Consider the following 82,785-nt stretch of genomic DNA (forward strand, 5'->3'; position numbering starts at 1 on the left):
TGTCGACCCCCTTGTTGAGACTGCTCACAGGTTCCCCCTCTCTTGGTGCCAGTGATACGGAGGGGCCAACTCCCCTTCGTTCCGGCTGCCTTGTCCATCGTGTCACGTAGCGTCAGCGCGGAATGCGGCATGGTGCGGTTCTCCGCGCCGTACGATGGCGCGGTGCTGGTCAAGTGGACTCGCTGCACCGTGGTGGACCGTCGGGGGTTCGAACGGGGACAGCGGAAATGGGCGGGGCTACTGGGGGAGCCCGGGTTCCGGGGGCAGGGCGGTGGTTGGAGCCGGCTGCGCCCCGGTGTGGCCCATGCCTTCTCCTTCTGGGAGAGCCGCCCCTTCTACGACTCCTTCATGGCGCGGTCGCACGACAGGCTGGCCGCCGCGCAGTCCGGCACGTACAAGGACCCACAGGTCAAGCTGTTCGATCACCGCTTCGACGTGAAGACCGGCTTCGAGCCGCGGTTCACGGACGCCGACGTCGTACGCGTCGCCAACAGCAGGATTCGCGAGGACCGGGTCGAGCACTACGCGCTGATGCAGGAGAAGGTGTGGAACCCGGCGATGGCCGGATCCCCGGGCATGCTGCGGGGGCTGTTCGGAGAGGCGCCGGGCAACGAGTTCCTGGTGCTGTCGATGTGGCGGTCGGCGGCCGAGCACGGCAAGTACCGGACGGAGCGGGTGGAACGGCTCGCCCTGCGCGCGCAGATAGCGGTGGATGTGGTGGCCCTGACGGGCGACGTCGTCGACCTCGAGGCCGCCTGGACCGTCTGAACGTCTGACCGCGCGGCCGTCTGACCGCGCGGCCGTCTGACCGTGCGGCCGTCTGACCGTGCGGCCGTCTGACCGTGCGGCCGGCTGTCGGCGGGGAGTCGGCCGTCAGCGGGGGTCGGCCGCCTCGGCGTGGCCGCCGGTGGTGCCCGTGCTGAACACTCCGGCGCGGACCGCCGCGACGGCCGTCGCGGCCGCTTGGTCGGCGAGCGCGGTGCCGACCGGCTCACGTGTCACGAACAGCCGCAGGAACAAGGGTGCGGACACGGTCCGTATGACCGCGCCGGCGTCCGTGGCGGCCGGCGCCTCGCCGCGTGCCACCGCGCGCTCCACGACGGCCTCGCAGCGCGCGAACCGTTCCGCGTAGAAGGCCCGCAGCGCGTCGGCCGCGCGCTCCGACCGGAACCCGGCGGCGACGAGGGCGGTGGGCGCCGCGGCCGCCGAGGGGTCGGCGAACGAGTCGCACATCTCCCGGGCGAGCGTGCGCAGATCCCCCTCCAGGCTGCCGGTGTCCGGTGGCGCCCAGTCGTCCTCGCCCGCGAGGTCCAGCGCGTCGGCCACCAGTTCCTCGACCCCGCCCCACCTGCGGTAAAGGGTCGTCTTGTGCACGCCCGACCGGTCGGCCACGTACTCGACGGTGAGGCCCGGATAGCCGTGCTCGGCCAGGCCGGTCAGGACAGCGTCGCGCACGGCGGAGCGGGTCCGCGCCGTGCGGCCCCCGGGGCGTCGGGTGCCGGGGGCGGGAGGGGCGGACTCCGCGGAGTCCTGCTCCGGTCGACCGGTCAATTGCTACTCCCGTTGCGTTAGGAGGCTGATTGTGCCACACTCCTCATAACGCCGCTGAAGTCGCATTAATCCGCCGTCGCGATACCGGGTCGAGGTCGGACGCCTGTCGGCCGAGCCCGGAGCGCCGCGGCGTCACCGGATAGAGTGGCACTGCGATGACCGCTGACTCCTCTCTCGACCGGCGCTTCGAACGCGCTCACGCCAGCCTCCGCGGGCTGGCCGTGGGAGACGCCCTGGGCTCCCAGTTCTTCGTGCCCGTCAACTATCCCCTTCTGAAGCGACGCGAGCTGCCGTCCGGCTCCTGGCAGTGGACCGACGACACCGAAATGGCCTGCTCCGTGCTGGCCGTACTCGCCGAGCACGGCCGCATCGACCAGGACGCGCTGGCCCGCTCCTTCGCCGAGCACCACGACTTCGACCGCGGCTACGGCCCTGCCGTCAACCGCATGCTGCGGCTGATCAGAGAGGGCGGGGACTGGCGTGAGCTGGCCGCCGGTCTCTTCCAGGGGCAGGGCTCCTGGGGCAACGGCGCGGCGATGCGTATCGCACCGCTGGGCGCCTGGTACGCCGACGACCCCGAGCAGGCCACCCACCAGGCCGAGATCTCCTCCTACACCACCCACCAGCACCGGGAGGCCGTGGTCGGCTGCATGGCGGTGGCAGCCGCCGCCGCGCTCGCCGCCGCACCGGAGGGCCCGCCGAAGGCCACGGACTTCCTCGACGCCGTCGTCGCCCTGGTGCCCCGCAGCGCCGTGGGCGCCGGACTGCGGCGCGCACGCGACATGCTCGACTACGGGGACCCCCAGACCGTCGCCGCCGTGCTCGGCTGCGGACGGCGTACGAGCGCCCACGACACCGTGCCGTTCGCCCTGTGGTCGGCCGCCCGGTCGCTGGGCGACTACGAGCGGGCATTCTGGACGACGGCCCAGGCGGGCGGCGACGTCGACACGACCTGCGCCATCGTCGGAGGCGTCGTCGCCGCCACGGCGGCCGGTGCGCCGCCCGCCGCCTGGCTGGCCCGCACCGAGGAGTTCCCCGACTGGCTGCCGTCCGGCCCGACCCGCTGACGTCCCGCTCACAGCCGCTCACCCACGGACGCCCGCGCCAGAGCCCGGGCGCGCGTCCGCAACCGCACCCCACCTGCCGTACAACTCCGGTGGCGAACCTATGATGGTGGCACGGAGACGGTGACGAGTGCCGCCCCGCCACCGCCACAGCCTCCGGCACCCCGGTCCTCCGGCCCGCCGCCGAGAGGGGTACGGCACAGGATGCCAATCCGAGTGTTGCGGGAGGGGACGGGCGGCGTAACCTGTCAGGCGCCATGCCGTACGAACCTCCCACACACACCGTCGAGCGCTCGATCCGAGCGACAACCGGCGCCAAGATCATCGCCGGAGTCGACGAAGTCGGACGCGGGGCGTGGGCAGGGCCCGTCACGGCCTGTGCCGCTGTCACCGGACTGCGTCGGCCCCCGGCCGGACTCACCGATTCCAAGCTCATCACTCCCAAGCGCCGCACCGAAATGGCCGCGGAGCTCGAGCGGTGGGTCACGGCCTACGGGCTGGGGCACGCCTCCGTGGAGGAGATCGACGAGCACGGGATGACAGTGGCACTGCGTCTGGCCGCCGTACGCGCACTGGAAGCCCTGCCGGTGCGGCCTGACGCAGTCATCCTCGATGGCAAGCACAACTACCTCGGCGATCCCTGGCAGGTGCGTACGGTGATCAAGGGCGACCAGTCCTGTGTCGCCGTGGCGGCGGCATCGGTGATCGCCAAGGTGCGGCGGGACGCAATGATGGCCGAACTGGAGGCGCACTCCGACGTGTATGCGCCGTTCGAGTTCTCGGCCAACGCGGGCTACCCGTCGCCGGTGCACAAGGCCGCGCTCGCCGAGTGGGGCCCCACTCCGCACCACCGTCTGAGCTGGGCGTATCTTGACGCGCTGCCCCAGTGGCGGCATCTCAAGAAGGTCCGCCTCTCCCAGGAGGCGGTCGAACTGGAAAGCGGGGGCCAGCTCGGCTTCGATTTCTGACCGTCCACCAGGCCCGCGGCCGCGCCAGCGGAACCGCGTATACGAGCCACCCGCCGATGCCCCTGGCACCGGCGTTTGATAGACATCCATTCATGCCTCTCATCCCCGAGGAGCCTCAGATTCACGAGAGTGCCCAGGGTCCCCGCGCCACGCCGGCCGCAGGCCGTCCCGCGCCGACCCCCCGACCCGTACCCGGCCCGCGTTCCGCGGCCTCGCCCCGTCCCGGCCGTCCGGGTCCGGGCCCGGCCAGGCCCACGCCCGCGGCACCGCGCCCGCACACCGGCGGCGGGCAGCCGACGCCCCGGCCGGAGAATCGTTCCGGGGCCTCCCGGAACCAACCGCAGATCCAGCTGATCCCCGCTCCGGTGGACGGCGCCGTCGACGCCGCCGAGGAGGCGATCGACCTCCTGCTGGAGAGTGGTCGCGCGCCCGGCGAGATCCTGGTGCTCACCACCGGTGAGCAGCACCCCTGGGCGGCGCACGAACTGTCCTTCGGTGAAGGCTCCTACTGGGCCCAGCACGACGCGGGCGACGATGTGTTCTTCGCCGACGCCTCGGCGGCGGACCGCGCCTCGGCCCGGCCCGTGGTGGTCGTCGCGGTCAACGGCGGCGACGACGCCACCGCGGCCAGTGCGCTGCCCGCCGCGATGAACCGCGCCGACGCGCTGCTCATCGTGTGCGGCGACCCGCAGCGGATCAACGCCGTACTGGGCACCGCCGTCTGACGGAACGCCACAGCGTGGCCGGACGGCACCGTCCGTCCGGCCCGGTGCCCCGGTCCTCTCGTGGCTGGGTGGCGGCTAGCGCGCCGCTGTCCGCCGCAGGGGCTCGGGGGCGCCACTCGCCCTGCGCGGCGCCGACGGACCGTTGTCCACGCCGCTCTCCGCGAGGTCGCTCGGCGGGGACGCAGAGTGGGGGTGCCGTCCGCCGCGGCCCTCGCCCAGCACCTGCCAGCCGTCGTGGGTCAGGGTGATGTAGGCGCCGCAGCGGAGCCCGTGGAGTGTGCAGGCGTCCCGCAGACCCCACATCCACGCCCCGTCCTCCTCCGTCCAGCGCGCGTCACCGTCACGGCAGTAGAGCAGGACCGCGGTACGCACCGGGGTGCGGCGCCGCAGATCGTGCGGGACGACCCGGCGCAGATGCGCGAGCAGCGCGTTGCGGAACTCCCAGCCGTCCGCCGGTGTCGCTTGCCGGGGTGTGAACGAGGCGCTGGCGGTGAGCCGTTCCTCGTGGTCGAGTACGGCGACGACGGCCGTCGCGGGACTCGGCCGGTGACGGGCGTGCAGTCCGGTGACGACTTCACGAGGGTTGCGTAGCAGGGGAATTCCGGCAGCCGCCCACTCGGCGGGCTCGAGCATACGGGCGAGACGGCTGGCAGTGGCGGCCGGTGTGGACAACGAGCCGGCTGCGGACGGAGCGAATCCGAAGGTCACGGTCCTCCCTTCGCATACGCGCCCACAGTGCGGGCAGGGTCGGGTGAGGGCGCGCCGCGACACGGCCCTTCGGACCGCGAACAGACCGTGCTGGGGCGGAATCCAATTCTTGCGGGCGTCATGGGTGGGCGGCAACGAGCAATTGGGGCCCCTGACGGGAATGGGCTGGTATGACACCCAATTCCCGGCCGCAGTAATTCCGTTTCCCGCCCCCGTCACCCCGCGACGGCCAGGACCAGCGGAAACACCCCCGGTGCACCGGCCCGCCGGAGCAGGCGCGCCGCGACGGCGAGCGTCCAGCCGCTGTCCGCGAAGTCGTCGACCAGCAGCACCGGCCCGCCCAGCGACGACAACCGGTCGGCAAGATCGGCCGGAACGGTCAGCGCCCGGTGCAGACCGCACAGACGCTGGGCGCTGTTGGTCCGTGAGATCCGCGCGTCCACCGCCTCCGGGGTGTACGTGACGGAGCCCAGCAGCGGCATCCTGCCGACCTCCGCGATCCGCCCGCCCAGCGAAGCCACCAGTCGGGGACGGCTGCGCGAGTCGACCGTGACCACCCCGGCCGGACGGGGTGGCGCCTCCGCACCGCCGGACGCCCAGCCGCCCGGCCCCTTGGCCCAGTCGGCCAGGACCCGCACCACCGCCTCGACCACATCGTCGGGCACCGGCCCGTCCGGTGCCCGCTCCGCCAGCATCGGCCGCAGCCGGTTGCCCCAGCCGATGTCCGACAGCCGCCCGAGCGCCCGGCCCGGGAACGACTGCTCCCCGGCCGGGATACGGCCCTTGAGGTCGACGCCGACCGCCGGCAGCCCCGTGGGCCACATCTTGCGCGGCTCGACCTCCACCCCGGGCCTGTTCAGCTCACCGCGCGCTGTTTCCAGAGTGGTGGCTGACACCTTGGGGTCGAAGCGCGGCCCCGCACAGTTGTCACAACGGCCGCACGGCGTCGCCTCCTCGTCGTCCAACTGTCGCCGCAGGAACTCCATACGGCAGGCGTCCGTCGTGACGTAGTCGCGCATCGCCTGCTGCTCGGTCGCCCGTTGCCGCGCCACCCAGGCGTACCGCTCCGTGTCGTAGGACCAGGGTCGGCCCGTGCTCGTCCAGCCGCCCTTCACCCGGCGTACCGCCCCGTCCACGTCGAGGACCTTGAGCATGGTCTCCAGCCGGGCACGCCGAAGCTCGACCAGCGGCTCCAGCGCCGGCAGTGACAGAGGCCGGTCGGCGTGCGCCAGGACGTCCAGGGTGCGCCGCACCTGCTCCTCGGGAGGGAAGGCCACCGAGGCGAAGTACTGCCAGATCGCCTCGTCCTCCCGGCCGGGCAGCAGCAGCACCTCGGCGTGCGCCACACCGCGGCCGGCCCGGCCCACCTGCTGGTAGTAGGCGATGGGGGAGGAGGGGGAGCCGAGGTGCACCACGAACCCCAGGTCCGGCTTGTCGAAACCCATGCCCAGGGCCGACGTGGCGACCAGGGCCTTGACCCGGTTGGCGAGGAGATCCTCCTCCGCCTGGCGGCGGTCCGCGTTCTCCGTGCGGCCCGTGTACGAGGCCACTGCGTACCCGCACTGCCGCAGATGCGCGGCGACCTCCTCCGCCGCCGCGACCGTGAGCGTGTAGATGATCCCCGAGCCCGGAAGCTCACCGAGATGGTCGGCGAGCCAGGCCAGCCGGTGCGCCGCGTCGGGCAACTGGACGACACCCAGCCGCAGGCTTTCGCGGTCCAGCGGGCCGCGCAGCACCAGGGCGTCGGAGCCCGCCGTGGTGCCCAGCTGCTCGGCGACGTCCGCCGTCACCCGCGCGTTGGCCGTCGCGGTGGTCGCCAGGACCGGCACACCCGGCGGCAGCTCCGCCAGCATGGTGCGCAGCCTGCGGTAGTCGGGGCGGAAGTCGTGCCCCCAGTCCGAGATGCAGTGCGCCTCGTCGACCACGAGCAGGCCCGTCGCCGCGGTCAGCCGGGGCAGCACCTGATCGCGGAAGTCGGGGTTGTTCAGCCGTTCCGGCGAGACCAGGAGCACATCGACCCCGCCCTGTGCGATCTCCTCCTGGACGGTCTCCCACTCCTCCGTGTTCGACGAGTTGATCGTCCGGGCGTGGATACCGGCCCTGGCCGCGGCCTCCACCTGGTTCCGCATGAGCGCGAGCAGTGGCGAGACGATCACCGTCGGGCCGCCGCCCCGGGCCCGCAGCAGCGCCGTGGCCACGAAGTACACGGCCGACTTGCCCCAGCCGGTGCGCTGCACGACCAGCGCCCGTCTGCCATGCGCGACCAGCGCCTCGATGGCCCGCCACTGGTCCTCGCGCAGCTTCGCCGCACCGGTGGCGTCGCCGACCAGGCGGGCCAGCACGGCGTCCGCTGCCGCACGCAGATCTCCGTCGTTCGTGTGCTCCATGCCTCACATGGAACAGCACCACACCGACAACCGGCGAACGGGCCGCCGCGCCCTGTGGACAACGTTATCCACAGGGGTCGACGGGATGGCGGCTGTGACGGGACCGTCGAGCCATGAACGCACACCACGACAACACGGGTCCCCACGACGCACACCCGCCGTCCGGCAGCCCGCTCCCCGTCCGCTCGACCGGTTTCACCGAGGAGCCGCAGATCACCCTGCGAGGGCCGGCGGAACTGGCCGACGCGCTGCCCTACATGCTGGGCTTCCACCCGACCGACTCCGTAGTTCTGCTGGCGCTGCACGGAGAGCTCGGCCGCTTCGGCGGGCGGCTCAGGCTGGGCATTCCGCGCTCGCCCCGCGAATGGGCGCCCGTCGCCGAACAGCTCGCCGAATGCCTGGTCGAAGGCTGCGAGCGGCGCGGCTCCCGGCCGGACGGCATCGTCGTCTTCCTCTGCCAGGACCCGGCGGACGGGGAGAGCGGCCGACAGGTGATGGAGCGGCTGCGGCCCTTCGCCCAGAAGCTGCGCACGGCGTGCGGGGCACTCGACGTCCCGGTGTACGAGGCACTGTGCGTCTCCGCCGGCAGGTCCTGGTCGTACTGCTGCCCCGACAGTGACTGCTGCCCGCCCGACGGAACCCGGCTCGCCCCGCCCGGCACATCGGTGATGGCGGCCGCCGCGGCCTACGCGGGCATCCACGTCCGCGGCTCGCTGCGCGACATGGAGGCCAGGCTTAAGCCCCGGACGACCGCTGCCACCGTGGCCGAGCAGGAGCGGGCCCTGGACGCGGCGAGCGCCGCGCTCGTGCACCGCATGCTCGGCACGAAGGCCCGCAAACGTGTGCGGGACGACACGATCCTGCTGGCACACCGGCTGCTCGACCGGCTCACCGAGCACCCGCCCCTCGCCGACCAGGGCACGTGCGACGACAGGGACGACGCCCTCATCGGACACGAGGAGGCCGCCGAGCTGATCGTCGGCCTGCAGGACCGCCGCACCCGGGACCGCGCCGCCGAGTGGATGGAGGGCCCGGAGGCGGACCCCGCTCTCCGGCTGTGGCGGGCGCTGGCCCGCCGCTGCGTCGGCGCCTACCGGGAACACGCCGCCGCACCGCTCACCCTCGCCGGATGGGTCGCCTGGTCGACCGGCGACGAGCCGAGCGCCCGCGTCGCTCTGGGGCTCGCGCTGGAGGCCGACCCCGAGTACGTGTTCGCCCGGCTGCTGCACCAGGCGTGCAACGAGCAGCTGGACCCCGAGACCCTCCGCCAGTGCCTCCGCGGCGAGCGCGACGCCCGTACGGCGGCGGCCGAAGCACGGCGTGCGTCCGGCACACGGGGCAGGGCCCGAGGCAGCGGGGCGCGCGGGGTGCGGCGGAGGACGCGTACCCGCGCGGCAGTCCGGCCGCGGGCAGCCGGGAGCACTCCGCCCGCCGCGCCACACCCGTCCCGCCCCGCCGCGGTGCCCGTCCCCACGGCGACGCGCACCGGACGCGGCGGCGACCTCCAGGGGCAGCGCAGCGGCCGGGGCGGCACGCGGGACGGTGGACCGGGCGACGGTCTGCCCGGCAGCACCGGCACCGGCACCGGGCCCGGGAGCGGGAGCGGGACTGACAGTGGGAGTGGCCGGTGACGGCCGTGACCCCCACCCACGTACCACCGTTCACGTCTGTGGCGGAGTCGCCCGACCCGTGCCGCCGTACCTCCAGCGGCTGTCCGGAGCGCACAGAAGGCTCAGCAGACGAACCATGGACCTCACCGTCCCCTCCCCGACCTCCCGCCCCGCCGGACACACACCTGCCCGGAACCCCGGCGGTCAGACCCGTCCGCCGTCCGCCGTCGGCCACGGTCCGCCGCCCCCGGCAGGGCGCACCGGGGAACTGCCGTCCGTGCACCACGCCCTCGTCTGCGTCGCCCTCCCCGGCCTGGCGATCTCGGCGGAGCACGGCCAGCTCACCGGCCACGGCCTCGAAGGCGTCTACCGGTCGGGCCGACGGTTGCTCGCCCGCTGCCGGCTGCGGGTGTTCGGCCGCGAACCCATCACGCTCCAGGGCCGGCTCGCCTCCGCCGACCGGGCCCGGTTCCTCGGCGTTGTCCGTACCCCCGCCGACCCGGGCCCCGACCCCTGTGTCTCCGTGGAACGAACCCGGGACGCCGACGGCTCCGAGCGGATCACCCTGCGCAACGCGACGGGCCGCCCACTCCGGATCCCTGTCGAACTCGCACTCGGCACCGACCTCGCCGTCCTCGGCGCTGTCGCCTCCGGACGGCCAGGACCCGAACTGCGGGCCACCGTCCACGGGTCGGGGCTCCGCTGGTCGGCGTGGGACGGTGCCCAGGCCGTCGTCACCGCCGAACCCACGCCCGAGGACGCCCTGGCCTCCGCCGGACTGCTGCGCTGGGAGCTGGAGCTGGCCCCAGGAGCCGCCCGCACCATCGAACTGGGCGTCCACGCGGGGCGCACCTTCCGGCCGGCCGCCCGGACGGGTGGGCAGAGCCTCCTGGAGGCCCGCGCCGAGGGCGACGACCCCCGGACGGCGAAGCTGCTCCGGACCGCCCTCGACGATCTGCGGGCACTGCTTCTCCGCGACCCCGCGTACCCGGCGGACCTCCATCTCGCGGCAGGCGTCCCCTGGCGCACCGGCCTCGCCCCGGCCGAGGCGCTCTGGGCCGCCCGTATGGTCCTTCCGCTCGGCACCCGGCTCGCCGCGGACACCCTGCGCGGCGTCGCCCGCGGTGTACCCGCCGGGACGGGGCCGTCTGCCGGGCGGGTCCCAGGACCGCTCCGCGACGCGGGCCCCCACCTCCCGCCCGCCTGCACCGGCGTCGAAGCCACGCTCGCCTTCCCGGCCGTGCTCGCGGAGGCCCGTCTCTGGGGCCTCCCCGAACAGGGCCTGGCGGAGCTGCTGCCCACCGCCGAGCGATGCCTGCACTGGCTGCGAGAAGCGGTCGACGGCGACGGACTGGTGGCCGAGCCGGGCCCCGCCGGACAGGTACGGCGTGCCGAGACGCAGGCCCACGCCCACCGGGCCGCCCTGCTCGGCGCCGACCTTCTGGAGGCGTGCGACCGGCGCGGGGCCGACGACTGGCGCGACTGGGCCTCCGCCCTGCGCGGGCGCTTCCGCGAGGGCTTCTGGCTGGACGACCTGACGGGCGGGCGCCCGGCCTCGGGCCTCGCCGCCGACGGACGCCCCCTGCCGCACCTGGGCGGAGCCATGGCCCACCTCCTCGACACCGGCCTGCTCGGGTCGGGCCGCCGTGCGGAGGGCCTGCTGGACAAGGTGCAGACCGACCAGGTGGCGAGGCTGCTCGGCAGCCCCGCTCTCGATACCGGCTGGGGGCTGCGCAGTCTCGGGGCCAAGGAGCCGGGGCACAACCCGTTCGGTCACCGGGCAGGGGCAGTCCGCGTCCATGAGACAGCCGTCGCCGTGTCCGGGCTCGCCGCCGCGGGGTACGAGAAGGAGGCGTCCGGCCTGCTCCGGGGCATGCTCGACGCAGCCGAGGCGTTCGGGTACCGGCTCCCCGAGATATACGCGGGGGACCAGCGGACGGCGGACGGCGCACCCGTGCCGCACCCTGCCGCCTGTCGCCCGGCCGCCGTGGCCGCGGCCGCCGCCGTTCATGTGCTCACCGCTCTCGCGGGCATCCGCCCGGACGCACCGGCCCGCACAGTGGCGCTGCACCCGGTACGCTGCGCCCCCTTGGGGGCGATCCGGCTGGACGGGCTCAGTGTCGCGGGGGAGCCGTTCGCGGTGCGCGTGAGCAGACTGGGCCTCGGCATGGTCGAGGAGGCCGCCGCCGGACTTCAGTTGGGGGTGTGACCGCATGCGTGCCGCTGCCGGGGAACGGGCGGAGGAACGGCGAGGGGAACGGAACGAGCGACGGACGAGTGAACGGGGTGACCATGGAGGCGAGACCGCGTCGGAAGTCGTGAAGGTAGATCGCGACGGGCGTGTTTATCGTCAGGCAGACGACTATGATCGCGGCATGCCCCCCTACGACCCCTCGGCCTTCCCGCCCTTCGCCGTGACCGTCGACCTGGTCGTCCTCACGGTGCGCAGTGACGCCCTCTGCGCACTGGTCGTCCGGCGAGGGGAACCGCCCTTTCAGGGACGCTGGGCGCTGCCCGGGGGGTTCGTGCGGCCCGACGAGGACCTCGGGGCGGCCGCCGCCCGGGAGCTGTCCGAGGAGACGGGGCTCTGCGTGCACGATCCGGGCGATCCGTCGCCCGCGCCCGGGGCCGGTGCCCACCTGGAGCAGCTGGCCACCTACGGCGACCCCAAGCGCGACCCCCGTATGCGGGTCGTCAGCGTCGCCCACCTCGCCCTCGCGCCCGACCTGCCCGCGCCCCGGCCGGGCGGCGACGCCAACAGTGTGCGCTGGGCTCCCGTGGAGGAACTGCTCAGCCCCGAGACCGGCTTCGGCCGCGACGGGGAGCCGCCCGCCCCGCTCGCCTTCGACCACGCGCGCATTCTGGCGGACGGAGTCGAACGCGCCCGCTCCAAGATCGAGTACTCGTCGCTGGCCACTGCCTTCTGCCCGCCCGAGTTCACGGTCGGCGAGCTGCGGCGGGTGTACGAAGCGGTGTGGGGCGTGGCGCTCGACCCGCGCAACTTCCACCGGAAGGTCACCGGCACGCCGGGCTTCCTGGTGCCCGCCGGAGGCACCACCACGCGCCAGGGCGGCCGCCCCGCCCAGCTCTTCCGCGCGGGCGGCGCGACCCTGCTCAACCCGCCGATGCTGCGCCCGGAAGTCTGAGGGACGTATCTGAGGGACGTATACGGCAACGCCCGGGAATCCGGCGCCCGGGCCCTCGCACCCTTGCGTAAAAAGTCCGAAATGCCGGGTTATCGTGCTCCGGTACCCGCCCTGCCGCCGAGCGGTCTCATCTACCGCGAGAGAAGCGATGCTCCAGGCAATCGGACTCACCAGCACGCCCCGCCGGAACCGCCCGCCCGCCGTGGACGACCTCACCTTCGAGGCGAGGCCCGGTAAGGTCACCGTCCTCCTCGGCCCGCCCGGCTCCGGCAAGACAACCGCGCTGCGGCTGATGCTCGGCCTCGAACGGGGCCGGGGCGTCACCTACTTCCGAGGCCGGCCGCTGCATCGAGTCGCCCACCCGCTGCGCGAGGTCGGCGTGCTCCTCGGTGACGTACCCGGCCATCCCGCGCGGACCGTGCGCGGCCAGCTCAGGATGCTGTGCGCGGCCGCGGGCGTACCGGTCACCCGCGCCGACGACCTGCTCGGCGTCGTCGGCCTGGAGTCTCTCCGCGACCAGCGGCTCGGCGCCCTGTCCCGGGGGATGGACCGCCGACTCGGCGTCGCGGCGGCCCTGTTGGGCGACCCGCACACGCTGATCCTGGATGAGCCCGCCGCCGGGCTGTCGCCGCGCGAGGCCGGCCGGCTGCACGGCCTGCTGCGCACCCATGCCGCCCACGGCGGCACCGTCCTGTACACCACCGCCGACGCCAAGGCGGCCGCGCGCACCGCCGACCGGGTCGTCGCCGTGGCCGCAGGCCGGCTGGTCGCCGACCAGGACGCCGTCGCCTTCGCCCGTACGAGGCTCCGCCCTCGCGTCGCGGTCCGCACCCCGCACGCCACCCGCCTCGCCGCCCACCTCACCCGCGAAGCCCGCGCCGCCCGTCGCTCGGTCGAGGCCGTCGCCGACCACGGCAACCGGCTGTACGTGTACGGCACCGACTGCGCCGAGGTGGGCGAGGCCGCGTTCCGCCATGGCATCCTCCTCCACCGCCTGGCCGACGAGACAGGCCCCGTTCACGCTCCGACGGCTCCCGCAGCCGAGGAGAACGACCGACCCCCCGCACCAGCCCCCGAAAGTGCCGGCCCCGCAGCCCCCGCACCGACCGACGCCGGACCCGCACCCGCATCCGCACCCGACCTCGCACCCGGCCCCGGCCCCGGCCCCGGACCCGCACCCGGCCCCGGCTCCGCACCCTGCCCCGGCCCCGCACCCTGCCCCGGCCCCGCACCCGCACCCGCACCCGCCGACAGTCTCGCCTCCGCGCCGGAGCCCGACACCGGACCCGCCCGCGTCCCCACCTCCGCACCCGAGCCCGGTCAGGTTCGCGCTCACCACCGAGGCCACGCCACCCCATGCCACCCCACCCCCCGCACGCCCGAACGCGACGCCGTCAAACCGCGGCGCGGGCCCCTGCGGCCGCTCCGGTACGAGCTGCGGCGTATCGCGGGTGTGCCCTCGACCGCGGTCGTCCTCGGCGCCGCGGTCGTCGTGTCCGCCGTGCTCGCCGTGCTGCTGGCGCGCTTCGGGCGAGTGCCGCTGCCCGCCACCGTGGCCGCCTGGCCGGAGCTGCTGCCGCTGCCGCCTGCCGCGCTGGGGGCCGGGCTCATCGGGGCCTACTCCTTCGGGGACGAGTACCGGTACCCGGCGCTGCCCGCCTCCCTCGGAGCCGCCCCGCGCCGACTCGGCCTGCTGCTGGCCAAGCTCGCGGTGACGGCCGCCACAGCCCTGCTGCTCGCCGTCGTGGTCGCCGTCGTGGACCTGGAGGTGCTACGGCTTTTGTACGGCGGCGCGTTGATCCCGGTGCCCGGTAACTGGCCGTTGCTCTGCGGTGGTTGGATCGCTCTCCTGGTCGGCTGCGCATGGGCCGGTCTGCTTGCGGCCGGTGTGTTCCGGGTCGCCGCCGCCGGGTTCGCGGCCGTTCTCGCCGTACCGGTGCTGATCGCCCCGCTCGTCGAGAAGGCGCTCCTCGGCCCGTCTGTCCGCACCGTCGCCGGGTTGCCCGCGCGGCTCCGCGAACTGGCCTGGCCCCGCGGGCCCCGGGAGGCCGACCGCTGGGTCGACGGCGCTCTGCGGGTGATGGCCCAACCCGTCGGCGCGGCACTGGCCTTGTCCCTGACCGCGCTCCTCTGCGCGTTTCTGTTCGCGGGGATGCGTCGCAGAGCCCGTTGGTGATCAGCGTCGATCGACAAGTGATCGTTGCGCTTCAATCGGTCGCAGGCCCTTGGATTTTGCCCGCTTCCTTCCGATAAGGCGTCAATTGCAGAGCGGGCGCCGATCACCCTTTCGTGTGCTTTTCACCAAAGACCTCAAGGGCTCCGGAACCCGCGCCGACAAAGGATGCGTGAGTACCCTTGCGCACACCATGATGACCGCCGCCCGCCCCGCCGAGGCCCCCCTCGCCGCCACGGGCGGTCTCGACCGCTACCCCTACGGGGAGGCCCCCGCCGCAGACCGCGTCGGTGCGCCCTCCTGGGACACCACCGAAACGGAGTTGGGCCGCATGGGCCGCCGAGCGGCCGGCAACCGCGGCCGCGGACTCCACGGTCAACTCGTCCAGCAGCTCGGCCAGATGATCGTCTCCGGCGACCTCGGCGCCGACCGGCCGCTCGTCCCCGAGGAGATCGGCCAGCGCTTCGAGGTCTCCCGCACCGTCGTACGCGAGTCGCTCCGCGTCCTGGAGGCCAAGGGCCTCGTCAGCGCGCGGCCCAACGTCGGCACCCGCGTCCGCCCGGTCAGCGACTGGAACCTCCTGGACCCCGACATCATCGAGTGGCGAGCCTTCGGGCCCCAGCGCGACGACCAGCGCCGCGAGCTCGCCGAGCTCCGCTGGACCATCGAACCCCTGGCCGCCCGCCTCGCCGCGGGCCACGGGCGGCAGGATGTCCAGCAGCGCATCGGCGACATGGTCGAGATCATGGGGCACGCCCTCGCCCAGGGCGACGCGATCACGTTCTCGCGCGCCGACACCGAGTTCCACTCGCTCCTCATCCAGCTCGCCGGCAATCGCATGCTGGAGCACCTCTCCGGCATCGTCTCCGCAGCCCTCCAGGTCTCCGGCGCCCCGGCGATCAGCTGCGACCACCCCGGGGACTCCTGCCTCGCCCACCACTCCCGCATCGTCGAAGCCCTGGCCACCGGCGACGGTCAGGCCGCCGAGGCCGCCATGCGGCAGCTCCTCACCATTCAGCCCGACGTGGAACGGGTCGTGCCCGCTCCGCGCGAGCACTGACCGCGGCCCGTGACTGCGGGCCGCACGCACAGTGACGAACCGAGCTCGTGCGGAAGTGTCGTACGCAGGCGTGTCGCCGGGGCCTACTGGGTACCTGACCAATTCAGGTACTCGAAGGACCGGCGGCACGGCCCGGTGGCGCTCCGGCGACACGGGCGCCGATACGGCCCGGTGGCAGGATTGCGCGGCAATCATCCCATCTGGCCGTTTACTCCCGTTCTGCGGTGTGACTCGGGCCACGTGGATTGGGCGTAACGCTCCTCGAAGCACGGCGATGACTTAAGAGGTGATGGCCTAGAAGGGAATACGGCCGCCGTTGACGGCGCTGTGCACCTCCGAGGTTCAGCCCGCGTCGTCGGCTCACTCCCCGCCGGCGGTCGTCGGCTCCGGCCCGATCATGGGCGGGGCCGGAAGCCGTTTCCATCGTTCCGAGAGGTTGTTCGTGTCGGCCAGCACATCCCGTACGCTCCCGCCGGAGATCGCCGAGTCCGAGTCTGTGATGGCGCTCATCGAGCGGGGAAAGGCTGATGGGCAGATCGCCGGCGATGACGTGCGTCGGGCCTTCGAGGCTGACCAGATTCCGCCAACCCAGTGGAAGAATGTTCTGCGCAGCCTCAATCAGATCCTCGAGGAAGAGGGTGTGACGCTGATGGTCAGTGCAGCGGAGTCGCCTAAGCGCGCCCGCAAGAGCGTCGCAGCGAAGAGCCCGGCAAAGCGCACCGCCACCAAGGCCGTCACCGCGAGGACGACCGCTGCCAAGGCGGCCGCGTCCTCCCCGGCGGCCCCGGAGGCCCAGAGTGCGGACACTCCGGCCGACGAGGCCGGTACCCCTGCCAAGAAGACCGCCGCGAAGAAGACCGCGGCGAAGAAGACGGCCGCGAAGAAGACCGCGGCCAAGAAGACGACGGCCAAGAAGACGGCCGCCAAGAAGGACACCGAAGAGATCGTCGAGGGCGAAGAGGTCCTCGAGGAGGTCCAGCCCGGCAAGGGCGAGGAAGAAGAGACCGACGGTGAGGCCAAGGGCTTCGTCCTGTCCGACGAGGACGAGGACGACGCGCCCGCGCAGCAGGTCGCCGTGGCCGGCGCCACCGCCGACCCGGTCAAGGACTACCTGAAGCAGATCGGTAAGGTCCCGCTGCTCAACGCCGAGCAGGAGGTCGAGCTCGCCAAGCGCATCGAGGCCGGTCTGTTCGCCGAGGACAAGCTGGCCAACGCCGACAAGCTGGCGCCCAAGCTCAAGCGCGAGCTCGAGATCATCGCCGAGGACGGCCGGCGCGCCAAGAACCACCTGCTGGAGGCCAACCTCCGTCTGGTCGTCTCCCTCGCCAAGCGCTACACGGGCCGAGGCATGCTGTTCCTGGACCTGATCCAGGAGGGCAACCTCGGTCTGATCCGCGCGGTCGAGAAGTTCGACTACACCAAGGGCTACAAGTTCTCCACGTACGCCACGTGGTGGATCCGCCAGGCGATCACCCGCGCCATGGCCGACCAGGCCCGCACCATCCGTATCCCGGTGCACATGGTCGAGGTCATCAACAAGCTCGCGCGCGTCCAGCGCCAGATGCTCCAGGACCTGGGCCGCGAGCCCACGCCGGAGGAGCTGGCCAAGGAGCTCGACATGACCCCCGAGAAGGTCATCGAGGTCCAGAAGTACGGCCGCGAGCCCATCTCGCTGCACACCCCGCTCGGCGAGGACGGTGACAGCGAGTTCGGTGATCTGATCGAGGACTCCGAGGCGGTCGTGCCGGCCGACGCGGTCAGCTTCACGCTCCTCCAGGAGCAGCTGCACTCGGTGCTCGACACGCTCTCCGAGCGTGAGGCGGGCGTCGTCTCCATGCGCTTCGGCCTCACCGACGGTCAGCCGAAGACGCTGGACGAGATCGGCAAGGTCTACGGCGTGACCCGTGAGCGGATTCGCCAGATCGAGTCCAAGACCATGTCGAAGCTGCGCCACCCGTCGCGCTCCCAGGTCCTTCGGGACTACCTCGACTGAGCGACGTCCTGACGAGGTCTGACGAGGTCCTGACGAGCTCATGGCCCTGACGAAGCCTGCTACGCCCGGAGGGCCCGGTTCCTGAGAAGGAGCCGGGCCCTCCGGCGTTGCGCGGGTGCGGGCTGTCGCATCCTGACTGACGCTGAGTGAACAATCTGCTTCTCTGAGTCAGGAGGCCGAATGCGCGGAACGCGTCATCCCAGCAGCAGGAAGCGGGCGGCAGCCGCCGCCCTCATCGCGGCGGCGGTCGTCGCGCCGCTTGTGGCACCCGCCCCCGCGACCGCCGACAGCGGTGTCGTCGGCGGGCAACAGACGCGCGTCTCCGAGGCGCCCTGGGTGGTGGCACTGTCCAGCCGTGACCAGTTCGGGCGCATGCGGGCGGGGCAGTTCTGCGGCGGCGTGGTCATCGCCCCGGCGAAGGTGGCCACCGCCGCGCACTGCTTGAGGGAGGATGTGCTGGGTGTACACCCCAGCCGGCTCCGGGACCTCAAGATCATCGCGGGCCGTACGGAGCTGCGGGGGAGCGGTGGCTTCGAGATGCCCGTCAAGAGCATGTGGGTCAACCCCGCGTACGACCCGGAGACCCAGGCGGGCGACGTCGCCGTACTGACCCTCGCCGCGCCCCTGCCGCCCGGCCACACCCTGCCCGTGGCGCCCAAGGGCGACACCGCGTACGCGCCCGGTACGTCGGCGACGGTGTACGGCTGGGGGGACACCACGGGTATCGGTACGTACGCGTACGGGCTCCGCGCCGCACAGGTGTACGTCCTGCCCGACGCATCCTGCGCACGTGCCTACCCGGCCGGCAAGGGCCCTTCCCGGTACCTCCCCGACACGATGCTGTGTGCTGGGCATCCCGAGGGCGGCCGTGACGCCTGCCAGGGCGACAGCGGCGGTCCGCTGGTCGCGCGGGGGCGGCTCATCGGCCTGGTCTCCTGGGGGAGCGGCTGCGGCCGGGCGGACAGCCCGGGCGTCTACACCCGCGTCTCGGCGGTCCTTCCCGAGCCCCTGACGTCCCATGTCCCGGGTGTCTTCCTGCCGTGACGGCCCGCCCGGCTCCGCACGTGCCGAGGCCCCGGGATGGTGTCCCGGGGCCTGATGGTCGGGTCGGGGGTACGGGACGGACGGCCCAGCCCTTGGTCAGGGGAGGCCGCCCGTGTCCGAGACCTGGGGGTCGGCTCGTCGTGGATGCGCGTGTCAGCGGTCCTCGTCGCCTGCGCCGGCCGGCACCGTGGTGAGCCGGTCGGTCTCATCCTGTATCTCCGCGGCGATCTTCTTCAGTTCCGGCTCGAACTTGCGACCGTGGTGGGCGCAGAAGAGCAGTTCGCCACCGCTTGTCAGCACGACGCGCAGATATGCCTGGGCGCCGCAGCGGTCGCAGCGGTCGGCGGCCGTCAGCGGGCTCGCGGGGGTCAGAACAGTAGTCACGTCGCCTCTTCTCTAGCTCGACGAGCTGTCGTACCAGGGTCAACATCCAACCAGGCCGAAAACGTTCCCGCTCGCGGCTTTTCCTCGAAACTTTTTCAAGGCGGCTGTCTGCTGCCGGTTGGCGGCGAATGAGCCGTATTGCCGTGTCGCCGTGCGTTACGGGTTTCGCGTTGCTTGTCTCGTATGTCCCCCCGGCTGGGTTGCCGGTTGTTCATGAGGACGTGCCCGGAGCCTAAATGGTTCATGCCTGGAAGGGAACGTGATGTCCACGTCACCCGACCGAGGGATCGAACATGCATGCGACTCTGGACTAGCATGAGTTTTCACGAGGGTGGCGTTACACCGGCTCTACCAGGGCTCTGTACGCTCGGACCGGCACAGAAGCCGAGCCTTTACCCCCATGGGCCAGAACTCAAATTCAGCGAGGAGCGAACCGCGTGACCGCCGAGACGTCCGTTCCGTCCAGTGCGCTGCTGACCGCAGACCGTGACGGTTCCAACTACACCGCGCGGCACCTGCTCGTACTCGAGGGGCTCGAAGCGGTTCGCAAACGCCCCGGCATGTACATCGGGTCCACCGACAGTCGCGGTCTCATGCACTGCCTCTGGGAGATCATCGACAACTCCGTCGACGAGGCCCTCGGCGGCTACTGCGACCACATCGACGTGACACTCCACGACGACGGCTCCGTGGAGGTCCGGGACAACGGCCGCGGCATCCCCGTCGACGTCGAGCCCAAGACCGGGCTCTCCGGCGTCGAGGTCGTCATGACCAAGCTGCACGCCGGCGGCAAGTTCGGCGGCGGTTCCTACGCCGCGTCCGGCGGTCTGCACGGCGTGGGTGCCTCCGTGGTGAACGCCCTGTCGGCCCGCCTCGACGTCGAGGTCGACCGGAGCGGCGCCACGCACGCGATCAGCTTCCGCCGCGGCGTCCCCGGCATCTTCACCGAGTCCGGCCCCGACGCCCCCTTCGACCCGGGCAACGGCCTCCGCAAGGGCAAGCGCGTCCCCAAGACCCGCACCGGCACACGCGTGCGGTACTGGGCGGACCGGCAGATCTTCCTCAAGGACGCCAAGCTCTCCCTGGAGACCCTGCACCAGCGCGCCCGGCAGACCGCCTTCCTCGTCCCCGGCCTCACCATCGTCGTCCGCGACGACCGCGACCTCGAGGGCGTCGGCAAGAGCGAGGAGGTCTTCCGCTTCGACGGCGGCATCAGCGAGTTCTGCGAGTTCCTCGCCCAGGACAAGGCCGTCTGCGACATCCTCCGCCTCACCGGCCAGGGCACCTTCAAGGAGACCGTGCCCGTCCTCGACGAGCGCGGCCACATGACCCCCACCGAGGTCACCCGCGAGCTCGGCGTCGACGTCGCCCTCCGCTGGGGCACCGGCTACGACACGACGGTCAGGTCGTTCGTCAACATCATCGCCACCCCCAAGGGCGGCACCCACGTCACCGGCTTCGAGCGCGCCGTCACCAGGACTGTGAACGAGGTGCTGCGCGCCTCCAAGCTGCTTCGCGTCGCAGAGGACGACATCGTCAAGGACGACGCACTGGAGGGCCTCACCGCCGTCGTGACCGTCCGGCTGGCCGAGCCGCAGTTCGAGGGCCAGACCAAGGAGGTCCTCGGGACGTCCGCCGCCAACCGGATCGTCGCCAACGTCGTCGCCAAGGAACTCAAGGCGTTCCTGACCTCCACCAAGCGCGACGCCAAGGCCCAGGCCCGCGCCGTGCTGGAGAAGGCCGTCGCCGCTGCCCGCACCCGTATCGCGGCCCGCCAGCACAAGGAGGCCCAGCGCCGCAAGACCGCGCTGGAGACCTCGTCGCTGCCCGCCAAGCTCGCCGACTGCCGCAGCGACGACGTCGAGCGCAGCGAGCTGTTCATCGTCGAGGGTGACTCCGCGCTCGGTACGGCCAAGCTCGCCCGGAACAGCGAGTTCCAGGCCCTGCTGCCGATCCGCGGCAAGATCCTCAACGTCCAGAAGTCGTCCGTCTCGGACATGCTGAAGAACGCCGAGTGCGGCGCGATCATCCAGGTCATAGGGGCCGGATCCGGCAGGACCTTCGACCTCGACGCCGCCCGGTACGGCAAGATCGTGCTGCTCGTCGACGCCGATGTCGACGGCGCGCACATCCGCTGCCTGCTCCTCACGCTCTTCCAGCGGTACATGCGCCCCATGGTGGAGGCCGGCCGCGTCTTCGCCGCCGTACCGCCGCTGCACCGCATCGAGCTCATCCAGCCCAAGCGTGGCCAGGACAAGTACGTGTACACGTACTCGGACAGCGAGCTGCGGCAGACGCTGCTGGAGTTCCAGCGCAAGGGCGTCCGGTTCAAGGACTCCATCCAGCGCTACAAGGGCCTCGGCGAGATGGACGCCGACCAGCTCGCGGAGACCACCATGGACCCGCGCCACCGCACCCTGCGCCGGATCAACATCGGCGACCTGGAGGCGGCGGAGCAGGTCTTCGACCTGCTGATGGGCAACGACGTGGCGCCCCGCAAGGAGTTCATCACCAGCTCGGCGGCCACGCTCGACCGCTCCCGCATCGACGCCTGAGGGCCGCCTCCCTCCGTCGTCCGTCTCGGTCGTCCTTCTCCGGCGGCCCGCTCCGTCCGCCTCCCCCTCCCGGCACCACTCATACAGAAGCCCACCGGCCGGAATTCGCCCCGGCCGGTGGGCTTCTGCAGGTCCAACATCACCTGATGGGGTGAAGTGCCCGAGAGAAGAGTCCGGGATCTTCCCGTTCTGCCCATGCTTGGGTCATGCGGCCGAAACGGTTCGCTGACAAGGAGAGTTCATCGGTGGACAACTGGGAAGGACGCGACGCCGCCGCGACGCGGATCGAAGATCCCTGGTACGACGCACTGGCCACCGGATGGGGCGAGCTGGACGGGGGGACGGCACAGCCGCACCCGCCCCCGCCCGGGCCGGCGGCCGCCGAGCGGCGCCCCAGCGCGGCCGACATCTATCTGGAGGTGCAGCGCAGCCCCGCCTTCCAGGAAGTCCGCGGCCGCTACCGACGGTTCGTCGCACCGGCGACCCTCGCGTTCCTCGGCTGGTACCTCGCCTATGTGGTCGCAGCGACCGCCGCGCCCGGCCTGATGTCCCGGCCGGTCCTGGGCGCGGTGAACGTGGCGATGGTCGCCGGCCTCGGGCAGTTCCTCACCACCGCCCTGCTCACCTGGGCGTATTCCCGCCACGCGCGCGTGCACCGGGACCACGCCGCACTCGAACTGCGCTGGGACACACAGCAGATGACCCGGGAGGCGAGCATTGACCGGTGACCACCAGACCCTGGCCCTGCTGCTGTTCAGCGTGTTCGTGGCGGTGACGCTCGGCATCACCACCTGGGCGAGCCGCAGACGCCACGGCTCGGCGGAGGAGTTCTACGCCGGGGGACGGCTCTTCTCGCCGATGGAGAACGGCTTCGCCATCTCCGGCGACTACATGTCCGCCGCGTCCTTCCTCGGCATCTCCGGGCTCATCGCGCTCAACGGCTACGACGGCATGCTGTACTCCGTCGGCTTCCTCGTGGCCTGGCTGGTCGTGCTCTTCCTCGTCGCCGAACTCGTCCGCAACTGCGGGCGCTTCACCCTCGCCGACGTCGTCGCCGCGCGCATGGGCGAGCGACGGATCCGGACCGCGCTGGGAACCTCGTCGGTGGCCGTGTCCGTGCTCTACCTGGTGGCCCAGATGGTCGGCGCGGGCAGCCTCGTCGCCCTGCTGCTGGGCGGTACGAGCGGTGCCGCTCGCTCGTGGACCGTCGTCGGTGTGGGCGCCCTGATGGTGATCTATGTGTCGCTGGGCGGGATGCGCGCCACGACCTGGATCCAGATCGTCAAGGCGGTCCTGCTGATGACCGGCGCGCTCGCGCTGACCGTGCTCGTACTGCTGCGCTTCGGCGGCGACTTCGACGCGCTGCTGACCACCGCCGCGGACCGCAGCGGCCACGGCAGGGACTTCCTCGGCCCCGGCCTCAGTTACGGCGGGGACTGGACCGCGCGGCTCGACTTCATCAGTCTCGGGCTCGCCCTGGTTCTCGGCACGGCCGGGCTGCCGCACATCCTGGCCCGCTTCTACACCGTGCCCACCGCGCGGTCCGCACGTCGCTCGGTCGTCTGGTCCATCGGCCTCATCGGCAGCTTCTACCTCATGACGATCGTGCTCGGTTTCGGCGCCGCGGCCATCGTAGGTACGGACGCGGTGCGCGCGTCCAACGCGGCAGGGAACACCGCGGTGCCGCTGCTCGCCCTCGACCTCGGCGGGGGAGCGGGGTCCACCGGCGGCGCCGTCCTCTTCGCGGTGGTCGCCGCCGTGGCCTTCGCGACCATCCTCGCAGTCGTCGCCGGCATCACCCTCGCCTCGTCCACCTCGGTCGCCCACGACCTGTACGCCTCGCTGACCCGGGGCCGGGACGGCAGCGGCGCAGGGCGGTACAGCGAGGTCGCCGTCGCACGCGTGGCCGCCGTGGTCATCGGAGCGGTCGCCATCGGCCTCGGCCTGCTCGCCCAGGACCTGAACGTGGCGTTCCTCGTCGGGCTCGCCTTCGCGGTCGCCGCGTCCGCCAACCTGCCCGTGCTCCTGTACTCGCTCTTCTGGCGCCGGTTCACCACGCGCGGCGCGGTGTGGTCCGTGTACGGCGGCCTGATCCCCGCGGTCCTCCTGGTCGCGCTCTCACCCGTCGTGTCGGGCAGCCCAGAGGCGCTGTTCCCGGGCGTGGACCTCCACCTCTTCCCGCTCCAGAACCCGGGCGTGGTCTCCATCCCCCTCGGCTTCCTCACCGGCTGGCTCGGCACGGTCACATCGCCGGAACCACCGGACCCGGCCACGTACGCGGAGACGGAGGTCCGCGCCCTGACCGGAGCGGGAGCGGTCTGACCCCACATGGTCAGATCACCGCCCGGGTCCCGCCCTCCGGGCACCCTCCTCCGGGCTCAGGGCGGCGCGGGTCGCGTCCGGTGCGGTGTCCGGTGAGGGCTCCGCGAGGGCCTCCGGGAGTGTGACCGTGAACTCGGCGCCGCCGCCCGCCGCCGTACCCAGGCCGACGTCGCCGCCGTGGCGCTCCGCGAGGCGGCGGACCAGGGCCAGGCCCAGGCCGCGGCCGGCGCCGTGGGAGGGACGGCGCTTGGTGGACCAGCCCTCCGTGAACACCGCCTCCCGGTGCTCCGTCGGGACGCCCGGGCCGCTGTCCGCGACCCTAAGCACCGCCGTACGGCCCCGTACGCACAGCTCCACCTCGACCCATGGCTCCCTGGACCCGACCGCCGCGTCCACGGCGTTGTCGACCAGGTTGCCGACCACCGTGACCAGCTCGCTCGGTGCGACCAGCCGGTCCGGCAGCAGCGAGCCGGGGGCGATCCGCAGGGCCACGCCCCGCTCGCCCGCGACGGTCGCCTTGCCCACCAGCAGCGCCGCCACCAGCGGATCGTGGACCTTCTCGGTGACCTGCTCGGCGGTCGTCCGGTGCACCCCCACGACCTCGGTGAGGAACTCCGCCGCCTCGTCGTGCAGCCCCAGCTCCAGGAGGCCCAGCAGCGTGTGCATCCGGTTGGCGTGCTCGTGGTCCTGCGCCCGCAGCGCGTCGATCAGGCCACGGGTGGCGTCCAGCTCGCGGCCCAGCCGCTCCAGCTCCGTACGGTCCCGCAGGGTCACCACAGCGCCCCCGTCGTCCGTCGGCATGCGGTTCGCCACCAGCACCCGCTGGCCCCGCACCGCCACCAGGTCGTCGCCGGTGACCCGGCCGGCCAGCACATCCGTCGTACGGCCGTCACCGAGGACTTCGTCCAGCGCCCGGCCGGTGACCTCGGGCCCGAGGCCCAGCAGCCGCTGCGCCTCGTCGTTGAGCAGCCGGATCCGCCCCTTCCCGTCCAGCGCGACGAAGCCCTCCCGGATGCCGTGCAGCATCGCCTCCCGCTCCGCGAGCAGCGCCGCGATATCGGAGAACGCAAGGTCACGGGTCTGCCGCTGGATACGCCTGGCGATCAGCCACGCGGCCAGCGCCCCCGCCGCCAGCGCCCCGCCCGAGTACGCCAGCAGCCCCGGGATCGCCGCCAGGAACCGGCCGCGCACACTGTCGTACGCGATACCGACGGACACCGCCCCGACGATCTCACCGTCCCGGTCACGCAGCGGCACCTTCCCGCGCGCCGTACGCCCGAGCGTGCCGCTGTCGATCTCCAGCACGTCCCGGCCGGCCAGCGCCTGGCTCGGGTCGGTGGACACGACCCCGCCGATCCTGCTGGGCTCCGTGTGCGACCAGCGGACCCCGCGCAGGTCCATGACCACCACGTATTCGGCGCCCGTCGCCCGTCTGATCCGCTCGGCCTCGGCCTGCACCGGGCCGTGCTCCGACGGAGGCGAGCCCAGCAGCTCCCCGGCGAGCCTGGCGGACGCCGTGGTCTGCGCGATGGCGTGGGCCCGGCGCATCGCCTGCTCGTCCAGCTGCCTGCTGAGCGGCGCCAGGAACAGGCCCGTGATCAGGATCGTCACCCCGGCCGCCACGGCCACCTGCATCAGCAGCACCTGGGAGAACATCCGCCGCGGTCGCCACGGCCACCACCGCCGCCGTCGGCGCGCCGCGGACGGGCGGTCGACCGGGCTGCGGAGGGAGGACGTGGCCGGGACCGAGGTCATGGCGGGCACGGTAGACGCCCGGGCCGCCTCGCGGAATGGCCGCCGTCACGCCGACCGGGTCGGCCGACCCTTCCGCCGGCCCCGTCCCGCCTATCCTGAGGACCCCTCCGATCCCCGTGTCCGAGTCGGAGCCGACTGAGAAAGGTGCCCCTTGAGCGCGCAGCAGATTCCCGTCGTCGTTCTCGCGGGATTCCTCGGGTCCGGCAAGACCACCCTGCTCAACCACCTTCTGCGCAGCGCCCGCGGCACCCGCGTCGGCGTGCTGGTCAACGACTTCGGGTCCATCGAGATCGACGCCATGACCGTCGCCGGCCAGGTCGGCTCGACCGTCTCCCTCGGCAACGGCTGCCTGTGCTGCGCCGTCGACGCGAGCGAGCTCGACACCTACCTGGAGACCCTCGCCCGGCCCTCCTCCCGCCTCGACGTCATCGTCATCGAGGCCAGCGGCCTGGCCGAGCCGCAGGAGCTGGTCAGGATGATCCTCGCCAGCGACAACGAGCGGATCGTGTACGGCGGGCTCGTCCAGGTCGTGGACGCCACCGAGTTCGACGCCACCCGCGCCCGTCACCCGGAGACCGACCGGCACCTCGGCATCGCCGACCTGGTCGTCGTCAACAAGGCCGACCGCGTCCCGGACGAGGAACTGCGGCGGGTCCACACCACCGTCACCGGGCTCGCCGACCGCGCCGCCGTGGTCAGCGCCGCGTACGGACGCGTCGACCCCGAGCTGCTCTTCGACCACGCGGCCCGCGCCGAGGACCCCGACGGCACCCGCCAGCTGTCCTTCGAGGACCTGTACGCCGAGGCGCACGAGGCCGGACACCACGACCATCCGCACGCCGCGTACGAGACGGTGTCGTTCACCGCCGACGAGCCCATGCACCCGCGTCGGCTCATGGATTTCCTCGACTCCCGGCCCGACGGCCTCTACCGGATCAAGGGGTTCGTCGACTTCGGCGCCTCCGACCCCGGCAACCGGTACGCCGTGCACGCGGTGGGCCGCTTCCTGCGGTTCTACCCGCGGCCCTGGCCGTCCGGCGAGCGGCGCCGCACGCAGCTCGTGCTCATCGGCTCCGGCACGGACGCCGAGGCCCTCCGCAAGGCCCTCGACGCCTGCCGTGTGGCGGGCCCGCACGACGTGCCGGAGGAGCACACCATGTGGGGCGTCCTCCGCTACGTACCCGAGCCGGGGCAGGAAGCGGAGGACGACGCCTCCTGACCGCGGCCCCTGACGGCGGCCCCTGACCGCGGCCCCTGAGGACGGCCCCGTGACGGCCGTCCCGTGACGGCCGCGGCGGACGCCGTCCTCCGACGACCGCGCGGCGCTACGACGAGGGGCCCGCCAGCACCGCCACCGGCTTCACCAGCGGCGTGCCCGAGCCGTCCCGGCGCGGGTCCGGGTCCGGCAGCTCCACCGGCGACCCGTTCTTCTGCGCCGCCTTGGCCGGCGCCGCGCCCGCCCAGGCCAGCACCAGCACGTCCTCGCCCTTCAGGAACCGATGGCAGCGGACGCCACCCGTGGCCCGGCCCTTGCGCGGGTACTGGTCGAACGGCGTCAGCTTCGCAGACGTACCCACCGACGTGTCCAGCTGGCCACTGGAGCCGGCGACGGTGAACACCACCCCGTCGGCCGCGGGGTCCACGGCCGTGAACGAGATCACCTCGGCACCGGCCGCCAGCTTGACGCCCGCCATACCGCCCGCGGGACGGCCCTGCGGCCGTACCTGCGACGCCTGGAACCGCAGCAGCTGCGCATCGGACGTGATGAAGACCAGGTCCTCCTCGCCGGTCCGCAGCTCCGTCGCGCCGACGATCCGGTCGCCCTCCTTGAGGGTGATGACCTCCAGCTCGTCCTTGTTCGCCGGATAGTCCGGCACCACCCGCTTCACGACGCCCTGCAGCGTGCCGAGCGCCAGACCGGGCGACGACTCGTCGAGCGTGGTCAGGCAGACGACGCTCTCGTCCTTCTCCAGCGTCAGGAACTCCGACAGCGGCGCCCCGCCCGACAGGGTCGGCGCAGTCGCCGTGTCCGGCAGCTGCGGCAGGTCGATGACCGAGACCCGCAGGAGCCGCCCGGTGGATGTCACCGCGCCCACCGTGCCGCGCTGCGTCGCCGGAACCGCCGACACGATCACATCGTGCTTGGCGCGCTTGCCGCCGCTCTCCGGCAGCGGCTCACCGGTCGCCGTACGCGCCAGCAGCCCCGTCGAGGACAGCAGCACCCGGCACGGGTCGTCCGCCACCTCCAGCGGCACCGACGCGACCGACGTGCCGGCCGACTCCAGCAGCACCGTGCGCCGCTCCGTGCCGAACTTCTTCGCCACCGTGGCCAGCTCGGACGACACCAGCTTGCGCAGCTCGGCGTCCGAGTCCAGGATCCGCGTGAGCTGCTCGATCTCGCTGTTCAGCCGGTCCCGCTCGCTCTCCAGCTCCAGCCGGTCGAACTTGGTGAGCCGCCGCAGCGGCGTGTCCAGGATGTACTGCGTCTGGATGTCGCTCAGCGAGAACCGCTCGATCAGCCGCTCCTTGGCCTGCGCGGAGTTCTCGCTCGACCGGATCAGGCGGATGACCTCGTCGATGTCCAGGAGCGCCACGAGCAGGCCCTCGACGAGGTGGAGCCGGTCCTGCTTCTTGCCGCGCCGGAACTCGCTGCGCCGCCGCACCACCTCGAAGCGGTGGTCCAGATAAACCTCCAGCAGCTCCTTCAGGCCGAGCGTGACGGGCTGGCCGTCCACCAGCGCCACGTTGTTGATGCCGAAGGACTCCTCCATCGGCGTCAGCTTGTAGAGCTGCTCCAGCACCGCCTCGGGTACGAAGCCGTTCTTCACCTCGATGACCAGGCGCAGCCCGTGCGCACGGTCGGTCAGGTCCTTGACGTCCGCGATGCCCTGGAGCTTCTTCGAGTTGACCAGGTCCTTGATCTTGGCGATGACCTTCTCCGGGCCCACCGTGAACGGCAGCTCGGTGACGATCAGGCCCTTGCGGCGTGCCGTGACGTTCTCCACGGTCGCCGTCGCGCGGATCTTGAACGATCCGCGGCCCGACTCGTACGCGTCCCTGACGCCGTTCAGGCCCACGATCTTGCCGCCGGTCGGCAGGTCGGGGCCCGGCACGAACCGCATCAGGGTCTCCAGGTCGGCGCCCGGGTGCCTGATCAGATGCCGGGCGGCCGCGATGACCTCGCCCAGATTGTGCGGTGGCATGTTGGTCGCCATACCGACCGCGATCCCGGACGCGCCGTTGACCAGCAGGTTCGGGTAGGCGGCCGGGAGGGCGACGGGCTCGCGCTCCTGCCCGTCGTAGTTCGGGACGAAGTCGACGGTGTTCTCGTCGATCGACTCCGTCATCAGGGACGTCGCGTCGGCCATCCGGCACTCGGTGTACCGCATGGCGGCCGGCGGGTCGTCGTTGCCCAGCGAACCGAAGTTGCCGTGCCCGTCGACCAGCGGCAGGCGCATGGAGAACGGCTGCGCCATGCGCACCAGCGCGTCGTAGATCGACGCGTCACCGTGCGGGTGGAGCTTGCCCATCACCTCGCCGACGACCCGGGCGCACTTCACGAAGCCGCGGTCCGGCCGCAGGCCCATCTCGTTCATCTGGTACACGATCCGGCGGTGCACCGGTTTCATGCCGTCGCGTGCGTCCGGCAGAGCCCGGGAGTAGATCACCGAGTACGCGTACTCGAGGAAGGAGCCCTGCATCTCGTCGACGACGTCGATGTCGAGGATCCTCTCCTCGAACTCGTCGGGCGGCGTGGTCTTCGTGCTGCGGCGGGCCATCGCTGCTGCGGCTCCTTCACCAACAAGGTTGATCTGACGCGGACCATTGTGGACCGTCCCACTGACAGGACCGACCGCGACCCGGAAGAGGGACCTCGCGGGATCCCGGAAACTTAGCCGCGGCGCGGTGCGCTTGCATACAGTGGCAGGACTTTTTCATGAGCGATCGAAGGGACGTACATGCCCATGGGTCACACGGCCACAGCCCAGGCCGGCTCCGGCGGCCTGACAGCGACCGAGCACCGGCTGGCCAACGGCCTGCGTGTGGTGCTCTCGGAGGACCACCTGACCCCGGTCGCCGCGGTGTGCCTCTGGTACGACGTCGGCTCACGCCACGAGGTCCAGGGCCGCACCGGCCTCGCCCACCTCTTCGAGCACCTGATGTTCCAGGGCTCCAAGCAGGTCCAGGGCAACGGCCACTTCGAACTGGTGCAGGGCGCCGGCGGCTCGCTCAACGGCACCACCAGCTTCGAGCGCACCAACTACTTCGAGACTATGCCCGCCCACCAGCTGGAGCTCGCCCTCTGGCTGGAGGCCGACCGCATGGGCTCCCTGCTCGCCGCGCTCGACGACGAGTCCATGGAGAACCAGCGGGACGTCGTCAAGAACGAGCGCCGTCAGCGGTACGACAATGTGCCGTACGGCACCGCTTTCGAGCGGCTGGCCGCCCTCGCCTACCCGGAGGGGCACCCCTACCACCACACGCCGATCGGCTCCATGGCCGACCTGGACGCGGCCACGCTCGAGGACGCCCGCAACTTCTTCCGTACGTACTACGCGCCGAACAACGCGGTGCTGTCGGTCGTCGGCGACATCGACCCCGAGGAGACCCTCGCCTGGATCGAGAAGTACTTCGGGAGCATCCCCGGCCACGACGGCAAGCCCGACCCGCGCGACGGCACGCTTCCGGACACCATCGGCGAGCAGCTCCGCCAGGTCGTCGAGGAGGACGTCCCGGCCCGCGCCCTGATGGCCGCCTACCGCCTCCCGCTGGACGGCACGCGCGCGTGCGACGCCGCCGACCTCGCCCTGACCATCCTGGGCGGCGGTGAGTCGTCCCGGCTGCACAACCGGCTCGTACGCCACGACCGCACCGCCGTCGCGGCCGGCTTCGGCCTGCTGCGGCTGGCCGGCGCGCCCTCGCTCGGCTGGCTGGACGTCAAGACGTCCCACGGCGTCGAGGTGCCGGACATCGAGACGGCCGTCGACGAGGAGCTGGCCCGGTTCGCCACCGAGGGCCCCACGGCAGAGGAGATGGAACGCGCCCAGGCCCAGCTGGAGCGGGAGTGGCTGGACCGGCTCGGCACGGTCTCGGGCCGCGCCGACGAACTGTGCCGGTTCACCGTGCTGTTCGACGACCCGCAGCTCGCCCTCACCGCCGTCCAGCGGGTACTGGAGATCACCGCGGACGAGGTCCGGGAGATCGCCGCGGCGCGGCTGCACCGGGACAACCGCGCGGTCCTCGTCTACGAACCCACCAAGGCCGACGACGGCGACCAGAACGACAGCGACGAGGAAGAGGGGGCGGATCAGTGAGCGACGCTGCCGTGTCTCTGACCAGCATGGAGTTCCACCCGCAGCCCAAGCCGGGCACGCCCCGGGTGTGGGCCTTCCCCGCCCCCGAGCGGGGCACCCTCGGCAACGGCCTGACCGTGCTTCGCTGCCACCGCCCCGGCCAGCAGGTCGTGGCCGTCGAGATCGTCCTCGACGCCCCCCTGGACGCCGAGCCCGAGGGTCTCGACGGCGTCGCCACGATCATGGCGCGCGCCCTGTCCGAGGGCACCGACAAGCACTCGGCCGAGGAGTTCGCCGCCGAGCTGGAGCGGTGCGGTGCCACCCTCGACGCGCACGCCGACCACCCCGGCGTACGCGTCTCCCTGGAGGTCCCGGCCTCCCGCCTGCCGAAGGCCCTCGGGCTCCTCGCCGAGGCCCTCCGGGCGCCCGCCTTCGCCGACAGCGAGGTCGAGCGCCTGGTCCGCAACCGGCTCGACGAGATCCCGCACGAGACGGCCAACCCGGCGCGGCGCGCCGCCAAGCAGCTCTCCGCCGAGCTGTTCCCGGCCTCCTCGCGCATGTCCCGCCCCCGCCAGGGCTCCGAGGACACCGTCGCCCGGATCGACTCGGCGGCCGTACGCGCCTTCTACGAGGCCCATGTCCGGCCCGCGTCGGCCACCGCCGTGGTGGTCGGCGACCTGACCGGGATCGACCTCGACACGGTGCTCGGCGACACCCTCGGCGCCTGGACCGGCGACGCCCCCCGGCCGGGTGCGGCGCGGCCCGTGACCGCCGACGACACCGGCCGCGTGGTCATCGTCGACCGGCCGGGCGCCGTGCAGACGCAGCTGCTCATCGGCCGTACCGGCGCCGACCGGCACGACCGGGTGTGGCCGGCGCAGGTCGTCGGCACCTACTGTCTGGGCGGCACCCTCACCTCCCGCCTGGACCGCGTCCTACGCGAGGAGAAGGGCTACACCTACGGCGTACGGGCCTTCGGCCAGGTGCTGCGCTCTCTGCCGGACGGCACGGGTGCGGCGATGCTCGCCATCAGCGGCTCGGTCGACACGCCCAACACCGGCCCCGCGCTGGACGACCTGTGGAAGGTCCTGCGCACCCTCGCGGCCGAGGGCCTGACCGACGCCGAGCGGGACGCGGCCGTGCACAACCTGGTGGGCGTGGCCCCGCTCAAGTACGAGACGGCCGCGTCCGTCGCGGGCACGCTCGCCGACCAGGTCGAGCAGCACCTGCCGGACGACTTCCAGGCGCAGCTGTACCAGCGCCTGGACACGACGGGCACGGTGGAGGCCACGGCGGCGGTCGTCAACGCCTTCCCGCCGGACCGTCTGGTCACCGTGCTCGTCGGTGACGCCGCGCAGATCAAGGCGCCCGTGGAGGCGCTCGGCATCGGTGAAGTCACGGTCGTCACCGGCTGATTGACGCCCGGCGGGCCCATCTGCCGGTCCGACCGGAACCCCGGCATCCTCTCGGATGCCGGGGTTCCGCTTATCCCGGGCCATATGTCCGGTTTATTGGAGAGGTTGGGTGTCTGCCCTGTGGCGTGCGCTACAAAAAACCGTGTCCGTTTGGTGATTGAAAGATCGGCCGCTTAGCGTCTTAGCCGCTGTCCGCCCGCTGTACCCGCCGCATCCGCGGCACCGGGCAGCCATCGCCGAATCCCCGTCGGGCGCGAGCCCGGGGAGCCGGGGACCCGCCCTCCTGTCGCCGCCTTCGCGGCTGGAGGGGCCCAGTCCCTGGGGTGAATCGGACGCCTTCGCGACCGCGCGGAGGGGCCCGTAGGAGACCTTCCTGCTCCGAACCCGTCAGCTAACCCGGTAGGCGAGAAGGAAGGAAAGGACACGTCCACTTCATGGCGTTCACCCGTGCCACCGGGAAGCACCGTGCCGCGAGCCGTCTGAGCCGCAGAAGCGCCCACGCCGCCGGCGTCGCCGCCCTCGCCACCTCCGGCGTCATCGGAACCCTCACCTCCCCCGCGTCCGCCGCCGACGCGGACCGCGCCTCCTTCGAGGACACCGGCCTCAATCAGGCCATCACCACCTACGACCTGGCGGACGAGGTCGAGGACCAGGCGTCGGCCCAGGAGCAGGTCGCCGAGGTGGCCGAGCGTCAGGCGGCGGCCGAGGTGGCCGCGAAGCGCAAGGCCGAGGCCCGTGTCGAGGCCGCCCGCGAGGCCGCGGAGCGCGCCGACCGTGAGGCCGAGCGCAAGCGCCTGAACTCGTTCCAGCTGCCGGTCGCCGGCTCGTACGTCTCCACCGCCTACAAGGCGGGCGGCTCCCTGTGGTCCTCCGGCAGCCACTCGGGCGTCGACTTCCACGCCGCGTACGGCTCCGGCGTCGTCTCCGTGGGGCTCGGCACCGTCGTCGAGGCCGGCTGGGGCGGCGCGTACGGCAACAACGTCGTGATCCGCATGCACGACGGCACGTACACCCAGTACGGCCACCTGTCCTCGATCGGCGTCTCGGTCGGCCAGACTGTCATGCCCGGCCAGCAGATCGGCCTCGCCGGCTCGACCGGCAACTCGACCGGTCCGCACCTGCACTTCGAGGCCCGCACGAGCGCCGAGTACGGCTCGGACATCGACCCCGTCGCCTACCTCAGGGCGCGCGGCGTCAGCGTCTGACGCCCCCTCGGACCCCCGAAGGCCCCGGCTCCGGACGAGCCGGGGCCTTCGTCGTGGGCTTCCGTCCTCCCGGCGGCCAAAAATTCACCATGGAATCCGGCGCGGGATCGGAAAATGCGCTTCGTTGCAATAGAGTCACCGGACAGCGTCGAACTACTGGGTTTCGCGCGGATAAACGGTGGGCGGAGCGATTCGGAGGTTCGGTATGCGCATTCCTGCGCACTCGGTATGCACGGCGATCCGAGCGGACATCATCTCCGGAGTGCTGCCGCGCGGCAGCCGGCTCACCGAGGAGCAGCTGGCCCGCCGCTACGGCGTCTCCCGCGTCCCGGTCCGTGAGGCCCTGCGCACCCTGGAGTCCGAGGGGTTCGTCACCTCCCGCCGCCATGTCGGCGCCTGTGTCGCCGAGCCCACCGAGCAGGAGGCCGCCGACCTGCTGGAGATGCGTACCCTTCTGGAGCCCCTCGGCGCCGCCCGCGCGGCCCAGCGGCGCACCGACGCCCATCTCAAGGTGCTCCGCGGCCTGGTCCGGCTGGGCCAGGAGCGGGCCCGCCGCGGCCAGGGCGAGGACCTGCGGTCCCTGGGCGCCTGGTTCCACGAGACGCTCGCCCAGGCATCGGCCAGCCCCGGCCTGACCGCCCTGCTCGCCCAGCTGCGCCACAAGATCGCCTGGATGTACGCGATCGAGGAGCCCGTCCAGCCGACGGAGGTGTGGACCGAACACGGCGCGATCGTCGATGCGGTGGCGCGCGGTGACGCGGAGCGCGCCCGGGCGCTGACCGCCCAGCACGTCGAGCGCTGGCGCGGCGCCCACCGGCTGCGCCGCAGCGACCGCGTGAGGGGTTTGCAACATCCCGTAAACACCGCGGGAGCACGGAATTAACAGCGGGGCCGTATACAAAGGTGGGAAGAATTGACGGGGGGCTGTTTTCTGCTGCCGGAAAATGGTGGGCGGGAAAAGCGGAAAGTGCACGGCGGTCGGGTCGGTGTGTTGTCGCCGGAAAAGCAGCGGAGCCGCATTGTCCCGAATTCGGGACAATGCGGCTCCGCTGGTACGGCCGGAGGGTCAGACGGTCTCGGGGAGCTCCTCGAGACCCTCGGCGACCAGCTTCGCCAGACGGTCCAGGGCGGCGTCCGCGCCCTCCGCGTCCGAAGCCAGCACGATCTCCTCGCCCCCCTGTGCGCCCAGGCCGAGCACCGCGAGCATCGACGCGGCGTTGACCGGGGTGCCGCCGGCCTTCGCGATGGTCACGGGGACGCCGGAGGCCGTGGTGGCGCGGACGAAGATGGAAGCGGGGCGGGCGTGCAGGCCCTCGGCCCAACCGACGTTGACGCGGCGCTCAGCCATGATGTTGCCCTTCAAACGCTAGCGGTTGTCTAGACCAGTCTCTCATGCTCGGTAGAATGCTCGAACCGGTGCCCGAATCTTCTGTTTCGTCCGGGCCGTCCGGTCCGGCCGCGGCCGGACCTCCGGCCCCTGGTCGTACGCCGACCGACCCTCTTCGCGCCGCCATCCTCTCGGGCGCCTCCCGCATCGGTGGCAGCGCCGTACTCTTGGCCCATGCTGAACCCGTCCGATCAGTCGGCGCACGCCTACCCCGACCACTGGGAAGCCGACGTGGTGCTGCGTGACGGCGGCACCGCGCGGATCAGACCGATCACGACGGACGACGCCGAACGCCTGGTCAGCTTCTACGAACAGGTCTCGGACGAGTCGAAGTACTACCGGTTCTTCGCACCCTACCCCCGGCTCTCCGCCAAGGACGTGCGCCACTTCACCCACCATGACTACGTGGACCGGGTGGGGTTGGCCGCCACGATCGGCGGCGAGTTCATCGCGACGGTCCGCTACGACCGGATCGACGAGCACGGCCACCCCGCGACCGCACCCGCCGACGAGGCCGAGGTCGCCTTCCTCGTGCAGGACGCCCACCAGGGCCGGGGCGTCGCCTCCGCGCTCCTGGAGCACATCGCCGCCGTCGCGCGCGAGCGCGGCATCCGGCGGTTCGCCGCGGAGGTGCTGCCCGCCAACACCAAGATGATCAAGGTGTTCACGGACGCCGGGTACACCCAGAAGCGCAGCTTCGAGGACGGCGCCGTCCGCCTCCACCTCGACCTGGAGCCCACCGACCGGTCCCTCGCCGTCCAGCGCGCCCGCGAACAGCGCGCCGAGGCACGGTCGGTGCAGCGGCTCCTCGCCCCCGGCTCGGTCGCCGTCGTCGGCGCAGGCCGCACACCCGGCGGTGTCGGCCGCACGGTTCTGCGCAACCTCGTCGACTCCGGATTCACCGGCCGCGCGTACGCCGTGAACCACGCCCTGCCCGAAGGCCCCCCGGCCACCATGGACGGCGTCCCCGCGTACCGCTCCGTCGCCGACATCGGCGAGCCCGTCGACCTCGCGGTCGTCGCCGTGCCCGCCGCTCACGTCCCCGACGCCGTCGCCGACTGCGGCGAACACGGCGTCCGGGGACTCGTCGTCCTCTCCGCCGGGTACGCCGAGAGCGGCCCGGCCGGGCGCGAGCGCCAGCGCGAGCTCGTACGGCAGGCCCGCTCGTACGGCATGCGGGTCATCGGCCCCAACGCCTTCGGTGTGATCAACACCGCGGACGGGACCCGCCTCAACGCGTCCCTGGCCCCGCAACTGCCCTCGGCCGGACGCATCGGCCTGTTCACCCAGTCCGGCGCCATTGGCATCGCCCTGCTGTCCGGGCTGCACCGGCGCGGTGCGGGCGTGTCGTCGTTCGTGTCCGCCGGCAACCGGGCGGACGTGTCCGGCAACGACATCCTCCAGTACTGGTACGAGGACCCCGACACCGATGTCGTCCTGCTGTACCTGGAGTCCATCGGCAACCCGCGCAAGTTCACCCGCCTCGCGCGCCGTACCGCCGCCGTCAAGCCCGTCGTGGTCGTCAAGGGCGCCCGGCACAGCGGCAGCGCCCCGCCCGGCCACGCCGTGCCGGTCACCCGCATCCCGCACGCCACGGTGTCCGAGCTGCTCCGCCAGGCCGGCGTCATCCGTGTCGACACGGTCACCGAACTGGTCGACGCGGGCCTGCTTCTCGCCGGGCAGCCGCTGCCCGCCGGTCCGCGCGTCGCGATCCTCGGCAACTCCGAGTCGCTCGGCCTCCTCACGTACGACGCCTGCCTCACCGAGGGCCTGCGCCCGCTGCACCCCCGCGACCTGACGACCGCCGCCACGCCCGACGACTTCCGCACCGCCCTGGCGGAGGCCCTGCACGACGACGGCTGCGACGCCGTGGTCGTGACCGCGATCCCCTGGGTCGGCCCGCAGGGCACGACCGAGCTCACCGACGAGGGCGAGCTCCTGGCCGAGGCTCTCCAGGAGGCCACCGCCGCGTCCCCGTCCAAGCCGGTGGTCGTCGTCCACGTCGAACTGGGTGCCCTGGCCGACGCCCTGGCCGCGGCCACCAGCACGGCCCCGGCCCCGGAACGGCCCCCGGGGACCGCCCCTCCCGCCACCGGGACGGCCGCGGGCCCCGCCGGTGCCAGGGGCGGCACGCCCGCCGGTAACGCCGCGCACCCGGCCCGGCCGCCCGGGCCCGCATCGCCCCCCGGGCCCGCCGCCCAGGACCCCGCCTCCGCCCCCGACGCCACCCCCCATGCCGCCCCCGGGCGCATTCCCGCCTACCCCGCCGCCGAGCGGGCCGTGCGCGCGCTCGCCGAGGCCGTCAGATACGCGGAGTGGCGGCGGAAGGCAGCCGAGCCGGGGCGGGTGCCCGAGTACGACGGGATCGACGAGGGCGGGGCCGCCGCGCAGATCGGGCGGTTGCTCGACGGCCAGGGAGTGGGGGAGCGGGGCGTCACCCTCCCGCAGCACGACGCCCAGGAACTGCTCGGTCGGTACGGGATCGCCGTACAGCCCGCGCTGCCGGCGCCCGACCCGGACGCCGCCGTCCACGCGGCCGCCCGCCTCGGCTACCCGGTCGCCCTCAAGACCACCGCGCCGCACCTGCGGCACCGCCCTGACCTCGGCGGCGTACGCCTCGACCTGGCCACCGAGGAACAGCTGCGCACCGCGTACGCCGAGCTCACCGACGACCTCGGCAAGCCGACGGAGCTCCAGCCGGTCGTCCAGGCCATGGTCCCGCGCGGCGTCGACACCGTCGTCCGCGCCGCCATCGACCCCGCCGTCGGCGCCGTCCTCTCCTTCGGCCTCGCCGGGGCGCCCTCCGAGCTGCTCGGCGACACCGCGCACCGACTCGTTCCGGCCACCGACCGCGACGTGGCCGAGCAGATCCGCTCGATCCGGACAGCCCCTCTCCTCTTCGGCTGGCGCGGCTCCGCCCCCGTCGACACCGCCGCCCTGGAGGAACTGCTCCTCCGCGTCTCCCGGCTGGTCGACGACCACCCGGAGATCGTCGCCGTCGCCCTGGAGCCGGTCATCGTCGCCCCGCAGGGCCTCGCCGTCCTCGGCGCGACCATACGGCTCGCCCCGCCCCCGGCCCGTACCGACCTCGGCCCCAGGCGCCTGCCCAGCTACTGAGTGATACCAGCTCCGGAACCGGCTCCAGGACCGTCACCGGGGCCCCGCGCGCCCCGTAGGATGGAGTCCATGGCGAAGACCGGTACGACGACCCAGGGGCTGCGCGCGGCGATCGAGCGCAGCGGCTATTACCCGGCCCTCGTGGCCGAGGCGGTGGAGGCCGCCGTCGGCGGCGAGCCGATCGCGTCGTACCTCGTCCACCAGGAGACCACCTTCGACGCCAACGAGGTACGGCGCCATGTCACCGTCCTCGTCCTGACGTCGACCCGCTTCATCGTCAGCCACACGGACGAGCAGAACGCCGACACCAGCTCGCCGACGCCGTACGCGACCACCTCCACCGAGTCGGTCAAGCTCGATCGGATCTCGTCGGTCGTGGTCAGCCGGGTCGTCGCCAACCCGGAGGCGTACACCCCGGGCACCCTGCCCCGCGAGGTCGTCCTCACCATCGGCTGGGGCGCCGTCTCCCGTATCGACCTCGAACCGGCCGCCTGCGGCGACCCGAACTGCGAGGCCGACCACGGCTACACCGGCAACTCCACCGCCGACGACCTCAGCCTCCGCGTCAGCGAGGCGGGCGACGGTCCGGAGACGGTCCGCCAGGCCCTACTCTTCGCCCAGGCCCTCTCCGAAGCCACCGCGGCCACCCGCTGATGGTCCAGCCCACCACCACGGCCTCCGCCTGGCCCGAAGACCCGGTCCCGCTGTCCCTCGACACCGCGCCCGTACCCGCGTACGGCTCCGGCTCCCTCGCCGATCTGCTGCCGACCCTGGCGGCCGGGCTCGGTGTCCCCGACTTCGAGCACCGCATCGCCGAGCTGACGCCCGCCGACCGCGTCTGCGTGTTCCTGATCGACGGGCTCGGCTGGGAGCAGATCAAGGCACACCCCGCCGAGGCCCCCTTCCTCACCTCCCTTCTCGGCTCCTCGCGCGGCGGTACGGGCCGCCCCATCACCGCCGGCTTCCCCGCCACCACCGCGACCTCGCTCGCCTCCGTCGGCACCGGACTGCCCCCCGGCGCGCACGGCCTCGCCGGGTACACGGTCCGCGACCCGGAGAGCGGCGAGCTGATGAACCAGCTGCGCTGGCGTCCCTGGACCCCGCCGCGCGTCTGGCAGCCGTACCCCACGGTCTTCAAACGCGCCGACGCCGCGGGCGTCCACACCGCCCAGGTGTCGTCCCCCGCGTTCCAGGACACGCCACTCACCAAGGTCGCGCTCAGTGGCGGAACGTTCCACGGGCGGCTCTCGGGCGAGGACCGTATGGACTTCGCGGCCCGGCAGCTCGCCGCCGCCGACCGCACGCTCGTCTACACGTACTTCAGCGAGGTCGACGGCGCGGGCCACCGGTTCGGCATCGACTCCGACGCCTGGCGCGGCCAGCTGATGCACGCCGACCAGCTCGTCCAGCGCCTCGCCGAGCAGCTCCCGGCGCGCTCCGCGCTGTACGTCACGGCCGACCACGGCATGGTCGACATCCCGTTCGACGAGGAGTCCCGGGTCGACTTCGACGAGGACTGGGAGCTGCGCGCCGGTGTCGCCCTGCTGGGCGGCGAGGGCCGCGCCCGCCATGTCTACGCCGTGCCGGGCGCCCAGTCCGACGTCCTGACCTGCTGGCGCGAGGTGCTCGGCGACCGCTTCTGGGTGGCGAGCCGCGACGAGGCGATCGCCGCGGGCTGGTTCGGCCCGCACCTCGACGAGCGGGTCCACGGACGGATCGGCGATGTCGTCGCGGCCGCCCACGACGACGTCGCCCTCACGGCGTCCCTCAACGAGCCGCACGAGTCGGCCATGGCCGGGATGCACGGCTCCATGACCCCGGCGGAACAGCTCGTCCCGCTGCTCGAAGTACGCCCGTAGCCGGCCCGCCCCGCCAGGACCGCCCGCCCGTACCCGCCCTTCCGTTCCCGTACCGCAGACCCGAAAGGCCGTCACCTCACCATGCCCGAGCTGGTGTTCTTCTCCGGAACGATGGACTGCGGAAAGAGCACCCTGGCGCTGCAGATCGGGCACAACCGTGCGGCTCGCGGCCTCCAAGGTGTCAACTTCACCCGCTGCGACCGGGCCGGCGAGGGCAAGCTCTCCTCGCGGCTGGGTCTGGTGACGGAGGCCGTCGAGGTCACCGACCACATGGACGTGTACGGCTACCTGGTCGAGCAGCTGTCGAAGGGCGGCAGGGCGGACTACGTGATCGTGGACGAGGCACAGTTCCTCGCGCCAGAGCAGATAGACCAGCTGGCCCGGATCGTGGACGACCTGGGTCTGGACGTCTTCGCCTTCGGGATCACCACCGACTTCCGCACGAAGCTCTTCCCCGGCTCCCAACGGCTGATCGAACTGGCGGACCGGGTCGAGACCCTGCAGGTCGAGGCCATGTGCTGGTGCGGAGCCCGCGCCACCCACAACGCCCGTACGGTGGGCGGCGAGATGGTGGTGGAGGGGGAACAGGTCGTCGTCGGCGACGTCAATCGCCCGGCGGAGGAGGTCGGCTACGAGGTGCTGTGCCGACGCCACCACCGCCGGCGTATGACCAGCGCCGCGGCCCACGCGGGCGCCCTCTCTCCAGATGTCCTGCCCGTCACGCCCGCCTGACACCGGCCGCCGAACTGGAGAGAAGACACCCTGCCGGCCTACCGCCGCCGCAGGAACCGCATCAGCCGCGCCCGCCAGGAAGCGCGGGGTTCGGGCCTGGCCGTCGGATCGGGCTCGGGCACCGGGCACCGCTGCTCCGGCGGCATGGCGCTGCTCGCCACGGGTGGCGCGGGCAGCGGTACCAGCACATCACGGGCTTCCGCGGTCCGCGGAGCGAACTTCACGGGCAGCGCCGTCAGATGCCGGGCCCAGGTGGAGGAGCGCCAGGTGAGCTCCTCCTCGGGGATGGCCAGGTTGATGTCGGGAAGCCGGGTCAGCAGGATGTCGATGCCGGTGTCGGCGATGACACGGGCGATGTCCTGGCCGGGGCACTCGTGGGTGCCGGTGCTGAAGGCGAGGTGCGCCCGGTTGTGGTGGACGCGAGTCGAGGAGCTCGGGCGGATGACCTGATCGGCGTTCCCGGCGGCCAGGCCCAGCATGAGCATGTCCCCCGCCTTGATCTCCTGCCCTCCGAGGGTGGTGTCACCCGTGGCCCAGCGCGCCGGGGTGACCATCAGCGGTGGCTCGTCCCAGAGCACCTGCTCCACCGCTTCCGGCAGGGTCATCTGGCCCCCGGCCAGCGATCCGCGGAACCGCGGGTCGATGACCACCATACGGAGCACGTTGGCCATGAGATTGACGGTCGTCTCATAGCCCGCGAGCAGCATGAGGCGCAGGTGGTGCAGCACCTCCTCGTCGCTGAGGCGGGCCTCGTGGCTCATCAGCACGGATGCGACGTCGTGCCCCGGCATGACGCGCTTGGCGGCGACGAGCTGCTCAAGGGTCTCCACCAGCTTGGCGTTGAGGGCGACCGCGTCCGCGGAGCCCTTGATCAGGTCCCGGCAGTTGCGTACGAGCTTGGGACCGTACGCGTCCGGCATCCCGAGGAGGTGGGTGAGCACGAGCATCGGCAGGTGCTCGGTGAACTGGTCGATCAGCTCCGCCTTGCCGTCCGCGCAGAACTCGTCGATCAGCTGGTGTGCGAAGCGGGTGATGTGGCGGCGGACCCCGCGTTGGTCGAACTGGTCGAGGCTGGCCGTGACCGCGCCACGCAGACGCTGGTGGTCGTCGCCGTCGGCGCACGCACAGTCGGGACGCCAGGCGATCAGCGGCAGCAGCGGCGAGTTGGTGGTGTCGATCTCACCGGTGGTCCAGCCGTGCCAGATACGGGAGTCACGGGTGAACTGGGTCGCGCGGCTCGCCACATCGCGGTTCTCCATGTACCCCAGGACGAGCCAGGAACGTACGTCCCCCTCGAGCAGGACGGGCGCCACCGGACCGTGGGCCGCACGCAGCTTCTCGTACAGGCCCATGGGGTCGGTCTCGGCAGCCGGTCCGTAGAGCCGGGCCACTCCGCCGGCTCCTGTGGCGGTGTGGGCCGGGCAGCCCGGGGGAGGGGTGAGCCCCGGATCGGTTGTGGTGTGGTCAGAGGACGGGACGGTCATGCGGACTCCTGAGCGGCGGCGAGGGTGCGCAGATAACCCATCAGCGAGAGCAGGGCGTCGCGGCTGGAGGACCGCTCGCGTGCGTCGCAGTTCATGATGGGTACCGATTCATTGAGGGCCAGGGCAGCGCGCAGGTCCGGAATCGGGTGCTGCGGGGCATCGGGAAAGGTGTTGACGGCCACGACGAAGGGGACGCGCCGGTCTTCCAGGCGGGTGATGATCTCGAAGCAGACCTCGATCTGCCGGGTGTCGACGAGGACCACGGCGCCGAGAGCGCCCTCGAAGATGCCGTTCCACAGGAACCAGAAGCGCTCCTGTCCGGGCGTGCCGAAGAGATAGAGGATCAGCTGCTCGTTGATGCTGATGCGGCCGAAGTCCATCGCGACGGTCGTGGTGTTCTTGCCCGCGGCGCCGGGGTTGTGATCGATTCCGACGCCGGCCTGGGTCATGGTTTCCTCGGTGGTCAGGGGCGGGATCTCGCTCACCGCCCCGACCATGGTCGTCTTGCCGACTCCGAAGCCGCCGACGATCACGACCTTGACCCCCCTCGCGCCGTGTGGCAGCGGCATGTCCGAGCCGTGGGGGCCCGCGGGAGAGGAGTCAGAGCTTACGTAGTCCATGGATCACCGCCTCCAGAAGGCCGAGTTCGGGCACCGCTGTGACAGGAACGGGAGCGGTGGCCTCGACCCGCTCGTCCTCGACGAGTTTGGAGAGCAGCACCGTGACGACGCTGAACGGCAGGCTGAGATGCGCGGACACCTCGGCCACCGACAGCGGGTAGTGGCATATGGAGAGGATGGCCGCCTGCTCGGGCTGCATACCGGCTTCCGGGTCGGACCTCGATGCGATGAGGGTGACCAGGTCGAAGTTCTCGGCTGTGGGACCGGGGCCACCGGTGATGACGAACAGCGGCACGGGATTGCCCTCGTCCCAGCTGCCCTGGTTCTCCAACGTCACATCGCCTGCCAGATGTCATCACGAGGCGGGCTGGTCATGTGCTGGCCGATGCGCTGCACCAGCGTACGCATGCGGTCGCCCAGCAGCCCCGCGTCCACCTCCTCGTCGGCCAGCACCGCGAGGTAGGCCCCCGGTCCGGCCGCCATGAGGGAGAAGTACCCGCCGTCGACCTCGATCCCGACCATGCGCATCGAGCCGTCTCCGTGCGGGAACTTCTGCGCGATGGCCTTCGACAGGCTCTGCACGCCCGAGCACGCGGCGGCGATCGCGTCAGCGGTGTCGGTCTCTGTGTTCGCTTGACCGATGCACAGGCCGTCCGCGGACAGCACGATCACGTGCCGCACATACGGGACGCTGGTCGTGAGTTCCTTGAGCATCCAGTCCATGTTGGGCAGTGGCGGCACGGTTACTCACCCTTATCTGATGGCTCGCTGGTCTGGCTGGGAGGGGTTGTGCCCGGTCTGTCGGTGTTGAACGCTTCCCACATCAGGCCCGGCTGCCGGGCCTTGCCGTCTGTGCGGGGGGAGGCGGCCGGAGCGGCGGGGGGGTGGGGAGTCGTACGGACGACCGGTTTGGGGACGGGCGACTGGCGTCGTCGCTGGGGCAGTCCGTTGGCGGTCTGTCGAACCTCGACGGAATCCGCGGCGGCGTCGCGCGTCATCGTCGGCCTCGGCCGGTTGGGCGCGCCCCGGTGCTTCAGGGCGGGCTGTGGGATTCTCAGGGCAGGCTTTCGAACTGTGGTGATCAGGTTCCGCGGGACGAGTACGACGGCCCGGACGCCTCCGTACGCGGAGGTGCGCAGGTCGATGGCGAGGCCGTGCTCCTTGGCCAGCCGGCTGACCACGGGCAGGCCGAGCTGCGTCGTCTCGCCCAGGTCGGCCAGATCCAGGTTGCCGGACGTCGCGTGGGCCATGATGCGGTCGACGCGGTGCCGGACCTCTTCGGTGAGCCCGACGCCACGGTCCTCGATCTCGATCGCGACGCCGGAGGGCACCTCGCTCGCGCTCACCTGGACCGGGGCGTTCGGCGGGGAGAAGGTCGTGGCGTTGTCGAGCAGTTCGGCGAGAACGTGGATCAGAGGTTCGGCCCCTGGACCGACCACGGCCACCTCGGTGATCGACTGCAGCTTCACCCGTGGAAAGTCCACGATGCGTGACATGGCCCCGCGCACCACGTCGTAGAGCGCGATGGGCTTCGACCACTGGCGCCCGGGCCGGGAGTCGCCCAGGACCGCGATGCTGGCCGCGAGGCGGCCGATCAGGGCGTTGCGGTGGTCGACGTTCTGCAGGCCACGGGAGCCCACGACATCCGTGCCGTGCAGGAGCTGCATCTCGTGCAGGTCCTTGGCGAGTTGGTGCACGATCGCCTGGACCCGGCGGGCGATGGCCACCAGTGCGCGCTGTGAGGAGTCCCGTGTCCGCTCCTCGGCTTCCACGGCTTCCAGGAGCGTCCGCAGGGCTGCCCTGAGCGCGTCGGCGAACTCGCTGTCGAGATGATCCCCGAACGTGGCGGAGAGCATGATCTCCGACGCGGGCTCTCCCCTCTGCAGCCGGGCGACCGCCGCGGGCAGGAGCTCTTCGGCGAGCCAGACGGTGGTGGTCTGCTGGTCGGCCAGACGCTGGAACAACGCGGCCTCGCGCTGCGTGTAGTACTGATGCACGCCGGCCGTCGCCCGGGTGTGGCGGGCGGCTTCCGCCGCGCGCGCCCTGCGGGCCGCCTCGGCGGAAGCGATCGCCGCCAGGACGACCGCGACGAGACCGGACAGCGCGATCGTCGGACGTATCTGTGCGGGGACGGCCATCAGCGCTATACCGCAGGCCCCGGCCAGAACACCAGGAGGGATGAGCCACGCCGGAGCCACTGCACGTGGCAGGGCTCCAGGGGATGAATCTGCACGAACCATCAAGGAGTCCCTAAACATTATGCAATCTGTGGACTGGGGATGATGCGGTGCGCCGACAGGACTGGTCGGGACTTCGCTAGGCCGAGCGCAAGTGTTCTGACGGGTGCCCCCGATGGGTCCGAGACGGCATCGGTGGTCACACCTCCCTGGCAGCCGGGCTCCGCCCGCGCGCAACACAGCGTGGTTACTCGCTGTGAGAGCAGCGCAACACGAGTGGGGAGCATAGTCAGTTCGACATGGCCAGGTGCCTGTGCCGGAACGATAACCGCCACTTGACCGATCCAGGTTGATATTCGATCGATCGAAGTCGATATCGGCGCTGTGGATAGAGGGAATCGACCGCATGCGGCAGTCGCCGGGCATGGCGGCCGACATCGTCCGGCCGAGCGCTCAGCCGCCGGCCGTCACCCGCGGTTCGCTGGTTCACGCCGTCCGTACGATCGTGAAGACGGCGCCCTCCGGGTCCGCCACCGTCGCCCGCCGGCCCCCCGCGACATCGTGCGGTGCGTGCAGCACCCGGCCGCCCAGGTCCACCACCTGCCGCGCGGACGCGTCCGGGTCGGTCACCTCGAACCAGGTCATCCAGTGGGCGCCGCGGTCGCGCGGAAGGGCGTTGCCGACCCCGCGCAGCGCCGCTACCGGCCGCCCCTCCACGAGCAGGGTCACGAAGTCCATGTCGGCCGAGACGAGCGGGTCCAGCTCATAGCCGAAGACCGTCCGGTAGAACTTGGCGACCGAGTCGGTCTCCTGTGTCAGCAGTTCGTTCCAGACGGGGGTACCGTGTGTGCCCGCCACCGCCGTCCCCAGGTGGTCCGCGGCCTGCCAGACCCCGAAGACGGCGCCCGACGGGTCGGAGCAGATCACCATCCGGCCCGCGTCGCCGGCGTCGAGCGGGCCGACGGCGACCGTGCCGCCGCTGCAGTGGATCGATTCGGCGGTGTCGTCGGCGTCGTCGGACGCCAGGTACGTGGTCCAGGCGATCGGCAGATCACGGTCGGCCGGGAGCTGGCCGATACCGGCGACCTCCTTGCCGTCGAGCAGTCCCCGCACATACGGTCCGAGCTGCTGCGGACCCGGCTGGAAGTCCCAGCCGAACAGCTCCCCGTAGAACTCCTGCGTCGCGTCAAGGCCGTGCACCATCAAGCTCACCCAACAGGGTGTGCCGGGCTTGCGCCGAGTCGCCTCGGTCATCGTCACTCTCTCCTCGGACCATCGTCGTGGCCGTGCGGGGCGGACCGGGCGCACGTGTGCCGGCCAAGCGGCTTCACGCCCCGTCAGATGCTCGCACCGCAGGCCGGGCGGTGCGCCCCGGCCGCGCCGTGGATTGGCGCGATCCCGCAGGAGGATGCCCGAAATTTCATGCCGCATCCCCCGCTGCCGTCCCGGCGCGGTATGTGTCTGCGCGAGGATGGCATGTATGAAGCCCAACTCAAGCACCGACTCGAACCCTCTGGTCCCGGCGCACGACCTGGCGGCGGAACTCGGCTCCGCTCCCCGGCCGGTTCTGCTGGACGTCCGCTGGGAGCTCGGCGGCCCGCCCGGGCGTCCCGCGTACGAGGCGGGGCACATCCCGGGAGCCGTGTACGTGGACCTCGACACCGAGCTGGCCGGTGCGCCGGGCACGGCCGGCCGCCATCCACTGCCGGACCTCGCGGTGTTCGGCGCGGCGATGCGCGCGGCGGGTGTCTCCGCCGGGTCGCGGGTGGTCGTGTACGACGGAGGCCAGGGCTGGGCGGCGGCGCGGGCCTGGTGGCTGCTGCGCTGGGCAGGCCACCCCGACGTGCGGGTCCTGGACGGCGGACTCGCGGCGTGGCGGGGTGAGCTGTCGACGGCGGTGCCGCAGCCGGTGCCGGGCGACTTCGTACCGCAGCCGGGCGGGCTGCCGCTGCTGGACGCGGACGGGGCGGCGGCCGTGGCGCGGTCGGGGCTGCTGCTGGACGCGCGGGCGGGGGAGCGGTACCGGGGCGAGGTGGAGCCGATCGACCCGGTGGCCGGGCACATCCCGGGCGCGGCCTCGGCCCCGACGACCGAGAACGTCACCGGGGACGGCCGCTTCCTCGCCCCGGAGGCGCTGGCGGCACGCTTCAAGGAACTGGGTGCCCTGGACGCTCCCCAGGTGGGCGTCTACTGCGGCTCCGGCGTATCCGGCGCCCATGAGGTCCTGGCCCTGGAGGTGGCCGGCATCAGGGCCGCACTGTACGCGGGCTCCTGGTCCGAGTGGTCCCGGGACCCCGCCCGCCCGGTCGCCACCGGTCCCGAACGGGGCTGACGCGGGGCCACGGCTCCACGGGCGGTCCCCGGGCGGGGCTGTGACAGGGCCGCGGCGCCCGTGCGGGGCGCCGCTACTCCTGTTTCTTGCGGCGGGTTCCGAAGACGATCTCGTCCCAGCTGGGGACGGCCGCGCGGCGGCCGGGGCGGACGCCGTCGGCCTCCGCCTGGCGGTCCGTCGTGCCGGTCAGCCGGTCGCGGTGCCCGGTCACGGAGCGCGGCATCAGGACGTCCGCGTACGCCGATCCGGCCCCGGCCGACGCGGCGGGCGCCGGCGGGTCCTCCGCCTCCGCCTCCGTGTCGGGCTCGGTGCCGGCCGCGTCCGAGCCGGCGGGGCGGTCGGGGACGACCATGTCGCCGCGGAAGCTGGGCACCGCCTCCAGGAGACTGGTCAGCGAGTCCCGCTCGGACTCCTCCTCCGGCTCGGGGCTCGGCGCGGGTGCCGCGGGCCGGTCCAGCGGCCGGTCGCGCGGCAGCCGAGCGATACGCGGTACGAACGGGAAGCTCGGCTCCTGGACGGCCACGGCGTCGTCGGTCTCGCCGATCAGCGCACGCGCCTCGTCGTCGACGGCCTGGACGAGCCGCCGGGGCGGGTCGTACGTCCAGATCGCCGTGTGCACCTCACCGGCGACCCGGTAGACGAGCAGCACCTCCCATGTGCCGTCGTCCCGGCGCCAGGAGTCCCACGCGGTGGTGTCCTTCTCGGCGCCGCGCAGCAGCAGCCGCTCCCGCACCGCCTCGCCGAGCTGGGGACCGGCGTTCTCACCGGGCCTGCGGACAGGGGTCTTACGGGCCCGCTCGGCCATGAAGGCGCGCTCCGCGAGCACCGGGCCCTCGAAGCGGCGGACACGTTCGACGGGGATGCCCGCGAGCTGGGCGACCTCCTCGGCGGAGGCGCCGGCACGTATACGCGCCTGGATGTCACGGGGGCGGAGGTGGCTCTCGACCTCGATCTCGATCTGGCCGAGGCGGGGGCGGTCGTTGCGGACCGCGGCGCGCAGCCGTTCGTCGATCGGAAGCGTGTACTCCGTGTTGTCCGCACCCTTCAGCACCAGTCGTGTGCCGTCGTTGGAGACGGCCACGACACGCAGTTCGGGCATGGGGACCTCCCGGGTGGTGCCTGCCGACGTCACGTGCGTCGCTGCTTCCGCTAGTCGAGTGTGGCCTGCCCGGGTGCAGCCTGCCACAACATTGCCGAGTTGCCCGGCGTGTCGGGCATGGGCCCTGGAACGCCGTTATGGCACGGTTACCTATTCTGTGACTCAGTGTGACTGGTCGGTCACACCCTGTCGCAGGCCTCCGTGCGGTATACGCGACGCCGCCGGATCGAGTGCCATTGTCGGCCCCTCCCGTTGATCCTGGGCATCCGTAAGGGACCGATGCCCAGGGTTCGCCACAGTACTCCATTCGGGCCATGTCAGTGGACCGGCGCGCCGCCGAAGTTGTCGTGCCGCCCGGGAGCTGACCCTCCGACATCGGGCCCCGGTTGCGGCCTCCTTGGTGGAAATCGGCTGAAATGGAACTAACCGCGCCTCCTATGGGCGCCGCCGGACGAGCCGTCAGTCACCGAGCACCCGCCGCAGATAGCCGTTGCCGAACAGCCGGTCCGGATCCAGCCGGTCACGCACCGCCGTGAACTCCCCGAACCTCGGGTAGACCTCCGCCAGATACGCCGCGTCCCGCGTGTGCACCTTGCCCCAGTGCGGCCGCCCCGCGTGCGCCGTCAGGATCCGCTCCGCCGCCGTGAAGTACGACCGGTACGGCGTCCCCCGGTACATGTGCACCGCGATGTACGCGGTGTCCCGGCCCGACGCCGTCGAAAGCGTGATGTCGTCCGCGGGCGCCGTCCGTACCTCGACCGGGAAGCCGACCCGCAGCGACGAGCGGTCCACCATCGCCTTCAGCTCGCGCAGCGCCGCCACCGCCGCCTCGCGCGGTACGGCGTACTCCATTTCCATGAATCGCACCCGGCGCGGACTGGTGAAGACCTTGTACGGGATGTCCGTGTAGGTACGCGCCGACAGGGCCCGGCTGGACACCTTCGCGATCGCCGGGACCGCCGCCGGCAGCGCACGGCCGAACGAGTTCGCCACCTGGAACACCCCGTTGGAGAGGAACTCGTCCTCGAACCAGCCGCTGAGCCGGCCCGGCGGGTCCGCCGGGCCCTGACTGCGGTTGTTGCGCTTGGTGTTGCAGTTGCCGGTGTGCGGGAACCAGTAGAACTCGAAGTGCTCGTTCTCCGCGTGCAGCGCCTCGAACTCGGACGTGACCCGGTCGAAGCTCATCGGCTCCTCGCGCGCGGTGAGCAGGAACATCGGCTCCACCGCGAACGTGATCGCGGAGACGACGCCCAGCGCGCCCAGGCCGATCCGGGCGGCCGCGAAGATCTCCGGGTGCTCCTTCTCGGAGCACGTCAGCACCCGCCCGTCCGCGGTGACCAGCTCCAGCTCCTTGATCTGTGCCGCGATCGACGCCGAGTCCCGGCCCGTCCCGTGCGTCCCGGTGCCGGCCGCGCCCGCGACGGTCTGCTCCATGATGTCGCCCATGTTCGTGAGCGTCAGGCCCTCCCCGGCCAGTGCCGCGTTCAGGCGCCTCAACGGCGTACCCGACTCCACGGTCACGGTCATCGCCGAACGGTCGATCCGCCGGATCCCGGTGAGCAGATCCGGCCGGATCAGCAGCCCGTCCGTGGCGGCTATCGACGTGAACGAGTGACCCGTACCGACGGTCTTGACCCGCAGCCCGTCGTCGACGGCGCCCCTGATCACCCCGGCGAGTTCCGCCACGGACGCCGGACGTGCCTCCCGAGTCGGCCGCACGGTCACATTGCCCGCCCAGTTACGCCATGTTCCGCTCGGGCAGCTCCGCCCGATCCGGCCGCTCCAACCGCTCAGAGTGCTCAGGGTCCTGCTGCTCACGCTGCCCCTCCCGCGTCGGCACCGGCCTGACCAGCCGGCGGTACCCCGGGAACGCCACCGCCGCCGCCAGCACCCCCGCAACACCGGGCACCGCGTACCCCGCGGCCGCTCCGTGCACGGCGACCACCCAGCCGGCGATCGACGAGCCGAGCGCCACACCGACCGCGAGCCCGGTCCCTGTCCAGGTCATGCCCTCGGTGAGCTTGCCGCGCGGTACGTGCGCCTCCACAAGGGCCATGGTGGTCACCATCGTCGGCGCGATGGCGAGGCCCGCGACGAAGAGCGCGACGGCCAGCAACGGAAGGTTCCCGGCCAGTTGGAGGGGGATCATACTCACGGCCATCGCACAGACACCCACGACCCAGCGACGGGCCGGGTCGCCCTTCGGCCGCAGCAGCCCGAACACGGCGCCCGCCAGGCACGAACCCAGCGCGTACACCGCCAGCACCAGGCTGGACGCGGTCTTGTGGCCGCGCTCCTCGGCGAACGCCACCGTCACCACGTCGACCGCGCCGAAAATGGCGCCCGTCGCGACGAACGTGACGACGAGCACCTGAAGGCCCGGGGAGCGCAGGGCGCTGGACCGGCCACCGGCGTGCCCGGCGACCGGGTGCGGCGCCGGCTCCGTGTCCCGCTGTGCGGTCAGCCACCACACCCCGATCAGCAGGAAGCCACCCGCCAGGAGCGGGCCCGCCGCGGGGAACCAGACCGTCGACAGGCCGATGGAGACGGGCGGCCCCACGATGAAGCAGATCTCGTCGACGATGGACTCCAGCGAGTACGCCGTGTGCAGCTCCCGCGACCTGCCCCGGTAGATCTCCGCCCACCGCGCGCGCGTCATCGCGCCGGGGCTCGGCACACAGCCCGCGGCGGCCGTGCACAGGAACAGCGTCCAGTCCGGCAGCCCCCGCTCGGCACAGAGCAGCAGACCGCCGGCGGCCGTGACCGACACCAGCGTGGCCGGACGCAGCACCCGGCGCTGGCCGTACCGGTCGACGAGCCGGGAGACCTGCGGGCCCAGCACCGCGGCCGACAGCGCGAGCGTCCCGGTGAGCGCGCCCGCGAGCCCGTACCGGCCGGTGAGCTCGGTGATCATCGTCAGAATGCCGACGCCCATCATCGCCAGCGGCATACGGCCGACGAATCCGGCTGCGGAGAACCCCAGGGTGCCGGGAACGGCGAAGATCGCGCGGTAGGGACTGGGCAAGGGGTACTCCGGAGCGGGGGTGAAGCGCAGGGGGTGAGGCTGCGAGGGTGAAGCGCAGGGGTGAGGCTGCGGGGGGTGAAGCTGCGGGTGAGGCGTAAGGCGTATGAACCGCCTTGACAGATTACGGCCGAACGGGTGGCCGCGCACGGCGGTTTTCCGGCTGTCAGCGGCGGGTGGCAGGATCGTTCCCATGTCCGATCAGCGTGTGTCCGACCCTCGTGACCCAGCCCCGTACGACGCCCTGCTGCTGCTCTCCTTCGGCGGTCCGGAGGGCCCCGACGACGTGGTCCCGTTCCTGGAGAACGTGACGCGGGGCAGGGGCATCCCCAAGGAGCGTCTGAAGGAGGTCGGGCAGCACTACTTCCTGTTCGGCGGTGTCAGCCCGATCAACGACCAGTGCCGCGCGCTCCTCGCCGCGCTGCGCGAGGACTTCGCGGGCGCCGGCCTCGACCTCCCCGTCCACTGGGGCAACCGGAACTGGGCGCCGTATCTGACGGACACGCTGCGGGAGATGGTCCTCGACGGGCGGCGCCACATCGCCGTCCTCGCCACGAGCGCGTACGCCTCCTACTCCGGCTGCCGGCAATACCGCGAGAACCTCGCGGACGCGCTGGCCACCCTGGAAGCGGAGGGCCTGCCGCTGCCGAGGGTCGACAAGCTGCGGCACTACTTCAACCACCCCGGCTTCGTGGAGCCCATGATCGAGGGGGTCCTGAAGTCGCTGTCCGAGCTGGACGAGTCGGTCCGCGCGGACGCCCACCTCGCCTTCACCACGCACTCCATCCCCGTGTCCGCCGCCGACACGTCGGGCCCGGTCGAGGGCCATGGCGAGGGCGGCGCGTACGTCAGGCAGCACCTGGACGTCGCCCGGCTCATCGCCGAGGCCGTACGGGAGCGCACCGGCGTCGACCACCCCTGGCGGCTCGTGTACCAGTCCCGCAGCGGCGCCCCGCACATCCCGTGGCTGGAGCCGGACATCTGCGACCACCTGGAGGAGCTCCACAAGGAGGGCGCGCCGGCCGTCGTCATGGTGCCCATCGGGTTCGTCTCGGACCATATGGAGGTCCTGTACGACCTCGACACGGAGGCCACCGCGAAGGCCGCCGAGCTGGGCCTGCCGGTACGCCGGTCCGCCACCGTGGGCTCCGACCCGCGCTTCGCCGCCGCCGTCCGTGACCTGCTCCTGGAACGGGCGGCCACGGAGCGGGGCGCCGCCGTGGAGCGTTGCGCCCTGGGCGCGCTCGGGCCCTCCCACGACCTGTGCCCGGTCGGCTGCTGCCCCGCCCGCGCCGAGCGGCCCGCCGCCGCCGGTGCCGACAGCCCGTACGCCTGAGGAGGCCCCATGAGCGATCCGCTGCCGCACGAGCCGGAGGACGACCGGCTGCTGGACGAGCTCCTGGGCGTCGCCCTGGAGGCCGGGCGCCGCGCGGGCGCGCTGCTGCGCGACGGGCGGCCGGCCGACCTGGGCGTCGCCGCGACCAAGTCCAGCCCCATCGACGTGGTCACCGAGATGGACATCGCCGCAGAGAAGCTGATCACCGCCCTTCTCGCCGAGCACCGCCCGCACGACGGCCTGCTCGGCGAGGAGGGCGGCGCCGCGGAGGGGACCAGCGGCATCCGCTGGGTGGTCGACCCCCTGGACGGCACGGTCAACTACCTGTACGGCCTGCCGACCTGGGCGGTGTCCATCGCCGCCGAGCGGGACGGCGAGGCCCTGGTCGGCGTCGTCGAGATCCCGATGCGCGGCGAGACGTACCACGCCGTACGCGGCAGGGGCGCCCACCTCGGCGAGCGCCGCCTGCGCTGCCGACCGGCCCCGCCCCTGGACCAGGCACTGGTGTCGACCGGCTTCAACTACGTCACCGAGGTCCGCGTCCACCAGGCCGAGGTGGCCCGGCAGCTGATCCCCCGGCTCCGCGACATCCGCCGTGGCGGCTCGGCCGCGGTCGACCTGGCCGACGTCGCCGCCGGCCGCCTGGACGGCTACTACGAGCGCGGGCTGCGTCCCTGGGACCGCGCCGCGGGCGCGCTCATCGCGCGCGAGGCGGGCGCCCTCATCGGCGGCCGCCCCGGCTCGCCCCCGACCGACGACCTCACCGTCGCGGCCGGTCCGGGCGTCTTCGAACCGCTCCAGGCCCTCCTGGAGGACCTGGGCGCCTGGCACGACTGACCGCCCCCACCAGGGCCGCCCCGGCCGCCCTGCGCGGCCCTCCTGTGGCCCTGTGGCCGCTGCACGGGCCTACGTGAAGGGCCCCGGTGCCACCAGGACACCGGGGCGCCCGGCCCACGGGCAGGCGCGTACGCGCCCGAACGTCAGGCGTTCGCCGTGGAGACCTCCACGCCGTGCTCCTCGGCCAGTCGGCGGAGATCGTCGAGCTCCGCCTGCTCGACATCGGCCAGGAAGTCGTCCCCGGTCTCCCGGGCGTACGTGAGGTCACTCTCCGCGGCCCTTATGCGCTGCAGGAGTCCTGCGGTGAAAGCGTCCATGATGCGCCCCCTCGTCATGGGTCGGTGGCACGGGGGTGTGCCGAGGGTGTGGTCGGATCACGCACAGCGCCTCTGGTCTCTGGGGACAGAGCGGCCCGTGGCGTGCCTCATACACGGCGTGATCTCGGGTGTGCAGTCGTCCTCCCCCGGGGCAACCTCAGGGAAACCTCAAAAAACCGGGACTGTCGCGAATACGCCCGCCCGCCCCCGGTCCCCGGAACCGTCCGCCGACCGCCTTACAGCCGGTTTACGCGCGTAAGGGGCAGGATGGGCAGCGCACCGTCGATCCGTCTGTGTCGAAGATCTGCCCGGATCCGGGCTTGGAGGAAGGAACAGCGCCGTGCGCGTACTCGTCGTCGAGGACGAGCAGCTGCTCGCCGATGCGGTGGCCACCGGACTGCGCCGGGAGGCCATGGCCGTCGACGTCGTCTATGACGGGGCCGCCGCCCTGGAGCGCATCGGCGTCAACGACTACGACGTCGTCGTGCTGGACCGCGACCTGCCCGTCATCCACGGCGACGACGTCTGCCGCAAGGTCGTCGAGCTGGGCGTGCCCACTCGCGTCCTGATGCTCACCGCCTCGGGCGACGTCAGCGACCGGGTCGAGGGCCTGGAGCTGGGCGCCGACGACTACCTGCCCAAGCCGTTCGCCTTCAGCGAGCTGACCGCCCGCGTCCGGGCGCTGGGCCGGCGGACGACCGTACCGCTGCCGCCCGTCCTGGAGCGGGCCGGCATCAAGCTCGACCCCAACCGCCGCGAGGTGTTCCGCGACGGCAGAGAGATCCAGCTCGCGCCCAAGGAGTTCGCCGTCCTCGAAGTGCTCATGCGCAGCGAGGGCGCCGTCGTCTCCGCCGAGCAGCTCCTGGAGAAGGCATGGGACGAGCACACCGACCCGTTCACCAACGTCGTCCGGGTCACGGTGATGACCCTCCGCCGCAAGCTGGGCGAGCCCCCGGTCATCATCACCGTGCCCGGCTCCGGCTACCGGATCTGACCGTGCCAGGAACTCCCACGCCACGAGGGGCGCCACCGAAACCCACCTGGGACCCCCGGATCCCCGCCCGGCCCCTGCTGCGCCCGACCATCCGGATACGCCTCACCCTGCTGTACGGGGGCATGTTCCTGATCGCCGGCGTCCTGCTGCTGTCGATCATCTATCTGCTCACCCGGCAGGCGCTGTACATCAGCACCGACGACCTGCCGTTCAGGATCCTGCGCGGCGAGGTGCAGCCCACCCAGGACTGGTGCCGGCTGCCCGGACCTGTGACCACCGACGAGTTCAGCGAGGCGATGGCCAGCTGCCTCCAGCACCAGCGTGATCTGGCCCTGGACGACCTGCTGCGCCGCTCGCTCTTCGCGCTGCTGGGCCTCAGCATCATCGCGTTCGCCTTCGGCTACGCGATGGCGGGCCGGGTGCTGTCCCCGCTGGGCCGGATCACCCGCACCGCCCGGCAGGTGGCCGGCTCCGACCTGAGCCGCCGGATCAAGCTGGCCGGCCCGGACGACGAGCTGAAGGAGCTGGCGGACACCTTCGACGACATGCTGGAGCGGCTGGAGCGGGCCTTCACCGCCCAGCAGCGGTTCGTCGCCAACGCCTCGCACGAGCTGCGCACCCCGCTGGCGATCAACCGCACCCTCCTGGAGGTCCATCTCTCCGACACGGCGGCGCCCGTGGAGCTGCGGGAGCTGGGCAAGGCGCTGCTGGCCACCAACGAGCGCAGCGAGCAGCTCGTCGAGGGCCTGCTGCTGCTCGCCAGGAGCGAGAACCAGATCGTGGAGCGCAAGCCCGTCGACATCGCGGAGGTGGCGTCCCGCGCAGTCGACCAGGTACATGCCGAGGCCGAGGCCAAGGGTGTGGAGATCCGCGGTGAGCGGGCCCCCGCCGTCGTACAGGGCAGCGGTGTGCTCCTGGAGCGGATCGCGCTGAACCTGGTGCAGAACGCCGTGCGGTACAACGTTCCCGAGGACGGCTGGGTCGAGGTCACGACCGCGGTGGAGCACGATCAGGCGGTGCTGGTGGTGTCGAACACGGGGCCGATCGTCCCGGCGTACGAGATCGACAACATCTTCGAGCCGTTCCGGCGGCTCCGGGAGGAGCGCACCGGCAGCGACCGGGGCGTCGGGCTCGGGCTCTCGATCGCCCGGTCCATCGCGCGGGCCCACGGCGGACGGATCACGGCGGAGCCTCGTGAGGGCGGCGGGCTCGTGATGCGCGTCACTCTGCCCCGCTGATCACCGGCTCGGGGGACACGGTTGTTCGCTGTACGCGGAATTTCTCGTGGGTGTCGTAAGGGGCTCACTGTGTGATCGATCACAACGAGACACTTCCGCCCGCTTACGTTCCGTGATGAATTTCTGCCCCAAAAAAGCCTGAAATGTCTGGGTTTTTAGGTGGCAGACTTACGGGAAGTACACGGGGTGGTGCCTGTGAAGCGCACGAACCCGACCGTGTACGGTCCCGTTCGCCACCCAAACCCGATCACTCGTGAGGGGTCCGGTTGGGTGTCGATTGAGTAACAGACCTTGATGTGAGGCAAAATCTCCGCCTCAGGTCGGGCACAAGTCCGGCCTCTCACGCGTTACGTGCGCTGGAGACACCGCAAACACCCAGAGGGGGAGAGTGACATGGCTACGGACTACGACACCCCACGCAAGACCGATGACGACGTCGACCAGGACAGTCTCGAGGAGCTGAAGGCCCGGCGGAACGACAAGTCGACCTCCGCGGTCGACGTCGACGAGTTCGAGGCCGCCGAGGGCCTGGAGCTGCCGGGTGCCGACCTCTCCAACGAGGAACTGGCCGTCCGAGTCCTTCCGAAGCAGGCGGACGAGTTCACCTGCATGAGCTGCTTCCTGGTGCACCACCGCAGCCAGCTGGCTCGGGAGAAGAACGGTCAGCCGATCTGCCGCGACTGCGACTGAGGTCCGGTCGGCCGTGGCAGGCGACAACCCGTTCCGGAAGCGGCGCTTCCGGCTCCCTGGGAAGCCAGAGGCCCACCAGGGCGGCACAGGCCCGGCGCAGGGCGCTCACGAGGCGTCTGCCGAGCCCTTCGCCCACCTGCCCTCCTCCGATGCGCGTGACGACGACGAGCGAGGCCGTACGGCCTCGCTCGAATCGACCCGCCGTGGCGCGGCACCCCGCCGGATACGCCGCTCGACGGCCCGCGCAGGCGGCAGCCTGGACGCCGTCCGGCGCGGAGTGAAGAAGAGCGGCGCGGGCGCCCGGGCGGGCATCGCTCACCTGGCCGACCGGATCATCGAGAACGCCCCCCGCGTTCCCGTCCGGGACCTGGCCACCCTCCGCAGGCAGTTCCCGGGCCTCGGTCCGGAACAGCTCGCGGACAAACTGATCGCGGGCGCGGCCGGTGCCACCGCCACAGTGGGCGCCGGAGTCGGCGCGGCCGCCATGCTGCCCGTTCCCCCCGCGATGTCGGCCGAGCTGGCCGCCGAGATCACCGGCGTCGCCGCGATCGAGCTCAAGCTGATCGCCGAACTCCACGAGGTCTACGGACTACGGCCGCCGGGCAACCTCAAACAGCGCGCGATGGCCTGTCTGACCTCCTGGACGCAGGAGCGCGGCATCGACGTCACCAACCCCGTCACCGTCAACGCGGCCCTCGGCGGCCCGATGAGACGCGAACTGCGCCAGCAGATCATGAAGCGCACCGTGCGCAATCTGCCGAACCTCATCCCGTTCATGGTGGGTGCCGCGGTCGGCGCCGTCATGAACCGACGCGACACCAAGAAGCTCGCCGAGCGGATCCGCCGCGACCTGCGCAGCCGCCAGGTCCCCTGGGACGCGCTCCCCGAGCTGCCCCCGCTGGAGCAGCCCGAGAACCCCCGGCAACTCGGCTACTGACCGGCCGGGCCCGGCGGCTAGGCCACCTGCCAGGCCGCCCGTCGCCCAGTGCCCCGTCGCCCAGCGTCCCGCCGCCCAGTGCGCCGCCGCCTAGTGCCCCGCCGTCGCGCCGCGTGCCTGCTGGAGCGCCGCCGCCAGCGCCTCCGGATTCCTGGTCGACAGATACACGTACGGCGTGGGATCGGCCGGGTCCGTCACCTCGACCCGCACCGCCGTCGGGATGTAGCTGCGCAGCACCATGAACGCCCGCGGGTCCGCCTTGTGCGTACGCCAGGCCCGGGCCTCCTCCGCGTCCAGGACCTCGGGCTCGCCCAGCGCGCCCGCCGGGATCCGCGCGTCCCCCGCGACGAGGGAGCCCGCCACCACACGGAGACGGGCGGAGCCGTACGCGCTGACGCCGGTCGCCGCGAGCGCGCCCGCGGCGATCAGCCCGCCGAGCATCGGCACCGCACCCAGCGGCATCAGCATCAGACCGCCGGAGAGGCCCAGCGCGGCGGCGATCAGCCACCACGGTCCAGGGGCGGTGAGACGTTCGTCGTACTGCGGAGCCGAAGGGAGGTCGGAAGGCTGCATACACCCAAGCTTGGCACGGTGCGACCGGGGCCCCGCCGCGCGGGTAAGGTCTGCGGCTGTGAGCACTGCACTGACCCCTCCCGCCGAGGCGAGACCGCCGGTACGGCACCCCGACGCACCCGCCCCGGGCGCGCCCCTCGGGTCCCACTACGCGCACTGCTTCGGCTGCGGCGGCGGCCAGCCGCACGGACTGCACCTGGAGGCCCGGGCCGGTGAGGGCGTGACCGTCACCGCCGAGTTCACGGTGACCCCCGACCATCAGGGCGCCCCCGGCCTCGCTCACGGCGGCGTGCTGGCCACCGCGCTCGACGAGACGCTCGGCTCGCTCGGCTGGCTGCTGCGGGTCGTCGCCGTGACCGGCCGCCTGGAGACCGACTTCGCCCGCCCCGTGCCCGTCGGCACCGTGCTCCACCTGCAGGCAGCGGTCACCGCCGTGCACGGCCGCAAGATCTACTCCACGGCGACCGGTCGGATCGGCGGGCCCGACGGCCCTGTCGCGGTCCGTGCCGACGCCCTCTTCATCGAGGTCAAGGTCGATCACTTCATCGACAACGGCCGCCCGGAGGAGATCCGGGCTGCCATGGCCGATCCCGACCAGGTCCGGCGCGCCCGCGCCTTCGAGGTGAACCCCTGATGCGTAACCCTGTCGACGTGCTGATCCGCCGCGTGGACCCGGAGGTGCCGCTCCCGGCGTACGGGCACCCCGGCGACGCCGGCGCCGACCTCGTCACCACCGAGGCCGCCGAACTCGCCCCCGGCGAACGCGCAGTTCTCCCGACGGGGGTGTCGATCGCCCTCCCAGAGGGGTACGCGGCCTTCGTACACCCACGCTCGGGACTGGCAGCCCGGCTGGGCGTGGGAATGGTGAATGCCCCGGGGACGGTCGATGCCGGGTACCGTGGAGAGATCAAGGTGATCGTGGTCAACCTGGACCCGCGTGACAGCGTGCGGTTCGAACGGTTCGACCGGATCGCCCAACTGGTCGTTCAGCAGGTCGAGAAGGTCCGCTTCCACGAGGTTGCGGAGCTTCCCGGCTCGGCACGGGGCGAGGGGGGCTTCGGGTCCACCGGCGGGCACTCCGCCGTGGGCGGCTGGACGGGTGGGAATCAATACGCTGCGGTCGTATCCGACCGGGAAGGACAGTGACGTGTTCGGACGTCGCAAGAAGAGCCGTACCGCCGAGAACGCGGCGAGCGAGGCCGAGCAGGTCGTCGACGCGGTCGACACCGACGAGACGACGGAGGAGGAGGACAGCCGGCCGCGCCGTGCGAACCTCCCGCCCGCGCCCCGGCCCGACGGCCCGTGGGACATCTCCGAGGTGTCCAAGCCCGACGAGGGCCGCGTCGACCTGGGCGGCGTCTTCGTGCCCGGGGTCGAGGGCATGGAGCTGCGCGTAGAGGTCGCCGGTGACGCGATCGTCGCGGCCACGGTCGTCCTGCGGGACAGCGCCATCCAGCTTCAGGCGTTCGCGGCGCCCAAGAAGGAGGGCATCTGGGGCGAGGTCCGCGAGGAGATCGCCTCCGGCATCACCCAGCAGGGCGGCGTCATCGACGAGGTCGAGGGCCCCCTCGGCTGGGAGCTCCGAGCCCAGGTACCGGTGCAGCTGCCGGACGGCACGGGCGGCGTACAGCTGGTGCGGTTCGTCGGCGTCGACGGCCCGCGCTGGTTCCTCCGCGGTGTCATCTCGGGCCAGGGCGCGGTCCAGCCGCAGGCCGCCGGGCTGCTGGAGCAGGTCTTCCGCGACACGGTCGTCGTCCGCGGCGACGGCCCGATGGCCCCGCGTGACCCGATCGTCCTGAAGCTGCCGAACGACGCGCAGATGGTTCCCGAGGGCGTCCAGACGGACACCCAGGGTTCGCGCTTCTCCGGCGACATGGGCCACCTCCAGCGCGGCCCGGAGATCACCGAGGTCCGCTGACCCCGTTCGTGAGGGGGCGGGGCACACCGGGTGGTGTCAGAATCCTGTCAAGATCACCCGGAAACCGCCGCCCCCGTCCGGTTTGTCACCGTCTCTGGCCGTAAGGTCGACGCTGCGCAGTCAGCAGTGCTCGAAAGACAATGAGGCCATGAGACGCGGCAAGCTACGGATCTACCTCGGCGCGGCGCCGGGAGTCGGCAAGACGTACGCGATGCTGTCCGAGGCCCACCGGCGCGTCGAACGCGGCACCGACTGCGCCGTCGCCTTCGTCGAGCATCACTCCCGGCCCCGTACCGAAGCGCTGCTGGCCGGCCTGGAGCAGGTGCCCCGCCGGACCGTCGAGCACCGCGGCGCGGCCTTCGCGGAGATGGACGTGGACGCCGTCCTGGCGCGGCGCCCCGCGGTCGCCCTCGTCGACGAGCTCGCCCACAGCAACGTCCCCGGCTCCCGCAACGCCAAGCGCTGGCAGGACGTCGAAGAGCTGCTCGCCGCCGGGATCGACGTCGTCTCCACCGTCAACATCCAGCACCTGGAGTCGCTCGGCGACGTCGTCGAGGCCATCACCGGTGTACGCCGACGGGAGACCGTCCCCGACGAGGTGGTCCGCCGCGCGGACCAGATCGAGCTGGTCGACATGTCCCCGCAGGCCCTGCGCCGCCGCATGGCCCACGGCAACATCTACCAGCCCGACAAGGTCGACGCCGCCCTCTCCAACTACTTCCGCCCCGGCAACCTCACCGCGCTCCGCGAGCTCGCCCTGCTCTGGACCGCCGACCGGGCCGACGAGTACCTCCAGCAGTACCGCAAGGACCACCGCGTCTCGACGATCTGGGGCTCCCGCGAACGCATCGTCGTCGGCCTGACCGGCGGCCCCGAGGGCCGCACCCTCATACGGCGCGCCGCCCGGCTCGCCGAGAAGGGCGCCGGCGGCGAGGTCCTCGCCGTCTGCATCGCCCGCAGTGACGGCCTGTCCGCCGCGTCCCCCAAGGAGCTCGCCCTCCAGCGGACCCTCGTCGAGGACCTGGGCGGCACCTTCCACCACGTCATCGGCGACGACATACCCGCCGCGCTGCTGGAGTTCGCGCGCGGCCACAACGCCACGCAGATAGTCCTGGGCGCCAGCCGCCGCAAGGCCTGGCAGTACGTGTTCGGGCCCGGCGTCAGCGCCACCGTCGCCCGCGACTCGGGCCCCGACCTCGACGTCCACATCGTCACCCACGACGCCGCGGGGCGCGGCCGCGGCCTGCCCACCACCCACCGGGCCCGCTACAGCCGTGGCCGCAGCGCCGCGGCGTGGCTCGTGGGCGTTCTCGGGCCCTGCCTCCTCACCTGGCTGATGACCGGCATCGACGACGGACCCGGCCTCGCCGACGACATGCTGCTCTTCCTGACGCTCACCGTCGGCGCCGCCCTCCTCGGCGGACTCGTCCCCGCCCTCGCCTCCGCCACCGTCGGATCGCTCCTCCTCAACTGGTACTTCACACCCCCCACCCGCACCTGGACCATCGCCGACCCGGAGAACACCGTCGCCATCGCGGTGTTCTTCGCGGTCGCCGTCTCCGTCGCCTCCGTCGTCGACGTGTCGGCCCGCCGCACCCACCAGGCCGCGCGGCTGCGCGCCGAGTCCGAGATCCTCTCCGTCCTCGCCGGCAGCGTCCTGCGCGGCGAGACCACCCTCGACGCCCTCCTCCAGCGCGTCCGTGAGACCTTCGCCATGGACTCCGCGGCCCTCCTCGAACGCCCCGACGACCGCACCCCCTGGGTCTGCGCCGCGCACGCCGGCCCCGGCCGCCCGCCGGCCCGGCCCGAGGACGCGGATGTGGACATGCCCGCCGGCGACCACCTCGCCCTCGCCCTGACCGGCCGCGTCCTGCCCGCCGAGGACCGCCGCGTACTCGGCGCCTTCGCCGCCCAGGCCGCCGTCGTCCTCGACCGCCGACGCCTCGTCGGCCAGGCCGAGGAGGCCCGCAGGCTCGCCGAGGGCAATCGCATCCGTACGGCGCTGCTGGCCGCCGTCTCGCACGACCTGCGCACGCCGCTCGCCGCCATCAAGGCCGCGGTCTCCTCGCTCCGCTGCGACGACGTCGAATGGTCCGACGAGGACCGGGCCGACCTCCTGGAGGGCATCGAGGACGGCGCCGACCGCCTCCACCACCTCGTCGGCAACCTCCTCGACATGTCCCGCCTCCAGACCGGAACCGTCGCACCCCTGCTGCGCGAGACGGACCTCGACGAGGTCGTCCCCATGGCTCTGGGCGGTGTCCCCGAGGGCAGCGTCGACCTCGACATCCCCGAGACCCTGCCCATGGTCACCGTCGACCGCGGACTCCTCGAACGCACCGTCGCCAACGTCGTCGAGAACGCCGTCGAATACGCTCCCGACGACCGCCGTGTGCTGGTCTCCGCCAGCGCACACGCCGACCGCGTCGAACTCCGGGTCATCGACCGCGGCCGAGGCGTCCCCGACGAGGCGAAGGAACGGATCTTCGCCCCGTTCCAGCGGTACGGCGACGCCCCGCGCGGCGCCGGAGTGGGCCTCGGCCTCGCCGTCGCCCGCGGCTTCGCCGAGGCCATGCACGGCACCCTGACCGCCGAGGACACTCCCGGCGGCGGCCTCACCATGGTGCTCACCCTCAGGGCAGCCCCCGGCGCCGCGGACGCCCGTACCCCCGATCTCCACCACCTAGAGAAGGCAGGCCCCTCATGACGCGGGTGCTCGTGGTCGACGACGAGCCGCAGATCGTACGCGCCCTCGTGATCAACCTGAAGGCGCGCACATACGAGGTCGACGCCGCCCCGGACGGGGCGACCGCCCTCGCCGTGGCCGCCGCCCGCCACCCCGACGTGGTCGTCCTCGACCTCGGGCTGCCCGACATGGACGGCGTCGACGTCATCAGGGGCCTGCGCGGCTGGACCCGCGTCCCCATACTCGTGCTCTCCGCCCGCCATACCTCCGACGAGAAGGTCGAGGCCCTCGACGCGGGCGCCGACGACTACGTCACCAAGCCGTTCGGCATGGACGAGCTGCTGGCCCGGCTGCGCGCCGCCGTACGCCGCGCCGAGCCGGTGGGTGGCGGGGACGGCGACGTGGTGGTCGTGGAGGCCGAGGGGTTCACCGTCGACCTCGCGGCGAAGAAGGTCCACCGGGACGGCAGGGACGTCCGGCTGACCCCGACCGAGTGGCATCTGCTGGAGGTCCTCGTCCGCAACCGCGGCCGGCTCGTCAGCCAGAAGCAGCTCCTCCAGGAGGTGTGGGGCCCGTCGTACGGCACCGAGACCAACTACCTCCGGGTCTACATGGCCCAGCTGCGCCGCAAGCTGGAGGCGGACCCGTCGCACCCGAAGCACTTCATCACGGAGCCGGGGATGGGATACCGGTTCGAACGGTGATCCGGCGGGCCCGGAGCCGGGCCCGGGTCGGTGACAGATGGCCCCGGTAGGCTTTCCGTATGAGCGCTGCACCGCATACAGGGAAGCCCGCAGGCCGCTTCCGCCGGATGCTGGACCGGCTGTCCAGCTCTCAGGGCGAGCTCGAGTCCGAGGAGCTCCAGGATGACGCGTACGCGGCGGGCTGCACCCCCATCTGCGACTGCGGTGACCGGCAGATCGTGAAGGTGACTGGTACCTTGCGGACGGTCACCCTGCGTCCGCGGGCCGGAGTGCCGGCGCTGGAGGCCGAGCTCTTCGACGGTACGGCCCCGCTGGACGTGGTGTGGCTGGGCCGGCGGTCCATAGTGGGCATCGAACCGGGACGCAGGCTCATAGCCTCCGGCCGGATCTCGGTGAGCCAGGGACGCCGGGTCCTCTTCAATCCGAAATACGAACTCCGACCGCTCGGACAGGAGTAGCCGGTGACGTCACTCGACAAGCCGACCACCGATCAGGACGCCCATCGGGGCCCGGACGGCCAGGACGGCCCTGAGGGCCCTGAGGGTCCTGACGGTCAGGACGGGCACAACACCAAGGCCGTGACCGAGGCCGCGCTGTTCGACGCGTTCGGCGGGCTCAGGGGCATGGTGGAGACCGTGCTTCCCGGCCTCCTCTTCGTCACGATCTTCACGATCAACAAGGACCTGCATGTCTCGGCCCTCGCGGCCCTGGCGGTGTCCCTGCTGCTCGTCGTCGTCCGGCTGGTCCGCCGGGACACCGTGAAGCACGCGTTCAGCGGCGTCTTCGGCGTCGCCTTCGGTGTGGTCTTCGCGATGATGACGGGTAACGCGAAGGACTTCTACCTGCCCGGCATGCTCTACACGCTGGGGCTGGGCGTCACGTACATCGCGACGACGCTGGCGGGGGTCCCGCTGATCGGCCTGATCCTCGGCCCGGTGTTCAAGGAGAACCTCTCCTGGCGCACCCGCAACCCCGGCCGCAAGAAGGCGTACGCCAAGGCCAGCTGGGCCTGGGGCCTGATCCTGCTCGCCAAGTGCGCGATCCTCTTCCCGCTGTACTGGTGGGCGGACACCACCCAGCTCGGCTGGGTCCTGGTCGCCCTGAAGATCCCGCCGTTCCTGCTCGCGGTGTACCTGACGTGGGTGTTCCTCGCGAAGGCGCCGCCGCCGATCGACGTGTTCGCGGAGATGGAGGCGGCGGAGCGCGCCGAGAAGGAACGCGAGGGCTGACGGGCCCGCCGGTCCGTCGCGCCCACGACGGACCGGCAAAGCACTCGTCGCCGGCGGATGCCGGGGCCCCGCCGGTACCGGGGGTCCAGCCGGTCGCTGCCCCCGGCTTGCGGCGTCAGCCCGGCAGACCCAGCCCCCGGACCCAGCCCGCGGACTCAGCCTGCGGCGTCCTCGCGGCGGACCGACAGCAGGTCCTCCAGCTGCTCCTCACGTGCCTGGGCCGCGACGAACAGCAGCTCGTCACCGGCCTCCAGGGTCTCCTGCGGGCTCGGAGTGAGGACCCGCGAGCCGCGGATGATCGTGACCAGCGAGGTGTCCTCCGGCCACGCCACGTCCCCCACGCGCGTACCGGCCATCGCCGACTCCGGCGGCAGGGTGAGCTCGACCAGGTTCGCGTCGCCGTGGCTGAAGCGCAGCAGCCGCACCAGGTCGCCGACGCTCACCGCCTCCTCCACGAGCGCCGACATCAGACGCGGCGTCGACACCGCGACGTCCACGCCCCACGCCTCGGTGAACAGCCACTCGTTCTTCGGGTTGTTGACCCGGGCGACGACCCGGGGCACCCCGTACTCGGTCTTCGCCAGCAGCGACACGACGAGGTTCACCTTGTCGTCGCCCGTCGCCGCGATGACCACGTGGCACCGCTGCAGCGCCGCCTCGTCCAGGGACGTGATCTCACAGGCGTCGGCCAGCAGCCACTCGGCCTGCGGCACCCGCTCCACCGAGATGGCGGTCGGTGCCTTGTCGATCAGCAGCACCTCGTGCCCGTTCTCCAGCAGCTCTCCCGCGATGGAACGACCCACCGCGCCCGCGCCGGCGATGGCGACACGCATCAGTGACCGCTCCCCTCGGGGCCGTGGGCGAAGGCCGCCTCGACCTTCTCGACCTCGTCCGTCCGCATCATCACGTGCACCAGATCGCCCTCCTGCAGCACCGTCTGCGAGGTCGGCAGAACCGCCTCGCCCAACCGGGTCAGGAACGCCACACGCACGCCGGTCTCCTCCTGGAGCCTGCTCACCTTGTGGCCGATCCAGTCAGGGGACGTGTGCACCTCCGCGAGCTGCACGCCGCCGCTCGGATCCCGCCACAGCTCCTCGGAGCCGGACGGCAGCAGCCGCCGCAGCATCTGGTCGGCGGTCCACCGGACGGTGGCGACCGTGGGGATGCCCAGGCGCTGGTACACCTCGGCGCGCCGGGGGTCGTAGATGCGGGCCGCGACGTGGTCGATACCGAACATCTCGCGGGCCACGCGCGCCGCGATGATGTTGGAGTTGTCGCCACTGCTCACCGCCGCGAACGCCCCGGCCTCCTCGATCCCCGCCTCGCGCAAGGTGTCCTGGTCATAGCCCACCCCGGTGACCCGGCGTCCGCCGAAGCCGGAGCCGAGGCGCCGGAAGGCCGTGGGGTCCTGGTCGACGACGGCGACCGTGTGCCCCTGCTGCTCCAGGGTCTGCGCCAGCTCCGCCCCGACGCGGCCGCAGCCCATGATCACAATATGCACGTCCGCCTACCCCGCACTCCTGGTCACCATGCTGACCTGCGAAAACACCCTGCTCACTCTTCTCTCTCACCCTGCGTGCGGTGCTGTCCCGTCCGAGCTTATGCCCCGCTCGGCCGGTTGCCCCATCCACGTCCGGCACCGGGCGCCGCGTGGCCCCGGTGACCCGCAGGTGTGCCTGGCGCATTTCGAACGCTTACGATCCTCTGCGTGTCCAAACTGACCGACGTGCCCAAGCGGATTCTGATCGGCCGGGCCCTGCGCAGCGACCGGCTCGGGGAAACGCTCCTCCCCAAGCGCATCGCGCTCCCCGTCTTCGCCTCCGACCCGCTTTCCTCGGTGGCGTACGCGCCGGGCGAGGTCCTGCTGGTCCTCTCCATCGCGGGTGCGTCGGCCTACGCCTTCAGCCCCTGGATCGCTGTCGCCGTCGTGATCCTCATGTTCACGGTCGTCGCCTCGTACCGGCAGAACGTCCACGCGTATCCGAGCGGCGGCGGCGACTACGAGGTCGCGAACACCAACCTCGGCCCCAAGGCCGGGCTCGGCGTGGCGAGCGCGCTGCTCGTCGACTACGTCCTCACCGTCGCGGTCTCCATCTCCTCCGGCGTCGAGAACCTCGGCTCCGCCATCCCCTTCATCATCGAGCACAAGACGGCGTCCGCGATCGTCATCATCGTGCTGCTGACCCTGATGAACCTGCGCGGCGTCAAGGAGTCCGGCCGCCTCTTCGCCATCCCGACGTATGTCTTCGTCTCCGGCGTCTTCGCCCTCATCGCCTGGGGCGCCTTCCGTGGGCTGGTGCTGGGCGACACCATGCAGGCCCCCACGGCCGACCTGGAGATCAAGGCGGAGCACCAGGGCCTCGCCGGCTTCGCCCTCTTCTTCCTCCTGCTCCGCGCCTTCTCCTCGGGCTGTGCCGCACTCACCGGCGTCGAGGCGATCAGCAACGGCGTACCGGCCTTCCGCAAGCCGAAGAGCCGGAACGCCGCGACGACGCTCGCCCTCATGGGCGGCTTCGCCGTCACCATGTTCTGCGGCATCATCGGCCTCGCCCTCGCCACCGACGTGAAGATGTCGGAGTACCCGGCGAGAGACCTCCTCCGCGACGGCACCCCGGTCGGCCCCGAGTACACCCAGGAGCCGGTCATCTCGCAGGTCGCGGCCGCCGTCTTCGGCGACGGCAGCATCATGTTCGTCCTGCTCGCCGCCGCGACCGCGCTGGTCCTGTTCCTGGCCGCGAACACCGCGTACAACGGCTTCCCGCTCCTCGGCTCGATCCTCGCCCAGGACCGCTACCTGCCGCGCCAGCTGCACACCCGCGGCGACCGGCTCGCCTTCTCCAACGGCATCGTGCTGCTCGCCGGCGCCGCCGCCGTCCTCGTCTATGTGTACGGCGCCGACTCGACCCGGCTGATCCAGCTCTACATCGTCGGTGTCTTCGTCTCCTTCACACTCAGCCAGACCGGCATGGTGCGGCACTGGAACCGCCACCTGCGCACCGAGACCGACCCCGCCGCGCGGCGTCGCATGATGCGCTCCCGCGTGATCAACACCTTCGGCGCCTTCTTCACCGGCCTGGTCCTCGTCGTCGTCCTCGTCACCAAGTTCGAGCACGGCGCGTGGGTGTCCCTGGTCGGCATGGCGGTCTTCTATGTGACGATGAGCGCCATCCGCAGGCACTACGACCGGGTCTCGGAGGAGCTGGCCGCGCCCGAGGGCCCCAGCGACGACAGTGTCCGCCCCGCCCGTGTCCACTCCATCGTCCTCGTGTCGAAGATCCACCGGCCGACGCTGCGGGCGGTCGCCTACGCCGAGCTGATGCGTTCGGACAAGCTGGAGGCGCTCAGCATCAACGTCGACCCGGAGGAGACCAAGGCGCTCAAGGCCGAGTGGGACGAGCGCGGCATCAACGTCCCCCTCAAGATCCTCGACTCCCCGTACCGTGAGATCACCCGCCCGGTCGTCGAGTATGTGAAGAGCCTGCGCCGCGAGAGCCCGCGCGACGTCGTCAGCGTGATCATCCCCGAGTACGTGGTGGGCCACTGGTACGAGCAGCTCCTCCACAACCAGAGCGCCCTGCGCCTGAAGGGCCGGCTGCTGTTCACACCCGGCGTCATGGTCACGTCCGTGCCGTACCAGCTGCGCTCCTCCGAGCTGGCGAAGCAGCGCGCGAAAAAGCACCAGGACTGGAGCGCACCGGGTTCGGTACGGCGCGGCATGGTGGAGCAGGGCCCCAAGGAGCCGACCGGCAGGGAGTGACACGGGCGGGACGTACACTGGTGGGCTGGTCGCCCAACCGGCGCCGGAACCCACTTCCCCCCTCTGGAGCTACCCCGCCATGCCGAAGAACGCACCCGAGTCCTCGCTGGTCGGGCAGGAGTACGAGGTCGAGGTCGGCGCCGTCGCGCACGGCGGCCACTGCATCGCGCGCACCGAGGAGGGCCGCGTCCTGTTCGTCCGGCACACGCTGCCGGGCGAGCGTGTGGTGGCGCGTGTGACCGAGGGCGAGGAGGGGGCCCGCTTCCTCCGCGCGGACGCGGTGGAGATCCTTACGGCCTCCAAGGACCGGATCGAAGCCCCCTGTCCCTTCGCGGGCCCGGGCCGCTGCGGCGGCTGCGACTGGCAGCACGCGAAGCCGGGCGCCCAGCGCCGTCTCAAGGGCGAGGTCATCGAGGAGCAGCTGCGCCGCCTGGCGAACCTGACGCCGGAGGAGGCGGGCTGGGACGGCACGGTGGTCCCGGCGGAGGGCGACAAGCTCCCGGCGGGCGAGGTCCCGCGGTGGCGTACGCGGGTCCAGTACGCGGTCGACGCGTCGGGCCGTGCCGGTCTGCGCCGCCACCGCTCCCACGAGGTGGAGCCGGTCGACCACTGCATGATCGCGGCCGAGGGCGTGAGCGAACTGGGCGTGGAGAAGCGGACCTGGCCCGGCATGGCCTCGGTCGAGGCCATCGCGGCAACGGGCTCACAGGACCGCCAGGTCATCCTGACCCCCCGCCCCGGCGCCCGCCTCCCTCTCGTCGAACTCGACAAGCCGGTCTCGGTCCTCCGCGTCGAGGAGAAGGACGGCGGCGTCCACCGTGTCCACGGCCGCCCGTTCGTCCGCGAGCGCGCCGACGACCGTACGTACCGCGTCGGCAACGGCGGCTTCTGGCAGGTCCACCCGAAGGCCGCCGACACGCTGGTCCGCGCGGTCATGCAGGGCCTCCTCCCGCGCAAGGGCGACACCGCCCTGGACCTGTACTGCGGCGTCGGCCTCTTCGCGGGCGCCCTCGCGGACCGGGTCGGCGAGAAGGGCGCAGTCCTCGGCATCGAGCACGGCAAGCGCGCGGTGGAGGACGCCCGCCACAACCTCCGGAACTACGACCGCGTCCGCGTCGAGCAGGGCAAGGTCGACCAGATCCTCCCGCGCACCGGCATCACCCAGGCCGACCTCATCGTCCTGGACCCGCCCCGAGCCGGCGCCGGCAAGCAGACGGTCCGCCACCTCGCCTCCCTGGCCCCCCGCCGCATCGCCTACGTGGCCTGCGACCCGGCCGCCCTCGCCCGCGACCTCGCCTACTTCGCGGAGGCGGGCTACAAGCCGCGCACCCTCCGCGCCTTCGACCTGTTTCCGATGACCCATCACGTGGAGTGCGTGGCGATTCTTGAGCCTGCCGAGAAGGGCCGCTGACCTGCGGCTTAGCAGTAGCGCCGGTGTGTCTCGACCTGTTTCGCGACATCCAACAGGTCGAGCCCATCGGGCCCGCCTCACCTGCGGATTTGTGCTGGAGTGACCACTGGGAGCGGCTGCGTGATGCCCGGTCGTCGGGACTCTTGACGCTCATATGACGCTCGACTCCCGTCAGCGAGGCCTGGATCAGTGCATGGTAACCGGAGCGAGCGGGGGAGGATCCCTCGGGGCGAGCTGGGTGCCGCAGTCTGCTCAGCTCTGAGCAGCACGGACTCTCGGCCTTGACGCTCGTTTGACGCTCTGGGTGTCTGCACGAAGGAAGCGTCGCGATCCTTGTGGCCGCCGAGCGGAGGGCTCACTCGTGTGGATGTGTGCCTGACTCGATATGAGTCAGGCTTCGAGCAGAGTGTCCCGACACCTCCCGGGAAGAGCCTGGATGGTGCACACGGCACCCAGCACCTCCTGGGGGGCAGGTCCTCGGACTCTGCGCCGTGAAGAGGGCTGTACGAGGTCGATCCGGCGACAGGAGCTCGTTCAGACACTCACCGTTTCTGACTCCGGGGAGGCGGTGTGAGCGAGGCCGGCGAGGTAGCGCTCGGTGTCGATGGCGGCCTGGCAGCCGCCGGCGGCGGCGGTGATGGCCTGGCGGTAGGTGTGGTCGACGACGTCGCCGGCGGCGAAGACGCCGGGGAGGTTCGTGGGTGTCGAAGGGGACTCCACCTTGATGTAGCCCTCGTCGTCGAGGTCGACCTGGCCGGTGAAGAGCTCGGTGCGCGGGTCGTGGCCGATGGCGATGAACAGGCCGGTGACGTCGAGATCGCGGGTCTTGCCGGTGGAGACGTCGCGCAGGACGACGCCTGCGAGCATGCCGTTCTCTTCCTTCAGTTCGGCGATCTCGCTGTCGAAGGCGAAGGAGATCTTGTCGTCGGCGAACGCGCGGTTCTGCATAGCCTTGGAGGCGCGCAGGGTGGAGCGGCGGTGGACGACGGTGACCGAGCGGGCGAAGCGGGTGAGGAAGGTGGCCTCCTCCATGGCGGTGTCGCCGCCGCCGACCACGACGATGTCGCGGCCTTTGAAGAAGAACCCGTCGCAGGTCGCGCACCAGGAGACGCCCCGCCCGGACAGCTCGTCCTCCTTGGGGAGGCCGAGCTTGCGGTAGCCGGAGCCGGTGGCGATGATCACGGTCTTCGTGCGGTGGACGGTGCCGGCGGAGTCGGTGAGGAGCTTGACGTCGCCGGTGAGGTCGACTTCGACGATGTCGTCGTCGATCATCTCGGCGCCGAACTTCTCGGCCTGGGCCCGCATGTTGTCCATGAGGTCCGGTCCGTCGATCCCGTTCGGGAAGCCGGGGAAGTTCTCGACCTCGGTGGTCGTGGTGAGAGAGCCGCCGACGAAGATCGAGCCGCCGAAGAGCAGGGGCCCCAGCTGGGCGCGGGCTGTGTAGAGGGCGGCGGTGTAACCGGCGGGGCCGGATCCGATGATGACGACGTCGCGTATGCCGTCTCTCCGGTCGATGTCGCTCACGCCGGTCATGCCTTCTTGCTGTCGATGTCGGCGATGAGGCCCTCGATGAGGCTCTTGATCTCGTCGCGGATGGGGCGGACGGCCTCGACGCCCTGGCCGGCGGGGTCGTCCAGCTGCCAGTCGAGGTAGGTCTTGCCGGGGAAGTACGGGCAGGCGTCGCCGCAGCCCATGGTGATGATGTAGTCGGACGCCTGGGCGGCCTCGGTGGTGAGGACCTTGGGCTTCTGGTCGGAGATGTCGATGCCCAGCTCGGCCATCGCGGCCACGGCCGCGGGGTTGACCTGGTCCCCGGGGAGGGAGCCGGCGGACCGGACCTCGACTCGGTCGCCGGCGAGGTGGCGCAGGAAGCCGGCGGCCATCTGCGAGCGGCCGGCGTTGTGGACGCAGACGAAGAGCACGGAGGCGAGCGGAGCAGTCATCGGTACTTCCTTGGGGCAGAGGTGGTTCGGGGGATGGGGAGGGCTCAGGAGCGGGACGGCAGAGTGTCCAGCAGGGCGGTGATCCGGGCGTCGAGGCCGTCACGGATCTCGCGCACGACGGCGATCGGGGCGCCCTCGGGGTCGGGGACCGGCCAGTCCAGGTAGCGGTGGCCGGGGAAGACGGGGCAGGCGTCACCGCAGCCCATGGTGATCACGATGTCGGCGGCCTGGACGACCTCGTCGGTCAGCGGCTTGGGAAAGACCTCGTCGATCGCGACGCCCGCCTCGGTGAGCGCCTGGACCACGTGCGCATCGACGGCGCCCGACGGGTGGGTGCCCGCGGAGGAGACGATCACACCGTCCCCGGCGCGGTGGGCGAGCAGGGCTGCGGCCATCTGGGAGCGGCCGGCGTTGTGGCTGCACACGAACAGCACCCGCGGCCTGCCACCAGTCGACGTCGGGTCGTCGACGTGGGCCAGTGCGTCCAGGCGCTCGGCGGCGAACCGCTCTGTGAGCACCACGAGGTGGGTGCGGACGTGCGCGTTCGCGGCGAGCCGCTGGTAGGAGTCGGCGATCAGGCGCCGCACCGTCTCCGGGGAGAACCGGCCGCGGTGACGCACGGCGAGGCGGGCGACACCGGCCGTGAGACGTTCATCGGGAAGGACCGGGTACGGGGACGCGGTCATGGCGAGAACCCCCTGGGTTCAAAGAGGTCAGCCCAGGCTGGTATCAGCGCCGGGGTGATGTGAGAGTATCAGCCTATGATGACGTCAGTAGATGCTGATCTGATCCGGGTTCTGGGTGACCCCCTTCGGCTTCAGATCGTGACCTTGCTCGCCCGCGAGACGCTGTGCACCACCCACCTCGTGGAAGAGACCGGCGCCAAGCAGACCAACCTCTCCAACCACCTGAGAGTCCTGCGCGAGGCCGGGGTCGTGGAGACCGAGCCATGCGGACGGTTCACCTACTACCGTCTGCGCCCGGACGTCATCGAGCAGCTCGCCGGCCAGTTCGCGGCACTCGCGCAGACCGCGCGTCTGACCGCCGAGGCGAACTTCAAGCGTTCCTGCCCCTGAACGTCCCCTTCCCTGTGCCTCACCCGCCGAGGAGAACCAACCCCGTGACCGCCACAGAGCCCGCCGTGAGCGACGCCATAGCCGCCGACACGTCGCCGCAGCCCGCGCCCGGCGCCACCCCGCCTCGTGCCCCGCTGATCGCCCGCGCCGCTGCCGAGTCGGTCGGCACCGCCGCCCTGGTGGCGATCGTCGTCGGGTCCGGCATCCAGGCCACCGACCTCACCGACGACGTCGCTCTGCAGCTCCTGGCCAACTCCACGGCCACCGTCTTCGGCCTCGGAGTCCTGATCGCCCTCCTCGGCCCGGTCTCCGGCGCGCACTTCAACCCGGCCGTCACCCTGGCCGAGTGGTGGACCGCCCGCCGGGGCGGAGCCGGCGTGAACGCCCGCGAGCTCGCCGTGTACGTCCCCGCCCAGATCGTCGGCGGGATCCTCGGCGCGATCCTGGCGGACGCGATGTTCGGCGAGCCGCTGGTGAGGTGGTCCACGCACGACCGCTCGGCGGGCAACCTGCTCCTCGGTGAGGTCGTGGCGACGGCCGGCCTCATCCTGCTGATCTTCGGCCTGGCCCGTACCGACCGGCTCCGCTTCGCACCCGTCGCGGTCGCCTCGTACATCGGCGCGGCCTACTGGTTCACCTCGTCGACCTCGTTCGCGAACCCGGCGGTCACGATCGGCCGAGCGTTCACCGACACCTTCGCGGGCATCGCACCCGCCTCCGTACCGGCGTTCATCTGCATGCAGCTCATCGGCGCGGCCGTGGGCCTGGCCCTGGTCGCGGTCATCTTCATGCGCGGCAAGACGCACGCCGAATGACACGCGGCGCAGCCGTGGTGGTGATCGGCGGCGGCCAGGCCGGGCTCGCCGCCGGCTACCACCTGCGCCGCCTCGGCCTCGACTTCGCCATCCTCGACGCCCAGGCCACCCCGGGCGGCGCCTGGCAGCACACCTGGAACTCCCTCCACCTGTTCTCCCCGGCCGCCTACTCCTCGCTGCCGGGAAGGCTCATGCCCCCGCAGCCGGGCGAGACGTACCCGGACGCCGCCCATGTCGTCTCATACCTGACCGACTACGAGCAGCGGTACGACCTCCCGGTCCATCGCCCTGTACGCGTGGCCGGTGTCCACCGTGACGGCGAACTCTGGCGGGTCGAGACCGACTCCGGTACGTGGCGGGCCCAGGCGGTTATCAGCGCGACCGGCACCTGGTCACGCCCCTTCGTCCCCGCCGTGCCCGGTCGTACGGAGTTCGCGGGTGCTCAGCTGCACACCGTGGAGTACCGAAGCCACGCCGACTTCGCCGGGCTGGGGGTCCCCCCAGGGCGAAGCCCTAGGGGGAGGGTGATCGTGGTCGGTGGCGGCAACTCCGGCGCGCAGATCGCCGCCGACCTCGCGTACGACACGGACCTGACCTGGGTCACCCTGCGCGAACCGCGCTACCTCGCCGACGACATCGACGGCCGCGCCCTCTTCGACCACGCCACCGCGCGCCGCCGTGCCCTCGAGGAAGGCCGCACCGACACCGGCGGTGTCGCCTCCCTCGGCGCATCGTCGCCGTCCCACCCGTCCGCGCCGCCCGAGATGCCGGACTGCTCAAGGCCCAGCCGATGTTCGACCGCATCACCGCGACCGGGGTCGCCTGGGCGGACGGCATGACGGCGGAGGCGGACGCGATCATCTGGTGCACCGGCTTCCGCCCCGCCCTCTCTCACCTCGCGCCGCTCGGCCTGCGCGGCCCCCGCGGCCACATCCCCACGGCCGGCACCGAGGCCCTCGGCGAACCCCGTATCCACCTGCTCGGCTACGGCGACTGGACCGGTCCGGCATCCGCGACCCTCATCGGCGTCGGCCGTCCCGCCCGCGACGCCGCGCGCGCTGTCGCCGGGCGGCTCGGAGCTGCCTGAGCCTGCGGAGCGAGCAAGGCGGCGAGCTCGGGTTCTGTGGCATCCCGGCGGGAATCATCCATGCACGGCAACTCCGGCTTGGAACGGGAGCGGCGTGATGGCAGAGGTCGTCCAGTGCTGGACCGCCAGGCAGTCGTCGACGACTACGAGAAGGCCCGACGGACCTTCCATGCGCTCCTGGACGAGGCCAGGACGGGCGCCGCGTTCGACCGCGTCACCGGTTTGCAGGAGCGGCGGCTCGCGAAGGAGTCTGAGGAGGATCTGGCGCGGGGGATGCACTATCCGGTCCGGTGGGACCCGTTCTTCAAGGACTTCATGACCCTCGCGGACCTCTACCGATACCCCGTCCAACACTTCGACCTCCGCCACGACCAACTCACCCTCGGCCTGAGCGGCTGAGCCCCGTCAGCCGATGTGAAGGCTGCGGCGCGCTCGACGAGAACCGTGTCGCGCCGGCGGCGTTCTCGGGGAAGATGCCGGACTGGATGGTCCAGATCCGGGCCGCCTCGGTGGAGTAGACCAGCGCCTTCAGTAGCGCGGAGGCGATGCCCCGCCCTCGGGCATCGGGGTGGATTCGGCCTTTTTCGAGTCCGATTCGGCCTCTCCGGTCTCTATGGAGAAGGCGCCGGAAGCTTGTTGAGTTGCCCTCAGGCAGGGGTGCTTCTACATGCATCCTGCAGATGCACGAGATTTCCGCGTACGCCGGAGTCTGTGAAGGGCGCCGCGCGGCAGGCGGATTGGCGCCCCGCCCTTGATCAGGGCCGACTGTTATTGTCCGACCCGCACAAGGCATTCACCGAACGTCCACGGACGGGCTGTCGCACAGTGGTTCGACGGGTGTGACTCGGGGGAACGTACCTTGAGTAACAGGGGGTTCCGTGCGTTGCTTCGACCTGCCGCGTGCGCGATGCTCGCTCTGGCCGTCCGGCGCACCTCGGTACGCTGACGTGGTGGTTGACGGCTCCCGAGCCGGCCGTGCTCCTCGCGGTCGCGCTCGGACCCCGCACCACCGTGGCGCTCGGCGCCTCCGACGGTGCCGGGGGATCGCTATTGCTTCTTTTGAACTGCGCGTATAGCCTGTGCTGCTGGTTAATAAATAAACTAAATTTGGCGAAAGGCGGGTGGCATGAACGAATCGGGCGAAGCCGAGGCGGCAGAATTGGGTGACGAAACGCTGGCCGGGCTTGCCAGTGCTCTCGGGCAGCCGCCGCTGAGTGTGCTGGAAAACGCGAAGGCGCTGTTTCCGCTCGTTTCCGACGGGAATCGCGATGAAAACGCCGATCCGGTATCCGCCGCACAGGCTGCGCCGGTCGACCGGGTACGCGGCTGAGCTTGTTCTTTATCTACCAGGACCTGCCGGGTAGCCGGCGTCGCTGACATCACGATGGCCGGGTCGACAGTCGCTCTGCCGAGCGCGGCGCGTCCGAACGAAGCCACGGCGACATATCGACCCCAGGGCCAGGCACTCGCGGTCGAAACGTGGAAGCGACAGCCCGGCCAACACCGTCCGCAGTCGATCGACGTCGATCCGGCCGTCCGTCGAGAGGACGCGCCGGAGCCGCGCTCCGGTTCCGCACACGCAGAAAGTGCCTTCCCGCCGGACGGCCGGGCTGTGCAAGCCCGTCGTGCGGCCGGAAGGCACTTCCACGTTGCGCGGCTCGGGGGTCCGGGACTTCGTGGCCCCCGTCGGATCAGCGGTGCTGTTCCAGGGCGAAGGTCCGCAGGCCGGAGCGCGTGATCGCGTTCAGCAGTTCGGCGGCCTGCTCCGAACGCTCCGTCTCGCGCTGGAGGAGCTTCGCCAGGTGGGCCAGGCAGCGCGACCGCACGGGCCCCAGTGAACCCCGTGGCATCCCCAGGGTGGCGCTGATCTCGTCGTAGGACATCGGCGGGTCCGTGACCAGGAGCCCGAGCAGCGCCTGGCACTTCGGTGAGAGGGCGCAGTACGCGAGCAGCACCTCGTTGTCGCGTTCCTTCGCCAGCGCCGCTTCCTCGGGGTGGTTCTCCGAAGGCTCCGAGCGGTCGAAGACCGGCGAGTCCCCCACCGGCACGCTGCGGCCGGACTTCTCGATGTGCTTCAGGCTCTCCCGGCGGGCGGACACCGCGATCCACTGGGTGAGCTTCTCGGGATCGCGGAGCTTGCCCAGGTGCTGGATGACGCGCATCCAGGTCGTCTGGCTGACGTCCTCGCAGTCGGCCGTGCTCAGCCGGTGGCCCCGGGCGATCGCCCAGATCAAGGGCGTGTACCGCTCCACGATCCGGTTCCAGCCGTCCTGGTTTCCTGCTATGCAATCGTCTACCAGCTCGTTCAGGGTAGGCGTGCGCATATATCCCCCGATTTTGTCTGCTTCTCCAATTACCGCAGGCCGACAATAGTGATGACCGGCAGTAATGAGCCATGCTGCCCCGGATTGTTTTCCCTCCCTTTACTCGGAAGGTCCCCGGGGTCGGCTTTCGAAAGAACTTAGACGCATAGCGTGCTGCATCGTCTCATCAGTGACTGTTACAGAGACTCGTGAGGCCGATGTAAGTTGACTGGAATGTGGCTGTCCTCCCCCCTGCGCGTTTACTATACGGGGCCGCCGGAGCGGCATGTCAATCGACAACCTTGTAACCGAGCTCTTGAATTTACGCTGGGGAGCGCCCAGTTGATGCCTTGGTCCAGTCCATCGAGGAGCGCGTGGTTCCTCGGCGTCGCATGGCCGGATCGCGTCGCGCCGGACGGGGTGTCGGGCGCACAAGCGGTCCGCCGGGGGGCTCCGCATCGCTGGGCGGCGGTCGAACCGCTCGCCGGCCTGGTGTGTTGCGCGGCGCATGGAAGCTGCGCGACCGCGGAAGGCCGCTCGGGGTGCCGTCGCCGACCGATGGCCGGGCCGCTCCCCGGATGCCCGTCCATCCGCTGTTCGCCGGCAAGGGCCGCGGCGCCGGGTCGTATACGGCATGGCGCGGGAAGCGATCGATTGCCGCTTCATGAGTTGTGACGTCCGCCACATTCGCTGCGGAAGTCCGTCCCGGATGTATCCGGACCGGTTGCCGCCGGATCTGGGTCGGCAGAGGGTCACCGTCCGCTCGTGGGCGGACAACCGGTGGTCCCGCGTGTCGTAATCGTTGGGAAGGCAACCGTGACCGTTGAACGTAACCCATGGCCGGCTCTAGGCGCGCTGATCGCCGGGTTCGCCCTCATCGTGCTGGACATGAGTGTGGTGGCGGTCGCCAACCCCGCGATCATGGAGGCGCTGGAGGCCAGCGTCTCCGGAGTGATCTGGGTGACCAGCGCCTACCTGCTCACCTACGCGGCGCCGCTGCTGTTCACCGGGCGGCTGGGTGACCGCTTCGGCCCGAAGAACGTCTACCTGGTCGGCCTGATCGTGTTCACGCTCGCCTCGCTGTGGTGCGGCGTGGCCGACAGCATCGAGACGCTGATCGCGGCCCGCGCCGTACAGGGCTTCGGTGCCGCCCTGATGACGCCCCAGACCATGGCCGTGATCACCAAGATCTTCCCCTCGGACAAGCGCGGCGCCGCCATGGGCGCGTGGGGCGGATCCGCCGGCGTCTCCCTGCTGCTGGGCCCCGTCATCGGCGGTCTGCTGGTCGACTCCGTGGGCTGGGAGTGGATCTTCCTGATCAACGTGCCGATCGGTGTCCTCGCCTTCGTGCTGGCGTGGAAGCTGGTGCCGGCGCTGGAGGCCAAGCCCCACAAGTTCGACCTGCTCGGCATCCTGCTGTCCTGCGCGGGCATGTTCCTGCTGGTCTACGGCCTCCAGGAGGGCAACAACAAGGACTGGTCGGCCGGTATCTGGCTCACGATCGCCGCCGGAGTGGTCGTCCTGGTGCTCTTCGTGGTGACGCAGGCGCGCAACAAGAACGAGCCGTTGCTGCTGCTGAGCCTGTTCCGCGACCGCAACTTCGCGCTGGCGAACATCGGCATCGCGGCCATGGGTGCCGCCGTCACCGCGATGACCGTGCCGATCTACTTCTACCTCCAGGGCGTACGAGGGCTCTCCTCGATGGAGTCGGCCCTGATCTTCGCGCCCCTCGCGATCCTGACCGGTGTCTTCTCCCCGATCATCGGCAAGCTGTCCGACAAGGCGCATCCGCGTACCTTCACCACCATCGGCTTCGTGCTCTTCGCCGTCACGATCGTCGGGTACAGCCAACTGATGGAGCCGGGCTCGCAGCTGTGGATGTTCTCGGCCACCGCCGCCCTCACCGGTATCGCCAACGGCATGGCCTGGGGCCCGCTGGGCGCCATCGCCACGCGCAACCTCCCCGTCCACCAGGCGGGTGCGGGCTCGGGCATCTACAACACCAACCGGCAGATGGGCGCCGTGCTCGGCAGCGCCGCGGTCGGTGCGCTGTTCGTCAACCGGATCGAGGAGCATCTGCCGAACATCGGCGGTTCCGGGGGCCAGTTCGAGGGCAGCCCCAGCGCGATCCCGGCCGTCGTACACGAGCCCTACAGCACTGCCCTGAGCGAGACGGGCCTGCTGCCCGTCGCCTTCCTGCTGCTGGGCGCGATCGCCTGCGTCCTGTTCCTCCGCTTCCCGCCACAGACGCAGGAGGCGCAAGGGACGCAGGAGGCGCAGGACGAGGCTGAGGGCGTGGCCCAGAAGGCCGGGGGCACCGCCTGAGTTCCGCGGAACGGGGCGCGTCGCCCCGGCCTTCGGGCCGCGTCGCTCCCCCTGCGCCACCGTCTCGTCGAGCAGGCGCAATCAGTTCGAACCGTACCGGGACGCGCACAGAGCCGGCCCGACAGCGTCCCGGCGCGGCTGTCGGGCATGTCCAAGGGGGAACGGGCCGTATGGCCACCACACGAGACTTCGCACTCTGGATCCGTCAGCTGGCTTCCACGGGGGACCCCAGGGCGCGGCTTATCTGCTTCCCGCACGCCGGCGGCTCGGCGAACTTCTACTTCCAGTTCGCCCGCGGTTTCAGCGGGCTGGAGGTCCACGGCGTCCAGTACCCCGGTCGTCAGGACCGCCGGCACGAGCCCTTCCGGAACTCGATCGAGGAACTGGCCGACGAGATCGCCGAGTTCCTCGGTGAGTGGAAGGACCTGCCCATCGTCCTGCTGGGCAACAGCATGGGGGCGCTGGTGGCCTTCGAGGTCGCCCGACGCCTGGAATCCATGGGCAACCCGCCCCTGTCCCTCTTCGCCTGCGGCCGGGTGGCGCCGACGCTGCGCAAGGACCAGCAGACCCACCTGAAGGGCAAGGACGCCTTCCTCAGGGAAATGGCCCTGCTCGGCGGCATGGGACACGAGCTGCTCCAGGACGAGGAGATCCTCGACCTCGTCCTGCCCCCCATGCGCGCGGACTACCGGATGGCGGAGACCTACTGTGCCGCGCCGGGGACGCAGGTCTCCGTACCGATCCACGTGCACCTGGGCCGGACCGACCCCAAGGTGAACGAGGCCGAGGCGGCCCAGTGGAAGCTGAGCACCACCGGGGAGTTCACCCTGGACACACACGAGGGCGGCCACTTCTTCTTCACCGAGAACGGCGACCGTCTGACGGGTGCCGTCAGCAGATCGGTGGAGGACGCCCTGGCGGCGAAGCCATGACCCGTATGCCGTAACCGTACGGACGTACCGCGCGAGCGCGCCAACACCGAGGTCCCGCACGACCGGCCCCGCCCTTCGTGCGGGACCTCGGCCGTCCTCCCGGCGCCCCCAAGGCGGCAGTCGCATGACGAACCGGTGAAGTACCCGGCCCCAGCACCCCGTACACCTGCCTCGCGAAAACTTTCGAGGATTGGCTGTATCCAGGGGGCCCACCGCCCGATCTAAGACATCGACCACATGGTCGCCGGCATGAGTCCGAGGGTGGGGGAGACAAGCATGGCCTTCGAGAAGCCCGACATCGTCGGAGCCCTTCGCAAGTCGCTGAAGGAGACCGAGCGTCTGCGGCGCGAGAACCAGCAACTGCTCGACCAGGCGGGCGAGCCTCTGGCGATCGTCGGCATGAGCTGCCGCTTCCCGGGAGGCGTGACCTCGCCGGAGGACCTGTGGTCGCTGGTCGCCGAAGGGCGCATGGGAATCTCGGAGTTCCCCGAGGACCGCGGCTGGGACCTCGACAACCTCTACGACCCGGACCCGGACCACCCCGGTACGGCCTACACGCGCCACGGCGGGTTCCTCGACGACATGGCCGAGTTCGACGCCGAGTTCTTCGGTATCAGCCCGCGCGAGGCGCTCGCCATGGACCCGCAGCAGCGGCTGCTGCTCGAAGGCGCATGGGAAGCCTTCGAGGACGCCGGCATCGACCCGCTGACGCTGAAGGGCAGCGACACCGGCGTCTTCTGCGGGCTCATGTTCTCCGACTACCAGTTCGTCGCGGGCCTCAGCGACCGGCGCCCGGAGATCGAGGGTTACCTCTCCATCGCGTCGTCGCCCAGCGTGGCCTCCGGACGCATCAGCTACACCTTCGGCTTCGAGGGGCCCGCGGTCACCGTCGACACGGTGTGCTCCTCCTCCCTCGTCGCGATCGACGTCGCGGCCAAGTCCCTGCGCGCCAAGGAGTGCTCGCTCGCCGTCGTCGGCGGAGCGACGACACTGGCCCGCCCCAGCGCCTTCGTGGAGTTCAGCCGCCAGCGCGCCCTGTCACCGGACGGGCGCTGCAAGGCCTACGCGGCGGCCGCGGACGGCGTCGGCTGGGCCGAAGGCATGGGCCTCCTCGTCCTGGAGCGGCTGTCCGACGCCAAGCGCAACGGGCGCAGGATCCTGGCCGTCGTACGGGGCAGCGCCGTCAACCAGGACGGCGCGAGCAACGGCCTCACCGCGCCCAACGGACCCTCCCAGGAGCGGGTGATCCGCCAGGCCCTCGCTGCGGCCGGCCTCTCCCCGGCCGATGTGGACGCGGTCGAGGGCCACGGGACGGGAACGCCGCTGGGCGACCCCATCGAGGCGGAGGCGCTGCTGGCCACGTACGGCCAGAACCGGACGAACGGCCCGCTGTGGCTCGGCTCGATCAAGTCGAACTTCGGCCACACCCAGGCCGCGGCCGGAGTGGCGGGCGTCATCAAGATGGTGATGGCGATGCGGCACGGGACGCTCCCGCCGACCCTGCACGTCGACGCGCCGTCCCCGCACGTGGACTGGGCGTCGGGCGAGGTCGCCCTGCTGACCGAGGCGCGCCCGTGGCCCGCGGGGGAGCGGCCCCGTCGCGCCGGAGTGTCGTCGTTCGGCGTGAGCGGCACCAACGCCCACGTCATCCTGGAAGAGGCCCCGGGCGTGGAGGCGGCCCCGCCGCACGAGCCCACCGGGGAGAACGGCACCGGTGTCCGGCCGCCGGTCCTCCCGCGGGTCCTCCCACCGGTCCTGGTACCGCTCTCGGCCCGCGGCGACGCGGCCCTGCGCGAGCAGGCCGACCGCCTCCGGGCGCACATGATCGCCCGTCCGGAACTGGACCACCTCGACATCGGCTTCGCCCAGGCGACCACGCGCGCCCAGCTCGAACACCGCGCCGTGATCATGGCCACCGACCGCGGAGCCCTGCTGACCGGACTGAGCGACCTCAGCTCGGCCGAGCCGGCGGTGAATGTCGTGGGTGGCCAGGTCGTCGGCTCGAACCTGAGGCCGGTGTTCGTGTTTCCGGGTCAGGGTGCGCAGTGGGTGGGGATGGCGGTGGAGTTGCTGGATTCGTCGCCGGTGTTCGCTGCTGAGGTTGTGGCGTGTGGTGAGGCGTTGGCGGAGTTTGTGGAGTGGAGTTTGGAGGATGTGCTGCGGGGGGTGGCGGGTGCGCCGTCTTTGGAGCGGGTGGATGTGGTGCAGCCGGCGTTGTTCGCGGTGATGGTGGGTTTGGCGGCGTTGTGGCGTTCGTGTGGTGTGGAGCCGTCGGCGGTGGTGGGGCATTCGCAGGGTGAGATCGCGGCGGCGTATGTGGCGGGTGTGTTGTCGTTGCGGGATGCGGTGCGGGTTGTGGCGCTGCGGAGTCGGTTGGTGCGTGAGCGTCTGGCGGGTCTGGGCGGGATGATGTCGGTTGCGCTGCCGGTGGAGCGGGTGGAGGAGTTGGTCGCTCCGTATGCGGGTGGTGTGTCGGTGGCGGCGGTGAA

Annotated in this window: 72 protein-coding genes, 2 pseudogenes and 1 riboswitch (1 of these 75 cut by a window edge); of the genes and pseudogenes, 47 read left to right on the forward strand and 27 right to left on the reverse strand. The window is 71.6% G+C overall.

Annotation, left to right across the window (positions count from 1 at the left end):
* Positions 1 to 28, reverse strand: partial view of a TerD family protein gene (locus tag FVS66_RS07965; RefSeq protein ID WP_149180303.1) — the 5' portion only. Its footprint begins 503 nt before the window's first position; 28 of the gene's 531 nt are visible here — the first part of the coding sequence; it begins with the start codon at positions 26 to 28; its stop codon lies off the left edge, out of view.
* A 134-nt stretch (positions 29 to 162) separates the two neighbouring features.
* Here FVS66_RS07965 and FVS66_RS07970 point away from each other — a divergent pair, with 134 nt between their 5' ends.
* Positions 163 to 768 (forward strand): YdbC family protein, encoded by a 606-nt coding sequence (locus FVS66_RS07970; protein WP_149180366.1) that lies wholly within the window; start codon positions 163 to 165, stop codon positions 766 to 768.
* Between the two features lie 105 nt (positions 769 to 873).
* Here FVS66_RS07970 and FVS66_RS07975 read toward each other — a convergent pair whose 3' ends face one another.
* The gene (locus FVS66_RS07975; protein WP_149180304.1) at positions 874 to 1,551 is read right to left on the reverse strand and encodes a TetR/AcrR family transcriptional regulator; all 678 of its coding nucleotides are present in this window, start codon (positions 1,549 to 1,551) and stop codon (positions 874 to 876) included.
* Positions 1,552 to 1,706: 155 nt separating this feature from the next.
* On the opposite strand from FVS66_RS07975, the gene FVS66_RS07980 reads away from it, so the two are divergent.
* The 3 genes from FVS66_RS07980 (at position 1,707) to FVS66_RS07990 (ending at position 4,308) form a co-directional block, all read left to right on the forward strand.
* Positions 1,707 to 2,618 carry an ADP-ribosylglycohydrolase family protein gene (locus tag FVS66_RS07980; RefSeq protein ID WP_149180305.1) on the forward strand — a complete coding sequence of 304 codons (912 nt, stop codon included), beginning with the start codon at positions 1,707 to 1,709 and terminating at the stop codon, positions 2,616 to 2,618.
* A gap of 254 nt (positions 2,619 to 2,872) precedes the next feature.
* Positions 2,873 to 3,583: a ribonuclease HII gene (locus tag FVS66_RS07985; RefSeq protein ID WP_149180306.1), complete on the forward strand. Its 711-nt coding sequence runs from the start codon at positions 2,873 to 2,875 to the stop codon at positions 3,581 to 3,583.
* 92 nt (positions 3,584 to 3,675) lie between these two features.
* The gene (locus tag FVS66_RS07990; RefSeq protein ID WP_149180307.1) at positions 3,676 to 4,308 is read left to right on the forward strand and encodes a hypothetical protein; all 633 of its coding nucleotides are present in this window, start codon (positions 3,676 to 3,678) and stop codon (positions 4,306 to 4,308) included.
* Positions 4,309 to 4,383: 75 nt separating this feature from the next.
* Here the strand turns inward: FVS66_RS07990 and FVS66_RS07995 are convergent, their stop codons facing one another.
* Together FVS66_RS07995 and FVS66_RS08000 are read right to left on the reverse strand one after the other, a co-directional pair.
* Complete coding sequence (locus FVS66_RS07995; RefSeq protein ID WP_149180308.1) at positions 4,384 to 5,016, reverse strand: hypothetical protein; 633 nt, start codon at positions 5,014 to 5,016, stop codon at positions 4,384 to 4,386.
* Between the two features lie 215 nt (positions 5,017 to 5,231).
* Complete coding sequence (locus FVS66_RS08000; protein ID WP_149180309.1) at positions 5,232 to 7,403, reverse strand: RecQ family ATP-dependent DNA helicase; 2,172 nt, start codon at positions 7,401 to 7,403, stop codon at positions 5,232 to 5,234.
* Positions 7,404 to 7,516: 113 nt separating this feature from the next.
* Here FVS66_RS08000 and FVS66_RS08005 point away from each other — a divergent pair, with 113 nt between their 5' ends.
* From FVS66_RS08005 to FVS66_RS08025, 5 genes are all read left to right on the forward strand, one after another.
* Positions 7,517 to 9,034, forward strand: a complete 1,518-nt coding sequence (locus tag FVS66_RS08005) for a DUF4192 domain-containing protein (RefSeq protein WP_149180310.1) — start codon at positions 7,517 to 7,519, stop codon at positions 9,032 to 9,034.
* A gap of 115 nt (positions 9,035 to 9,149) precedes the next feature.
* A complete protein-coding gene (locus FVS66_RS08010) occupies positions 9,150 to 11,222 on the forward strand; it encodes a glycogen debranching N-terminal domain-containing protein (protein ID WP_149180311.1) in 2,073 nt (690 codons plus the stop codon).
* 166 nt (positions 11,223 to 11,388) lie between these two features.
* Positions 11,389 to 12,159, forward strand: a complete 771-nt coding sequence (locus FVS66_RS08015; protein ID WP_149180312.1) for an NUDIX domain-containing protein — start codon at positions 11,389 to 11,391, stop codon at positions 12,157 to 12,159.
* 148 nt (positions 12,160 to 12,307) lie between these two features.
* Positions 12,308 to 14,335: an ATP-binding cassette domain-containing protein gene (locus FVS66_RS08020; protein WP_149180313.1), complete on the forward strand. Its 2,028-nt coding sequence runs from the start codon at positions 12,308 to 12,310 to the stop codon at positions 14,333 to 14,335.
* A gap of 169 nt (positions 14,336 to 14,504) precedes the next feature.
* Positions 14,505 to 15,392 (forward strand): FadR/GntR family transcriptional regulator, encoded by an 888-nt coding sequence (locus tag FVS66_RS08025; protein ID WP_149180314.1) that lies wholly within the window; start codon positions 14,505 to 14,507, stop codon positions 15,390 to 15,392.
* A gap of 360 nt (positions 15,393 to 15,752) precedes the next feature.
* Here the strand turns inward: FVS66_RS08025 and FVS66_RS34860 are convergent, their stop codons facing one another.
* Positions 15,753 to 15,902 (reverse strand): hypothetical protein, encoded by a 150-nt coding sequence (locus tag FVS66_RS34860; protein ID WP_187645443.1) that lies wholly within the window; start codon positions 15,900 to 15,902, stop codon positions 15,753 to 15,755.
* Here FVS66_RS34860 and FVS66_RS08030 point away from each other — a divergent pair.
* Positions 15,835 to 17,385, forward strand: coding sequence for an RNA polymerase sigma factor (locus tag FVS66_RS08030; protein ID WP_187645437.1), 1,551 nt, complete (start codon positions 15,835 to 15,837; stop codon positions 17,383 to 17,385). The genes FVS66_RS34860 and FVS66_RS08030 overlap by 68 nt on opposite strands.
* A gap of 180 nt (positions 17,386 to 17,565) precedes the next feature.
* On the forward strand, positions 17,566 to 18,429 hold the full coding sequence (locus FVS66_RS08035) for a serine protease (RefSeq protein WP_149180316.1): 864 nt from the start codon (positions 17,566 to 17,568) through the stop codon (positions 18,427 to 18,429).
* A 153-nt stretch (positions 18,430 to 18,582) separates the two neighbouring features.
* Here FVS66_RS08035 and FVS66_RS08040 read toward each other — a convergent pair whose 3' ends face one another.
* On the reverse strand, positions 18,583 to 18,813 hold the full coding sequence (locus FVS66_RS08040) for a hypothetical protein (RefSeq protein WP_149180317.1): 231 nt from the start codon (positions 18,811 to 18,813) through the stop codon (positions 18,583 to 18,585).
* 437 nt (positions 18,814 to 19,250) lie between these two features.
* Between FVS66_RS08040 and FVS66_RS08045 the strand changes: the two genes are divergently transcribed.
* The 3 genes from FVS66_RS08045 to FVS66_RS08055 all read left to right on the forward strand — a co-directional run bounded on the left by FVS66_RS08045 (position 19,251) and on the right by FVS66_RS08055 (position 23,690).
* Positions 19,251 to 21,368, forward strand: a complete 2,118-nt coding sequence (locus tag FVS66_RS08045; RefSeq protein WP_149180318.1) for a DNA topoisomerase IV subunit B — start codon at positions 19,251 to 19,253, stop codon at positions 21,366 to 21,368.
* A gap of 245 nt (positions 21,369 to 21,613) precedes the next feature.
* Positions 21,614 to 22,096, forward strand: coding sequence for a DUF485 domain-containing protein (locus FVS66_RS08050; protein WP_262386866.1), 483 nt, complete (start codon positions 21,614 to 21,616; stop codon positions 22,094 to 22,096).
* On the forward strand, positions 22,086 to 23,690 hold the full coding sequence (locus tag FVS66_RS08055) for a cation acetate symporter (protein WP_149180320.1): 1,605 nt from the start codon (positions 22,086 to 22,088) through the stop codon (positions 23,688 to 23,690). The genes FVS66_RS08050 and FVS66_RS08055 overlap by 11 nt, the downstream gene beginning before the upstream one ends.
* 15 nt (positions 23,691 to 23,705) lie before the next feature.
* Here the strand turns inward: FVS66_RS08055 and FVS66_RS08060 are convergent, their stop codons facing one another.
* A complete protein-coding gene (locus FVS66_RS08060) occupies positions 23,706 to 25,445 on the reverse strand; it encodes a sensor histidine kinase (protein ID WP_149180321.1) in 1,740 nt (579 codons plus the stop codon).
* 151 nt (positions 25,446 to 25,596) lie between these two features.
* Between FVS66_RS08060 and FVS66_RS08065 the strand changes: the two genes are divergently transcribed.
* Positions 25,597 to 26,664, forward strand: coding sequence for a GTP-binding protein (locus FVS66_RS08065; protein ID WP_149180322.1), 1,068 nt, complete (start codon positions 25,597 to 25,599; stop codon positions 26,662 to 26,664).
* Between the two features lie 106 nt (positions 26,665 to 26,770).
* Here FVS66_RS08065 and FVS66_RS08070 read toward each other — a convergent pair whose 3' ends face one another.
* Positions 26,771 to 29,224 (reverse strand): DNA topoisomerase IV subunit A, encoded by a 2,454-nt coding sequence (locus tag FVS66_RS08070; protein WP_149180323.1) that lies wholly within the window; start codon positions 29,222 to 29,224, stop codon positions 26,771 to 26,773.
* 186 nt (positions 29,225 to 29,410) lie between these two features.
* On the opposite strand from FVS66_RS08070, the gene FVS66_RS08075 reads away from it, so the two are divergent.
* The 4 genes from FVS66_RS08075 to FVS66_RS08090 all read left to right on the forward strand — a co-directional run bounded on the left by FVS66_RS08075 (position 29,411) and on the right by FVS66_RS08090 (position 34,242).
* A complete protein-coding gene (locus tag FVS66_RS08075) occupies positions 29,411 to 30,760 on the forward strand; it encodes a pitrilysin family protein (protein ID WP_149180367.1) in 1,350 nt (449 codons plus the stop codon).
* 26 nt (positions 30,761 to 30,786) lie between these two features.
* Positions 30,787 to 32,154 carry a pitrilysin family protein gene (locus tag FVS66_RS08080; protein WP_149180368.1) on the forward strand — a complete coding sequence of 456 codons (1,368 nt, stop codon included), beginning with the start codon at positions 30,787 to 30,789 and terminating at the stop codon, positions 32,152 to 32,154.
* Between the two features lie 224 nt (positions 32,155 to 32,378).
* Positions 32,379 to 32,574, forward strand: a riboswitch (cyclic di-AMP (ydaO/yuaA leader).
* A gap of 14 nt (positions 32,575 to 32,588) precedes the next feature.
* Positions 32,589 to 33,359, forward strand: coding sequence for a M23 family metallopeptidase (locus FVS66_RS08085; protein ID WP_149180324.1), 771 nt, complete (start codon positions 32,589 to 32,591; stop codon positions 33,357 to 33,359).
* 205 nt (positions 33,360 to 33,564) lie between these two features.
* Complete coding sequence (locus FVS66_RS08090; protein WP_149180325.1) at positions 33,565 to 34,242, forward strand: GntR family transcriptional regulator; 678 nt, start codon at positions 33,565 to 33,567, stop codon at positions 34,240 to 34,242.
* Between the two features lie 183 nt (positions 34,243 to 34,425).
* On the opposite strand, the gene FVS66_RS08095 is transcribed toward FVS66_RS08090, so the two are convergent.
* Entirely contained in the window at positions 34,426 to 34,707 is a 282-nt protein-coding gene (locus FVS66_RS08095) for an HPr family phosphocarrier protein (RefSeq protein ID WP_149180326.1), read from the reverse strand.
* 213 nt (positions 34,708 to 34,920) lie between these two features.
* Here FVS66_RS08095 and FVS66_RS08100 point away from each other — a divergent pair, with 213 nt between their 5' ends.
* The 4 genes from FVS66_RS08100 to FVS66_RS08115 all read left to right on the forward strand — a co-directional run bounded on the left by FVS66_RS08100 (position 34,921) and on the right by FVS66_RS08115 (position 40,454).
* Positions 34,921 to 37,863, forward strand: coding sequence for a bifunctional GNAT family N-acetyltransferase/acetate--CoA ligase family protein (locus tag FVS66_RS08100; protein WP_149180327.1), 2,943 nt, complete (start codon positions 34,921 to 34,923; stop codon positions 37,861 to 37,863).
* A gap of 69 nt (positions 37,864 to 37,932) precedes the next feature.
* Positions 37,933 to 38,517: a DUF5998 family protein gene (locus FVS66_RS08105; RefSeq protein ID WP_149180328.1), complete on the forward strand. Its 585-nt coding sequence runs from the start codon at positions 37,933 to 37,935 to the stop codon at positions 38,515 to 38,517.
* Positions 38,517 to 39,722 (forward strand): alkaline phosphatase family protein, encoded by a 1,206-nt coding sequence (locus FVS66_RS08110; protein WP_149180329.1) that lies wholly within the window; start codon positions 38,517 to 38,519, stop codon positions 39,720 to 39,722. Before FVS66_RS08105 ends, FVS66_RS08110 begins: the two co-directional genes overlap by 1 nt.
* An 81-nt stretch (positions 39,723 to 39,803) precedes the next feature.
* Complete coding sequence (locus FVS66_RS08115) at positions 39,804 to 40,454, forward strand: thymidine kinase (protein WP_149180330.1); 651 nt, start codon at positions 39,804 to 39,806, stop codon at positions 40,452 to 40,454.
* Between the two features lie 38 nt (positions 40,455 to 40,492).
* Here FVS66_RS08115 and FVS66_RS08120 read toward each other — a convergent pair whose 3' ends face one another.
* From FVS66_RS08120 to FVS66_RS08145, 6 genes are all read right to left on the reverse strand, one after another.
* Positions 40,493 to 41,938, reverse strand: a complete 1,446-nt coding sequence (locus FVS66_RS08120; protein ID WP_149180331.1) for a cytochrome P450 — start codon at positions 41,936 to 41,938, stop codon at positions 40,493 to 40,495.
* Positions 41,935 to 42,558, reverse strand: a complete 624-nt coding sequence (locus FVS66_RS08125; RefSeq protein WP_149180332.1) for an ATP/GTP-binding protein — start codon at positions 42,556 to 42,558, stop codon at positions 41,935 to 41,937. The genes FVS66_RS08120 and FVS66_RS08125 overlap by 4 nt, the downstream gene beginning before the upstream one ends.
* Entirely contained in the window at positions 42,539 to 42,895 is a 357-nt protein-coding gene (locus FVS66_RS08130) for a DUF742 domain-containing protein (RefSeq protein WP_187645438.1), read from the reverse strand. The genes FVS66_RS08125 and FVS66_RS08130 overlap by 20 nt, the downstream gene beginning before the upstream one ends.
* Positions 42,892 to 43,281 (reverse strand): roadblock/LC7 domain-containing protein, encoded by a 390-nt coding sequence (locus FVS66_RS08135; protein ID WP_149180370.1) that lies wholly within the window; start codon positions 43,279 to 43,281, stop codon positions 42,892 to 42,894. The genes FVS66_RS08130 and FVS66_RS08135 overlap by 4 nt, the downstream gene beginning before the upstream one ends.
* Before the next feature lie 20 nt (positions 43,282 to 43,301).
* Positions 43,302 to 44,696, reverse strand: coding sequence for an ATP-binding protein (locus FVS66_RS08140; RefSeq protein WP_187645439.1), 1,395 nt, complete (start codon positions 44,694 to 44,696; stop codon positions 43,302 to 43,304).
* A gap of 525 nt (positions 44,697 to 45,221) precedes the next feature.
* Positions 45,222 to 45,989 carry a VOC family protein gene (locus FVS66_RS08145; RefSeq protein WP_149180334.1) on the reverse strand — a complete coding sequence of 256 codons (768 nt, stop codon included), beginning with the start codon at positions 45,987 to 45,989 and terminating at the stop codon, positions 45,222 to 45,224.
* Between the two features lie 226 nt (positions 45,990 to 46,215).
* On the opposite strand from FVS66_RS08145, the gene FVS66_RS08150 reads away from it, so the two are divergent.
* Positions 46,216 to 47,067, forward strand: coding sequence for a sulfurtransferase (locus tag FVS66_RS08150; RefSeq protein WP_149180335.1), 852 nt, complete (start codon positions 46,216 to 46,218; stop codon positions 47,065 to 47,067).
* A gap of 73 nt (positions 47,068 to 47,140) precedes the next feature.
* On the opposite strand, the gene sepH is transcribed toward FVS66_RS08150, so the two are convergent.
* The 3 genes from sepH to FVS66_RS08165 all read right to left on the reverse strand — a co-directional run bounded on the left by sepH (position 47,141) and on the right by FVS66_RS08165 (position 51,191).
* The gene (gene sepH / locus FVS66_RS08155) at positions 47,141 to 48,199 is read right to left on the reverse strand and encodes a septation protein SepH (protein ID WP_149180336.1); all 1,059 of its coding nucleotides are present in this window, start codon (positions 48,197 to 48,199) and stop codon (positions 47,141 to 47,143) included.
* Positions 48,200 to 48,625: 426 nt separating this feature from the next.
* Positions 48,626 to 49,939: a D-arabinono-1,4-lactone oxidase gene (locus FVS66_RS08160; protein ID WP_149180371.1), complete on the reverse strand. Its 1,314-nt coding sequence runs from the start codon at positions 49,937 to 49,939 to the stop codon at positions 48,626 to 48,628.
* Positions 49,905 to 51,191: an MFS transporter gene (locus tag FVS66_RS08165; RefSeq protein WP_149180337.1), complete on the reverse strand. Its 1,287-nt coding sequence runs from the start codon at positions 51,189 to 51,191 to the stop codon at positions 49,905 to 49,907. Before FVS66_RS08165 ends, FVS66_RS08160 begins: the two co-directional genes overlap by 35 nt.
* A 205-nt stretch (positions 51,192 to 51,396) precedes the next feature.
* Here FVS66_RS08165 and FVS66_RS08170 point away from each other — a divergent pair, with 205 nt between their 5' ends.
* Positions 51,397 to 52,524, forward strand: a complete 1,128-nt coding sequence (locus FVS66_RS08170; protein ID WP_149180372.1) for a ferrochelatase — start codon at positions 51,397 to 51,399, stop codon at positions 52,522 to 52,524.
* Between the two features lie 9 nt (positions 52,525 to 52,533).
* A complete protein-coding gene (locus FVS66_RS08175) occupies positions 52,534 to 53,361 on the forward strand; it encodes an inositol monophosphatase family protein (RefSeq protein WP_149180338.1) in 828 nt (275 codons plus the stop codon).
* Between the two features lie 143 nt (positions 53,362 to 53,504).
* Here the strand turns inward: FVS66_RS08175 and FVS66_RS34865 are convergent, their stop codons facing one another.
* Complete coding sequence (locus FVS66_RS34865) at positions 53,505 to 53,678, reverse strand: hypothetical protein (RefSeq protein ID WP_187645441.1); 174 nt, start codon at positions 53,676 to 53,678, stop codon at positions 53,505 to 53,507.
* A 340-nt stretch (positions 53,679 to 54,018) separates the two neighbouring features.
* On the opposite strand from FVS66_RS34865, the gene FVS66_RS08180 reads away from it, so the two are divergent.
* The 4 genes from FVS66_RS08180 to FVS66_RS08195 all read left to right on the forward strand — a co-directional run bounded on the left by FVS66_RS08180 (position 54,019) and on the right by FVS66_RS08195 (position 57,537).
* Entirely contained in the window at positions 54,019 to 54,672 is a 654-nt protein-coding gene (locus tag FVS66_RS08180; RefSeq protein ID WP_149180339.1) for a response regulator transcription factor, read from the forward strand.
* A gap of 2 nt (positions 54,673 to 54,674) precedes the next feature.
* Entirely contained in the window at positions 54,675 to 55,910 is a 1,236-nt protein-coding gene (locus FVS66_RS08185) for a HAMP domain-containing sensor histidine kinase (protein ID WP_149180340.1), read from the forward strand.
* A 393-nt stretch (positions 55,911 to 56,303) separates the two neighbouring features.
* The gene (locus FVS66_RS08190; RefSeq protein ID WP_010471668.1) at positions 56,304 to 56,600 is read left to right on the forward strand and encodes a DUF4193 domain-containing protein; all 297 of its coding nucleotides are present in this window, start codon (positions 56,304 to 56,306) and stop codon (positions 56,598 to 56,600) included.
* A 13-nt stretch (positions 56,601 to 56,613) separates the two neighbouring features.
* Positions 56,614 to 57,537: a hypothetical protein gene (locus tag FVS66_RS08195; protein ID WP_149180341.1), complete on the forward strand. Its 924-nt coding sequence runs from the start codon at positions 56,614 to 56,616 to the stop codon at positions 57,535 to 57,537.
* 90 nt (positions 57,538 to 57,627) lie between these two features.
* Here FVS66_RS08195 and FVS66_RS08200 read toward each other — a convergent pair whose 3' ends face one another.
* Positions 57,628 to 58,110, reverse strand: coding sequence for a DUF3093 domain-containing protein (locus FVS66_RS08200; protein WP_149180342.1), 483 nt, complete (start codon positions 58,108 to 58,110; stop codon positions 57,628 to 57,630).
* 58 nt (positions 58,111 to 58,168) lie between these two features.
* Between FVS66_RS08200 and FVS66_RS08205 the strand changes: the two genes are divergently transcribed.
* From FVS66_RS08205 to FVS66_RS08235, 7 genes are all read left to right on the forward strand, one after another.
* On the forward strand, positions 58,169 to 58,744 hold the full coding sequence (locus tag FVS66_RS08205) for a PaaI family thioesterase (RefSeq protein WP_149180343.1): 576 nt from the start codon (positions 58,169 to 58,171) through the stop codon (positions 58,742 to 58,744).
* A complete protein-coding gene (gene dut / locus FVS66_RS08210; RefSeq protein ID WP_149180344.1) occupies positions 58,744 to 59,256 on the forward strand; it encodes a dUTP diphosphatase in 513 nt (170 codons plus the stop codon). Before FVS66_RS08205 ends, dut begins: the two co-directional genes overlap by 1 nt.
* A 1-nt stretch (position 59,257) precedes the next feature.
* Positions 59,258 to 60,028, forward strand: coding sequence for a DUF3710 domain-containing protein (locus tag FVS66_RS08215; protein ID WP_149180345.1), 771 nt, complete (start codon positions 59,258 to 59,260; stop codon positions 60,026 to 60,028).
* Positions 60,029 to 60,176: 148 nt separating this feature from the next.
* Positions 60,177 to 62,735, forward strand: coding sequence for a sensor histidine kinase KdpD (locus FVS66_RS08220; RefSeq protein WP_149180346.1), 2,559 nt, complete (start codon positions 60,177 to 60,179; stop codon positions 62,733 to 62,735).
* Complete coding sequence (locus tag FVS66_RS08225) at positions 62,732 to 63,418, forward strand: response regulator (RefSeq protein ID WP_149180347.1); 687 nt, start codon at positions 62,732 to 62,734, stop codon at positions 63,416 to 63,418. The genes FVS66_RS08220 and FVS66_RS08225 overlap by 4 nt, the downstream gene beginning before the upstream one ends.
* A gap of 59 nt (positions 63,419 to 63,477) precedes the next feature.
* Positions 63,478 to 63,876 (forward strand): OB-fold nucleic acid binding domain-containing protein, encoded by a 399-nt coding sequence (locus FVS66_RS08230; protein ID WP_149180348.1) that lies wholly within the window; start codon positions 63,478 to 63,480, stop codon positions 63,874 to 63,876.
* A 3-nt stretch (positions 63,877 to 63,879) separates the two neighbouring features.
* On the forward strand, positions 63,880 to 64,647 hold the full coding sequence (locus FVS66_RS08235; RefSeq protein WP_149180349.1) for a DUF3159 domain-containing protein: 768 nt from the start codon (positions 63,880 to 63,882) through the stop codon (positions 64,645 to 64,647).
* Between the two features lie 155 nt (positions 64,648 to 64,802).
* On the opposite strand, the gene FVS66_RS08240 is transcribed toward FVS66_RS08235, so the two are convergent.
* Together FVS66_RS08240 and FVS66_RS08245 are read right to left on the reverse strand one after the other, a co-directional pair.
* Entirely contained in the window at positions 64,803 to 65,480 is a 678-nt protein-coding gene (locus FVS66_RS08240) for a TrkA family potassium uptake protein (protein WP_149180350.1), read from the reverse strand.
* Positions 65,480 to 66,148, reverse strand: a complete 669-nt coding sequence (locus FVS66_RS08245) for a TrkA family potassium uptake protein (RefSeq protein ID WP_149180351.1) — start codon at positions 66,146 to 66,148, stop codon at positions 65,480 to 65,482. Before FVS66_RS08245 ends, FVS66_RS08240 begins: the two co-directional genes overlap by 1 nt.
* 207 nt (positions 66,149 to 66,355) lie before the next feature.
* On the opposite strand from FVS66_RS08245, the gene FVS66_RS08250 reads away from it, so the two are divergent.
* Together FVS66_RS08250 and FVS66_RS08255 are read left to right on the forward strand one after the other, a co-directional pair.
* Positions 66,356 to 68,404, forward strand: a complete 2,049-nt coding sequence (locus FVS66_RS08250) for an APC family permease (protein ID WP_149180352.1) — start codon at positions 66,356 to 66,358, stop codon at positions 68,402 to 68,404.
* Between the two features lie 79 nt (positions 68,405 to 68,483).
* On the forward strand, positions 68,484 to 69,815 hold the full coding sequence (locus FVS66_RS08255; RefSeq protein WP_149180353.1) for a class I SAM-dependent RNA methyltransferase: 1,332 nt from the start codon (positions 68,484 to 68,486) through the stop codon (positions 69,813 to 69,815).
* A gap of 534 nt (positions 69,816 to 70,349) precedes the next feature.
* Here FVS66_RS08255 and trxB read toward each other — a convergent pair.
* The 3 genes from trxB to FVS66_RS08270 are packed head-to-tail and all read right to left on the reverse strand — an operon-like array spanning position 70,350 to position 72,444.
* Positions 70,350 to 71,330 (reverse strand): thioredoxin-disulfide reductase, encoded by a 981-nt coding sequence (trxB, locus tag FVS66_RS08260; protein WP_262386873.1) that lies wholly within the window; start codon positions 71,328 to 71,330, stop codon positions 70,350 to 70,352.
* 14 nt (positions 71,331 to 71,344) lie between these two features.
* On the reverse strand, positions 71,345 to 71,758 hold the full coding sequence (locus tag FVS66_RS08265) for an arsenate reductase ArsC (RefSeq protein ID WP_149180355.1): 414 nt from the start codon (positions 71,756 to 71,758) through the stop codon (positions 71,345 to 71,347).
* Positions 71,759 to 71,802: 44 nt separating this feature from the next.
* A complete protein-coding gene (locus FVS66_RS08270) occupies positions 71,803 to 72,444 on the reverse strand; it encodes an arsenate reductase ArsC (protein WP_149180356.1) in 642 nt (213 codons plus the stop codon).
* Between the two features lie 75 nt (positions 72,445 to 72,519).
* Here FVS66_RS08270 and FVS66_RS08275 point away from each other — a divergent pair, with 75 nt between their 5' ends.
* The 4 genes and pseudogenes from FVS66_RS08275 to FVS66_RS08290 all read left to right on the forward strand — a co-directional run bounded on the left by FVS66_RS08275 (position 72,520) and on the right by FVS66_RS08290 (position 75,135).
* Positions 72,520 to 72,834 carry a metalloregulator ArsR/SmtB family transcription factor gene (locus FVS66_RS08275; protein WP_149180357.1) on the forward strand — a complete coding sequence of 105 codons (315 nt, stop codon included), beginning with the start codon at positions 72,520 to 72,522 and terminating at the stop codon, positions 72,832 to 72,834.
* A gap of 44 nt (positions 72,835 to 72,878) precedes the next feature.
* On the forward strand, positions 72,879 to 73,649 hold the full coding sequence (locus tag FVS66_RS08280; RefSeq protein WP_149180358.1) for an MIP/aquaporin family protein: 771 nt from the start codon (positions 72,879 to 72,881) through the stop codon (positions 73,647 to 73,649).
* Positions 73,646 to 74,736, forward strand: a pseudogene (locus tag FVS66_RS08285) (ArsO family NAD(P)H-dependent flavin-containing monooxygenase). Before FVS66_RS08280 ends, FVS66_RS08285 begins: the two are co-directional and overlap by 4 nt.
* A 114-nt stretch (positions 74,737 to 74,850) precedes the next feature.
* On the forward strand, positions 74,851 to 75,135 hold the full coding sequence (locus FVS66_RS08290; RefSeq protein ID WP_262386868.1) for a hypothetical protein: 285 nt from the start codon (positions 74,851 to 74,853) through the stop codon (positions 75,133 to 75,135).
* 55 nt (positions 75,136 to 75,190) lie between these two features.
* Here FVS66_RS08290 and FVS66_RS35775 read toward each other — a convergent pair.
* Positions 75,191 to 75,310: pseudogene (locus tag FVS66_RS35775) on the reverse strand (GNAT family N-acetyltransferase); the annotation flags it as partial.
* Between the two features lie 552 nt (positions 75,311 to 75,862).
* On the opposite strand from FVS66_RS35775, the gene FVS66_RS08300 reads away from it, so the two are divergent.
* Positions 75,863 to 76,066, forward strand: coding sequence for a hypothetical protein (locus FVS66_RS08300; RefSeq protein WP_149180360.1), 204 nt, complete (start codon positions 75,863 to 75,865; stop codon positions 76,064 to 76,066).
* A 361-nt stretch (positions 76,067 to 76,427) separates the two neighbouring features.
* On the opposite strand, the gene FVS66_RS08310 is transcribed toward FVS66_RS08300, so the two are convergent.
* A complete protein-coding gene (locus FVS66_RS08310; RefSeq protein WP_262386869.1) occupies positions 76,428 to 77,060 on the reverse strand; it encodes a sigma-70 family RNA polymerase sigma factor in 633 nt (210 codons plus the stop codon).
* 795 nt (positions 77,061 to 77,855) lie between these two features.
* On the opposite strand from FVS66_RS08310, the gene FVS66_RS08315 reads away from it, so the two are divergent.
* The 3 genes from FVS66_RS08315 to FVS66_RS08325 form a co-directional block, all read left to right on the forward strand.
* The gene (locus FVS66_RS08315) at positions 77,856 to 79,364 is read left to right on the forward strand and encodes a DHA2 family efflux MFS transporter permease subunit (RefSeq protein ID WP_149180361.1); all 1,509 of its coding nucleotides are present in this window, start codon (positions 77,856 to 77,858) and stop codon (positions 79,362 to 79,364) included.
* A 170-nt stretch (positions 79,365 to 79,534) separates the two neighbouring features.
* Positions 79,535 to 80,296, forward strand: coding sequence for a thioesterase II family protein (locus tag FVS66_RS08320; protein ID WP_149180362.1), 762 nt, complete (start codon positions 79,535 to 79,537; stop codon positions 80,294 to 80,296).
* Positions 80,297 to 80,572: 276 nt separating this feature from the next.
* Positions 80,573 to 82,785 (forward strand): type I polyketide synthase (locus FVS66_RS08325; protein ID WP_149180363.1); only part of this gene is annotated, 2,213 nt, incomplete at its 3' end.

This window comes from Streptomyces sp. TRM49041, assembly GCF_008271805.1.
Lineage (GTDB): Bacteria > Actinomycetota > Actinomycetes > Streptomycetales > Streptomycetaceae > Streptomyces.

Bases quoted from the DNA above. Each gene is read 5' to 3' on its own strand.
- FVS66_RS07980 (WP_149180305.1), top strand. From the start codon at position 1,707: ATGACCGCTGACTCCTCTCTCGACCGGCGCTTCGAACGCGCTCACGCC.
- FVS66_RS07985 (WP_149180306.1), top strand. From the start codon at position 2,873: ATGCCGTACGAACCTCCCACACACACCGTCGAGCGCTCGATCCGAGCG.
- FVS66_RS07990 (WP_149180307.1), top strand. From the start codon at position 3,676: ATGCCTCTCATCCCCGAGGAGCCTCAGATTCACGAGAGTGCCCAGGGT.
- FVS66_RS08000 (WP_149180309.1), bottom strand. From the start codon at position 7,403: ATGGAGCACACGAACGACGGAGATCTGCGTGCGGCAGCGGACGCCGTG.
- FVS66_RS08005 (WP_149180310.1), top strand. From the start codon at position 7,517: ATGAACGCACACCACGACAACACGGGTCCCCACGACGCACACCCGCCG.
- FVS66_RS08010 (WP_149180311.1), top strand. From the start codon at position 9,150: ATGGACCTCACCGTCCCCTCCCCGACCTCCCGCCCCGCCGGACACACA.
- FVS66_RS08015 (WP_149180312.1), top strand. From the start codon at position 11,389: ATGCCCCCCTACGACCCCTCGGCCTTCCCGCCCTTCGCCGTGACCGTC.
- FVS66_RS08020 (WP_149180313.1), top strand. From the start codon at position 12,308: ATGCTCCAGGCAATCGGACTCACCAGCACGCCCCGCCGGAACCGCCCG.
- FVS66_RS34860 (WP_187645443.1), bottom strand. From the start codon at position 15,902: ATGAGCGCCATCACAGACTCGGACTCGGCGATCTCCGGCGGGAGCGTA.
- FVS66_RS08035 (WP_149180316.1), top strand. From the start codon at position 17,566: ATGCGCGGAACGCGTCATCCCAGCAGCAGGAAGCGGGCGGCAGCCGCC.
- FVS66_RS08060 (WP_149180321.1), bottom strand. From the start codon at position 25,445: ATGACCTCGGTCCCGGCCACGTCCTCCCTCCGCAGCCCGGTCGACCGC.
- FVS66_RS08070 (WP_149180323.1), bottom strand. From the start codon at position 29,224: ATGGCCCGCCGCAGCACGAAGACCACGCCGCCCGACGAGTTCGAGGAG.
- FVS66_RS08075 (WP_149180367.1), top strand. From the start codon at position 29,411: ATGGGTCACACGGCCACAGCCCAGGCCGGCTCCGGCGGCCTGACAGCG.
- FVS66_RS08080 (WP_149180368.1), top strand. From the start codon at position 30,787: ATGGAGTTCCACCCGCAGCCCAAGCCGGGCACGCCCCGGGTGTGGGCC.
- FVS66_RS08085 (WP_149180324.1), top strand. From the start codon at position 32,589: ATGGCGTTCACCCGTGCCACCGGGAAGCACCGTGCCGCGAGCCGTCTG.
- FVS66_RS08090 (WP_149180325.1), top strand. From the start codon at position 33,565: ATGCGCATTCCTGCGCACTCGGTATGCACGGCGATCCGAGCGGACATC.
- FVS66_RS08095 (WP_149180326.1), bottom strand. From the start codon at position 34,707: ATGGCTGAGCGCCGCGTCAACGTCGGTTGGGCCGAGGGCCTGCACGCC.
- FVS66_RS08100 (WP_149180327.1), top strand. From the start codon at position 34,921: ATGCTGAACCCGTCCGATCAGTCGGCGCACGCCTACCCCGACCACTGG.
- FVS66_RS08105 (WP_149180328.1), top strand. From the start codon at position 37,933: ATGGCGAAGACCGGTACGACGACCCAGGGGCTGCGCGCGGCGATCGAG.
- FVS66_RS08110 (WP_149180329.1), top strand. From the start codon at position 38,517: ATGGTCCAGCCCACCACCACGGCCTCCGCCTGGCCCGAAGACCCGGTC.
- FVS66_RS08115 (WP_149180330.1), top strand. From the start codon at position 39,804: ATGCCCGAGCTGGTGTTCTTCTCCGGAACGATGGACTGCGGAAAGAGC.
- FVS66_RS08120 (WP_149180331.1), bottom strand. From the start codon at position 41,938: ATGACCGTCCCGTCCTCTGACCACACCACAACCGATCCGGGGCTCACC.
- FVS66_RS08125 (WP_149180332.1), bottom strand. From the start codon at position 42,558: ATGGACTACGTAAGCTCTGACTCCTCTCCCGCGGGCCCCCACGGCTCG.
- FVS66_RS08135 (WP_149180370.1), bottom strand. From the start codon at position 43,281: ATGGACTGGATGCTCAAGGAACTCACGACCAGCGTCCCGTATGTGCGG.
- FVS66_RS08140 (WP_187645439.1), bottom strand. From the start codon at position 44,696: ATGGCCGTCCCCGCACAGATACGTCCGACGATCGCGCTGTCCGGTCTC.
- FVS66_RS08145 (WP_149180334.1), bottom strand. From the start codon at position 45,989: ATGACCGAGGCGACTCGGCGCAAGCCCGGCACACCCTGTTGGGTGAGC.
- FVS66_RS08150 (WP_149180335.1), top strand. From the start codon at position 46,216: ATGAAGCCCAACTCAAGCACCGACTCGAACCCTCTGGTCCCGGCGCAC.
- FVS66_RS08175 (WP_149180338.1), top strand. From the start codon at position 52,534: ATGAGCGATCCGCTGCCGCACGAGCCGGAGGACGACCGGCTGCTGGAC.
- FVS66_RS34865 (WP_187645441.1), bottom strand. From the start codon at position 53,678: ATGGACGCTTTCACCGCAGGACTCCTGCAGCGCATAAGGGCCGCGGAG.
- FVS66_RS08190 (WP_010471668.1), top strand. From the start codon at position 56,304: ATGGCTACGGACTACGACACCCCACGCAAGACCGATGACGACGTCGAC.
- FVS66_RS08200 (WP_149180342.1), bottom strand. From the start codon at position 58,110: ATGCAGCCTTCCGACCTCCCTTCGGCTCCGCAGTACGACGAACGTCTC.
- dut (WP_149180344.1), top strand. From the start codon at position 58,744: ATGCGTAACCCTGTCGACGTGCTGATCCGCCGCGTGGACCCGGAGGTG.
- FVS66_RS08220 (WP_149180346.1), top strand. From the start codon at position 60,177: ATGAGACGCGGCAAGCTACGGATCTACCTCGGCGCGGCGCCGGGAGTC.
- FVS66_RS08225 (WP_149180347.1), top strand. From the start codon at position 62,732: ATGACGCGGGTGCTCGTGGTCGACGACGAGCCGCAGATCGTACGCGCC.
- FVS66_RS08230 (WP_149180348.1), top strand. From the start codon at position 63,478: ATGAGCGCTGCACCGCATACAGGGAAGCCCGCAGGCCGCTTCCGCCGG.
- FVS66_RS08240 (WP_149180350.1), bottom strand. From the start codon at position 65,480: ATGCGTGTCGCCATCGCCGGCGCGGGCGCGGTGGGTCGTTCCATCGCG.
- FVS66_RS08255 (WP_149180353.1), top strand. From the start codon at position 68,484: ATGCCGAAGAACGCACCCGAGTCCTCGCTGGTCGGGCAGGAGTACGAG.
- FVS66_RS08265 (WP_149180355.1), bottom strand. From the start codon at position 71,758: ATGACTGCTCCGCTCGCCTCCGTGCTCTTCGTCTGCGTCCACAACGCC.
- FVS66_RS08270 (WP_149180356.1), bottom strand. From the start codon at position 72,444: ATGACCGCGTCCCCGTACCCGGTCCTTCCCGATGAACGTCTCACGGCC.
- FVS66_RS08275 (WP_149180357.1), top strand. From the start codon at position 72,520: ATGATGACGTCAGTAGATGCTGATCTGATCCGGGTTCTGGGTGACCCC.
- FVS66_RS08300 (WP_149180360.1), top strand. From the start codon at position 75,863: ATGAACGAATCGGGCGAAGCCGAGGCGGCAGAATTGGGTGACGAAACG.
- FVS66_RS08310 (WP_262386869.1), bottom strand. From the start codon at position 77,060: ATGCGCACGCCTACCCTGAACGAGCTGGTAGACGATTGCATAGCAGGA.
- FVS66_RS08320 (WP_149180362.1), top strand. From the start codon at position 79,535: ATGGCCACCACACGAGACTTCGCACTCTGGATCCGTCAGCTGGCTTCC.